The sequence below is a fragment of the Pseudomonas sp. HP_08 genome (assembly GCF_055284095.1).
The window spans coordinates 1-115343 of record NZ_JBTOQC010000053.1 but is presented as its reverse complement, the minus strand read 5'-3'; the positions used below and the strand labels follow the sequence as shown (position 1 = coordinate 115343).

The 115343-nt window shown below is 62.5% G+C and carries 93 protein-coding genes, 1 pseudogene and 1 riboswitch (1 of these 95 running past the window's edge); of the genes and pseudogenes, 45 read left to right on the top strand and 49 right to left on the bottom strand.

The window, feature by feature from the left end:
- Positions 1-92: the beginning of an acyltransferase family protein gene (locus ACYAS9_RS29535; protein ID WP_463572045.1), read on the bottom strand. 1063 nt of this gene lie to the left of the window's left edge; the window shows 92 of its 1155 coding nt (coding positions 1-92); the start codon lies at positions 90-92; the stop codon falls past the left edge of the window.
- 211 nt (positions 93-303) lie between these two features.
- Positions 304-1356 (bottom strand): NAD(P)-dependent alcohol dehydrogenase, encoded by a 1053-nt coding sequence (locus ACYAS9_RS29530; RefSeq protein ID WP_463572044.1) that lies wholly within the window; start codon positions 1354-1356, stop codon positions 304-306.
- 181 nt (positions 1357-1537) lie between these two features.
- Between ACYAS9_RS29530 and ACYAS9_RS29525 the strand changes: the two genes are divergently transcribed.
- Entirely contained in the window at positions 1538-2437 is a 900-nt protein-coding gene (locus tag ACYAS9_RS29525) for an AraC family transcriptional regulator (RefSeq protein ID WP_463572043.1), read from the top strand.
- Between the two features lie 62 nt (positions 2438-2499).
- Here ACYAS9_RS29525 and ACYAS9_RS29520 read toward each other — a convergent pair whose 3' ends face one another.
- On the bottom strand, positions 2500-4155 hold the full coding sequence (locus tag ACYAS9_RS29520) for an electron transfer flavoprotein-ubiquinone oxidoreductase (protein ID WP_463572042.1): 1656 nt from the start codon (positions 4153-4155) through the stop codon (positions 2500-2502).
- Positions 4156-4660: 505 nt separating this feature from the next.
- Between ACYAS9_RS29520 and ACYAS9_RS29515 the strand changes: the two genes are divergently transcribed.
- The 9 genes from ACYAS9_RS29515 (at position 4661) to ACYAS9_RS29475 (ending at position 11896) form a co-directional block, all read left to right on the top strand.
- Positions 4661-5410 (top strand): electron transfer flavoprotein subunit beta/FixA family protein, encoded by a 750-nt coding sequence (locus ACYAS9_RS29515; RefSeq protein ID WP_463572041.1) that lies wholly within the window; start codon positions 4661-4663, stop codon positions 5408-5410.
- The gene (locus ACYAS9_RS29510) at positions 5410-6339 is read left to right on the top strand and encodes an electron transfer flavoprotein subunit alpha/FixB family protein (protein WP_463572040.1); all 930 of its coding nucleotides are present in this window, start codon (positions 5410-5412) and stop codon (positions 6337-6339) included. Before ACYAS9_RS29515 ends, ACYAS9_RS29510 begins: the two co-directional genes overlap by 1 nt.
- A gap of 99 nt (positions 6340-6438) precedes the next feature.
- Positions 6439-7257 (top strand): substrate-binding periplasmic protein, encoded by an 819-nt coding sequence (locus ACYAS9_RS29505; protein ID WP_463572039.1) that lies wholly within the window; start codon positions 6439-6441, stop codon positions 7255-7257.
- Positions 7258-7267: 10 nt separating this feature from the next.
- Positions 7268-7624 carry a DUF4398 domain-containing protein gene (locus tag ACYAS9_RS29500; RefSeq protein WP_463572038.1) on the top strand — a complete coding sequence of 119 codons (357 nt, stop codon included), beginning with the start codon at positions 7268-7270 and terminating at the stop codon, positions 7622-7624.
- Positions 7621-8427, top strand: a complete 807-nt coding sequence (locus tag ACYAS9_RS29495; RefSeq protein WP_463572037.1) for an OmpA family protein — start codon at positions 7621-7623, stop codon at positions 8425-8427. The genes ACYAS9_RS29500 and ACYAS9_RS29495 overlap by 4 nt, the downstream gene beginning before the upstream one ends.
- Before the next feature lie 209 nt (positions 8428-8636).
- Complete coding sequence (locus ACYAS9_RS29490; protein ID WP_463572036.1) at positions 8637-10079, top strand: aminotransferase-like domain-containing protein; 1443 nt, start codon at positions 8637-8639, stop codon at positions 10077-10079.
- Positions 10080-10175: 96 nt separating this feature from the next.
- Positions 10176-10886 (top strand): translation initiation factor 2, encoded by a 711-nt coding sequence (locus ACYAS9_RS29485; protein WP_463572035.1) that lies wholly within the window; start codon positions 10176-10178, stop codon positions 10884-10886.
- A gap of 94 nt (positions 10887-10980) precedes the next feature.
- Complete coding sequence (locus ACYAS9_RS29480; RefSeq protein ID WP_463572034.1) at positions 10981-11238, top strand: YkgJ family cysteine cluster protein; 258 nt, start codon at positions 10981-10983, stop codon at positions 11236-11238.
- A 49-nt stretch (positions 11239-11287) separates the two neighbouring features.
- The gene (locus ACYAS9_RS29475; RefSeq protein WP_463572033.1) at positions 11288-11896 is read left to right on the top strand and encodes an START domain-containing protein; all 609 of its coding nucleotides are present in this window, start codon (positions 11288-11290) and stop codon (positions 11894-11896) included.
- Between the two features lie 67 nt (positions 11897-11963).
- On the opposite strand, the gene gltA is transcribed toward ACYAS9_RS29475, so the two are convergent.
- On the bottom strand, positions 11964-13253 hold the full coding sequence (gene gltA, locus ACYAS9_RS29470) for a citrate synthase (RefSeq protein ID WP_463572032.1): 1290 nt from the start codon (positions 13251-13253) through the stop codon (positions 11964-11966).
- A 365-nt stretch (positions 13254-13618) separates the two neighbouring features.
- Here gltA and sdhC point away from each other — a divergent pair, with 365 nt between their 5' ends.
- From sdhC to brnQ, 10 genes are all read left to right on the top strand, one after another.
- Entirely contained in the window at positions 13619-13993 is a 375-nt protein-coding gene (gene sdhC / locus ACYAS9_RS29465; protein WP_463572031.1) for a succinate dehydrogenase, cytochrome b556 subunit, read from the top strand.
- Complete coding sequence (sdhD, locus tag ACYAS9_RS29460) at positions 13987-14355, top strand: succinate dehydrogenase, hydrophobic membrane anchor protein (RefSeq protein WP_463572030.1); 369 nt, start codon at positions 13987-13989, stop codon at positions 14353-14355. The genes sdhC and sdhD overlap by 7 nt, the downstream gene beginning before the upstream one ends.
- A 3-nt stretch (positions 14356-14358) precedes the next feature.
- Positions 14359-16131 carry a succinate dehydrogenase flavoprotein subunit gene (gene sdhA, locus ACYAS9_RS29455; RefSeq protein ID WP_463572029.1) on the top strand — a complete coding sequence of 591 codons (1773 nt, stop codon included), beginning with the start codon at positions 14359-14361 and terminating at the stop codon, positions 16129-16131.
- A gap of 11 nt (positions 16132-16142) precedes the next feature.
- Positions 16143-16847 carry a succinate dehydrogenase iron-sulfur subunit gene (locus tag ACYAS9_RS29450; RefSeq protein ID WP_463572028.1) on the top strand — a complete coding sequence of 235 codons (705 nt, stop codon included), beginning with the start codon at positions 16143-16145 and terminating at the stop codon, positions 16845-16847.
- A gap of 256 nt (positions 16848-17103) precedes the next feature.
- On the top strand, positions 17104-19935 hold the full coding sequence (locus ACYAS9_RS29445) for a 2-oxoglutarate dehydrogenase E1 component (protein ID WP_463572027.1): 2832 nt from the start codon (positions 17104-17106) through the stop codon (positions 19933-19935).
- Positions 19936-19976: 41 nt separating this feature from the next.
- Positions 19977-21221, top strand: a complete 1245-nt coding sequence (gene odhB, locus ACYAS9_RS29440) for a 2-oxoglutarate dehydrogenase complex dihydrolipoyllysine-residue succinyltransferase (RefSeq protein WP_463572026.1) — start codon at positions 19977-19979, stop codon at positions 21219-21221.
- A 173-nt stretch (positions 21222-21394) separates the two neighbouring features.
- Complete coding sequence (gene lpdA / locus ACYAS9_RS29435) at positions 21395-22831, top strand: dihydrolipoyl dehydrogenase (protein ID WP_463572025.1); 1437 nt, start codon at positions 21395-21397, stop codon at positions 22829-22831.
- 200 nt (positions 22832-23031) lie between these two features.
- A complete protein-coding gene (gene sucC / locus ACYAS9_RS29430) occupies positions 23032-24198 on the top strand; it encodes an ADP-forming succinate--CoA ligase subunit beta (protein WP_056840031.1) in 1167 nt (388 codons plus the stop codon).
- The gene (gene sucD, locus ACYAS9_RS29425) at positions 24198-25082 is read left to right on the top strand and encodes a succinate--CoA ligase subunit alpha (protein ID WP_056840030.1); all 885 of its coding nucleotides are present in this window, start codon (positions 24198-24200) and stop codon (positions 25080-25082) included. Before sucC ends, sucD begins: the two co-directional genes overlap by 1 nt.
- Positions 25083-25403: 321 nt before the next feature.
- Positions 25404-26717, top strand: a complete 1314-nt coding sequence (gene brnQ / locus ACYAS9_RS29420) for a branched-chain amino acid transport system II carrier protein (RefSeq protein WP_463572024.1) — start codon at positions 25404-25406, stop codon at positions 26715-26717.
- A 95-nt stretch (positions 26718-26812) separates the two neighbouring features.
- Here brnQ and ACYAS9_RS29415 read toward each other — a convergent pair whose 3' ends face one another.
- On the bottom strand, positions 26813-27079 hold the full coding sequence (locus ACYAS9_RS29415) for a hypothetical protein (RefSeq protein WP_463572023.1): 267 nt from the start codon (positions 27077-27079) through the stop codon (positions 26813-26815).
- A gap of 316 nt (positions 27080-27395) precedes the next feature.
- Here ACYAS9_RS29415 and htpG point away from each other — a divergent pair, with 316 nt between their 5' ends.
- The 9 genes from htpG (at position 27396) to yghX (ending at position 38144) form a co-directional block, all read left to right on the top strand.
- Positions 27396-29303, top strand: coding sequence for a molecular chaperone HtpG (htpG, locus tag ACYAS9_RS29410; protein WP_463572022.1), 1908 nt, complete (start codon positions 27396-27398; stop codon positions 29301-29303).
- Positions 29304-29384: 81 nt separating this feature from the next.
- Positions 29385-30113, top strand: coding sequence for a dienelactone hydrolase family protein (locus ACYAS9_RS29405; RefSeq protein ID WP_463572021.1), 729 nt, complete (start codon positions 29385-29387; stop codon positions 30111-30113).
- A gap of 75 nt (positions 30114-30188) precedes the next feature.
- The gene (locus tag ACYAS9_RS29400; protein ID WP_463572020.1) at positions 30189-30707 is read left to right on the top strand and encodes a sigma-70 family RNA polymerase sigma factor; all 519 of its coding nucleotides are present in this window, start codon (positions 30189-30191) and stop codon (positions 30705-30707) included.
- The gene (locus tag ACYAS9_RS29395; RefSeq protein ID WP_463572019.1) at positions 30697-31662 is read left to right on the top strand and encodes a FecR family protein; all 966 of its coding nucleotides are present in this window, start codon (positions 30697-30699) and stop codon (positions 31660-31662) included. Before ACYAS9_RS29400 ends, ACYAS9_RS29395 begins: the two co-directional genes overlap by 11 nt.
- Before the next feature lie 125 nt (positions 31663-31787).
- Positions 31788-34196, top strand: a complete 2409-nt coding sequence (locus ACYAS9_RS29390; protein ID WP_463572018.1) for a TonB-dependent siderophore receptor — start codon at positions 31788-31790, stop codon at positions 34194-34196.
- A 6-nt stretch (positions 34197-34202) separates the two neighbouring features.
- Positions 34203-35255, top strand: a complete 1053-nt coding sequence (locus tag ACYAS9_RS29385; protein WP_463572017.1) for a FecCD family ABC transporter permease — start codon at positions 34203-34205, stop codon at positions 35253-35255.
- Positions 35252-36058, top strand: a complete 807-nt coding sequence (locus ACYAS9_RS29380) for an ABC transporter ATP-binding protein (RefSeq protein ID WP_463572016.1) — start codon at positions 35252-35254, stop codon at positions 36056-36058. Before ACYAS9_RS29385 ends, ACYAS9_RS29380 begins: the two co-directional genes overlap by 4 nt.
- Positions 36055-37176: an ABC transporter substrate-binding protein gene (locus tag ACYAS9_RS29375; protein ID WP_463572015.1), complete on the top strand. Its 1122-nt coding sequence runs from the start codon at positions 36055-36057 to the stop codon at positions 37174-37176. Before ACYAS9_RS29380 ends, ACYAS9_RS29375 begins: the two co-directional genes overlap by 4 nt.
- Before the next feature lie 80 nt (positions 37177-37256).
- Positions 37257-38144 (top strand): YghX family hydrolase, encoded by an 888-nt coding sequence (gene yghX / locus ACYAS9_RS29370; RefSeq protein ID WP_463572014.1) that lies wholly within the window; start codon positions 37257-37259, stop codon positions 38142-38144.
- Here the strand turns inward: yghX and ACYAS9_RS29365 are convergent.
- The 4 genes and pseudogenes from ACYAS9_RS29365 to ACYAS9_RS29350 form a co-directional block, all read right to left on the bottom strand.
- Entirely contained in the window at positions 38132-38455 is a 324-nt protein-coding gene (locus ACYAS9_RS29365) for a hypothetical protein (protein WP_463572013.1), read from the bottom strand. The two genes, yghX and ACYAS9_RS29365, sit on opposite strands and share 13 nt — an antisense overlap.
- 69 nt (positions 38456-38524) lie before the next feature.
- A pseudogene (locus ACYAS9_RS29360) lies at positions 38525-39473 on the bottom strand (substrate-binding domain-containing protein).
- A 70-nt stretch (positions 39474-39543) separates the two neighbouring features.
- Complete coding sequence (locus ACYAS9_RS29355; protein WP_463572012.1) at positions 39544-40332, bottom strand: TIM barrel protein; 789 nt, start codon at positions 40330-40332, stop codon at positions 39544-39546.
- On the bottom strand, positions 40329-41351 hold the full coding sequence (locus tag ACYAS9_RS29350) for a Gfo/Idh/MocA family oxidoreductase (RefSeq protein ID WP_463572011.1): 1023 nt from the start codon (positions 41349-41351) through the stop codon (positions 40329-40331). Before ACYAS9_RS29350 ends, ACYAS9_RS29355 begins: the two co-directional genes overlap by 4 nt.
- Positions 41352-41546: 195 nt before the next feature.
- On the opposite strand from ACYAS9_RS29350, the gene ACYAS9_RS29345 reads away from it, so the two are divergent.
- Positions 41547-43541, top strand: a complete 1995-nt coding sequence (locus ACYAS9_RS29345) for a sigma-54 interaction domain-containing protein (RefSeq protein ID WP_463572010.1) — start codon at positions 41547-41549, stop codon at positions 43539-43541.
- Positions 43542-43556: 15 nt separating this feature from the next.
- On the opposite strand, the gene ACYAS9_RS29340 is transcribed toward ACYAS9_RS29345, so the two are convergent.
- Together ACYAS9_RS29340 and ACYAS9_RS29335 are read right to left on the bottom strand one after the other, a co-directional pair.
- Entirely contained in the window at positions 43557-45551 is a 1995-nt protein-coding gene (locus ACYAS9_RS29340) for a DNA topoisomerase III (protein ID WP_463572009.1), read from the bottom strand.
- Positions 45552-45775: 224 nt separating this feature from the next.
- On the bottom strand, positions 45776-47101 hold the full coding sequence (locus ACYAS9_RS29335) for an OprD family porin (protein WP_463572008.1): 1326 nt from the start codon (positions 47099-47101) through the stop codon (positions 45776-45778).
- Between the two features lie 321 nt (positions 47102-47422).
- Between ACYAS9_RS29335 and ACYAS9_RS29330 the strand changes: the two genes are divergently transcribed.
- Both ACYAS9_RS29330 and ACYAS9_RS29325 read left to right on the top strand, forming a co-directional pair.
- Positions 47423-48112 (top strand): response regulator transcription factor, encoded by a 690-nt coding sequence (locus ACYAS9_RS29330; RefSeq protein ID WP_463572007.1) that lies wholly within the window; start codon positions 47423-47425, stop codon positions 48110-48112.
- Positions 48113-49456 carry a sensor histidine kinase gene (locus tag ACYAS9_RS29325; protein ID WP_463572006.1) on the top strand — a complete coding sequence of 448 codons (1344 nt, stop codon included), beginning with the start codon at positions 48113-48115 and terminating at the stop codon, positions 49454-49456. It abuts the gene before it with no gap.
- Here ACYAS9_RS29325 and ACYAS9_RS29320 read toward each other — a convergent pair.
- The 5 genes from ACYAS9_RS29320 to nirB form a co-directional block, all read right to left on the bottom strand.
- Positions 49451-51484 (bottom strand): LTA synthase family protein, encoded by a 2034-nt coding sequence (locus tag ACYAS9_RS29320; RefSeq protein WP_463572005.1) that lies wholly within the window; start codon positions 51482-51484, stop codon positions 49451-49453. The genes ACYAS9_RS29325 and ACYAS9_RS29320 overlap by 6 nt on opposite strands.
- On the bottom strand, positions 51484-52083 hold the full coding sequence (locus tag ACYAS9_RS29315; RefSeq protein ID WP_463572004.1) for a hypothetical protein: 600 nt from the start codon (positions 52081-52083) through the stop codon (positions 51484-51486). The genes ACYAS9_RS29320 and ACYAS9_RS29315 overlap by 1 nt, the downstream gene beginning before the upstream one ends.
- Positions 52083-53351 carry a sialidase family protein gene (locus ACYAS9_RS29310; protein WP_463572003.1) on the bottom strand — a complete coding sequence of 423 codons (1269 nt, stop codon included), beginning with the start codon at positions 53349-53351 and terminating at the stop codon, positions 52083-52085. The genes ACYAS9_RS29315 and ACYAS9_RS29310 overlap by 1 nt, the downstream gene beginning before the upstream one ends.
- A 118-nt stretch (positions 53352-53469) precedes the next feature.
- Positions 53470-53850, bottom strand: coding sequence for a nitrite reductase small subunit NirD (nirD, locus tag ACYAS9_RS29305; RefSeq protein ID WP_463572002.1), 381 nt, complete (start codon positions 53848-53850; stop codon positions 53470-53472).
- Positions 53850-56411, bottom strand: coding sequence for a nitrite reductase large subunit NirB (nirB, locus tag ACYAS9_RS29300; protein ID WP_463572001.1), 2562 nt, complete (start codon positions 56409-56411; stop codon positions 53850-53852). Before nirB ends, nirD begins: the two co-directional genes overlap by 1 nt.
- A gap of 321 nt (positions 56412-56732) precedes the next feature.
- Between nirB and ACYAS9_RS29295 the strand changes: the two genes are divergently transcribed.
- Both ACYAS9_RS29295 and ACYAS9_RS29290 read left to right on the top strand, forming a co-directional pair.
- On the top strand, positions 56733-57248 hold the full coding sequence (locus ACYAS9_RS29295) for a GNAT family N-acetyltransferase (RefSeq protein WP_463572000.1): 516 nt from the start codon (positions 56733-56735) through the stop codon (positions 57246-57248).
- On the top strand, positions 57235-57858 hold the full coding sequence (locus ACYAS9_RS29290) for an HD domain-containing protein (protein WP_463571999.1): 624 nt from the start codon (positions 57235-57237) through the stop codon (positions 57856-57858). The genes ACYAS9_RS29295 and ACYAS9_RS29290 overlap by 14 nt, the downstream gene beginning before the upstream one ends.
- Positions 57859-57866: 8 nt before the next feature.
- On the opposite strand, the gene ACYAS9_RS29285 is transcribed toward ACYAS9_RS29290, so the two are convergent.
- Entirely contained in the window at positions 57867-59870 is a 2004-nt protein-coding gene (locus ACYAS9_RS29285; protein ID WP_463571998.1) for a peptidase U32 family protein, read from the bottom strand.
- 227 nt (positions 59871-60097) lie between these two features.
- On the opposite strand from ACYAS9_RS29285, the gene ACYAS9_RS29280 reads away from it, so the two are divergent.
- Together ACYAS9_RS29280 and ACYAS9_RS29275 are read left to right on the top strand one after the other, a co-directional pair.
- On the top strand, positions 60098-60961 hold the full coding sequence (locus tag ACYAS9_RS29280) for an alpha/beta hydrolase (RefSeq protein WP_463571997.1): 864 nt from the start codon (positions 60098-60100) through the stop codon (positions 60959-60961).
- A gap of 297 nt (positions 60962-61258) precedes the next feature.
- On the top strand, positions 61259-62269 hold the full coding sequence (locus tag ACYAS9_RS29275) for an AraC family transcriptional regulator (RefSeq protein WP_463571996.1): 1011 nt from the start codon (positions 61259-61261) through the stop codon (positions 62267-62269).
- An 11-nt stretch (positions 62270-62280) separates the two neighbouring features.
- On the opposite strand, the gene ACYAS9_RS29270 is transcribed toward ACYAS9_RS29275, so the two are convergent.
- The 9 genes from ACYAS9_RS29270 to ACYAS9_RS29230 form a co-directional block, all read right to left on the bottom strand.
- On the bottom strand, positions 62281-63621 hold the full coding sequence (locus ACYAS9_RS29270) for an OprD family porin (protein ID WP_463572193.1): 1341 nt from the start codon (positions 63619-63621) through the stop codon (positions 62281-62283).
- Positions 63622-63662: 41 nt separating this feature from the next.
- Positions 63663-64097: a pseudoazurin gene (locus ACYAS9_RS29265; protein ID WP_463571995.1), complete on the bottom strand. Its 435-nt coding sequence runs from the start codon at positions 64095-64097 to the stop codon at positions 63663-63665.
- A 24-nt stretch (positions 64098-64121) separates the two neighbouring features.
- The gene (locus ACYAS9_RS29260) at positions 64122-64928 is read right to left on the bottom strand and encodes an ABC transporter ATP-binding protein (RefSeq protein WP_463571994.1); all 807 of its coding nucleotides are present in this window, start codon (positions 64926-64928) and stop codon (positions 64122-64124) included.
- A complete protein-coding gene (locus ACYAS9_RS29255) occupies positions 64925-65947 on the bottom strand; it encodes a FecCD family ABC transporter permease (RefSeq protein ID WP_463571993.1) in 1023 nt (340 codons plus the stop codon). The genes ACYAS9_RS29260 and ACYAS9_RS29255 overlap by 4 nt, the downstream gene beginning before the upstream one ends.
- Positions 65944-66957 carry an ABC transporter substrate-binding protein gene (locus tag ACYAS9_RS29250; RefSeq protein WP_463571992.1) on the bottom strand — a complete coding sequence of 338 codons (1014 nt, stop codon included), beginning with the start codon at positions 66955-66957 and terminating at the stop codon, positions 65944-65946. Before ACYAS9_RS29250 ends, ACYAS9_RS29255 begins: the two co-directional genes overlap by 4 nt.
- 142 nt (positions 66958-67099) lie before the next feature.
- Positions 67100-67296, bottom strand: a riboswitch (cobalamin riboswitch).
- Between the two features lie 18 nt (positions 67297-67314).
- Entirely contained in the window at positions 67315-68031 is a 717-nt protein-coding gene (locus ACYAS9_RS29245) for a FadR/GntR family transcriptional regulator (protein ID WP_463571991.1), read from the bottom strand.
- 421 nt (positions 68032-68452) lie between these two features.
- Positions 68453-70135, bottom strand: a complete 1683-nt coding sequence (locus tag ACYAS9_RS29240) for an ABC transporter ATP-binding protein/permease (protein ID WP_463571990.1) — start codon at positions 70133-70135, stop codon at positions 68453-68455.
- Complete coding sequence (locus ACYAS9_RS29235) at positions 70132-72981, bottom strand: M16 family metallopeptidase (RefSeq protein WP_463571989.1); 2850 nt, start codon at positions 72979-72981, stop codon at positions 70132-70134. The genes ACYAS9_RS29240 and ACYAS9_RS29235 overlap by 4 nt, the downstream gene beginning before the upstream one ends.
- 41 nt (positions 72982-73022) lie before the next feature.
- The gene (locus ACYAS9_RS29230) at positions 73023-75869 is read right to left on the bottom strand and encodes a TonB-dependent receptor plug domain-containing protein (RefSeq protein WP_463571988.1); all 2847 of its coding nucleotides are present in this window, start codon (positions 75867-75869) and stop codon (positions 73023-73025) included.
- A gap of 178 nt (positions 75870-76047) precedes the next feature.
- Between ACYAS9_RS29230 and ACYAS9_RS29225 the strand changes: the two genes are divergently transcribed.
- On the top strand, positions 76048-77493 hold the full coding sequence (locus ACYAS9_RS29225; RefSeq protein WP_463571987.1) for an MFS transporter: 1446 nt from the start codon (positions 76048-76050) through the stop codon (positions 77491-77493).
- Here ACYAS9_RS29225 and ACYAS9_RS29220 read toward each other — a convergent pair.
- Positions 77490-80252 carry a UvrD-helicase domain-containing protein gene (locus ACYAS9_RS29220; RefSeq protein WP_463571986.1) on the bottom strand — a complete coding sequence of 921 codons (2763 nt, stop codon included), beginning with the start codon at positions 80250-80252 and terminating at the stop codon, positions 77490-77492. The two genes, ACYAS9_RS29225 and ACYAS9_RS29220, sit on opposite strands and share 4 nt — an antisense overlap.
- Positions 80253-80508: 256 nt before the next feature.
- Here ACYAS9_RS29220 and mrdA point away from each other — a divergent pair, with 256 nt between their 5' ends.
- A complete protein-coding gene (mrdA, locus tag ACYAS9_RS29215; protein WP_463571985.1) occupies positions 80509-82401 on the top strand; it encodes a penicillin-binding protein 2 in 1893 nt (630 codons plus the stop codon).
- Between the two features lie 45 nt (positions 82402-82446).
- Here the strand turns inward: mrdA and ACYAS9_RS29210 are convergent, their stop codons facing one another.
- The 7 genes from ACYAS9_RS29210 to ACYAS9_RS29180 form a co-directional block, all read right to left on the bottom strand.
- Entirely contained in the window at positions 82447-82893 is a 447-nt protein-coding gene (locus tag ACYAS9_RS29210) for a DUF411 domain-containing protein (RefSeq protein ID WP_463571984.1), read from the bottom strand.
- Complete coding sequence (locus ACYAS9_RS29205) at positions 82871-84319, bottom strand: heavy metal sensor histidine kinase (RefSeq protein WP_463571983.1); 1449 nt, start codon at positions 84317-84319, stop codon at positions 82871-82873. Before ACYAS9_RS29205 ends, ACYAS9_RS29210 begins: the two co-directional genes overlap by 23 nt.
- Positions 84316-84990 (bottom strand): heavy metal response regulator transcription factor, encoded by a 675-nt coding sequence (locus tag ACYAS9_RS29200; protein ID WP_463571982.1) that lies wholly within the window; start codon positions 84988-84990, stop codon positions 84316-84318. Before ACYAS9_RS29200 ends, ACYAS9_RS29205 begins: the two co-directional genes overlap by 4 nt.
- A 183-nt stretch (positions 84991-85173) precedes the next feature.
- Complete coding sequence (locus ACYAS9_RS29195) at positions 85174-86451, bottom strand: OprD family porin (RefSeq protein ID WP_463571981.1); 1278 nt, start codon at positions 86449-86451, stop codon at positions 85174-85176.
- A 36-nt stretch (positions 86452-86487) separates the two neighbouring features.
- A complete protein-coding gene (locus tag ACYAS9_RS29190) occupies positions 86488-87822 on the bottom strand; it encodes an MFS transporter (RefSeq protein ID WP_463571980.1) in 1335 nt (444 codons plus the stop codon).
- A 57-nt stretch (positions 87823-87879) separates the two neighbouring features.
- The gene (locus ACYAS9_RS29185; protein ID WP_463571979.1) at positions 87880-88953 is read right to left on the bottom strand and encodes a Rieske 2Fe-2S domain-containing protein; all 1074 of its coding nucleotides are present in this window, start codon (positions 88951-88953) and stop codon (positions 87880-87882) included.
- A 48-nt stretch (positions 88954-89001) separates the two neighbouring features.
- Complete coding sequence (locus ACYAS9_RS29180; RefSeq protein WP_463571978.1) at positions 89002-89955, bottom strand: PDR/VanB family oxidoreductase; 954 nt, start codon at positions 89953-89955, stop codon at positions 89002-89004.
- 281 nt (positions 89956-90236) lie between these two features.
- Between ACYAS9_RS29180 and ACYAS9_RS29175 the strand changes: the two genes are divergently transcribed.
- The 5 genes from ACYAS9_RS29175 to ACYAS9_RS29155 all read left to right on the top strand — a co-directional run bounded on the left by ACYAS9_RS29175 (position 90237) and on the right by ACYAS9_RS29155 (position 97162).
- Positions 90237-90722: a MarR family winged helix-turn-helix transcriptional regulator gene (locus ACYAS9_RS29175; RefSeq protein WP_463571977.1), complete on the top strand. Its 486-nt coding sequence runs from the start codon at positions 90237-90239 to the stop codon at positions 90720-90722.
- Positions 90723-90888: 166 nt separating this feature from the next.
- Entirely contained in the window at positions 90889-92106 is a 1218-nt protein-coding gene (locus ACYAS9_RS29170; protein ID WP_463572191.1) for a TolC family protein, read from the top strand.
- Between the two features lie 67 nt (positions 92107-92173).
- Complete coding sequence (locus ACYAS9_RS29165; protein WP_463571976.1) at positions 92174-93511, top strand: efflux RND transporter periplasmic adaptor subunit; 1338 nt, start codon at positions 92174-92176, stop codon at positions 93509-93511.
- Between the two features lie 24 nt (positions 93512-93535).
- On the top strand, positions 93536-96664 hold the full coding sequence (locus ACYAS9_RS29160; RefSeq protein WP_463571975.1) for a CusA/CzcA family heavy metal efflux RND transporter: 3129 nt from the start codon (positions 93536-93538) through the stop codon (positions 96662-96664).
- A gap of 168 nt (positions 96665-96832) precedes the next feature.
- Entirely contained in the window at positions 96833-97162 is a 330-nt protein-coding gene (locus ACYAS9_RS29155; protein WP_463571974.1) for a DUF2790 domain-containing protein, read from the top strand.
- Between the two features lie 2 nt (positions 97163-97164).
- On the opposite strand, the gene ACYAS9_RS29150 is transcribed toward ACYAS9_RS29155, so the two are convergent.
- The 6 genes from ACYAS9_RS29150 to ACYAS9_RS29125 form a co-directional block, all read right to left on the bottom strand.
- Entirely contained in the window at positions 97165-97995 is an 831-nt protein-coding gene (locus tag ACYAS9_RS29150) for a class I SAM-dependent methyltransferase (protein WP_463571973.1), read from the bottom strand.
- A 126-nt stretch (positions 97996-98121) separates the two neighbouring features.
- Positions 98122-98952, bottom strand: a complete 831-nt coding sequence (locus ACYAS9_RS29145) for an ABC transporter ATP-binding protein (RefSeq protein WP_463571972.1) — start codon at positions 98950-98952, stop codon at positions 98122-98124.
- On the bottom strand, positions 98949-100019 hold the full coding sequence (locus tag ACYAS9_RS29140; protein WP_463571971.1) for a FecCD family ABC transporter permease: 1071 nt from the start codon (positions 100017-100019) through the stop codon (positions 98949-98951). Before ACYAS9_RS29140 ends, ACYAS9_RS29145 begins: the two co-directional genes overlap by 4 nt.
- Positions 100016-100981, bottom strand: coding sequence for a FecCD family ABC transporter permease (locus ACYAS9_RS29135; protein ID WP_463571970.1), 966 nt, complete (start codon positions 100979-100981; stop codon positions 100016-100018). The genes ACYAS9_RS29140 and ACYAS9_RS29135 overlap by 4 nt, the downstream gene beginning before the upstream one ends.
- A 35-nt stretch (positions 100982-101016) precedes the next feature.
- Positions 101017-101910, bottom strand: coding sequence for an ABC transporter substrate-binding protein (locus tag ACYAS9_RS29130; RefSeq protein WP_463571969.1), 894 nt, complete (start codon positions 101908-101910; stop codon positions 101017-101019).
- A 269-nt stretch (positions 101911-102179) separates the two neighbouring features.
- The gene (locus ACYAS9_RS29125) at positions 102180-102914 is read right to left on the bottom strand and encodes a GntR family transcriptional regulator (RefSeq protein WP_463571968.1); all 735 of its coding nucleotides are present in this window, start codon (positions 102912-102914) and stop codon (positions 102180-102182) included.
- 116 nt (positions 102915-103030) lie between these two features.
- On the opposite strand from ACYAS9_RS29125, the gene ACYAS9_RS29120 reads away from it, so the two are divergent.
- A complete protein-coding gene (locus ACYAS9_RS29120) occupies positions 103031-104386 on the top strand; it encodes a class-II fumarase/aspartase family protein (protein WP_463571967.1) in 1356 nt (451 codons plus the stop codon).
- Between the two features lie 70 nt (positions 104387-104456).
- On the top strand, positions 104457-105773 hold the full coding sequence (gene dctA / locus ACYAS9_RS29115; RefSeq protein ID WP_463571966.1) for a C4-dicarboxylate transporter DctA: 1317 nt from the start codon (positions 104457-104459) through the stop codon (positions 105771-105773).
- 75 nt (positions 105774-105848) lie between these two features.
- Here the strand turns inward: dctA and ACYAS9_RS29110 are convergent, their stop codons facing one another.
- From ACYAS9_RS29110 to ACYAS9_RS29070, 9 genes are all read right to left on the bottom strand, one after another.
- On the bottom strand, positions 105849-106844 hold the full coding sequence (locus tag ACYAS9_RS29110) for a FecR family protein (RefSeq protein WP_463571965.1): 996 nt from the start codon (positions 106842-106844) through the stop codon (positions 105849-105851).
- 109 nt (positions 106845-106953) lie between these two features.
- On the bottom strand, positions 106954-107466 hold the full coding sequence (locus ACYAS9_RS29105) for a sigma-70 family RNA polymerase sigma factor (protein WP_463571964.1): 513 nt from the start codon (positions 107464-107466) through the stop codon (positions 106954-106956).
- Positions 107467-107720: 254 nt separating this feature from the next.
- Positions 107721-108194 carry a MarR family winged helix-turn-helix transcriptional regulator gene (locus tag ACYAS9_RS29100; protein ID WP_463571963.1) on the bottom strand — a complete coding sequence of 158 codons (474 nt, stop codon included), beginning with the start codon at positions 108192-108194 and terminating at the stop codon, positions 107721-107723.
- A 60-nt stretch (positions 108195-108254) separates the two neighbouring features.
- Positions 108255-109790, bottom strand: coding sequence for a methyl-accepting chemotaxis protein (locus ACYAS9_RS29095; RefSeq protein WP_463571962.1), 1536 nt, complete (start codon positions 109788-109790; stop codon positions 108255-108257).
- Positions 109791-109800: 10 nt separating this feature from the next.
- A complete protein-coding gene (locus ACYAS9_RS29090) occupies positions 109801-110577 on the bottom strand; it encodes a class II aldolase/adducin family protein (RefSeq protein WP_459747562.1) in 777 nt (258 codons plus the stop codon).
- 15 nt (positions 110578-110592) lie between these two features.
- On the bottom strand, positions 110593-111588 hold the full coding sequence (locus ACYAS9_RS29085) for a ketopantoate reductase family protein (protein ID WP_463571961.1): 996 nt from the start codon (positions 111586-111588) through the stop codon (positions 110593-110595).
- A gap of 9 nt (positions 111589-111597) precedes the next feature.
- Entirely contained in the window at positions 111598-112356 is a 759-nt protein-coding gene (locus ACYAS9_RS29080) for an ABC transporter ATP-binding protein (RefSeq protein ID WP_463571960.1), read from the bottom strand.
- A 3-nt stretch (positions 112357-112359) separates the two neighbouring features.
- Positions 112360-114153: a branched-chain amino acid ABC transporter ATP-binding protein/permease gene (locus ACYAS9_RS29075; protein WP_463571959.1), complete on the bottom strand. Its 1794-nt coding sequence runs from the start codon at positions 114151-114153 to the stop codon at positions 112360-112362.
- On the bottom strand, positions 114150-115187 hold the full coding sequence (locus tag ACYAS9_RS29070) for a branched-chain amino acid ABC transporter permease (RefSeq protein ID WP_463571958.1): 1038 nt from the start codon (positions 115185-115187) through the stop codon (positions 114150-114152). The genes ACYAS9_RS29075 and ACYAS9_RS29070 overlap by 4 nt, the downstream gene beginning before the upstream one ends.
- Between the last annotated feature and the right edge of the window lie 156 nt (positions 115188-115343).

The following is a 115343-nucleotide window of genomic DNA, read 5'->3' as shown; positions in this document are numbered from 1 at the left end:
TCGCTGAAGCCTTGCAGAATGTGTGAGTGATAGACCACCACGGCCAACGCACACAGCCCGCGAAAGCTGTCGAGCACCAGAAAACGTTTCATGGCACATGTCCTTGAACTTGAGGGAAATGAGCGGCCGAAAACGTACTGCCAGCCAAGGCGAGAAAGGAGAGGGGGGATTTCAGTCGCGTTACCACCCTCGGATGATCCGACGGGCAGGCAGGGCTGAATGATCAGGAGTATGGCGTGATCGGGATCTGCCCGCAATTGTCGGGCGGGCAGATCCGGTATCAAGGTCGCTGTGGCGAGTTGATCAGGCCTTGAGCATGGCCATGTCGATGACGAAGCGGTATTTCACATCGCCGGCCAGCATGCGCTCGTAGGCCTGGTTGATATTGCGGATATCGAGCATTTCGATGTCGCAACTGATGTTGTGCTCGGCGCAGAAATCCAGCACTTCCTGGGTTTCTGCGACGCCGCCGATCAACGAGCCGGCCAGTACCCGGCGCTGGAGTACCAGGTTGCCTGCGTGCACCGGTGGGTCGATTGGTTCGATCAGGCCGACCAGAATATGCACGCCATCGAACGTCAGGGTTTCCAGGTAGGGATTGAGGTCGTGCTGCACCGGAATGGTGTCGAGCAGGAAGTCAAAGCGCCCGGCAGCGGCTTTCATCTGCTCGGCATCGGTGGAGACGATCACGTGATCGGCACCCTGGCGACGCGCTTCGGCGGCCTTGGCGGCGGAGCGGGTGAACAGCGTGACCTCGGCGCCCATGGCCTTGGCCAGCTTGATGCCCATATGGCCCAGGCCGCCCATGCCCAGTACGCCGACCTTGTCGCCCGCCTTGACGCCGTGGTGCTTGAGCGGCGAATAGGTGGTGATGCCTGCACACAGAATCGGTGCGGCGGCGGCCGGGTCGAGGGTTTCCGGGATGCGCACGACAAAGTGCTCGCTGACCACGATGCTGCTGGAATAGCCGCCCATGGTGTTGCTGCCGTCGACCCGGTCAGGCGTCGCGTAGGTCATGGTCGGACCTTCCTGGCAATACTGCTCCAGATCGGCCTGGCACGCCTTGCAGGTACGGCACGAGTCGACCATGCAACCGACACCGACCAGATCGCCGACCTTGTAGCGGGTGGCATCGGCACCGGTGGCGGTGACCTTGCCGACGATTTCGTGGCCGGGCATCAGCGGGTAGACAGCAATGCCCCACTCGTTGCGTGCCTGGTGGATATCGGAGTGGCAAACGCCGCAGTAGAGGATCTCGATGGCGACATCGTCGGCGCGCAGGCTGCGGCGCTCGAAGGTCATGGGGGCCAGTGGCGCGGTAGGGGATTGGGCGGCATAACCGATGGCGGTATACATGAGAAGCCTCGCAAAAATGACAACGTGTTGAGGCGAACCATTGTCGTCATCAAGGCGGCTCGCGGCCATGGCCATTTCTCCGTGATTCATGCCTGATTCTCCGGCGACTGACCTGAGGTGACATTCAAGAGGCGCAGATCTGCGATGATGGGCCTGTCTGATTCTCTACCCGTGTGCCCTTATGCAACTGACCCGTCACCTGCAAGCCAATGCCATCCTCGTGTCCCTGATCCAGTCGCTGGCGGTGACGCCGGGCTGGGTGTCGACCCGTCTGCCGGAGGTGAAGCTGATCAGCGCCTTCAGCCACATGGGCAGCAGCCCGCAGATCTACGAGCCGAGCCTGATGATCGTCGCCCAAGGCAGCAAGGTGGCGTTTCTGGGGCCCAGAACCTTTGAGTACGGTGCCGGGCATTATCTGATTCAGGCCTTGTCGGTGCCATTCAAGTGCGAGACGTTCGCCACCCCGGAGATGCCGCTGTACGGGGTTTCTGTGGCGATGGATCGCACCCTGCTCGGTGAGCTGGTGCAGGCCATGGGGCCGGTGGACGGCCATGAGAGCCGCCAGCAGACCCCGGAATCGATGACTTCGGTGCAGTTCGATACCGGCATGCGCGAAAGCGTCGAGCGGCTATTGCGCTGTCTGCATGATCCACTGGAGTGTCAAGTGATGGGCCAGGCGCGGCTGCGCGATGTGCTGTACAGCGCGCTGCGCGGACCACAGGCGGGAGTGTTGCGGGCGCTGGTCGAGCAGCAGGGGCAATTTGCGCGGGTGGCGGCGTCGGTCACTTACTTGCACGAGCATTACGCCGAGCCGCTGAACGTCGAAACCCTGGCCCGCTGCGCGAACATGAGCGTGTCGACCTTCCATGAGCACTTCAAGCGCAGCACCTTGTTGTCGCCGGTGCAGTACCTCAAGCGCTTGAGGTTGCTCAAGGCCCAGCAGATGCTGGTCACCGACGGCCTGGGCGTGGCCCAGGTCGCGTTGAAAGTCGGGTATCAGAGTGCGTCGCAGTTCGGGCGCGAGTACAAACGCTATTTCGAGCGCAGCCCGGGGCAGGAGGGGATTTCTTTGAAGCTCTAAGCTGCAAGCCACAAGATCAAAACGCGCAGGACGCCGAATCGCTTGTGGCTTGCCGCGGGCTTTTACATATTGGGGTAGTTCGGGCCGCCTGCGCCTTCCGGGGTGACCCAGGTGATGTTCTGCGACGGGTCCTTGATGTCGCAGGTCTTGCAGTGCACGCAGTTTTGCGCGTTGATCTGGAAGCGTTTCTCGCCGTCTTCTTGCGTCACCACTTCGTACACACCGGCCGGGCAATAACGCTGGGCAGGCTCATCGTACAGCGGCAGGTTCTTGGCAATCGGAATGCTCGGGTCGATGAGCTTCAAGTGGCACGGTTGTTCCTCTTCATGGTTGGTGCTGGAGAGGAATACCGAACTGAGCTTGTCGAAGCTCAGCTTGCCATCGGGCTTGGGGTAGACGATCTTTTTCGATTCGCTGGCCAGCTTCAGGCAGGCATAGTCCGGCTTGGTGTCGTGCAGGGTAAATGGCAGCTTGTTGCCGAAGATATTCTGCTCGAGGAACGCAAAGCCTGCGCCGGCGATAGGGCCGAACTTGTGCATGGCCGGGCCGAAGTTGCGCGACGCGAACAGCTCGTCGTGCAGCCAGCTGGCCTTGAAGCCTTCGACATAGGTGTTCAGCGTATCGCCGCCTTCGGTGCCGGCGATCAACGCATCGGCCACGGCTTCTGCGGCCAGCATGCCGGACTTCATGGCGGTGTGGCTGCCCTTGATCTTGGCGAAGTTCAGGGTGCCCAGATCGCAGCCGATCAGCGCGCCGCCGGGGAATACCATTTTCGGCAGCGAGTTGTAGCCGCCCTTGACGATGGCGCGGGCGCCATAGCTGATGCGCTTGCCACCTTCCAGGTACTGCTTGGCCACCGGGTGATGTTTATAGCGCTGGAATTCATCGAACGGCGACAGGTACGGGTTGCTGTACGACAGGTCGATGATCAGGCCGACCACCACCTGGTTGTTTTCCAGGTGATAAAGGAACGAGCCGCCCATGTTGGCGCTGTCTAGCGGCCAGCCAGCGGTGTGTACCACCAGGCCCGGTTCATGTTTGGCCGGGTCGATTTCCCACAGTTCCTTGATGCCGATGCCGTAATGCTGCACGTCGGCTTCTTTATCGAGCTCGAAGCGCTTGATCAGTTGCTTGCCGATATGGCCACGGCAGCCTTCGGCGAACAGCGTGTATTTGCCACGCAGTTCCATGCCGGGGGTATACAGGCCATCCTTGGGATTGCCTTCGCGGTCCACGCCAAGATCGCCGGTGACGATGCCGCGCACCACACCGCTTTCGTCGATCAGCGCCTCTTGGGCAGCGAAGCCCGGATAGATCTCGACACCGAGGTTTTCGGCCTGCTGGGCCAGCCAGCGGCACAGATTGCCCAGCGAGATAATGTAGTTGCCTTCGTTGTGCATGGCCTTGGGCACAAAGAAGTCGGGAACCTTGATCGAGCTTTGCTCGCTGCGCAGCACATAGATGTCGTCGCGCTTGACCGGAGTATTCAGCGGGGCGCCGAGCGCTTTCCAGTCGGGGAACAGTTCATCCAGTGCACGCGGTTCGAATACGGCGCCGGACAGAATGTGTGCGCCCACTTCGGAGCCTTTTTCCACGACGCAGACGCTGATTTCCTGACCCGCATCGGCAGCCTTCTGTTTCAGGCGGCACGCGGCAGAAAGCCCGGAGGGGCCGGCTCCGACGATCACAACGTCGAATTCCATGTATTCGCGTTCCAAAGGCTATCTCCTACAAGGGCTCACGGTATTTTCTATAAGCGCTGTCGATAAACAATGCACCTGGCATTGAATTCGCCGCTTCTTTTAAAGGAAGGCATTATATCTACACCACTGTGCAGGTCCAATACAAACGTTTGTTTGAATTGGCCGCAGGCCTTATAAATCCTAGAGGCGGGACCCGTGACTGGCGGATATGTCGTATTGACCGTCCGGGAGGTTGCGGTCAAGATACGGGCGGTTTCGTACTTGCCCAAGGCCCGGTTGCGATTGGGCCAGACCTGTAAAAGGCTTGAGGCGAGTACAGTGCAGGCCATTGAATCGATGCATATCGTGGGGCGCATTTTACACACCCCGAAGGCCATTGGCCGGCTTTAAATCGGTTTCAGGCTGGGGTTACACGGTATGCGCCGCGCCTGCGCTCCCCAGGATTGCTTGTTGAGGACGCATTTCAATCGCCTGGTCATGTCCGGGCGACTTCTATTCACCGGAGAGTAACGAGGAATCCATGAAGGTTCTTGTAGCTGTCAAAAGAGTGGTCGACTACAACGTCAAGGTTCGCGTCAAGGCGGACAACTCCGGCGTCGACCTGGCCAACGTCAAGATGTCCATGAACCCTTTCTGCGAAATCGCCGTGGAAGAGGCCGTGCGTCTGAAAGAGAAGGGCGTGGCCAGCGAAATCGTCGTGGTCAGCGTGGGTCCATCCACTGCTCAGGAACAACTGCGCACCGCGCTGGCGCTGGGCGCCGACCGTGGCGTGCTGGTCGAGTCTGCCGAAGAGCTCACCTCCCTGGCCATCGCCAAGCTGCTCAAGGCTGTGGTCGACAAGGAGCAGCCACAACTGGTGATTCTCGGCAAACAGGCCATCGACAGCGATAACAACCAGACCGGCCAGATGCTGGCCGCGCTGAGCGGTTACGCACAGGGCACCTTCGCCTCCAGCGTCGAGATCAGTGGCGACAAGGTTGCCGTGACCCGCGAGATCGACGGCGGCCTGCAGACCGTTTCGTTGAACCTGCCGGCCATCGTCACCACCGACCTGCGCCTGAACGAGCCACGCTACGCTTCCTTGCCCAATATCATGAAGGCCAAGAAGAAGCCGATCGAGACCCTGACTCCCGAGGCGCTGGGCGTTTCTACCGCATCGACCAACAAGACCCTCAAGGTTGAAGCCCCGGCTGCACGCAGCGCGGGCATCAAGGTCAAATCGGTGGCCGAACTGGTCGAGAAACTGAAGAACGAAGCGAAGGTAATCTAATGACTATCCTGGTTATCGCTGAACACGACAAAGGCCTGTTGGTGCCTGCCACTCTCAATACCGTAGCCGCTGCCCAGAAAATCGGTGGCGACATCCACGTGCTGGTTGCCGGTGCGGATGTTGCGGGCGTCGCTGAAGCCGCTGCCAAAATCGCTGGCGTTGCCAAGGTGCTGGTTGCCGACAACGCTGCCTATGCACACCTGCTGCCGGAAAACGTTGCGCCGCTGATCGTCGAACTGGCGGCCGGCTACAGCCACGTACTGGCGGCTGCCACCTCCAACGGCAAGAACATTCTGCCGCGTGTGGCGGCACAACTGGATGTCGACCAGATATCCGAGATCGTTGCCGTTCAATCGCCTGACACCTTCCAGCGTCCGATCTACGCCGGTAACGCCATCGCCACCGTGCAGTCGACCGCTGCGGTCAAGGTCATCACTGTGCGTTCCACCGGTTTCGATCCGGTTGCCGCCGAAGGTGGTTCGGCTGCCGTTGAAGCCGTGGCTGCCGTACACGACGCCGGCAAATCGAGCTTTGTCAGCGAAGAGCTGGCGACCTCGGACCGTCCGGAACTGACTGCCGCCAAGATCGTAGTGTCCGGTGGTCGTGGCATGCAGAACGGTGAGAACTTCAAGCACCTGTACGCCCTGGCCGACAAGCTCGGTGCGGCGGTGGGTGCTTCGCGCGCCGCCGTCGATGCAGGCTTTGTACCCAACGACATGCAGGTCGGTCAGACCGGCAAGATCGTTGCGCCACAGCTGTATATCGCGGTAGGTATTTCAGGTGCCATCCAGCATCTGGCCGGCATGAAAGACTCCAAAGTGATCGTGGCGATCAACAAGGACGAAGAAGCGCCGATCTTCCAGGTGGCTGACTACGGCCTGGTCGCGGACCTGTTCGAAGCAGTACCAGAGCTGGAAAAACTGGTTTAACCCAGGTTTTTCTTGCTGTAAAACCCGCCTGGTCCGGCTCATGCGCAAGCATGGTCGGGCCGGCGGGTTTTTTGTTTTTGCCACTGAAAGGTTTTTGCCATGCGAGTTTCACCACCGTTCTGGTTCGCGCTGCTGCTGGGCTCATTGATGTTGCCGGGCGCTGGATGGGCAGCCGGCAAGTGCGAGCGGTTGATCGTGACGGGCAGTCCCGATGCGCCGCCGTATCTGTGGCGAGATCCGCAGGATCCCAGGCATTTGATGGGCGCCAACGCCGATTTGCTTGGTCAGGCGCTGAAAGAATTGGGCGTCAGCGTAGAGTTTCTGTACGCCGGCAAGCGCAGCCAGGCGCAGGAAGAGGTGCGCAGCGGGCGCATGGACCTGCTCGCCGATGCGCCGTTGAATGCCGCCTGGCTCGATGCGTTTGACTATATTCATCCGGCCGCGACGCATAACGACATCGTGATCTGGGTGCGTTCGACGCCAGAGCCTGCCATTCAGGCGCTGGAAGATTTGCACGGGCGTACGGGGGCGGTTTCGCAGCGAACCCGATTGACGCCGGCGTTCGAGAGCGAGGCGGCGCAACATCTGCAACTGCAGCAGGTGCCGGGCCTGACGCAGGCGCTGCAAAAGCTGGTGCTGGGTGAGGTGGATTATGTGCTGGCCGGGCGTTATGCCGGGATGGTCATGGCGCAGACGCTGGGGCTGGCTGACACGTTGCAGGCGCTGCCGGTGGTGGTCGACAGGCCGGGCTTGCACTGGGCTCTGTCGTTCAATTCGGCCTGCAATGATCCATGGTTGCGCGGACAGTTGGCGAAAAAGATGACAGAATCGGCCGCTTCCGGCCTTGCCGATGAAGCCATCAGGCGCAATCTGGATGTGTGGAAAAGCCAGTTGCAGCAGCCTGTCTCAAAACAGTAGGAATGTTTTTGTGAGTATTCGTTTTCTGGTTGCCTGCATGGCGACCGTCACGCTGGCCGGATGTGCCAATGACCCGGCTCCGTCCGAACAAATGAAGCTGACCGAACAGGCGCTGCATCAAGCCAAAGCGGTGGGTGCCGATGCCGAGGCGCAGCCGTCCATGCAGCAAGCCACTGACAAGTTCGCCCAGGCGCGTACCGACATGCTGGCGCAATCCTATAAACAGGCGCGCATGCAAGCCGAACAGGCCGAGCTCGATGCGCGGCTGGCTGAAGCCCAGGTCTTGACCCTGAAAAGCGAAGAGCAGCGTGCGCAGCTTGAAACCCGCCTCGAGCGTCTGCGCAAGCAGTTGAAGGAGGCCCAATGAATCGTCTTGCTCCGGTTTTCGGTGCCTGCCTGTTGCTGGGCTTGAGCGGTTGCGCCAGCCAGCACGCCAGCGATCAGGACCTGCAAAAAGCCAGTGCCGATTTCCAGGCCGTCAAGGAAGACACCGATGTGCTGCGCAGTGCGCCCAAAGATGTCATTCGTGCCGGTGAGTCGCTGGCGCGGGCCGAGCGTTTATCCAGTTATGTGGGCAGCGCTGAAGATGTACGCCATTACGCCTACCTGAGCAGTCGCTACAGCGAAATTGCTCGTGAGCACAGCAACCTCGTGCTGTCTCAGGAGCGTCTGGCGAAAATGGAGATGGATCGACAGCGCCTGCAACTGGCGCTGCGCGAGGCCAAACTGGCAGGTGCCCAGCGCCAGGGTAAGTGGCTTGAAGACCAGATTCTGAGCCTGGCCACGACCCAGAGCGATCGCGGCCTGGTCATGACATTGGGCGACATGCTCTTCGATGAGGGCGATACGGAGCTGAAAAATTCGGCCAATCGCACCGTGCTCAAGGTTGTGCAGTTCTTGCAGCTCAATCCTCGCAGGGTCATCCGTATCGAAGGCTATACCGACAATACCGGTGACCGGCAGGGCAACCTGAGACTGTCCAGAGAGCGTGCTCAATCGGTGGCCGATATGCTGATCGACCTCGGCGTGAACGAAAAGCGCGTTCAGGTCGAAGGGTATGGCGAGCAATTTCCGGTGGATGTAAACGCGACAGAGCGTGGTCGGGCACAAAACCGACGTGTGGAAATCGTTTTTTCCGACGATAAAGGGCTGCTCAGCGACCCTCGGTAAACGATTTGTTTAAAAAAGCCCGGCGTCCATTAGGGCGCCGGGCTTTTTTTGGCTTAAAAGCTGGCTCTTTTGGCGTATACGCCTGCCAATAATTTCTGTCAGCGTGCACAATGTCCCGCATCTGGAAGAACTGTCCTAGTACACTTTTGGACTGTTATGGTTGTTTTTCCCAAAAAATAAAAAATTGTCGGTCGTTGTGAGGCTGATTCATGACCAATTTGTTGCTTTACCAACGTATCGCCAAGCAGCTGGCCGAAGATATTCGTCGCGGCGTGTATCAGCCCGGCGAGCGTGTACCTTCGGTGCGCAAGATGAGCTCGCAGCTCAATGTCAGCCACGCGACGGTGTTGCAGGCCTACGCCAACCTTGAGGATCAGGGCCTGATCCGCGCCCGTCCGCAGTCGGGTTACTACGTGCATCAGACGCCTGCGTTGACAGCATCGACCCCCGATATCGCCCGGGTCGAGAGGCCCAGCCTGGTCACGCGCAGCAGCATTATTCAACAAGTGCTGGTGGAGTCGCGCCGCGAAGGGGTCTTTGCACTCGGTGCGGCCGTGCCGCATGTGGACTATTTGCCAGTGCGCGCCTTGCACCAGCAACTGGCCAAGGTGACGCGCTTTCATAGCCCGCGAGCCTTCAGTTACATGTTCAGCCCGGGCTTCGAGCCATTGCGCCGTCAGGTGGCGATTCGCATGCGCGATGCCGGTGTGGTGGTCGACCCGTCCGAGGTCATCATCACCCACGGCTGCGTCGATGCGTTGCAGATGGCCCTGAGGGTGGTAACCCGCCCCGGCGATCTGATCGCTGCCGAGTCGCCGGCCTATTACGGCTTGCTGCAACTGGCTGATCTGCTGGGTCTGAAAGTTATCGAGATTCCCAGCGATCCAGTGACCGGTATCAGCCTGGAAGCGCTGCAACTGGCGGCCAACCAATGGTCGATCAAGGCCCTGGTGCTGACCGCGCGAACCAGTAATCCGCTGGGCGCGACCATGCCAGAAGAGCGGCAGAAGAACCTGCTGCGTCTGGTGTCGGATTTCGATATCCAGGTCATTGAAGACGATATTTACGGCGAGCTGATGTTCGAAATCGGTCGAACCAAGGCGCTCAAGGCCTACGATCGCCAGGATCGGGTGATTTACTGCTCCAGTTTTTCCAAGACGCTTTCGCCGGGTGTGCGCATCGGCTGGATGATTCCTGGCAGCAAATACCATGGCGAGATCCAGCGTTTGCAGACCTTCAGTACCCATTCGGCATGCAGTGTGACGCAAATGGGGGTGGCGGCTTACCTCGAAAACGGCGGCTACGACCGCCATCTGCGCTATATCCGCGTGGAGTACCGCAAAAATCTCAGTGCTTACCAGCTGGCGGTTCAGCAATACTTTCCGGAAGGCACGCAAATGAGCCGGCCAGTGGGCGGTTTTATTCTGTGGGTCAGCCTGCCGGGGCGGGTCAATACCCAGGAATTGCACGTCAGGGCACTGGAGCAGGGCATCAGTATCGCGCCGGGACTGATCTTCAGTAATACAGAACAGTTCAATCACTGCATTCGCATCAACTGTGGCATGCCCTGGAACCGCGAGGCAGAGCGTGCGCTGATGACACTGGGGATGCTGGCCAGACAATTGTGCCAAGAGACGTCAATCGGTTACTAAGTGGCACAGATTTTTGCCCCGGTGATCCGCCTGACGCTTGTCATCAACGCTGCAAAAGGACAGCATGTGGCTTTCTGCCTATGCAATTGCCTGCCTATGAATGCTTTTCGTTGTCTTGGATTGCTGATTTTTGTGCTGTTGGGTGCCTGTGACAAGCAACAAGAACCGGTGGTACCCAAGCCCAAGACTCAGGCTGTCCAGAGTGCCGCATCTGTCCCGGCGCCGCCTGTCGTGCCGTCGACCGTGCCTTCCACGCTCGACAAGCCGGTGGCTGATGTCGTCACAGGTTCCGTGGCCAGTAAGCCGGCGGCGCCTGTGCATGAACTCACGCCCAATGTGCCCGTGGTGCCGGTCGTCATCGGCAAGGGCGATTCCGGTGTGGCCCCAAAGCCTGCCGAGGTTCGCTCGGACAAGGGCAGCAAGGTTGCCAAGGCGTCGGCGGCCGATGAGAAAAAGCCATCGGTGAACAAGCCGGCCACCAAGGCGGTGACCAAGCGGGAAGAGCAGGCGCAAAAGCGCCAGGCCGCCAAGGCCGCTGCAGTGGTCAAGGAAACAGGCCTGGGCAAGACCCGTCTCGACCTGAGCCTGCCGCCCGAGCTGGTTCAGGAGCTGGAGCCGCCGCCCAAGGTCATTTCCGCGCGCCGCAAGCCCTTGCTGCCGCCGATGTTTGGCGACAAGGCGTCTGATGACCCGAATGGCTTCGAGCTCAATGGCCGCTTGCTGAGCAACGAGATGCAGCTGCAGATGCGCAACGACAGTCGACGTGATGTCGAAGGCGCGGCGCTGGACTTCAAGTTCAAGCAGTAACGCCCGGTTTGCCGCCTGCTATGGCGTTTTCAAACGCTTGTTAGAGCGGGTAATACCGCTATCCTTTCTTCTGACTTTCAAGGTAAATCGCGTCATGGACTGCCGTTCCGGTTGTGGTGCCTGCTGCATCGCGCCCTCCATCACTTCTCCCATTCCCGGCATGCCCGAAGGCAAGCCGGCGGGTGTTCACTGTTTGCATCTGACAGTCGAGTTTTTCTGCGGCCTGTTTGGCAAGCCTGAACGGCCAGAGGTGTGCGGTCAGTTCAAGGCGGCCGAGGATGTCTGCGGTGTCGATCGGGTGGATGCGATTCGTCTGATCGGCTGGTGGGAACAGGTCACGGCAGTGGCGTGACCGCATGCGGTCGGCGGCGTGACGGTAAGCTCTCTATGAGGAATGACCCATGACGTTGCTGTATCGGTTGGCTGTTGCATGTGGTGTAACTGTACTGCTCAGTAGTGGGGCGCATGCCGAAGATTGGCAACTGGCCAAGGACGAGGGTGGTATCAAGGTCTGGCTAAGCGAAGTGCCGGGCTCGAAGTACAAGGCTTATCGTGGCGTGACCACGCTGAATGTCGGCATTGACCGTGTGCGGGCCTTGCAGGAGGACGTGGCCGGCGCCTGTGCCTGGATCTATGAGTGCGAGTCGCAAAAACTGCTCAAGCATGAAGGTGACCAGGCCTGGACCTACAGCCGGTTCAAGACGCCGTGGCCGGTGACGCCCAGAGACTCGGTGTTGCTGGTCACGACCCGTCAGCAGGCTGACGGGACGCTCAAGCGCACCTTGCAGGGGCTGCCGGACTATGTGCCGAGAGAGAAGGGCTATGAGCGGGTGGCGAAAGTCGACGGCTTCTGGCAATTGACTCCCAAGGGTGCAGCAAGCACCGAGGTGACTTACCAGGTGCACACCGATCCTGGGGGTAGCGTGCCTTCCTGGTTGTCCAACAAGTTTGTTGTCGATGCGCCGTTCAATACCCTCAAGGCATTGAAGGAGAGGGCGGCGAAACCCTGATATTTTGTCGTGCTAAAAACAAAGGGCTGCCCATTGGCAGCCCTTTGTCTTATGCGGTATCGCCTGCTTACTTGCGATCTGGCAGCGGCTTGATGTCGCGCTGCGTTTCGCCGGTGTACAGCTGGCGTGGGCGGCCGATCTTGTAAGGGCTGGAGAGCATTTCTTTCCAGTGCGAGATCCAGCCGACAGTCCGCGCCAGGGCGAAGATCACGGTGAACATGCTGGTCGGAATGCCGATGGCCTTGAGGATGATCCCCGAGTAGAAGTCGACGTTCGGGTACAGCGAGCGCTCGATGAAGTAAGGATCGGTCAGGGCGATCTCTTCCAGGCGCATGGCCAGTTCGAGTTGAGGATCGTTGTGGATGCCCAGCTCGCCCAGCACTTCGTCGCAGGTCTGCTTCATTACGGTGGCGCGCGGGTCACGGTTCTTGTAGACGCGGTGACCGAAGCCCATGAGCTTGAACGGATCGTTCTTGTCCTTGGCCTTGGCGATGTAGGTGTCGATGTTCGACACGTCGCCAATTTCGTCGAGCATGGTCAGCACGGCTTCGTTGGCGCCGCCGTGAGCCGGGCCCCAGAGGGCTGCGATGCCGGCCGCGATGCAGGCAAACGGGTTGGCGCCCGAAGAGCCGGCCATGCGCACGGTGGAGGTCGAAGCGTTCTGCTCGTGATCGGCATGGAGAATGAAGATCTTGTCCATGGCCTTGGCCAGCACCGGGCTGATCGGTTTGATCTCGCACGGGGTGTTGAACATCATGTGCAGGAAGTTTTCGGCGTAGCTCAGGTCATTGCGCGGGTACATCATGGGCTGGCCCATGGAGTACTTGTAGACCATCGCGGCCAGGGTTGGCATCTTGGCGACCAGGCGAATCGCGGAAATTTCGCGATGCTGCGGGTTATTGATGTCCAGCGAGTCGTGATAGAACGCCGAGAGGGCGCCGACCACACCGCACATGACGGCCATCGGGTGGGCATCGCGGCGGAAGCCGTTGAAAAAGGTCTTGAGCTGCTCGTGGACCATGGTGTGATTTTTCACCACGGCAACGAACTGGGCTTTCTGCTCGGCAGTCGGCAGTTCGCCGTTGAGCAGCAGGTAGCAGGTTTCCAGATAGTCCGACTGGCTGGCCAGTTGTTCGATCGGGTAGCCGCGGTGCAGCAGGATGCCCTGGTCACCATCAATATAGGTGATCTGCGACTCGCAAGAGGCGGTCGACATGAAGCCGGGGTCGAAGGTGAAGCGGCCGGTGGCAGTGAGTCCGCGCACATCGATCACATCGGGACCGACAGTGCCGGTCAGAATGGGCAGCTCGACGGGGGCGGTGCCCTCGATGATCAACTGCGCTTTTTTGTCAGCCATATGGCCTCCTATTTATGCTTCAAATCATCAGACAGGCCCCCCACGCAGGGCCCGCATCACTATAGTGAGATAAATTCTAAAGTCAATTTGCCTAAAGTCGTGTTCCAAAGCGCTTCCGGCAACAGGAATTTTCGTATTATTCCTACTCCTCTACGCCTTTTGTTGCGGTCACGCAATCCGCCGTTTGCCGGCCGTCTGCGCGTTGTCATTAATAGCCTAACTGTCTATACTCGGCGTCCGACTGCCATGGGCTTTAGAGCCCGCTCCAGGTGGTCGTCACTTCGTGGGTAGTGGGTACCTGACCAGTGCACTTCCCAACAACTTGCCCTTGCCTGTTAGGGGCTCTTCAGTGTGAAAAAAAAGCCGTGAAAAGCCAACGACCTGTAAATCTAGACCTAAGGACAATCAAGCTCCCAGTCACTGCTTACACGTCCATTCTTCACCGTGTTTCCGGTGTCATTCTCTTTGTCGGCATTGCCATCATGCTTTATGCATTGGACAAGTCGCTGACATCCGAGGAAGGCTTCGGTGAAGTCAAGGCGTGTCTGACCAGCCCGCTGGCGAAGCTTGTTATCTGGGGCTTGCTGTCTGCCCTGCTGTATCACCTGGTGGCCGGCGTGCGCCACCTGATCATGGACGCGGGTGTCGGCGAGACGCTGGAAGGCGGCAAGCTGGGGTCCAAAATCGTAATCGTCGTTTCTGTGGTACTGATCGTGCTGGCGGGAGTCTGGATATGGTAACCAACGTCACTAACCTTTCCCGCTCGGGTCTTTACGACTGGATGGCGCAGCGGGTTTCTGCGGTCGTGCTCGCGGCTTACTTCATTTTCCTGATCGGCTACCTCGTTGCTCACCCAGGTCTGGAATATGCCCAGTGGCATGCGCTGTTCTCGACCACCTGGATGCGTATCTTCAGTCTGCTGGCCCTCGTCGGTCTGGGCGCTCACGCCTGGGTTGGCATGTGGACCATCGCTACCGACTACCTGACGCCGATGGCGCTGGGCAAATCGGCAACTGCAGTACGTTTCCTCTTCCAGACCGTATGCGGCGTTGCGATGTTCGCTTACTTCGTCTGGGGCGTGCAGATTCTTTGGGGTATCTGATCAATGGCTAGCACTAACACACTTTCTTTCGACGCCATCATCGTCGGTGGCGGCGGCGCGGGTATGCGCGCTGCCTTGCAACTGGCTCAGGGCGGTCACAAGACTGCCGTGGTCACCAAGGTATTCCCGACCCGTTCGCACACCGTTTCCGCCCAGGGCGGCATCACTTGCGCGATCGCTTCGGCAGACCCGAACGACGATTGGCGCTGGCACATGTACGACACCGTCAAGGGTTCGGACTACATCGGTGACCAGGACGCGATCGAATACATGTGTCAGGAAGGTCCTGCTGCCGTATTCGAACTCGACCACATGGGTCTGCCGTTCTCGCGTACCGAAACCGGCCGTATCTACCAGCGTCCGTTCGGTGGCCAGTCCAAGGACTTCGGCAAGGGCGGTCAGGCCGCGCGTACATGCGCCGCTTCCGACCGTACCGGTCACGCACTGCTGCACACGCTGTATCAGGGCAACCTGAAGGCCGGCACCGTATTCCTCAATGAATACTACGCCGTCGACCTGGTGAAGAATGCCAACGGCGACTTCGTCGGCATCATCGCCATCTGCATCGAAACCGGTGAAACCTCGTACATTCGCGCCAAGGCGACCGTACTGGCCACCGGCGGCGCAGGCCGTATCTATTCCTCCACCACCAACGCCCTGATCAACACCGGCGACGGCGTGGGCATGGCCCTGCGTGCAGGCGTGCCGGTGCAGGACATCGAGATGTGGCAGTTCCACCCGACCGGTATTGCCGGTGCAGGTGTACTGGTTACCGAAGGTTGCCGTGGTGAAGGTGGTTACCTCATCAACAAGCACGGCGAGCGTTTCATGGAGCGTTACGCGCCCAACGCCAAAGACCTTGCCGGTCGTGACGTCGTGGCCCGTTCCATGGTCAAGGAAATCATCGCCGGCAACGGCTGTGGCCCTAACGGCGACCACGTGATGCTCAAGCTCGACCACCTTGGCGAAGAAGTACTGCACAGCCGCCTGCCTGGTATCTGTGAGCTGTCCAAGACCTTCGCTCACGTCGACCCGGTTCTGGCGCCAGTGCCTGTCGTACCGACCTGTCACTACATGATGGGCGGCGTTGCCACCAACATTCATGGTCAGGCAATGACCCAGGATGCTGACGGCAAGGACGTGATCCTGCCGGGCCTGTTCGCGGTCGGTGAAGTGGCGTGCGTATCGGTTCACGGTGCCAACCGTCTGGGCGGCAACTCGCTGCTCGACCTGGTCGTGTTCGGTCGTGCTGCCGGCCTGCACCTGGAAAAAGCGCTGTCCGATGGCGTTCAGTACGATGAGGCCACCGAGGCCGATATCGAACGTGCCCTGGGCCGCCTGAACGCGCTGAACTCGCGTACCGACGGTGAAGACGTGGCAACCCTGCGTCGCGAACTGCAAAGCTGCATGCAGAACTACTTCGGTGTGTTCCGTACCGGCGAATACATGCAGAAGGGTATCGAGCAACTGGCCGGCCTGCGTGCGCGCATCGCCAACGTCAAGATCAACGACAAGTCCCAGGCCTTCAACACCGCGCGTATCGAAGCGCTGGAGCTGCAGAACCTGCTTGAAGTTGCTGAGGCCACTGCCATCGCCGCCGAAGCGCGTAAAGAGTCCCGCGGCGCCCACGCCCGTGAAGACTTCGAAGACCGCGACGACGAAAACTGGCTGTGCCACACCCTGTACTTCCCGGGTGACAAGCGCGTTACCAAGCGTTCAGTCAACTTCGCGCCGAAAACCGTACCGGCGTTCGAACCGAAAATCCGGACTTACTAAGGGTGGCCGCTATGTTGAAAGTCGAAGTTTATCGCTACAACCCAGACACCGACTCGGCGCCCAAGACCCAGGTCTTCGACGTCGACACCGGTGGCAAAGACCTGATGGTGCTGGATGTACTGGCACTGATCAAGGAACAGGACGAGGGTTTCTCGTATCGTCGCTCGTGCCGTGAAGGCGTGTGCGGTTCCGACGGCATGAACATCAACGGCAAAAACGGCCTGGCATGCATTACGCCGCTGTCGGCCGTGGTCAAGAACAACAAGCTGGTGCTGCGTCCGCTGCCTGGTTTGCCGGTTATTCGTGACCTGGTCGTCGATATGAGCATCTTCTACAAGCAGTACGAGAAGGTGAAGCCTTTCCTGCAGAACGACACGCCGGCTCCGGCCATCGAACGTCTGCAAAGTCCGGAAGAGCGCGAGAAGCTCGATGGTCTGTACGAGTGCATTCTGTGCGCTTGCTGCTCGACTTCGTGCCCGTCCTTCTGGTGGAACCCTGACAAGTTCCTGGGCCCGGCTGCTCTGCTGCAGGCTTATCGTTTCCTGGCTGACAGCCGCGATACGTATACTGCCCAGCGTCTTGCTTCGCTGGACGATCCGTTCAGCGTATTCCGCTGCCGGGGCATCATGAACTGCGTCAACGTCTGTCCGAAAGGCCTTAACCCTACCAAGGCGATCGGGCACGTACGCAACATGTTGCTCAGCAGTGGCGTTTGATACACCGTTTTAACCGTTACATCGCTGTACCGTAAGCTGCCGTGGCGCGGGCAAACCCGCGCCACGGTTTAACCAGAGTCGCGGCTCGCAAGGCTGCTGCTCTAACTTTGAAGAAATGAGACCAGCAGGGGCATCCGGGCTGGTACCCGGACTATCTGCGTGATCCTTGGTGACTTGTTTTGGTCGCTGCACACGACCGTCTCAGGCTTGCTATTGGGCTTCGCCGGTGGTGTCCCCTTACCGAGGGTGACCAAGCATGCAAGAAAGCGTGATGCAGCGCATGTGGAACAGTGCCCACCTATCCGGTGGTAACGCTGCCTATGTGGAAGAGCTCTACGAGCTCTACCTGCACGACCCTAACGCTGTGCCAGATGAATGGCGCACCTACTTTCAGACGTTGCCGACCGCTGGCAGCTCTGCCACCGATGTATCGCATTCGACGATTCGCGATCATTTCGTGTTGCTGGCCAAAAACCAGCGCCGTGCTCAACCGGTATCCGCCGGCAGTGTGAGCAGCGAACACGAGAAGAAGCAGGTTGAAGTGTTACGGCTCATCCAGGCGTACCGCGTACGCGGCCATCAGGCGGCCCAGCTCGACCCGCTGGGGCTGTGGCAGCGTCCCGTACCGGCTGATCTGTCGATCAACCATTACGGCCTGACCAACGCAGACCTGGATACCGTTTTCCGCGCCGGCGACCTGTTCATCGGCAAGGAGGAAGCGAGCCTACGTGAAATCCACGAGACGTTGGAGCAGACATATTGTCGCACCATCGGCGCTGAATTCGCCCACATCGTGGATTCCGAGCAGCGCAACTGGTTCATGCAGCGCCTCGAAAGCGTGCGCGGCCGCCCGGCGTTTTCCGCCGAGAACAAGGCCCACCTGCTTGAGCGCGTCACCGCAGCCGAAGGCCTGGAAAAGTACCTGGGTACCAAATACCCGGGCACCAAGCGTTTCGGTCTGGAAGGCGGCGAAAGCCTGATTCCGATGCTCGACGAGCTGATCCAGCGCTCCGGTTCCTATGGCGTCAAGGAAGTCGTGATCGGCATGGCCCACCGTGGCCGTCTGAACGTACTGGTCAACACCTTCGGCAAGAACCCGCGCGAGCTGTTCGACGAGTTCGAAGGCAAGAAAGTGGTCGAGCTGGGTTCCGGTGACGTCAAGTACCACCAGGGCTTCTCGTCCAACGTCATGACCGCAGGCGGCGAAGTCCACCTGGCCATGGCTTTCAACCCTTCGCACCTGGAGATCGTCTCTCCGGTGGTCGAAGGTTCGGTTCGCGCACGCCAGGATCGCCGCAACGATTCGAGCGGCGAAAAGGTCCTGCCAATTTCCCTGCACGGCGATGCTGCCTTTGCCGGTCAGGGCGTGGTCCTGGAAACCTTCCAGATGTCGCAGACCCGCGGTTTCAAAACCGGCGGTACCGTGCACATTGTGATCAACAACCAGGTTGGTTTCACCATCAGCAACCCGCTGGACGCGCGCTCCACCGAGTACGCAACCGACGTTGCCAAGATGATCCAGGCGCCGATCCTGCACGTGAATGGCGACGATCCTGAAGCCGTGGTGTTCGTCACCCAGCTGGCGATCGACTACCGCATGCAGTTCAAGCGTGACATCGTCATCGACCTGGTCTGCTACCGCCGTCGCGGCCACAACGAGGCCGACGAGCCAAGCGGCACCCAGCCGCTGATGTACCAGCAGATCAACAAGCAGCGCACCACCCGCGAGCTGTACGCCGAGCAACTGGTCAAGTCCGGTGTGTTCGACGAAGCCGGTGTCCAGGCCAAGATCGACGACTACCGCAATGCGCTGGACAACGGCCAGCACGTGGTCAAGAGCCTGGTCAAGGAGCCGAACCGCGAGCTGTTCGTCGACTGGCGTCCTTATCTGGGCCATGCCTGGACCGCGCGTCACGACACCAGCTTCGATCTCAAGACCCTGCAGGAACTCTCCGCCAAGCTGCTGGAGCTGCCTGAAGGTCTGGTGGTTCAGCGTCAGGTGCAGAAGATCTACGAAGATCGCCAGAAGATGCAGGCCGGTGGCTTGCCGATCAACTGGGGCTACGCCGAGACCATGGCTTACGCCACGCTGCTGTTCGAAGGCCATCCAATCCGGATCACCGGTCAGGATGTCGGTCGCGGCACGTTCTCGCACCGCCACGCTGTACTGCACAACCAGAAAGACGCCAGCGCCTATGTGCCGCTGAAGAACCTGCTGCCGGGTCAACCGAATTTCGACCTGTATGACTCCTTCCTCTCGGAAGAAGCCGTACTGGCCTTCGAATACGGCTACTCGACCACCCAGCCTAACGCGCTGGTCATCTGGGAAGCCCAGTTCGGCGACTTCGCCAACGGTGCCCAGGTGGTGATCGACCAGTTCATCACCAGCGGCGAGCACAAGTGGGGTCGTCTGTGCGGCCTGACCATGTTGCTGCCTCATGGTTATGAAGGGCAGGGCCCGGAGCACTCCTCCGCGCGTCTGGAGCGTTACCTGCAACTGTGCGCCGAGCACAACATTCAAGTGTGCGTACCGACCACGCCGGCGCAGATCTACCACCTGCTGCGTCGTCAGGTCATTCGCCCGCTGCGCAAGCCGCTGGTGGTGCTGTCGCCTAAATCGCTGCTGCGTCACAAGCTTGCCATCTCGACGCTGGAAGATCTGGCCGAAGGTTCGTTCCAGACCGTGATCCCGGAAATCGACACCCAGGATCCGGCCAAGGTCGAGCGTCTGGTCCTGTGCAGCGGCAAGGTCTATTACGATCTGCTGGAGAAGCGCCGTGCCGAAGGTCGTGAAGACATCGCCATCGTGCGTATCGAACAGCTGTATCCGTTCCCTGAGGACGACCTGATGGAGGCCATCGCGCCTTACGCCAACCTCAAGCATGTGGCCTGGTGTCAGGAAGAGCCGATGAACCAGGGCGCGTGGTACAGCAGCCAGCACCACCTGCGTCGCAGCATTGGTAATCACAACCGCAACCTCGTGCTCGAGTATGCCGGTCGTGACGCCTCTGCAGCCCCGGCCTGTGGTTACGCTTCGATACACGCCGAACAGCAGGAAAAACTGCTGCAAGATGCCTTCACTGTTTAACGCCTTCGTGCATTAGAAACCGAATTAAGGAATTACAGATAATGGCTATCGAGATCAAAGCCCCCTCTTTCCCGGAATCCGTTGCCGACGGCACCATTTCCAAATGGCACAAGCAACCGGGCGAAGCGGTGAAGCGCGACGAACTGCTGGTCGACATCGAGACTGACAAGGTTGTCCTTGAAGTCCTGGCCGAAGCAGACGGCGTTCTGGCATCGATCGTGAAAGGCGAGGGCGAAATCGTCCTCTCCAACGAGCTGATTGCAACCCTGGAAGCGGGCGCTACCGCTGCTGCCGCGCCTGCCGCTGCCGCCGCTGCACCGGCTGCTGCACCAGCCCAGGCTGCTGCACCTGCACCTGCACCTGCACCTGCTGCTGGCGCTGATGACGATGCAATCGCCGCACCTGCCGCCCGCAAGCTGGCCGAAGAAAACGGCATCAACCTGGCCAGCGTCAAAGGCACCGGCAAAGACGGTCGCATCACCAAGGAAGACGTGGTTGCTGCTGTCGAAGCGAAGAAATCCGCTCCGGCTGCTGCACCTGCCAAGCCTGCCGCTGCTGCCGCTCCGGTCGTGGCTGCTGGCGATCGCACCGAGAAGCGCGTGCCGATGACCCGCGTTCGTGCCACCGTTGCCAAGCGTCTGGTCGAAGCCCAGTCGAACATGGCCATGCTGACCACGTTCAACGAAGTCGACATGACCGAAGTCATGGCCCTGCGTTCGAAGTACAAGGACCTGTTCGAGAAGTCGCACAACGGCGTGCGTCTGGGCTTCATGTCGTTCTTCGTCAAGGCCGCCACCGAAGCGCTGAAGCGTTTCCCGGCAGTCAACGCCTCGATCGACGGCAACGACATCGTCTACCACGGTTATGCGGACGTCGGCGTTGCCGTGTCCAGCGACCGCGGCCTGGTCGTACCGGTTCTGCGTAACGCCGAGCACATGAGCCTGGCTGAAATCGAAGGCGGCATCGCCACCTTCGGCAAGAAGGCCCGTGACGGCAAGCTGTCCATCGACGAGATGACTGGCGGCACGTTCACCATCACCAACGGCGGTACTTTCGGTTCGATGATGTCGACCCCGATCGTCAACCCGCCGCAAGCGGCAATCCTGGGCATGCACAACATTCTGCAACGCCCGATGGCAATCAACGGCCAGGTCGTTATTCGCCCGATGATGTATCTCGCGCTGTCTTACGATCACCGCTTGATCGATGGTAAAGAAGCCGTAACCTTCCTCGTTACCATCAAGAACCTGCTGGAAGATCCGGCTCGTCTGCTGCTGGATATCTGATAGCGCCAGCCTCAAGCTGCAAGCCGCAAGCTTCAAGAAAGAAGCGCGGCGGCATGCAGCCTGAGCGAGTATGTGGCACCTAATTAACGGGTTGTCAGCCGGATCTGTTGAATCTCGCAGAACGGCTTGCAACTTGCGGCTTGAAGCTCGCAGCTAAAGAGGAACTCTTTGATATGTCTCAGAAATTCGACGTCGTAGTGATCGGCGCAGGCCCTGGCGGTTATGTAGCCGCCATCAAGGCTGCACAGCTCGGTCTCAAGACTGCCTGCATCGAGAAGTATCAGGACAAGGAAGGCAAACTGGCGCTGGGCGGTACTTGCCTGAACGTTGGTTGCATTCCTTCCAAGGCGCTGCTGGACAGCTCCTGGAAATACTACGAAGCCAAGAAAAGCTTCAATGTGCACGGTATCAGCACCGGCGAAGTCGCCATCGACGTACCGACCATGGTTGGCCGCAAAGCCACTATCGTCAAAGGCCTGACCGGCGGCGTTGCCAGCCTGTTCAAGGCCAACGGCGTCACTTCCCTGCAAGGCCACGGCAAACTGCTGGCCGGCAAGAAAGTCGAGCTGACCAAGGTTGACGGCACCGTTGAAATCATCGAAGCCGAGCACGTGATCCTGGCCTCCGGTTCGCGTCCGATCGACATTCCACCGGCTCCGGTCGACCAGAATGTCATCGTCGATTCCACCGGCGCCCTGGAATTCCAGCAAGTACCAAAACGCCTGGGCGTTATCGGTGCTGGCGTTATCGGTCTGGAGCTGGGTTCGGTCTGGGCTCGCCTGGGCGCTGAAGTCACTGTTCTGGAAGCGCTGGACAAGTTCCTGCCAGCCGCTGACGAAGCCGTTGCCAAAGAAGCACTGAAGACCTTCACCAACCAGGGTCTGGCCGTCAAGCTGGGCGCTCGTGTGACTGGCTCCCAGGTCAATGGCGACGAAGTCGAAGTGACCTACACCGATGCCAACGGCGAGCAGAAGATCACGTTCGATCGCCTGATCGTGGCCGTAGGCCGTCGTCCGGTGACCACCGACCTGCTGGCTTCCGACAGCGGTGTGACCCTGGACGAGCGCGGCTACATCTACGTCGACGACTACTGCGCGACCAGCGTACCGGGCGTTTACGCCATCGGTGACGTGGTGCGCGGCCTGATGCTGGCACACAAGGCTTCCGAAGAAGGCATCATGGTTGTCGAGCGCATCAAGGGCCACAAGGCCCAGATGAACTACAACCTGATCCCGTCCGTGATCTACACCCACCCGGAAATCGCGTGGGTCGGCAAGACCGAGCAAACCCTCAAGGCTGAAGGCGTTGAAGTCAACGTCGGCACCTTCCCGTTCGCTGCCAGCGGCCGTGCCCTGGCTGCCAACGACACCGGCGGCTTCGTCAAGATCATCGCCGATGCCAAGAGCGACCGCGTTCTGGGCGTCCACGTGATCGGCCCGAGCGCTGCCGAACTGGTTCAGCAGGGTGCGATCGCCATGGAATTCGGCAGCAGTGCCGAAGACCTGGGCATGATGGTCTTCTCTCACCCGACACTGTCCGAAGCGCTGCACGAAGCGGCACTGGCTGTGAATGGCGGCGCCATCCACATCCAGAACCGCAAGAAACGCTAAGGCAACACGAAACCACGGCGCCATGCCCGTCGCGAGCCACAAGGTTCGCCGCGGAAAGGGCGTCGGACTCGACCTCTCAGGCGGCGGTGTGATGGTTCTCAAGCCATCACGCAGTCCACCCGGAGTAGCGGTCACAGGTGGTGCGGCACACTTCATGTGCAGCACCGAATGCGCAATGCCCAACAAAGACGGTAATAAGCATGAATCTTCACGAGTATCAGGGTAAGCAGCTGTTCGCTGAATACGGCCTGCCAGTATCCAAAGGCTACGCAGTTGACACCCCGGAAGCAGCTGCAGAAGCTTGCGATAAAATTGGCGGCACCGAGTGGGTCGTCAAGGCTCAGGTTCACGCTGGTGGCCGCGGTAAAGCGGGCGGCGTCAAGCTGGTTCGCAGCAAGGAAGACGCAGCAGCGTTCGCTCAGCAATGGCTGGGCAAGCGTCTGGTAACTTACCAGACCGACGCCAATGGTCAGCCAGTGACCAAGATTCTGGTTGAATCGTGCACTGACATCGCCAAAGAGCTGTACCTGGGCGCTGTAGTCGATCGTTCCAGCCGTCGTATCGTGTTCATGGCTTCCACCGAAGGTGGCGTGGACATCGAGAAGATCGCTCACGACACTCCTGAGAAGATTCTCAAGGCCACTATCGATCCACTGGTTGGCGCTCAGCCATTCCAGGGTCGCGATCTGGCATTCCAGCTGGGTCTGGAAGGCAAGCAGGTGACTCAGTTCGCCAAGATCTTCACCGGTCTGGCCAAGCTGTTCCAGGACCACGATCTGGCCCTGCTGGAAGTCAACCCGCTGGTTATCAAGGCTGACGGCGACCTGCACTGCCTGGACGCCAAGATCAACATCGACGCCAACGCCATGTACCGTCAGCCAAAGCTGAAGGAATTCCACGATCCTTCGCAGGACGATCCTCGCGAAGCTCACGCTGCCAAGTTCGAACTGAACTACGTAGCGCTGGAAGGTAACATCGGCTGCATGGTCAACGGTGCTGGCCTGGCCATGGGTACCATGGACATCGTCAACCTGCACGGCGGCAAGCCTGCCAACTTCCTCGATGTAGGCGGTGGTGCAACCAAAGAACGCGTAACCGAAGCGTTCAAGATCATTCTGTCCGACACCAATGTCGCGGCCGTACTGGTCAACATCTTCGGCGGCATCGTTCGTTGCGACATGATTGCCGAAGGCATCATTGGCGCCGTGAAAGAAGTCGGCGTGAAAATCCCGGTTGTTGTTCGCCTTGAAGGCAACAACGCTGAGCTGGGCGCTAAAGTACTGGCAGAAAGCGGCTTGAACATCATCGCAGCTACCAGCCTGACCGATGCTGCTCAACAAGTTGTCAAAGCTGCGGAGGGCAAGTAATGAGCGTTCTGATCAATAAAGACACCAAGGTTATCTGCCAGGGCTTCACCGGCTCGCAAGGTACCTTCCACTCCGAACAAGCCATCGCCTACGGCACCAAGATGGTTGGCGGCGTGACTCCAGGCAAAGGCGGCACTACCCACCTGAACCTGCCAGTGTTCAACACTGTGAAAGAAGCTGTAGACACCACCGGCGCTGACGCTTCGGTCATCTACGTACCGGCTCCTTTCTGCAAGGACTCGATCCTGGAAGCCGCTTTCGCCGGCATCAAGCTGATCGTCTGCATCACCGAAGGCATTCCTACCATCGACATGCTGGAAGCCAAGGTCAAGTGTGACGAGCTGGGCGTTGTCCTGATCGGCCCTAACTGCCCAGGCGTGATCACTCCGGGCGAGTGCAAGATCGGCATCATGCCAGGTCACATCCACTTGCCAGGCAAGGTCGGTATCGTGTCGCGTTCCGGCACCCTGACCTACGAAGCTGTGAAGCAGACCACTGACGCCGGTTTCGGTCAGTCCACCTGCGTCGGCATCGGCGGTGACCCGATTCCAGGCTCCAACTTCATCGACATCCTGAAGCTGTTCCAGGAAGACCCGAAGACCGAAGCGATCGTCATGATCGGTGAGATCGGCGGTTCGGCTGAAGAAGAAGCGGCTGCCTACATCAAGGCCAACGTGACCAAACCAGTGGTGTCCTACATCGCTGGCGTGACTGCTCCTCCGGGCAAGCGCATGGGCCACGCCGGTGCAATCATCTCTGGCGGCAAAGGCACTGCAGACGAGAAATTCGCTGCTCTGCAAGACGCTGGCGTGAAGACCGTTCGTTCCCTGGCGGACATCGGCAAGGCCCTGGCCGAGCTGACCGGTTGGGAAGTCAAGAAGTAAGCTTCGGCTGACTGATTGATGCTTCAGCAAAGGCCACCTTCGGGTGGCCTTTGTGCTTTTACCCATGCCTGAAACACGCGCATCTTCCCGATAATTCGCTCAAACCATGTATATAAACGCGACATACAGGTGCATATCGTCGATTTGGCGCCCTGTGGTAGTGCGTTTTGTGCGTGATTTGGTTAGCCTTGCAGCCCTTCGGTGCAGGCTGACTCTCACAAAGACTCGCAGCCCTGCACGTCAGCTCTACAAGAGCGGCAAACCTTCCCCAACCCACGGGATCTACCTTCTCATTCCTGATTCGGCAGTGTGGTTCCTTAGATGAAAGTGTTGAAAGGCCAGGACATCCTGGCACTGGGCTTCATGACGTTCGCGCTGTTCGTCGGTGCCGGCAATATCATTTTCCCGCCCTTCGTCGGCCTGCAAGCCGGCCCGCACGTGTGGATGGCGGCGCTGGGCTTTCTGGTCACCGCGGTAGGCCTGCCGGTGCTCACCGTCATCGCCCTGGCCAGGGTCGGTGGCGCGATGGACAGCCTCAGCAGCCCGATTGGCCGGGTAGCCGGTGTGATTCTGGCCACCGTCTGCTACCTGGCGGTCGGCCCGTTCTTCGCCACGCCGCGCACCGCGACCGTGTCGTTCGAGGTCGGCATGGCGCCTTTCACCGGCGACACGCCGATGGCGCTGTTCCTCTATAGCCTGGTGTATTTCCTGATCGTGCTGTTGGTGTCGTTGTACCCGGGCCGGCTGCTCGACACTGTCGGCCGGGTGCTCGGCCCGCTGAAGATCGTTGCCCTGGCCATGCTCGGCATCGCCGCCTTCATGTTGCCGGCCGGTGACATCGGTATCGCTCAGCCTGCTTACGTGGCGGCACCGTTCTCCAAAGGCTTCACCGAGGGCTATCTGACCATGGATACCCTGGGCGCGCTGGTCTTCGGCATCGTGATCGTCAACGCCATTCGCTCGCGCGGCGTCGACTCGCCACGCTTGATCACCCGCTATGCAATCATCGCCGGCCTGATCGCAGGCGTTGGCCTGGCACTGGTGTACATCAGCCTGTTCCGCCTGGGTTCCGGCAGCCATGCCATCGCCGCCGAAGCCGGCAACGGCGCTGCTGTGCTGCATGCCTACGTGCAACACACCTTTGGCGGGCTGGGCAGTGGTTTCCTGGCGGTGCTGATCGCGCTGGCGTGTCTGGTGACCGCCGTGGGCCTGACCTGTGCCTGCGCCGAGTATTTCAGTCGCTTGCTGCCACTGTCGTACCGCACGCTGGTCATTGGCCTGGCGGTGTTCTCGTTCGTGGTGTCGAATCTGGGCCTGACGCGTCTGATCGAAGTCTCGTTACCGGTGCTGACCGGCATCTACCCGCCGTGCATCGTGCTGGTGGCATTGAGCTTCTGCAAGGATCTGTGGCACAACCAGAGCCGCGTGGTAGTACCGGTAATGATCGTGTCGTTGCTGTTCGGCGTCATCGATGCCCTCAAGACGGCAGGTCTTGGGGCTCATTTACCAGAGGCGCTGGCAAACTTGCCATTCAGCCAGGAGGGCATGGCCTGGCTGATCCCGTCAGTGATTACCCTGGCAGGTGCCTTTGTGGTTGATCGTCTAGTGGGTAGACGTCAGCAAGCCGTGGCGTAACAGTGCGTCGTTATTGAAACACTTAAAAGTGATACAACTAATAAGGCCCGCTAAAAAGCGGGCCTTATTAGTTTAAGCAGTTTCAAGCAATACGATTATTGCTTCGGCGCTGTGGCCGGCGCGGTCGCCGGTGCCGGGGTGCCTTCATTGGCGCGCTGTTGAGCGGCTTCGGCGTTTTTCTGCGCCGCTTCCTGGCTTTCTTTAGCCGCGTCGTTCACTTTCTCTTGAGCTTTTTGCATCGACTCTTGAGATTGTTCAGCTTTTTTATTCGCATCTTGCTGAATATTTTCAGATTTTTTATCGCAGGCAGCAAGGCCCAGCGAGGCAGCCAACATCAAGGCATAAGCAAATGATTTACGCATGAGGTGTTTCTCCTTATTGAATACCTAACGTGCCTAAGAACCCTTGGCGATAACGTAAGTTCCAGCAAATGATCAGAATATTAAAATGAATGTTTTGGGAACTTATACAGCGCGTGCCACTTTCGTTGATGGCACCGACGCAGGCGCCGAACAGCGCATTAACATCCAGGGTCCTTTCAGCACGCCTGCAATGATGACCACTGGCCCCCCTTGAAATCCTTTCAGCCGGCCCCACCTTGATGACAACCCGCTGCCACGCATCACCGACCGTGGCGCCTTGTACCCTCTGTATCCTCTGAATTGGAGCTTGACGAACATGAGTGTGGAATCTCAAAAGCAAACCCTGGGCTTCCAGACCGAGGTGAAGCAACTGCTGCACCTCATGATCCATTCGCTGTATTCCAACAAGGAAATCTTCCTTCGCGAACTGATCTCCAACGCCTCCGATGCCGTCGACAAACTGCGCTTCGAATCCCTGGCCAACCCGCAACTGCTCGAAGGCGGTGCGGAGCTGAAGATTCGCGTGAGCTTCGATGCCGACGCCAAGACCGTCACCCTCGAAGACAACGGCATCGGCATGAACCGTGACGATGTGATCACCCACCTGGGTACCATCGCCAAGTCCGGCACCGCCGACTTCATGAAAAACCTCACCGGCGACCAGAAAAAGGATTCGCACCTGATCGGTCAGTTCGGTGTCGGCTTCTACTCGGCCTTTATCGTTGCCGATCAGGTCGATGTGTACAGCCGTCGTGCCGGTACACCGGCCAGCGAAGGCGTGCACTGGTCGTCCAGAGGCGAGGGTGAGTTTGAAGTTGCCACCATCGACAAGGCCGAGCGCGGCACCCGCATCGTCCTGCACCTCAAGGCCGATGAAAGCGAATTCGCCGACGGTTATCGCCTGCGCAACATCATCAAGAAATACTCCGATCACATCGCCCTGCCGATCGAATTGCCCAAGCAGCAGCCAGCCGCTGCCGAAGGCGAAGAAGCGCCGGCCGAAGAGTGGGAAACCGTCAACCGCGCCAGCGCCCTGTGGACCCGTCCGCGTACCGAGATCAAGGACGAGGAATACCAGGAGTTCTACAAGCACATCGGCCACGATTACGAGAACCCGCTGAGCTGGAGCCACAACAAGGTCGAAGGCAAGCTGGAATACAGCTCGCTGCTCTATGTGCCGGCCCGTGCGCCGTTCGACCTGTACCAGCGAGAAGCGCCACGCGGCCTGAAGCTGTACGTGCAGCGCGTGTTCGTCATGGACCAGGCCGAGTCGTTCCTGCCGCTGTACCTGCGTTTCATCAAGGGCGTGGTCGACTCTAACGACCTGTCGCTGAACGTTTCGCGCGAGATCCTGCAGAAAGACCCGATCATCGACTCGATGAAATCGGCGCTGACCAAGCGCGTGCTGGACATGCTCGACAAGCTGGCCAAGAACGAGCCTGAGCAGTACAAGGGCTTCTGGAAGAACTTTGGCCAGGTCCTGAAAGAAGGCCCGGCCGAAGATTTTGCCAACAAGGAAAAAATCGCCGGCCTGCTGCGTTTCTCCGCGACCAGCGACGAAAGCGGCGAGCAGAGCGTTGCACTGGTCGATTACCTGGCCCGCGCCAAGGAAGGCCAGGACAAGATCTACTACCTCAGCGGCGAATCGTACGCGCAGGTCAAGAACAGCCCGCACCTGGAAGTCTTCCGCAAGAAAGGCATCGAAGTGCTGCTGCTCACCGACCGCATCGACGAGTGGCTGATGAGCTACCTCAACGAGTTCGACGGCAAGAGCTTTGTCGACGTGGCGCGTGGCGATCTGGACCTGGGCAAACTGGACTCCGAAGAGGACAAGAAAGCCCAGGAAGAAGTCGCCAAAGAGAAGGAAGGCCTGGTCGAGCGCATCAAGACTGTGCTCGGTGAGTCGGTCAGCGAAGTGCGTGTTTCCCATCGCCTGACCGATTCCCCGGCTATTCTGGCCATAGGCGAACAGGATCTGGGTCTGCAAATGCGCCAGATCCTCGAAGCCAGCGGGCAGAAGGTACCGGACTCCAAGCCGATCTTCGAATTCAACCCGGCGCATCCTCTGATCGGCAAACTCGATGCCGAGCAGAACGAAGAGCGCTTCGGCGAGCTGTCGCACATCCTGTTCGATCAGGCTGCGCTGGCCGCCGGTGACAGCCTGAAAGATCCGGCCGCTTATGTGCGTCGACTGAACAAGCTGTTGGTTGAACTCTCGGTCTGATGAGCGACCTCAAGAAAACCCGCCCCGGCGGGTTTTCTTTTCTGTACCGGGTCATTTTTCCAGCGTTGCAAGGAGTCAATGATGAGCAATAACGTGACGGTTCGTTCTGTGGTCCACGAGATTGACGGCCAGCCTTTCGAAAGCCGCCTGGTGTATGACGCCAGTGCCAGCCAGCTGCGACCGGGTCTGGTCATGGCGCCGAACTGGATGGGCATCAGCCAGGGTGCCGAAGATATCGCCAAAGCGGTGGCCGGGCAGGGCTATGTCGTGCTGCTGGCTGACCTTTATGGCCAGGGCGTGCGGCCTGCCAACGCCGATGAAGCGGCTCAGGCCATGACCGTCCTCAAGGACGATCGCCTCAAGCTGCGCAAGCGCATGCAGGCAGCACTCAAGCTGTTGCTGGCACAGAAAGATGTGTTTCTCGACAGCAAGCGTGTGGCGGCATTCGGCTTCTGTTTCGGCGGCTGCGCTGCGCTGGAACTGGCGCGCAGCGGGATCGATATCGAAGCGGCCGTGTCGTTCCACGGCACGCTGGACACCCCAAATCCGGCTGACGCGCACAATATTCAGGCGGCGGTGCTGGTGCTGCACGGCAGTTCCGACCCGATGGTGCCGGCCGATCAGGTGATTGCCTTCAGGCACGAGATGGACGGTGCCGGTGTCGACTGGCAATTGAACGTCTACGGCGGTGCGGTGCACTCGTTCACCGATCCTGCGGCCGATGTGCCGGGCAAGATGCTCTACGACGAAAAGGTCTCGAACCGCGCGTTCAAGGCCATGTACAACTTTCTCGATGAAGTGTTCGTCTGATCCCGGTCAATCAATTAGCAATGCGTATCGTTAGCGCTTAAGATGGCGGCCTTTTCGGGGCGGCGGAGCTAATTGATGGCGGGGTCGGCAAACGATCTGGACGTTTTTCTCGGCTTGCGCCGCGAGTTGATCAACTATGCCAATGGCATCACGGGCGATCGCACGCAGGCCGAAGACATCGTTCAGGAGGCTTACATCCGTCTGATTGCCGGGCGTGGCGAGCCTATCGAGCAGCCGGTGGCCTATGCCTATCGGGTGGTGCGCAACCTGGCGCTCGACCTGATTCGCAGCCGCGCCCGCGAGCAGGCCCGTCAGGTGTCGCCGCCGGACTGGTTGCTGCCCATGGAACTGGATGACCCTGCCGACACCTTCCAGCACGGCATGGCGCTGGAGCGTCTGGCCCAGGCACTGGACGCCATGCCTCAGGCAAGCCGTCGGGCGCTGGAAATGCATCGCTTCGGTGGTTACACGCTGGCGCAGATCGCCGAGCAACTCGGTGTTTCAGTGACCAGTGCCCACCGGTTATTGCGCGATGCACTGGTGCGACTGGCCCGCGTATTCGCCGAGCCGCCTGGAGCTCAACATGGACGCTAGCCTGACGCCGGACCCGCTGGAGCAGGCGGCCGACTGGCAGATCCGCCTGATCGAACACCCTGATGACCGTGCCGAATTCGAACGCTGGCTGGCCGCTGACGCGCTTCATCGTGCCGCCTGGCAGCAGATGCAGAGCATGATGGGCGCACTCGACCAGTTGCCGCCGCCAGCGATCAGCAGTGCAGCGCCGGTTGTCCCGCGCTCCACTACACCTCGCCCCGCAACCCCGCGTCGCAAACGCCGCTGGCCCCGCGCGGCCATGGCCGGTGCGCTACTGGCGCTGGCGGTGTGGTTCACGCCGCAAGCGAGCCTCTATTGGCGTGCCGATTACCGCACCGGCATCGCCGAAACCCGTGAAGTCCAGTTACCCGACGGCAGCCGTGTGGTGCTGGCGCCGGGCAGCGCCATCGGCTTGTCTGGCGACTCGGCGCGTCGTGTGCAATTGCTTCAGGGCCAGGCCTTCTTTCAGGTAGCCGCCGACCCGGCCCGGCCCTTCGTGGCAACCGCCGGCGAGATGGCGGTGCGGGTTCTGGGCACCGCGTTCGAACTGAGCCTGCAAGAGAGCAGAACCGAAGTGGTGCTGGAGCACGGTCAGGTGCAGGCCGAAAACGCCAGCGACAAGCAGCCCTTGCGTTTGAGCGAGCGTCTGCTGCCGGGTGAGCGCGTGCAGGTCGACTGGGCCACCGGCAAGGTTCAGCGCAGCAAGCTCGATACGGCGCGGGTGGCCGCCTGGCGTCAGCAGATGCTGTATGTCGAGGACCAGAGCGTGGCCGACATTGTCGAGCGCCTGCAACGCTACAGCACTGGCTGGATCGTTGTTTCTGACCCCAGGCTGGCGCAAAGACGCATCAGCGGTGTGTTCGACCTGCGCGACCCGGACCGCGCCTTGCAGGCGCTGGCCCGTTCGCTGAATGTTCCGCTGCAAAAAATCACCCCTTGGGTGAGGGTGCTGTAGGCCGTTTGCAGCACCTCGGTAAAAAAACTGAAAAAACCTGGAAAAAAATCTTGGGCACGGCGTCTTTCTGGAGAAGTTGAGAATTTATCTCAAATGTTATTCAGACGTATGAAGGAATGCCTGCCATGCCCGTGCCGCGTTTTCGTTTGCTTCGCCACGTTTGCAGCCATTGGCCGCTCGGCTGTGTACTGATCGCCAGTGCTGCAACCGTGCAGGCGCAAACCCAGGCAATCGACGCCGTGGCGTCGCAGTCGACAGCCGAACCGCAGCGACGCTATGACATCGCCGCCCAGTCGCTGGCCGGTGCCTTGGGCGCTTTCGGGGCCCAGAGTGGCATTCAGGTGAGTTTCGATGCGGGGCTGGCTCGCGACCTGCGCGCGCCGGCGGTCAAGGGCCTGATGAGCGAACGCCAGGCCCTGAGTCAACTGTTGCAGGGCAGTGGCCTGGGCTGGAGCCTGACCCCGGAGCGCACCCTGTTGTTGTTTCCCCAGCCTCAGGGCGCGGTGAATCTGGCGCCGTCGACCATCCATGGCAACGGTTATCTGGAAACCGCCGGCGGTGCGGTGCAGGGTTATCGCGCCACCCGCAGCGCCACGGCCAGCAAGACCGACACGGCATTGCGCGATATCCCGCAATCGGTGCAAGTGGTGCCGCGCCAGGTCATCGAAGACCAGCAACTGGACCGCCTGGGCGATGTACTGGCCAACGTCAGCAGCGTGCAGCGCAGCAACACCCATGGCGGCTCTTCGGAAAGCTTCGTGATCCGCGGCTTTCAAGCCACCAGCTACGCCATCGATGGCATGGCCCTCAACCCGCTGGTGTCGCGCCCCGAAGCCCTCAGCGACCTGGCCAACGTCGAGCGCGTCGAAGTGCTCAAGGGACCGGCCTCGGTGCTCTATGGCCGGGGCAATCCGGGTGGCCTGATCAATCTGGTGACCCGCAAGCCATCCTTCACCCCCGAAGCCAGCGCCAAGGTGCAGGCCGGCACGGGTGATTTCTATCGCCTTGAAGCCAATGCCAGCGGCGCCCTGGACCCGGCCGAAACCCTGGCCGGTCGCCTGACCGTGGCCAGCCAGACCGATCGCGGCTTTCGCGATACCTTCCGCGACAGCAAGCACACCTACATTGCGCCGACCTTGCGCTGGCAGCCCAGCGAGCTGACCCGTGTCGACGCCGGCATCGAATACATCGACCAGACTTCGCCATTCGACCGGGGCGCGATCCCCATCAACGGCAAGATCAACCTGCCGGCCGACCGCTATCTGCACGAACCCTGGGCACGCGACAAGGCCGACAAGTTCTCGGTCTGGTACCGCGCCGAGCATGACCTCAACGAGACCTGGACCCTGCGCCAGATGACCCGCTGGGACGATTCGCACAAGGACCGCTATGTGGTCGACCTGCGCGGCCTGGGCAGCGATGGCCGCACCCTCGGCCGCCGTGCCACCGACGGCGAAGAAAACATCCGCACCCTGGACATGCAGTTCGAAGCCATCGCGCGCTTTGCCACCGGCGGCTTGCAGCATACCGCCCTGATGGGCTTCGAATACATCGACGGCCAGCGCGACACCTCCAGCTACCGGGCTTCGCTGGCCTCGCTGGACATCTTCAATCCGGTGTACGGCGCCACGCCCGGCAGTTTTGCCTTTCAGGAAAAGGTCCGCTACGACCTGCAGTCCTATAGCGTGTATCTGCAAGACCAGATCGACCTCAACGAACAATGGAAGCTGCTGGTCGGCGCGCGCTACGACGACACCCGCCAGGTCAGCAAGGCGCTGGACGCCAGCCTGCGCACCACCCGCACCGATGTCGACCCGGAGCAACTGTCGCCGCGCCTGGGCGTGGTCTATCAGCCCAATGACTGGCTGGCGCTGTACGCCAGCTACAGCACATCGTTCGCCCCACAGACCGGCAAGACCCGCAGCGGTCGCGTGCTCGACCCGGAGGAGGGCGTGCAATACGAAGTGGGGGCCAAGTTCGACATCATTCCCGAGCAGCTCAGCGCCACGCTGGCGGCGTTCGAGATCGTGCGCGAGAACGTGGCCGCCACCGACCCGGGCGACACCGACTATTCGGTGCAGACCGGCGAGCAGCGGGTGCGCGGCGTCGAGCTGGATGTCAGCGGCAATCCGCTGCCGGGCTGGCAGGTGATCGGCAACGTCAGCGTGCTCAATGCTGAAGTCACCCAGGACACGGTGATTGCCGAGGGTAACAAGCTCACCGGCGTGCCGACCCTGAGCGGTTCGCTGTGGTCCAGCTACCAGTTGCAGGAAGGCACGCTGCGCGGCCTGGGGTTTGGCGCCGGGGTGATCTTTGTCGGCCCGCGTGAAGGCGATCTGGACAACAGCTACGACGTAGCCGGTTATGCGCGTGTCGATGCCAGCCTGTTCTACGACATCAACGAGCATGTGCGCATTTCACTCAATGGCCGCAACCTCACCGACCGCAAGTACGTCGAGACCGTGGCCACCACCGACGGCAATTACTATGGCGACCCGGCGCATGTGCTGGGCACCCTCAGCGTGAGGTACTGACCGGCCATGGCCTTGCCGCTCAATGACGCCGAGGGTTTGTACCTGGCGTACCGGCGCATCCTGCGCAAACGCCTGGCCGTGTGCCTGGTCCTGACACTGCTGGTGATCGCCAGCCTGATCGCCGACATCGCACTGGGTGTTTCGAGCTTTTCAGCCACTGAAGTCTTGCAGGCACTGTTCAACCCCGAGGCGCTGGATGCCGACACCTTGGTCATCATTCAGGAACTGCGCCTGCCGTTCGCGCTGATGGCGGTGTTGGTCGGGGTGGCGTTGTCGCTGGCCGGGGCCGAGATGCAGACCATCCTCAACAACCCGCTGGCCAGCCCCTTTACCCTCGGCGTATCGTCGGCCGCCTCGCTGGGCGCGGCACTGGCGATCGTGTTGCAGATCGGTATCCCCGGCGTGCCGGACAACTGGCTGGTGACCGGCAATGCCTTTGTGTTTGCCTTCGCCTCGGTGTTGCTGCTGCAAGCGGTGGCCAGTTTCACTGGCGGCGTGCAGACCCTGGTGCTGTTCGGCATTGCGCTGGTGTTCAGCTTCAATGCGCTGGTGGCCATGCTGCAATACGTGGCCTCGGCCGATGCCTTGCAGCAACTGGTGTTCTGGAGCATGGGCAGCCTTAACCGTGCCAGCTGGGAGGCGGTGCAAACGCTGGGCCTGGTGGTGTTGCTGGTGCTGCCGTTCAGCCTGCGCGCGGCCTGGCCGATGACCACGCTGCGTCTGGGCGACGAACGCGCCGCCACTTTGGGCATCGACGTCAACCGCCTGCGCTTTTTCGCCTTGCTGCGCATCAGCCTGCTGGCCGCTACGGCCGTGGCGTTCGTCGGCACCATCGGTTTTATCGGCCTGGTCGGGCCACACATCGCACGCCTGCTGATCGGCGAAGACCACCGCTTTTTCCTGCCGGTCAGTGCGCTGATGGGTGCGCTGGTGATGTCGCTGTCGGCGATTGCCAGCAAGCAACTGATTCCCGGCGTGATCCTGCCGGTGGGCATCGTTACCGCGCTGGTCGGCGTGCCGTTGTTCATGAGCCTGATCTTCAAGCGGGGGCGCACATGAACCTCACCGTCAAAGGCCTCAATGTGCATTACCGCCGCCACCAGGTGCTGCACGCCATCGACCTGCCCGACATCGCGCCCGGCAGCCTGGTGGCGCTGGTCGGGCCGAACGGGGCCGGCAAGTCCACGCTGCTGCGCGCCCTGGCCGGGTTGCTCAAGGCCGATGGGCACATGCAGCTTGGCGATCTGGATTTGCTGCGTTGCGGGCGCCTGGCGCGCTCGCAACGGGTGGGCTTCATGCCGCAAGCGCTGCCCGAAGGCGTGGCCTTGAGTGTGCTGGAAACCCTGCTCGGCGCCTTGCGCGGCGGCGATCCGGCCATCGCCCGGCTGGGCGCCAGAGAGCAGCAGGCCAAGGCCTGGCAGGTGCTGGCGCAACTGGGCATCAGCGACCTGGCGCTGCACCCGCTGGAGCGTTTATCCGGCGGCCAGCGGCAAATGGTCAGCCTGGCCCAGGCGGTGATTCGCGACCCGCACCTGTTGTTGCTCGATGAGCCCACCAGCGCGCTGGACCTGCGTCACCAGGACGATGTGATGCGCATGGTCCGGCGTCTGACCGAGCAGGGGCGCACCGTGCTGGTGGTCCTGCATGACCTGAGCCTGGCCGCGCGCTGGGCCGACCAGATGGTGGTGATCGAGGCCGGGCGGCTGTATGGCGCGGGCCTGGTGTCGCAGGTGCTGAGCGAGGACATGCTGGCCCGGGTTTACAAGGTCAGGGCGCGGGTCGAGCGTTGCAGCCAGGGCCGGTTGCAGATCGCTGTCGACGGTCCGCTGGAGGCTCCGTTGCACGAGGGGCAGGGCGCATGAAGTATGGCGTGCTGCTGATCGTCTGGCTGCTGAGCCTGCCGGTTCTGGCGGCCGCGTACCCACGCACGGTGGTGGACGTGGCCGGGCGCAGCGTGCTGATCAAGGCGGCGCCGCAACGCATCGTGCTGCAAGACAGCAACGATCTGTTGCTGCTGGCGCTACTGGAGCGTGAGCAACCGCTGGTGCGGATCAGCGCCTGGAACAACGCCCTGGAAAACTCCGACCCCAGCCTTTGGCGGCAAGTGGCCAGGCGCTGGCCGCATGCCCTGCAGATTCCAGAGGTGCAATTCACCAGCAGCCAGGTGGACATCGAAGCCATTCTGCGCCGTCATCCCGATCTGATCGTGGCGCGCATCGAGTTGCGTGCGGCCATCGAAAACACCGTGCTTTCCAGCGTGCTCAAGCGCCTCGACATCCCGCTGGTGTATGTCGACACCGAGGCCGATCCGCTGGTCAATGTGCCGCGCAGTGTCGAACTGCTCGGTCAGGTGCTGGATCAAGAGGCGCGTGCCGGCGAGTTTGTGCACGACTACCGCCAGCAACTGGCCAGCCTGCAACAGCGTACCCGCCGCCTGCCAGCGCGCCGGGTGTTCATCGAGGTGCGCGCAGGCCAGGCCGGCAATCAGGAGTGCTGTCATACCCAAGGCAACACCGCCTGGGGTTTGATGATCCAGGCACTGGGCGCCGACAATGTAGGCAGCCGCTATTTGCGCAGCCGCTCGGGCAGCGTGGCACTGGAAACCCTGATCCGCGCGCGGCCCGATGTCTACCTGATGACCGGCACCCAGCGCCTGCGCAACGGCGTGGCGGCCATCGGCTTCGGCTATGACGCCGCGCCGCAGCCGATTATCCAGCACATGCAACAGTTGATGGCGCGGCGCGGCTTTTCATCGGTGGCGGCAGGCCCCGATGCCTGTATCGCGGGCCTGCATCATCAGTTCTATAACAGCGTGTTCAATGTCGTCGGCCTGCACTACCTGGCCAAGGCGATCTGGCCCGAAGCCCTGGCGGACCTGGACCCGGATGCGCAGTACCGGCAGATGATCCGGCGCTACACCACGCTGCCGGTCGAGGCGCCATTTGTCTTTGCGGCACAGGCGTGTTTTGCCGGGCGGTAGGCTATGTTTCAATGCGGTAACACTCCGCAAGACCCCACACGACCCCATACGACCCCACCGACCCGACAGGATGCGCATTGATGGAACGTCTCACCGCCAAAGACTTCGCCCCCGAGCTGCTGGAACTCTACGACTTCTACGCCCATGGCCAGATCAATCGCCGTGAATTCATCGACCGCGCGGCGAAATTCACCCTTGGCGGGCTGACCGCCACCGCCGTGCTGGCGGCGCTGAGCCCCGACTATGCCCTGGCCGAGCAGGTGGCGTTCACCGACCCGGACATCGTTGCCGAATACGTGACCTACCCATCGCCCAAAGGCCATGGCCAGGTGCGCGGTTACCTGGTGCGCCCGGCCAAGGCCAGCGGCAAATTGCCGGGTGTGGTGGTGGTTCATGAAAACCGTGGCCTGAACCCGTACATCGAGGATGTCGCCCGGCGCGTGGCCAAGGCCGGTTTTATCGCCCTGGCCCCGGACGGGCTGAGTTCGGTCGGTGGTTATCCGGGTAACGACGACAAGGGCCGCGAGCTGCAACAGCAGGTCAATCCGGAGAAACTCCTCAACGATTTCTTTGCAGCGCTGGAATGGCTGATGGCGCATGACGCCACGACCGGCAAGGTCGGCATCACCGGATTCTGCTACGGCGGCGGTGTGGCCAATGCCGCCGCCGTGGCCTACCCGGAACTGGGCGCGGCGGTGTCGTTCTATGGTCGCCAGGCCAAGGCTGAAGATGTGCCGCGCATCAAGGCGCCGGTGCAGATTCACTACGGCGAACTCGATACGCGCATCAACGAAGGCTGGCCCGCGTATGAGCAAGCGCTCAAGGCGGCGGGCACCACCTACGAGGCGTATATCTACAAAGGCGCCAACCACGGCTTCCACAACGACTCCACCCCGCGTTACGACGAAGCGGCGGCGACATTGGCGTGGGAGCGGACGCTGGCGTGGTTCAAGCGTTATCTGGTGTAACGCGCGGCTTCTTCGCTGTCGAAGACCACGTGCTGGTCCACGGCGGCAAGCCGCAGGCCGGCCTCGGCCAGGGCCATGGCGGTAAAGTCGACCATTCGCTGCCCCTGGCCGGCTGCCAGCGCCGCCAGCCGGCTGGCTTCGCTATCGAACACCCAGATGACCCGCAGGCTGGCGGCTAATCTGGCGTAGTCGACGCGGTGGGTCAGCCACTCGAAACCTTGTATTTCGGCCTTGGCGCTTTCGCAGGCTTCGGTCAGGGTCTGGATCAGGCGGCGGTCAAGGTGCGCCTGTTCGCGCTTGGTCATGGACATGGCGGGGCTGTCAGGTATCAAAAAGGGCGGCCAGTGTGCCATGAATAATTGGCCGCCACTGTCGGGCACTTACTTGAAATGCTGTTCGAACGTCGGCACCTGTTCAGGGGTGATGAGCTGGTAAGGCACCCATACATCGCTGTCCACCGGCTCGCCCTTGATCATCTTCAGCGCCGCCTGCATGGCGCCGCTGGCTTGCGCGGTCGGGTCCTGAAACACCGAGGCGGCCAGTTGACCGCGCTTGATCGCGGCCAGGCCATCGGGCAGGCCGTCGATACCGACCACCGGCACGCTGCCTTTGGCCTTGCCGGACTGCTGCAAGGCCATGGCCGCGCCGATGGCCATTTCGTCGTTGTTGGCGACGATGGCGTCGATCTGTGAACCAGCCAGAATCCAGTTGCTGGTCAAATCCATGCTTCGGCTGCGTTGCCATTCGGCGCTTTGCTGCTCGACGATTTTGATGCCCGGATAATCCTTGAGCACCTGCTTCACACCCTCGGTACGGCCCTGCGTGGCGTTTTGCGCCAGGTCGCCCATGATGATCGCCAGGTTGCCCTTGCCGCCCATCTTCTCGGCCAGATAACGCATCTGCAATTGACCGGCCTCTTCATCGCGAGAGGCCACGGCAACGATGCCCTTGGGCAGCACGGCCTGGTCCGGGCGACGGTTGACATAGACCAGCGGGGTGGCGGGGGGGCCCCCCCCCCCCGGGGGGGAGGGGGGGGGGGGGGGGGGGGGCGCCCCCCGGCAGGACGATGATCGCGTCGACCTTCTGGCTCAGAAAGCCCTGAACCTGATTGAGCTGGCGTACCACATCGCCCTGGGCATCTTCGACCTGCAACGTCACGCCGGCCTTTTTCGCCGCGTCGTTGAGGCCGTTGCGCACATAGGTCATGAAGTTATCGTCGACCCGCGCGATGCTGACGCCGATACGGTAGTCGGCCAGGGCAGCGGTGGTGAGGGTCAGGCAGCCAGCCAGGGTGGCGGCGGTGAAACCAAGCAGTCGGCTGAGGCGCATGATGTTTTCCTGTTGTTGTTATGGTTGTTATGGGCATCAAAACGGCGGCGCGAACGCCGCGTGGTCCTTGTCACTCAAGGGTAAACGCGTTGCGAAAGCGCTCGATGGCCAGCAGCGAGTCGCCCGAGGCCCAGCCTTCGAGGCCGATCACGCCGCGATAACCCTGCTCATGCAACGCACGGGCAATGGCCGGATAGTGAATCTCGCCCGTGCCAGGCTCCTTGCGGCCCGGCACATCGGCCACCTGGATTTCGCCGATGGCGCTGCCGGCACGCTGGATCAGCTCGATCAGGTTACCTTCGCCGATCTGTGCGTGATACAGGTCCAGGTTGAGTTTCAGGTGCGGGCTGCCGACCGCCTCGATCAGCGCCAGGGTGTCCTCGGCGCGGGCGAAAGGCGTGCCGGGATGGTCGACGGCGGTGTTGAGGTTTTCCAGCAAAAACACCTTGCCGGCCTCTTCGCCAAGGCGGGCAATCTTTTCCAGGGTTTTGCAGGCGCTGAGCCACATGCGTCCGGTCACGATCTCTACGGGGCGCACCGGCAGGCCTTTGCCGTCCAGCCCGGTGCCGTGCAGGTTCAGGCTCGGGCAGTTGAGCTGCCCGGCGATGTGCAGCGACTCGCGGGCGCTGTCCAGCAGGCTGGCAATGCCCTCGGGCTCGGTGAGGTTGCCGGCGATATAGCCGGTCATCGAGGTAAAGTCCGCGCCGGTGGCGGCGAGGGCTGCGATGTCCTTGGTGGTCCAGTTCCAGATCTCGACGCTCAGGCCCAGCGCATGGATACGCCGGACCCGCTCTACGAGCGGCAGGTCGAGAAACAGCATTTCTGCGCTGACCGCCAGTTTGAACGGGCAATGGCTCATGCGCGCTCTCCTTGCAGGCGTACCGGCTGGCCTTGCTGGAACGACTCGATACAGGCCCGGGCGATCACCAGCGCGGCGCGGGCATCAACGCCGGTGGCCTTTGGCGTGTTGCCGCTGCGCAGGCAATCGGCAAAGTGATTGAGTTCGGCAATGTAGGCATCGCGCAGCAGGTCGGTGTCCAGGCGCAGGGTGTCGGCGCTGCTGCCCTCGGCGGTGTAGCGGCGCAGGTCTGAGTGATGGATGTCGCCCATGCTCAGCATGCCGGCGCTGCCGAACACCTCGCCGCGCACATCGTAGCCATACACCGCCTGAAAGCTGGCCTCGGCACTGGCCAGTGCGCCGTTGTCGTAACGAATGCTCACCAGCGCGGTGTCGAGCAAGCCCTTGTCCTTGAATTGCGGTGCGATCAGCGCATCGGCCATGACACTGACCTCCACCGCCCGCGCGCCGGGGTTGAGGTAGTTGAGGGTGTCGAAATCGTGAATCAGGGTTTCCAGAAAGATCACCCACTGCGGCGAGGCGGCCGGGTTATTCAAGGCCGGGTCGCGGGTCAGCGAGCGCAACAGCTGTGGCGTGCCGATCCGCCCGGCCACCACGTCCTGGTGCGCCTGATGAAAGCTGGCAGCGAAGCGACGGTTGAAGCCGACCTGCAACACCACCCCCGCCTGCTGCGCGGCGTCGATGGCGCGATCGGCTTCTTCGAGGTTGATGGCCATCGGTTTCTCGCAAAAGATGCCCTTGCCGGCACCGGCCGCGCTGATCACCAGTTCGGCGTGGGTACGGGCCGGCGAGGCGATCAATACGCCATCGATCTCGGGATCGAGGATCAGTTGCTGCGGGTCGGTATAGACCTTGTCCACGCCCAGCTGGGCGGCCAGTTTTGCCGCCTGGCCAGGTGTCGGGTCGGCAATCGCCGCCAGAACGGCACCGGGAATATGGCGGGCAGCGGTCAGGGCATGAAAGCTGCCCATGCGGCCGGCACCGATCAGGCCTAGGCGCAGAGTCTTTTGCGTGTTCATGGTGTAGCTCCTTTTTTATTGTGAGTGGCGGGCCTCGAAATTCAGGCCGCGTATAAGCAGGAGCAAGGCGTGTGCCATTTTTCAAGTTGTTGATATTTAACGATATTTAATTAATTAAACAGACTGAGAGTGTTTGTCTGGATGACATGTCTACAATGACATGTATAAAAAATAGACATTGAAAGGCTGGTTGGCATGACCGAATTTCCGCTGATGACGCTCGATGCCCAGGACCTCGATTACATGACCTCACTGGGCGCCGGCGCCTTGAGCGAGGGTCCGATTCCTGCGTTGCAACACGCCTGGCAAGCCTGCCAGGCAGGCCTGCGCGAGCGTCCAGCCTCGGTGCGTCCGCTGATCTGGGCTTCCTGGCTGCGCTGCGTCGAGGCCGGCATTGATCCGCAGGGTGGCGGCTATCGCTTCGTCAGCACTGAACACCTGGCCGCGACCCTGCAGGCGCACCATGAGCTGATCAGCACGGCAGCGCAGGTCATGCAGGGTTTGCTGGCCTACAACCCGCGCGGGCATATCAACCTCACTGACGCGCACGGCACGACCCTGCACTTTTGCGGACTGGACATCACCCCGGTCGGCAGCCGCCTGCTGGAGTCGTTGCAAGGCACCAACTGCACCGGGCTGGCGCTGAATGAAGACCGGCTGGTCTATGTGCTGGCCGAAGAAAATTTCGCCAGTGGCCTGCGTGACCGGCGCATGCATTGCGCCGCCGCGCCGATCCGCGACAGCCAGGGCCTGACCCGGGCGATCCTGACCCTGACGGCAGAGCCCGGCTGGTTTCATTTTCATACCCTGGGCACCGTGCAGGCCGCCGCCGAAGCGGTGTCGCGGCAGCTGTCGCTGCAAGCGCTGCTGAGCGAGCAGCGCACGGTACTGGAAGTGCTCAACGAAGGCCTGGTGGTGCTCGACGGCCAAGGCCGGATCAAGGCGCTCAACCGCTACGCCCGGCAATTATTCAAGGTCGACGAGGCATTGCTGGGCTCACCGTTCCGGCAACTGGGCCGCAGCGAGCCCGGTTACGAGCGGCTGCTGCGCGACCCGGACGGGCTGCGCGACCTGGATTGCACCTTTCAACTGGCGGATGGCAGCTCGCTGGCCTGTCTGGTCTCGGTGTGCCAACTGGCGCAAGGCGGGCAGATTGTTTCGCTGCGTGAAAACCGGCGCATCCGCGAGATCACCCAACGCTTGATCGGCAGCCGCGCCCGCTACACCTTCGACAGCATCCAAGGGCGCTCGCAAGTGATGCAGGACGCCATGCGTCTGGCGCGCATCGCCAGCCGCAGCGACTCGACCACTCTGATTCTGGGCGAGAGCGGCACCGGCAAGGAGCTGTTCGCGCAGGCGATTCACAGTGCCAGCCCGCGCAGCCATGGGCCATTCGTGGCGGTCAATTGCGGGGCCATTCCGCGCGAGCTGGTGCAAAGCGAATTGTTCGGGCATGTCGAAGGTGCGTTCACCGGTGCCGCACGCGGCGGCTCGGCGGGCAAGTTTGAACTGGCCGACGGCGGCACCATCTTTCTCGATGAAATCGGCGACATGGCCTTCGACGCGCAGGTCAGCCTGTTGCGCGTGCTTCAGGAAGGCGAGGTGACCCGGGTCGGGGCGAAGAAATCCCAGCGTGTCGATGTGCGCATCATTGCCGCGACCCACCGCAACCTGAGCCAGGCGGTGGCCGATGGCGCCTTTCGCGAGGACCTGTATTACCGGCTTAATGTGCTTAACCTCACGGTGCCGCCGCTGCGCATGCGCCGCGACGACATTGCGCTGCTGGCCCGGCACTTTCTGGCCCGCGTCGCCCAGTCGCTGCGCAAGGATGTGCGCGACATCGCCCCGGCAGCGCTGGAAATGCTTGAGGCGCATGCCTGGCCTGGCAATGTTCGTGAGCTGGAAAACATTCTGGAACGCGCGACCAACCTGGCCCTGCACGAGCAGATTCAGCCGGGTGACCTGCCGCTGGAACTGCTGCCAGGGCCGCGCCGTGTAATCACCGCCCATGGGCCGTTGCCCGGTGCGACGCTGGATCTGGAAGGCCAGCAGATGAACGCAATCATCCAGGCGCTGCGTGACACCGGCGGCAACATGCGCCTGACCGCCCAGCGCCTGGGCGTCTCGCGGGGCGGGCTGTACAACAAGCTGCAGCGCTTTGGCCTGAGCGCGGACAGCTTTCGCGAGTGATCGAGGCTGGGCGTGTCAGGCCGGCGGTTTGCGTGGGGCGCGCCGCGTCTTGGTGGTTTTTCCGGCCGTTGCGGTTGGGGCCTTGGCAGTGCGGGCCGATGTCGAGGCCGGCTTGCGCTTGGCCGTGCCCTTGCGCGACTTTTTCCACGGTGTGCCGCCAGCGGGCGCCGGCATGCCTTGCAGGTTCAGGCGCAGGCCCTGGCAGCGCTCGACCTGTTTGCTCATCCATGCCGCCTGCTTGGCGACGAACTCTTCCAGGCTCATTTCACCGCTTTGCACCATGTCCAGCGCCTGTTCCCAGATGGCCGTGGTGCCGGGATCGGCAATGGCGCGCGGCACCGCGTCGATCAGGCTGAAGGCCGCCGCGGTGGCCGCCAGCGCCTTGCCGTGCTTGGCCAGATAACCGCGATCGAGCAGGCCCTGAACGATGCCGGCGCGAGTGGCTTCGGTGCCGATGCCGGTGGTGTCCTTGAGCTTCTGCTTGAGCAACGGGTCCTGCACCAGCCGGGCAACGTTTTTCATCGCCTTGATCAGGTCGCCTTCGGTGTAGGGCTTGGGCGGCTGGGTCCACAGGTCCTTGAGTTGCAGGCCCGTGATCGGGCACACGCAACCTTTGTGCAGCGCCGGCAGGTCTTGCGGCGGCGCGGCCTCTTTGCCTTTGGCCGGCGCCAGCGCTTCTGGCAGGGCGCGTTTCCAGCCGGTTTCGACAATGCGTTTACCGACCGCGCGCAGGGCGTGGCCGGCGCAATCGAAATCGGCCTGGGTGCGGTCGTATTCGTGGTTGGGCAGAAACTGCGCCAGGTAGCGGGCGCGAATCAGGGTGTACACCGCACGCAGCTTGCCGCTCAGGCGCGACAGGTTATGCGCGGCGGCGGTGGGAATGATGCCGTGGTGAGCGGTGATCTTGCCGTCGTTCCAGGCCCGCGAGCGGCGTTGCGGGTCCAGATGCCCGTGCAGGGCTTGCAGGCTCGGGTCAGCCTGGAGCAGGGCGGCGATAATGCCGCGGGCTTCGCCATGCTGGCTGTTGGGCAGATAGCCGCAATCGCTGCGCGGGTAGGTGATCAGCTTGTGGGTTTCGTACAGCGCCTGGGCGGTGTCCAGGGTTTCCTGAGCGCCGAGGCCCAGCTTCTTCGAGCAGATTTCCTGCAGCGTGCCGAGGTCGAAGGGCAGGGGCGCGGCTTCACGCATCCGCTCGGTGCGCACCGCGACCGCCGTGGCCGTGCCGACCTGCTGCATGTCGTTGGCCGCCTGTTGCGCCAGTGGCTGGTTCAGGCAGCGATCCTGCTCGTCGCAGGCATCGGCTGGTGCGCGCCAGTGGGCGGTGAAGTTCTGCCCGTCATGGCGCAGGCCGACCTCGATGGTCCAGTACGGCACCGGCACAAAGTCGGCGATGCTGCGGTCGCGGTCCACCACCAGGCGCAACGTCGGGGTTTGCACCCGGCCCACCGGCAACACACCCTGATAGCCGGACTGGCGACCGAGCAGGGTGAACAGCCGGCTCATGTTCATGCCGATCAGCCAGTCGGCGCGTGAGCGGCCCAGCGCTGAATGATAGAGGCTGAAGGTTTCGGCGCCGGGCTTGAGCGCCGCCAGTGCCTTGCGAATCGAAGCGTCGTCGAGTGCCGACAGCCACAGGCGCTGGATCGGCCCGCGATAGCGGCAATGTTCGACCAGCTCACGGGCAATCATCTCGCCTTCGCGGTCGGCGTCGGTGGCAATCACCAGCTCACCGGCTTCACCCAGCAGGCGCTTGACGGCCTTGTACTGGCTGGCGGTCTTGGGCTTGACCTGCATCTTCCAGGTACCCGGCACGATGGGCAGGTCTTGCAGCACCCAGCGTTTATAACGGGCGTCGTAGGCATCCGGCGGCGCGGTTTCGAGCAGGTGGCCAATGCACCAGGTCACCGTGGCCGAAGGCCCGACCCAGCAGCCATCGCCACGCCGGGTTGCACCCAGCACGGCGGCGATGTCTTTGGCTTGGGAAGGTTTTTCGCAGAGATACAGGCGCATGGCCGGGATCATTCTTCAAGGCGGTCGAGGCCGACAGGATGCTTTACGCCGGCCTTGTAGATCAAGTTTTATCTGTATGGGTATACAGTAATGCCTGCTACCGGCTCTGTAGGAGCGCGCTCGCCCGCGACCGGCTGCGTTAGCAGTCGTAAATTTTCAGCGTTTCCGACATTTTGCGAGCGCTGGCGCACTCGGTCGCGGGCGAGCGCGCTCCTACGGGGGGGTTAAAGTACGGTGATCGGGTAGTCGACGATCAGGCGGAATTCGGACAGGTCGCCCTCGCCCTGGTCGGTGTTGGCGCGGTGGAAGGCCTGGCGGATACGGAACGACAGGTCCTTGGCCGGGCCGGTCTGGACCACGTACTTGGCTTCGATGTCGGTTTCGTTGTGCTTGCCGTCTTCGCCATACAGGCCTGCGTAGGCGCTGTCGGCCGAGACCTTGCTGCCGTCGACGTCGTAGCCGCGCAGGTGGCGGGCCATGAAGCTCAGGCCGGGTACGCCATAGGTGGTCATGTCGATGTTGTAACGGATGCCGAAGGATTTCTCGTTCGGGCCGTTGAAGTCCGACCACTGCACCGAGTTGGCCAGGAACACCGAGTCGCCGCCTTCGCCGTTGCCGTTGTTGCCCACGCCCAGATAGTCGAACGGCGTATCGCCATGGACTTTCTGCACCGACAGGGTGATCGAGTGGGCGGCCAGGAACGCATAGGTGGCCGACAGCGAGGCGGTGGTGTTGTTGATCGAGCCGGCCTTGGACTGGCCTTCGTCCAGCGTGCGGTACAGGTTGGCATCGAAGGTCAGCGACTGATCGTCGCTCAGGGCCAGCACATAGTTGGTGTTGGCGTAGTACTGGTTCCAGACATCCTCGAACTGCGAGCCGTACAGGCTGGCGGTCCAGTTCGGGGTGATCTGGTAAACGCCGCCGGCATAGGTTGCGCGCCGTGCAGTGACGTTGGCGTACAGCGCGTAGATCTCGTGATCCTGGTTGGTGGTCACGTTGCTGTTGGTGCTGGTGAAGCGGCCGGCTTCCAGGTCCAGGCCTTCGATCTCGCTGCTCTTGAGGTCGAAGCCGGTGGCGGTCTGCGGTAGCAGGCGGGTGCCGCCCACGGCAAACACCGGCGCGAGTGGCTGCATGTTGCCGTAGCGCAATTGGGTCTTGGACAGGCGCAGCTTGAGTGCGGCACCGGCGCTGCCGAAGCTGTCTTGTGCCTTGCCATCGCTGTCACGCTGCAGGTTACCGGTGCCACTGTCGCCTTCCTGGGCGTCGAGCTTGATGCCGAAGTGGCCGAAGGCGTCTACGCCGACACCGACAGTGCCTTCGGTGAAGCCCGAGCTGAATGTACCGATGAAGCCCTGGGTCCAGTCGCGGTTATCGCTGGCGCCGTCCTGACGGTCACGATTGAAGTACTGGTTGCGCGCCAGCACAGACAGGCTGCTGCCTTCGACAAAGCCTTTGGCCTCGGCCTGGTCTTCGATGGTTTCGGCCTGCGCCAGCTGGCTCAGTCCTGCCGAAACGGCCAGCGCGATGGCGCTCCATTGTGTTGCATTCATCGATGATTCCCCTGATTGGTATGGCCCGGTCGTCCATCGATCCTTGTGGCTTATCGATGGCGGGCATTTACGGCAGGCGGGCATAAACCCATCTAATGGTATGAAAGCCGCGATTTATTGGTGAGTGCACTCCGACCGCGCAGGCGGAGGCTTGGTTTCGCGTCGGGCTAGTTATATCACGCGACTTTGCAGGTTCCGGCCCAGGGACCACCGTCGCACGGTTACAAATATTTAACTTTGCGACGCGCGCCTGGCACTGTTTTGCGTCTACGGCGGCCGCGCTTGTTACCATGACCGGCTTGAACCCAACAGGAAATCGCCATGCGAAGAGTCTTGTGCATCGAAGACGACCACGACACGGCCCAGGAAATCGCCTCGGAACTGAGCCGGGTGGGGTTTGCCGTGGAGTGCGCCAGCGATGGCATCAAGGGCCTGCACCGGGCGCTCAACGGCGGCTTCGACGCCATTACCCTGGACCGCATGCTGCCGGGCCTTGACGGTCTGGAACTGATTACCCGCCTGCGCCGTTCCGGCATTCGCACGCCGGTGTTGATGATCAGCGCGCTGACCGATGTCGACGACCGCATTCGCGGCCTGCGCGCCGGCGGCGACGATTACCTGGTCAAGCCGTTCGTGTCCGAAGAAATGGCCACCCGCATCGAGGTGCTGCTGCGCCGGCATGCCGAGACTCCCGAGCGTGAAACCCTGTTGCAGGTCGGCGACCTGAGCCTGGACCTGCTCAGCCGCGAGTTGCTATGCAAGGACCAGCGCGTCGGCCTGTCGGCCACCGAGTTCCGCCTGCTGGAGTTTCTGATGCGCAACGCCGAGGCCGTGGTCACCCGCGCGCTGATCTTCGAGTCGGTGTGGGGCTATCACTTCGACCCCGGCACCAAACTGATCGACGTGCACCTGACCCGCCTGCGCCGCAAGCTCGATGCGGTGGGTTGCCAGGTGGCGGTCAGCGCATTGCGCGGTTCGGGCTATGTGCTGGCCTGCGGCGAGGCCAGTTGAGTGCGCGCCCGGCTGTCGCGTACCACCGCCTTTCGCCTGACCCTGACCTACGCCGTGGTGTTGTCGCTGGGCGCGATGACGCTGGTGGGCCTGATTTACTGGCAGGTTGCCGGCTATATGTCGCGCCAGAGCGACAAGATCGTACTCGGCGAAATGCGCCAGTTATTGTACCCGGCCCCCGAAGCGCTGCCGGCCGAGATCGAGCGCCTGCAACAGAGCGACTTGCGTGGCGTGGTCAGTTACGGCCTGTTCGATGCTCAGGGCCAGCCGCTTTACGGGCAGGTGCAGGAGTTGCCTGAAGGCATGGCGCTGGATGGCCAGCCGCACCCGTGGACGGACTCGCGCTTTGCCGAAGGCGCCAAGATCATCGCCCGGCGTCTGGGCAATGGCCAGATTCTGGTGGTCGGTTACGAGGCGCGGACCCTGGCCAGCCTGCGCGATATTCTGCTGCGTTCGCTGGGCTGGAGCGCCTGCCTGATTCTGCTGGCCGGGCTGTTGCTGGCGCTGCTGCTTGGCGCAGGCCCGTTGCGCCGCGTGCGTAATGTGCAACTCGCCAGCCAGCGCATTGCCGAGGGCGACTTCAGCCAGCGCTTGCCGGTCAGCCGGCGTGGCGATGAACTGGATGTGTTGTCTTCGCTGGTCAACCGCATGGTCGGTGAAGTAGGGCGCTTGCTTGATGAGGTGAAAAGCGTCGAGGACAACGTGGCCCATGACCTGCGCACGCCGCTGAACAAACTGCGCGCCCAGCTGCATCGCACCTTGATGGACTGGGAGCGGGCGCCCGACGACACGCTCCGGCAGCGACTGGAAAAATCCCTTGAGGCCGCCGATGTCCTGCTGAGCCGTTTTCGCGCCCTGCAACGGGTCGCCGAAATCGACAGCCGGGCGCGCCGCGCGTGCATGACCACGCTGGCGCCGGGCGCATTGCTTGCGCAGTTGTTCGAGGATTATCAGCCGGTGGCCGAGGAGGCCGGCATCGCGCTTGAACTGCACATCGAACAGGCGCCGCCGCTGCTGGCCGACCGTGAACTGCTGGCCGAAGCGATGATGAACCTGCTCGATAACGCGGTGAAATTCACCCCGTCAGGCGGCTGCATCCAGATACGCCTGCGCCATGCCGGGCAAAGCACCCGTATCGAGGTGCAGGACAACGGCCCCGGCATCGCGCACGACCAATGCCAGGCGGTGCTGGAGCGTTTTGCCCGAGGCCGGCAAGAACCCAGGGCCAGTGGCTCGGGACTGGGGCTGGCCATCGTCGCGGCGGTGGCCAGAACCCACGGCTACCGCCTGCTGCTCGAAGACGCGCAACCCGGGTTGCGCGTGGTGCTGGCTCAAGAGTTATAGGCCCACGTCCTGGCGGACATTGCGATACAGCATCAGGCGCGCGCTTTCATGCAGCCCACGGGTCAGCGCCTGCAAGCGGCTGAATTCCTCGGGATGCTGCCGGGCAACGTCGTCCCGCGGGGTGGGCGAGGCGAGATCGTGCAGGGTCGGCGAACTGCCGTCGTGCTGCATTTGCAGTAGAAAGTGCCGGGTAACGCCGCCGATGAGCGGAAAAGTACCTTCCTGCAAGACCAGCGGCACGACACGCTCGCCTTCCGGCGCCGGTTGCTGGATATCGCGGCCCATGCCGCCGTTGCTGAACGCAATGCCGGCCATGCCGGCGACGGTGGGCAACAGGTCGGCCAGGCCGACGGCCTCTTCGATCACCCGCGGTTGCAGACCGGGTGCATGGATCAGTAACGGCACATTATTGCTTTCCAGGCCCAGCTGTTCGAAGGCCGGCGCCATATGCAGGATCTGGCTGATGCGGGTGTTGTGGTCGCCGAAAAACACAAAAATGCTGTTGTCGTAGTAGCCGCCTGCCTTGGCAATTTCCATCAAGCGACCGATGTTGTAGTCCAGCAGGCGCACGGCGTTGTACTGCTCGACGCTGCGTGAGCCGGCGGCCTGGACCTCTTCGAGCGACAGGTCACTGACTTTGAAACCGTCGTTGTGCCTGGGGATGGTGAACGGTCGATGGTTACCTGAGGTTTGCAGGTAGGCGAAGAACGGTTGGTCCCTGGGCAAGGCGCGCAGCAGTTGGTCACTTTCCTTGAACAGGTCCAGGTCGCTGATGCCCCAAACGTCGACCCGTGGCGAGCGCCAGTGGCTTTCATCGTAGAGCTGCACGCCATCGATGCTCTGACGGATCAGGGCGTTGATGTTGGCCCAGCCGGCGTTGCCGCCGATCATGTAGAGCTTCTTGTAGCCCTCGAAGGCATTGATCAGGCTGTGCTGGCGGGTGATCAACGGGTTGCGCGTGGCGGTTTCCTGACGAGTCACGTCGGGCACGCCGGTAATGCTGGCCCACACGGTTTTTGCCGTACCGGTGACCGGCACATAGAAGTGTTTGAAGAACCAGCTCTGCTTGGCCAGTGCGTCCAGGTTCGGCGTGGGGTTGAGCGGGTTGCCATAGGCGCCGACGGCGCTGGTGCCGAGGGATTCGAGCATCACGAAAATCACATTCAGCGGGCGATCCGTAGCCAGCCGGTAAGGTTGTATCGCTTGCTCGCGCACGAAGCCGAGTGCGTCTGCGTCTGGCGGTTTCACCCCCAGGTAATGCGCTACTTGCGGGTAATACTTGCGCACCTGTGCTTCATCGAATTGCGACTGGCCCACCTTGAGCGTGTCGTATAAGAACAGCACGGGGTTGAGGCCTGTGGCAGCCACCTGGCTATTGCCGGAAAAGAACGCATCGCTCCAGCGCAGCGGCACCGGGTTTTCCAGGTTGAGATTGGCGACGCGCCCTAGCAACGCAAGCAGCACCGCGACAACAGCGATCGCTGCGGTGCAGGTCAGTGCCAGCGTGCCGATTGCCTGAGGCGGGCGATCCAGGGTCGTGCGCTCAAGGCGAGCCAGTGCGCAGGTCCAGAGCATCGACGCTGCCAGCCAGCTCAACGTGATCCATAGCACCGGGTAAGTTTCCCAGACCATGTCGCGGGAAATCTGCGCGTCTTGCAGATAACGCAGCACCGTGGCGTTGATGCGTACGCCCAGGTAGGCGTAGTGGCCGAAGTCGATGATGTACACCAGCCCGATCCCGGCCAGAGCCAGAAACAAATAGCCGCGTGCCAGCCAGCGCAGCGCCGGCACTGTCACCAGGTTCCAGCGTGGCAGCCAGGCGATTACGGCCAGTGGCAGCAGAATCAGCAGCGTCAGGCGCAAGTCGAAACGCAGGCCAATGCCCACGGTTTGCCACAGGTCAGGCGTGCGCAGATCAACGCCGGAAAACCCCAGCACAAACACCAGCCGCAAGCTGGCGAGCAACAGCCAGACCATCCCGATCGCGCCCACGCCGTAGCGCAGGCGGCGTGATTGCAACGCACCCATCATTGACCTCTGTGCCATTTCAAAAGAGGACGCCAGGCGGCGCCGAGCATCAACCGCAATCCGCTCACCAGGCAGTACCCTGCCAACAGTGGGTCCAGCAGGTAATCCCAATAGTTTTCCGAAGCTTTAAGCCGCAGGGCGAAGGCCAGAGTGCCGGCCGCCAGCATCCACGCCGCCAGTGTGTTGCGCAGTAGCAGCATCAGCAGCGCCACCGCGCCGATCAGCACAATCATGGGGCGAGGGTTGAATCCCCAGCGGTACGGGTCCAGGTACGTCAGGCCCAGGGTTGCGGGATACAGAATCAGGCTCAACGCACCGAACAGCAGCGCCAGGCTTGCATACTGGCGAGCCTCGACCGGTTGCAGCACGCCCAGCCGGCATAGCCCCACCCAGGCCAGCAGCACCAGCGTGCTGATCGCCAGATCATCGGTCACGCTGCGCACATAGGCGGCCAGCGGCAGTTCGTTGATCGGGATAAAACTCACCACCACCAGCAATGGCAGCAACCATGGACGCCAGGGTGCCGTGCAGCGCAGGGCGCAAAGCGCTGTAAACCCCAGCAGTACAAAACTCAAATGGGCTTGCCACAGGGCGAACATCAGAGGCGCTCCGACAGCCAGGCTTCGTTGAAGCTGACATGTTTGATAAAGGTGTTATTCCACGAGTACACCAGGTGGTACATGCCGTCCGGGCTACGGCTGAAATACGGGTACTCGTATTCGAAGTCGCAGCCGCGCGGTTTGCACACCCGATAATCGAGGCTGCTGAGAAAGCGCTGTTCCAGTGGCAGGCGCCGGGCGCCGCTGGAGGCGCGAAAGCCTTCGCCGATGAGGGTCTTGTAGGCCTCGGGGGAAAACGGCTGGCCCAGCGGATCGGGCGATGCATCCAGTTGCGTCACGGCGCGCCACTGGCTCAGGCCGGTGTCAGTGCCGTACAGGCTGAGCTTGAAGCGCCCGTCTTGCAGGTCATTAAGGGCAACCAGCAAGCCATCGCCTTCGGTGGCCACCGCCGCCAGGGATGAATTGGGGTTGGACGGCTCCAGCGGCCACGGCTCGCTCCAGGTCTGTCCCGCGTCCTCGGTACGGCTGGCGAGTACCCGGTGGTGGGTGTCGCCGGCATAGCGCAGCATGGCAATGGCGTGCTTGCCATCAAGCGGCACGATGGTCGGTTGCAGCGAGTGCTTGCCTCGGCTGATGCGGAATTTGTCGATCACCGCCCCGTCGGCGCTCAAGTACAGGTACTCGGCAAACTTGCCCATGAACTCGTGATACACCGGCAAGCCTATCGAGCCGTCGGCATGAAACACCGGCGCGGCGCGTACCAGGGTGCTGATGTTGAAGAACGGCGAAGTCACCAGTTGCCACGGCGCCGACCAGTTCGCCCCGAGGTCATCGGAGACCATCACGTTGATAGCGCTGGTGGCCCAGCCGCCGACCGACACCGAGACATAAAACATCCACAAGCGTTGGTCCGGCGCCAGGGCGATCACCGGGTTGCCCAGTTTGCGGATATGACGCCGGGTGCCGTCGCGTGTGCTTTCGCGTGTGGCCAGCACCTGTTCGGCACCCCACTCGCCACTGCGCGCGTCATACCGTGCGCTGCGCACCTGCACATCGGCGGCGCCTTCGCGGGAGCCGGCGAACCACACCGCCATCAGATCACCGCCCGGCAAGGCCGTCACCGAGGATGAGTGCACGAAGTCGTTGAGCTGCGAGGACACAAACCGGCTGCTGTATTGCGCGGTCGCCGCAGTTTTATCGGTGGGCTGGCTGGCCTGGACAAACGGCGCCAGGGTATGGGGCGGATGGCTTTGCCACGCGGCGAAAAACACCGCGAGCAAGCCGCAGATCAGCAAAGCAGAGCGCATAAAACACTCTCGGCATAAGAGGGGGCGCCACTGTGCGAAACCAACCTTAATGCAACCTTAGTGGGTAACGAGCAGTTACATCTTCCCGGAATCGCCCCCCGCCGAGATCGGCGTAGGCCTACGCCGCGATTTCGACCCAGTCACCATTCAAGCGCACCGGCCACACGTCCAGCTTCTGCTCGGGGTATTCCAGGCAACTGCCGTCGTGCAAGCGAAAATGCTGCTTGTACAGCGGCGAGGCAATCACCAGGTCGCCACCGAGCTTGCCCAGCAGTCCGCGGCCGATGACGTTGGCGCCCGATTTCGGGTCGCGGTTGGCCACGGCATACAGTGACTGCTCGTTGCCCGGCAGATAGAACAGCGCCACTTGCCGGTCGTTGAACCAGGCCACCACACCCGAGTTGGCGACCAGGTCATGCCGCTCGCACAGGGTTTGCCATTGTTGCGGGGCAGCAGCGGCTTGGGGTTGTTCGGCGAACGCTACGTGGGTCTGGCTCATCACACCACCTCCTTGAACAGCGGAATAAGGTTGAGTTCATCGGCGCGGGCCGGGCGACGCTGTTCGCGTTCGCGAACGAAATGCACGTCCGGGTCCTGGCGCTTGTCGTTGACGAAGGTCCGGAAACGCTTGAGCTTTTCCGGGTCCTTGAGGGCGTTGGCCCATTCGCATTCGTAACGGTCGACCACCAGTTGCATCTGCGATTCAAGCTCTGCGGCCAGGCCGAGGCTGTCGTCGATGATCACCGCCTTCAGGTAGTCCAGCCCGCCTTCGAGCGACTCGCGCCACACCGAGGTACGTTGCAGCTTGTCGGCGGTGCGGATGTAGAGCATCAGGAAGCGGTCGATGTAGCGGATCAGCGTTTCGTCATCCAGGTCGGTGGCGAACAGTTCGGCGTGGCGTGGGCGCATGCCGCCGTTGCCCGACACGTACAGGTTCCAGCCGTTCTCGGTGGCGATAATGCCGACGTCCTTGCTCTGCGCCTCGGCGCATTCGCGGGTGCAGCCGCTGACCGCGAACTTGAGTTTGTGCGGCGAACGCAGGCCCTTGTAACGGTCCTCGATGCGCAAGGCCATGGCCACGCTGTCCTGCACGCCATACCGGCACCAGGTGCTGCCCACGCAGGATTTAACGGTGCGCGTGGATTTGCCGTAGGCGTGCCCGGTCTCGAAGCCGGCGGCGATCAGTTCGCTCCAGATGTCTGGCAGTTCGTGCAGTTGCGCGCCGAACAGGTCGATGCGCTGGCCGCCGGTGATCTTGGTGTACAGGTCATATTTCTTGGCCACCGCGCCAATCGCGATCAAGCCGTCAGGCGTCACTTCACCGCCCGGAATACGCGGCACCACCGAGTAGGTGCCGTTCTTCTGCATGTTGGCCATGAAGGTGTCGTTGGTGTCTTGCAGCGGAATCAGCAACGGGTCGGTGATCGGCCGGTTCCAGCACGACGCCAGGATCGAGCCGACCACCGGCTTGCAGATATCGCAGCCGTGATCACCCTTGCCGTGGTGGTGCAAAAGCTCTTCGAAGCTTTCGATATTCTCGACCCGCACGATGGAGTACAGCTCTTGGCGGGTGTAGGCAAAGTGTTCGCACAGGCTCTTGTCGACGCTGACGCCGCGGGCGATCAGCTCGTGCTCGAACACCTGCTTGAGCAACGCCGCGCAACCGCCGCAACCGGTGGCCGCCTTGGTGCAGGATTTGATGCCGGCCAGGTCCGTGCAACCGCCGTCGATGGCCGCGCAGATCGAGCCCTTGCTGACGTTATGGCACGAGCAAATGGTCGCCGTGGCGGGCAGGGCATCGGCACCCAGCGCTGGCGCGCCGTCGCTGTGCGGCAGGATCAGGCTGGCCGGGTCGGCGGGCAGGGCGATGCCGTTCTGGGCGTATTGCAGCAGGGTGTCGTAGTAGCTGTTGTCGCCGACCAGCACGGCGCCGAGCACCTGCTTGCCATCGGCGGAGACCACAAGGCGGCGGTAGCTGGCGCTGGCTTCGTCGATGTAGCGGTAGCTGACCGCGCCGGCCAGTGCGCCGTGGGCGTCGCCGATGGAGCCGACGTCGACGCCGAGCAGCTTGAGCTTGGTCGACATGTCGGCACCGAAGAACGACTCGGCGTCCTGCTCGCACAACTGCGCGGCGACGCTGCGGGCCATCTGGTAACCCGGCGCAACCAGGCCGAACACGCTGCCGTTCCAGGCCGCGCACTCACCGATGGCGAAAATATCGGCATCGCTGGTCTGGCAATGCTCGTTGATATTTACCCCGCCGCGCGGGCCCAGTTCCAGGTCGCACTGGCGAGCCAGGGCATCCTGCGGCCGGATGCCGGCGGAGAACACGATCAGGTCGGTCTCAAGGAATTCTTCGCCGGCAAAGTTCATGCGGTAGCGGTACTCGCTGCCGGCACTGATCGACTGCGTGGCGCGCGACAAATGCACGCCCACGCCCAGCGCCTCGATACGCGCCTTGAGCGCGGCGCCGCCCAGTTCGTCGAGCTGCACCGGCATCAGCCGTGGCGCGAATTCCACCACATGGGCTTCAAGGCCCAGCGATTTCAGGGCGTTGGCCGCCTCAAGGCCCAACAGGCCACCGCCGACCACCACGCCGCGTTTGGCCTTGCTGGCGGCAGCGCGGATGGTGTCCAGGTCGCTCAGGGTGCGGTACACCAGTTTTGAATCGCCCTCGGCGCCCTCGATCGGCGGCACGAACGGGTAGGAACCGGTGGCCAGCACCAGCTTGTCGTAGGCAAAGCTGCCGTGGGCGGTGATCACTTCGCGGCGGCTGCGGTCGATCTCCAGCACCGGCACGCCCAGATGCAGGGTAAGGCCGGCTTGCTCGTACAGCGCCGCTTCGCTCATGGCCAGGGATTCGGCATCGCGGCCGCTGAAGTATTCCGACAGGTGCACGCGGTCATAGGCCCGTTGCGCTTCCTCGCCGAACACGTGGATGCGGTAGCGCTCAAGTGCACCGCCCGCAATCAACTGCTCGACGCAATGATGGCCGACCATGCCGTTACCGACGACGATCAGCGTTTTTACATCGTTATGAGGGAAGACTGTGGAGTTCATAGCAAGTCCCGGCCTAGGCCAATCAGGTTTTTTTGAAGCAAAAAAAAGGCGCCCGGAACCTTTCGGTTCCAGGCGCCTTTGCCTGTTCTGGTTATAGGGTGTCATCGGGGCGACGTTGCCGGATGCACCTGTTTCGCTACAAACAATGCAGAGCCCGTGCCATGTCGCTTCAAGCCCCATAAACCGGGCGTTTGATCCTGAAAGTGCCAAGCCGGCGGGCGAGAGAAACTGCCTTCAATTGGTGCGATAAAGCCCGCAAGGCTGTAAATCTGTGCATGAGCCGATGGTTTACCATGCGTTTTTTGCCGACGAAAACAGCCCATGCCTGCCTCGACGCCGCCGATTCATCCCGCCCGCGCCAGCGACACCGCCGCCATCCTCGACTTTGTGCTGCGTGCCCGCGCGCAGATATTCCCGATGCTCGATCCAGACGCTCTGCCCGCCGATCTGGCGGCTTTTGAACAGGTGTACCTCAACAGTGCCGACGGCCATTTTCTGATCGCCCGCGACAACCAGCAGATCGTCGCCGCCGTCGGCTACCTGCCTTACGATCACCGTTTCGCGCAGCTCGATTATCAAGGCCGCAAGACCGTGGAAATCGTCCGCCTGTTCGTCGATCCGGCCTGGCGCAACGCAGGCCTGGCCAGCCGGCTTTTTCAGGCCTTGCGTGAGCATGCACAGCTCAACGCTGTCGAAGTGCTGTACCTGCACACCCACCCGTTTCTGCCGGGCGCCATTGGTTTCTGGGAAAAGCACGGTTTCGTGACCGTGGATATCGAGAGCGACCCGGTGTGGCAGACCACCCATATGGAGCACGTGCTGCATGAGCAACACTGAGCTGGACAGACAACGCTGGAAGCAACTATGGGCTGACCTGGGCGCGCAACCTGAGCCTGCGCGCTTCGAACAACTGCGCAGCCTGTATGCCGAACCCGGCCGTGCTTACCACAACGCCACGCATATCCTCGCCTGTCTGCACACGTTCGACGGGCTGCGCGATCTGGCGGCCTCGCCGCTGACGGTGGAACTGGCCATCTGGTACCACGATGCGATCTACGACCCGACCCGCCAGGACAACGAGGCACGCAGTGCCGATCTGGCGGTCGAGGTGCTGGCGTCAGTCGGGCTTGATCAGTATTGCCAGCCGGTACACGCGTTGATCATGGCCACCGATCACCGCCAGCCGAGCGCTACCAGCGATCAACGTCTGCTGGTGGATATCGACCTGTCGATTCTGGCGGCAGCGGCGCCTGCGTATCAGGCCTACACCGAGGCGGTGCGCCGCGAATACGGGCACTTTCCCGATGCGCTGTACCGACCCGGACGCGCCGCAGTACTGAAGAAATTCCTCGAACGCCCGGAGATTTTCACCACAGAACCGGGCAAGGCGCGCTGGGAACAGCGCGCGCGGGAGAACCTGGAAGCGGAGATTCGCGGGTTGGCCTGAACCGCAAATCAGTGCGGTGCCTGGCGCTTCACGGTCTTGAGCAGATCTTCCGGGCTGATATGCCCGACGATGCCGGCCTTGTGGCTGCCCGGCAGCGGCAGGTCGAGGATATGGCCCTTCATCTTGCCGACCACGTGCATCTCGCACGGTTTGCAGTCAAAGGTCAGGGTCAGCACTTCGTCACCGTGTACCAGTTGCATCGGTGCGACCTTGGTGCGCACGCCGGTCACGCCCTTGGCCTGTTTCGGGCACAGGTTGAACGAGAAACGCAGGCAGTGCTTGGTGATCATCACCGGCACGTCACCGGCTTCTTCATGCGCCTCGTAGGCGGCGTCGATCAACTGCACGCCGTGGCGATGGTAGAAATCGCGGGCCTTCTGGTTATACACGTTGGCCAGGAACGACAGGTGCGACTCGGGGTACACCGGCGGCGGGGTGGTTTCGGCTTTGCGCCCGCCACGCGGGTGCGCTGCGATGCGTGCGCTTTCCAGCGCCTCAATGGCTTCGCGGCGCAGGGCCTTGAGCTGCGAGTTGGGAATGAAGAACGCCTGCGGTGCGTCGAGCTTCACATCCTGGGCGTGGTAGATCGTGGTGCCCAGTTGCGTCAGCAGGTCGCGCAGTTGCTCCAGCGCCTGCTCGGGCTTGTTGGCCGCGCCGAACGGGCCGTCGAGCGCAACCGTGACGCTGATGCCTTCTTCGCTGGTGGCGCTGAGGTTCAGGCGCTCTTCGCGCAGCACGGCTTTCCACTGGATGCCGATGCGGCGCTCGGCCGACGTGCGGGTCAGTGCCTGTTGCCAGTTATGGTCCAGGTTGCGGCTCAACGGTTGGTTGGGGCGCAGGCTGGCCAGTGCAGCCGGCATCTCGTTAGGCTCGACACGGTAGCGCCAGCGCTTCTCGCCGTCTTCTTCGAACTCGCCCTTGAGCTCGGCAATGTTGGCGCGAAAGCCGACCACTTCACGCTTGATCAGCACGTTGAGGCCATCGCCGTTGGACAGCGGCTCATGGGTCACGGCGATCAGGTCGCGTTTGTTGAGCTTCTCGATGCTGCCGACCGGCAAGCCGGTGAAGGTCGGGGTGTCGAAGGCGCCGATGTCGATCTTGCGATCGGAAACGAAATAATCGGTGCTGCCGCGGTGGAAGGTTTTCTCCGGGTCCGGCACGAAGAAGTGCGCGGTGTGGCCGCTGGAGGCGCGGGCCAGGTCCGGGCGGTCGTTGAGGATTTCGTCCAGGCGCTGGCGGTAGTAAGCGGTGATGTTCTTCACATAGCTCACATCCTTGTAGCGGCCCTCGATCTTGAATGAGCGCACGCCGGCTTCGACCAGCGCGCGCAGGTTGGCGCTCTGGTTGTTGTCCTTCATCGACAGCAAGTGCTTCTCGAAGGCAACGACGCGGCCCTGATCATCCTTGAGCGTGTACGGCAGGCGGCAGGCCTGCGAGCAGTCGCCACGGTTGGCGCTGCGGCCGGTGTGGGCGTGGGAGATATTGCACTGCCCGGAAAACGCCACGCACAACGCGCCGTGAATGAAGAATTCGACAGCGGCATCGGTACCGTCGGCGATTTCGCGGATCTGTTGCAGGTTCAGCTCGCGCGCCAGGACCAGTTGCGAGAAACCGGCCTGATCGAGAAATTGTGCCCGCGCCAGGGTACGAATGTCGGTCTGGGTGCTGGCATGCAGTTCGATGGGCGGAATGTCCAGCTCCATGACCCCGAGGTCCTGGACGATCAAGGCATCGACACCGGCATCATAAAGCTGGTGGATCAGCTTGCGCGCCGGCTCCAGCTCGTCGTCGTGGAGGATGGTGTTGATGGTGGTGAAGATCCGCGCATGGTAGCGACGGGCGAACTTCACCAGCTCTGCGATCTCGCTGACCTCGTTACTGGCGTTGTGTCGCGCGCCAAAGCTCGGTCCGCCGATGTACACGGCGTCGGCGCCATGCAGAATGGCCTCGCGGGCAATGCTGACGTCGCGGGCAGGGCTGAGCAATTCGAGGTGATGCTTGGGTAGGGACATGACGAGCGAGATCCGGCGCAGGGCAAAGCGCGCATTGTAGTGGTACTGGCCGCGCGCCGCACGCTTTGCCCGTCAGATGGGCGTGGATCGCTGCAAATGGCCGAAAGATGCGAGTGATTATCAACATCTTGTGGCGCCCTGATTATCCGGATAATCATCCACTACCCAGCGGATTTCCCGTGCAGGGCAACTGCGGCCTAATCGACAGACATCCTGCGGAGACCGTCATGACCCTTCCTCTCAATGCCATTGCCCTTGATGAATACTACGACCTGCAATACAACGCCCGTGCCAGCGTGACCAGCTACGAGCAGTACCCGCGCCAGTACCGCGACCTGAGCGATGCCGCGCACGCCAGCCTCAAGGTGTTCAAGAACGTGGCCTACGGCCCGGGCGTCGGCGAGCGGCTGGATATCTTTCCCGCCCCAGGCGCCGACGCGCCGGTGCTGCTGTTCATCCACGGTGGTTACTGGCGGGCGTTGTCCAAGGCCGATTCGGCCTTCATGGCGCCGGCGCTGACCGCAGCAGGCGCCTGTGTGGTGGTCATCGATTACGACCTGGCGCCAGCGGTAACCCTTGACCATATCGTCGACCAGACCCGTCGTGCCCTGGCCTGGGTACACGCGCATATCGCCGGGTTCGGTGGCGATCCTGCGCGCATCGTCGCCAGCGGCAGCTCGGCGGGCGGGCACCTGGTGGGCATGTTGCTGGCCGGTGGCTGGCAGGCGCAGTACGGCGTGCCCGATTCGGTGCTGCATGGCGCCTTGCCGATCAGCGGGCTGTTTGATTTACAGCCCTTGCTGGCCACGCACATCAATGCCTGGATGCACCTCGATGAGACCTCGGCGCGGCGCAACAGCCCGCTGTTTCGTCTGCCGGCGCACAGCACGCCGCTGGTGGTCAGCTACGGGGCGCTGGAAACCGAGGAGTTTGCCCGCCAGTCGCAGGCGTATCTGGACGCCTGGTGCGTCGAGGGATTGCCCGGACGCTTTGTCGAGGCGCCGGGCAGAAATCATTTTGATGTGGTGCTGCAATTGGGTGAGCCCGGCACACCGCTGTATCAGGCGGCACGGCAACTGCTCGGTCTTTGACAGGCCGGGCATTGCCCCTTCAGGTAACACGCCTGGGTCGGTACTACTCAATACGGGCCTCAATACGGGCCACAGGCGGGCGCATGCCTGCTCTATCAAAGGGCATTGCGTGCGCCTGAAACAGCCGGTTTTCAGGGCGTTTTGACGGCGCTATCCACAATGTGCGCGATTGCTATCCGATAAGTGCGGGTTTGTTTCAGCAGGCCCTGCGTGGCCTGCCGCTTGCATTGTGCTCAGGCAGATGCGCCGCAGAGCGCGTACCCAAACAGCCGTGAAACCGCCTTGAAGAGTGCCGTGATGAGCCTGAATCCTGAGTCTCACCTGCGTGATATCCACGCCGATCATTTCGATCTGGCCGGCGCCTGCTCGTGGATGTCGCATATCTGTGGCCCGCACCTGCTCAAGGCCAGCAGCCCGGGCCGTATCCAGTTTCGCCACAGCGCCAATGTGCTCAAGTCGATGTCGACCACGTTGGGCATCATCGAATACGGCACCGACGTCACCGTGGGCATCGACGATCTCGACAGCTTCAACAGCTACAGCGTCAGCCTGCCGCTGTGCGGCGAACAGGAACTGCACAAGGCTGGCAAACGCTTGCTCTCCAACCCCGAGCAAGGCGTGATCGTCGCCCCCAATGAAAGCCAGGAACTGAGCATCGCCGGCAACTGCCGCAAATTACAGGTAGTAATCAGCCGCGCCGCCATGAACAAATCCCTCGAAGACATGCTGCAGCGCCCGATCAGCGAGCCCTTGCGTTTCGACGCCGGCATGGACGCGGTGCAGGGCGCGACCGCATCCTGGTGGCGGATGGCCAAGCACTTCATCGAAGAAATGGAATCCGGCGAGCTGTACGGCCAGTTGCTGTTCAACCGCGACCTGGAAAGCGCGCTGGTCAAGGGCCTGATCCTGGCCCAGCCCAACAACTATTCCGACGCGCTGCGCGACACGCTGGGCACCCGCATGCCGCACTATCTGGTGCGCGCCAGGGACTACATCCACCGCCACGCCCGCGAAGAACTGTGCATCGAAGACATCGAAGTCGCCAGCGGCGTCTCGCGCTTCAAGCTGTTCGAAGGCTTTCGCAAGTACATCGAAATGTCGCCCATGGCCTACCTGAAGAAATACCGCCTGAGCGCCGTACGCCAGGAAATCCTCGAAGGTAGCGGCATGCGCAATATCTCGATGATCGCCATGGAGTGGGGTTTCAGCCACTTGGGCCGGTTTTCCAGCGAGTACCGCAAACTGTTCGACGAAACGCCGAGCATGACCCTGCAGCGTGCAGGCGCCAGGCGTTCGCGGTCGCATTGAGGAGTGGCATTTTACAACCGCCCACCCAGCGGATACTCCACCGCCAACCGCACCTGATCGCTGTCCAGTTCGGCCTGTGCGCCATTGCCGCGATGCACGTTATGTCGCACTGACAGTGCCAGGCCTTTGGCCGGTCCACCTTGCAGCACATAACGCGCCTCCAGATCGCGTTCCCAATGTTTACCGCCCTGGCCATAGCCCAGATACGCATAGCCGCCGCTGGGGTCGACGCCGCTGCCGTCGATATGGCTGCCGCGCAAATAAGCGGCGCTGAAGTTCAGGCCGGGAATGCCGAATGGAGCCATGGCCAGATCGTAGCGCAGTTGCCACGAGCGTTCTTCGGGGGCGTTGAAGTCCGACAGTTGCACGGCGTTGCCGATAAAGATCGCACCGCGAGTGACATAGTCGAACGGCGTGTCGCCGTGCACGCGCTGATAACCCAGGCTCAGGGTGTGGGCGCCGACGGCGTAGCGGCTCATCAGGCTCCAGGTGGTGTTGTCGATTTGCCCGGACAGCGCCTTGCCTTGATCCGTGGTGCGATACAGATTGAGTTCCAGTGCCAGCGACTGGTTATCGCCCAGTGCATGGCTGAAGGTGCCGCCCAGATAGTGCTGGTTCCAGGTGTCTTCGTAGCGCGAGGTATAGAGGCTGGCGCTCAGGTTGGGCAGGCCGCTGTAGACCGCGCCGGCGAGGTCGACGCTGTCGCCTTTTGTGCCATTGGAGTAGTTGACCACCAGCCCGCGATTGTGGCTTGAGGCATTGCGGTCGGTGCTTTCGGTGAAGTGCCCGGCGACCAGCTTCAGATCCTTGATTTCCTGGCTGCCGAGAAAGATGCCGGTGGCGGTTTCCGGTAGCAGGCGGCTGTCCGATGAGCTGAATACCGGGGTCTTGACCCGCTGCTCGCCAAGGCTCAAGACCGTGTTCGAAGCGCGCAGTTTGACCGCCGCACCGCCACGGCTGTAGGCGTCCTGCGGATGGCCGTCGTTGTCCAGCGCGAGCAGCCGTGCCTTGCCGGCCCGGCCGCCGCCGCTGTCCAGTTGCTGGCCATGGTAGGCGTGGGCATCGATACCGACGCCGATCAGGCCTTGGGTGAAGCCGGACTGAAAACTGCCCATCAGCCCGTACGCCCATTCTTCGGCCAGGTCGCTGCGTTGCGCACGCGGTTTATATGCATTGCGAGCCGCGCCATTGAGGCTGCCATGGCGGTAGTCGCGACGGTCATAGACGCTACGGTTAAGCACATTCCAGGTGCTGTCTTCGATAAAGCCATTGGCTTGTGCCTGGGCCGAATCGGCATTGGCATAAGGCGTGTGGGCGGCCAGCAGCACCCACGGCGTCATGCGTTTGAACATCGACATGTCGTAGTTCCTTCTACACGCTACAAGACATCAGGTTATTGCGCAGGCCATTGCCGGGCGACGATAGCGTTCAGGCGCTCGCTGGCGCGTTGCGGCAGGGCCGCTGGAATCACCGGTGCCGCCGTCGGCTCCCCGACCTGGATCAGCATGACCATGCCCATCGCCAGGTGCGGAATGCACTGGATGCCGTACACGCCCGGGGTGTCGAGCTGCACCTCGATCTGCTCGTTGATCTTGCCTTTGAAGGCCACCGCGCCGTCGGGCAGCAGGCCCGGAATCGTCGCGGCGTTGTGGGTGCTGTGGGTGGCGATGAACTTCACCGTATCGCCGGGCGCGACACGCAGAAAGTCCGGCTCGTAGACCATGCTGCCGGCCTCGCCACGGTTGAGCATTTTGACTTCGTGAACCTCGGCCATGGCCTGGCTGCAAAGCAGCAGGGCGAGCGAAGCCAGCGTGGAAGAAATACGCATATCCAGAGTTTTCCGTTGGTTAGGTTAGAGGGAGCGCAAACGCAGTATCCGTGTGCCGTCGAACGGGTCGGTCAGCCAGTGGCCCTGCACCGCAAAGGCGCTGTGCAGGCGTTCGGGGGTGAGCACCTCATGGGGCAGGCCGAGGGCGATCAGGCGTCCGCCGTGCAGCATCGCCAGGCGGTCGCATTCCAGCGCCTGATTGAGGTCGTGCAGGGCAATCACCGTGGTCACCGGCAAGGCCTTGACCAGCCCGAGAATGCTCAGTTGATGCTGGATATCCAGGTGGTTGGTCGGTTCATCCAGCAGCAGAATCTGCGGCCGTTGCGCCAGGGCGCGGGCGATGTGCGCGCGCTGGCGCTCGCCGCCTGACAGGGTTTGCCAGTGGCGTTCGCGCAGGTGCAGCAGGCCGACGTCTTCGAGTGCCTGACGGACGATGTCGTCGTCCGCGCCGCTCCATGGCGTCAGGGCCGACAGCCACGGTGTACGGCCCAGTTCCACTGCGTCGCGCACGGTGATGCTGTCGCTGGTCTCGGCCTGTTGTTCGACCACTGCCAGCAGGCGGGCCACGTCGCGGCGCTTCATCTGCGCCAGCGGCTGGCCGGCCAGATGTACGCTGCCAGCGCTGGGCGTCTGAATGCCCGACAGCAGCTTGAGCAGCGTGGATTTGCCCGAGCCGTTGGGGCCGACGATGCCCAGCGTTTCACCGGGAACCACGCTCAGGCTGACATCCTGCAACAGCGCCTGGCCCTTGATGATGTGGGTCAGGCCGGTGCAGCTCAATGCGGTGCAGCTCGGCGCTGCGGTGTCGACCAGGTGGGAGAAGGCATTCATCGCGGGCTTTTCCCCCGGATCAGGATCAGCGCAAACACCGGCGCGCCGATCAGCGCGGTGATGACCCCGACCGGCAGGGTCTGGCCCTTGATCAGCGTGCGCGACAGCACATCGGCGGCAATCAGAAACAGCGCGCCGCACAATGCGCTGACCGGCACCAGTCGCGCGTGGCGCACGCCGACCAGCATGCGCACCGCATGCGGAATCACCAGGCCGACAAAACCGATGGAGCCGACAATCGACACCATCACCGCCGTAATCAACGCCGCGCAGGTAATCAGCAGCACCTGCACACGGCGCACCGGAATGCCCAGCGAGGCGGCCGAATCGCTGCCGAACATGAACGCATCCAGCGCCCGCCGATGCCACATGCACACCAGCAGGCCGGCCAGCACCACCGGCACCGCCAGCCATACCGAATGCCAGCGCACCCCGCTGAGGTTGCCGAGCAGCCAGAACATGATGCCGCGCGCCTGTTCGGAACTGGCCGACTTGGTGATCAAAAACGAGGTCAGGGCATTGAACAACTGCGAGCCGGCAATGCCCGCCAGAATGATGTGCCCGGCGGCGCTGGAACCCTGGGAAGAACGGGCGAGCAGGGTGACCATCGCGAATGCCGCCATGGCGCCGACAAACGCGCCGGCCGATAACGAAATCGCCCCGGCTCCCAGGCCCAGCAACGCCACCAGCACCGCGCCGGTCGAGGCGCCGGCCGAAATTCCCAGCAGGTAAGGCTCGGCCAGCGGGTTGCGCAGCAGCGACTGCAACACCACGCCCGACAGCGCCAGGCCGGCGCCACAGGCGGCAGCGACGATGGCGCGGGTCAGGCGGTAATTCCAGATGATGCCTTCATCGATAGGGTCGACCGGGTAACCGGCGCTCCACAGTTTATTGGCCAGGATCTGCCAGACCACTTCCATGCTGATGCGGGTTTCGCCGATGGCGGCGCCGGCGATCACCGCCAGCACCAGCACGACGCTCACCCACAGCACATGGCCCAGCACGACCTGGATTTTCATTTGGATTTGTTGAACCGGTCAGCGGCGTCGGCCAGTTCTTCGATGCCGGTGAACATGCGCAGGCTGGCCTGCATGGCGTCGGCATCGATGATGACGATGCGGTCGTTTTTCACCGCGTCCATGTTGCGCGTCACCGGGTCCGACTTGAGAAATTCCAGTTTTCGGGTGTAGTCGTCAGCCGGGAAGCGGCGACGGTCCATGCGTGCGATCACCAGAATGCTCGGGTTGGCCTTGGCGATGGTTTCCCAGCCAACGGTCGGCCACTCTTCATCGGACTCGACGATATTGCGCATGCCCAGGCTGTTGAGCATGAAGTCCGGGATGCCCTTGCGGCCGGCCACGTACGGGTCGATATCAAGGTCGGCGCTGGAGAACCAGAACACCGCCGACACATCCTTGGCCTTGTTGCGGTCAACGTTGGCCAGAGCCTTGGCCAGCCGTGCCTTCAGCTCGCTGACCACCTGCTCGCCGCGATCCTGAACATCGAAGATCTGCGCCAGTTGCTCGACACTCTTGTAGATGGTGTCGATGCGAAACGGCTCCAGGCGCGTGCCGTCGGCGCCGACCAGGTTGTCCTTGCCTTCACAGTCGGACGGCATGATGTAGGTCGGAATCTTCAGGTCATGAAACTGCTCGCGGGTGCCGACCACGCCCTGTTTGCCGACCATCCATTCCAGTTGCACGGCCACCAGCCCCGGACGCTTGCCGATCACCGCCTCAAAGCTTGGGTCGTTGTCGGCCAGGCGCTCGACCTTGTCGTTCTGTTCCTTGAAGCGCGGCTGCACATTGTTGAACCACAACGACGTGCCAGCCAGGCGCTCGCCCAGGCCCAGCTCATAGAACATCTCGGTGCCGGCCTGGCCGATGGTCACTGCCTTGTCCGGTGCCTTGGCGAAGGTCAGCGGCATGCCGCAGTTTTCCAGGGTCAACGGGTACTGAGTGGGCGCGGCGAGGCTCAGGCCGGAAAAGCCCAGAGCAGCAAACAGGGTGGCCAGGCGGGGCAGTGACATGAAAGGCGATCTCCATTCGTACAAAAGCGGGGCGCAGTGTACAGGCAGGAAATACATCGCGGCCGCTTCCCGACCGGCAGGAGGCAGCAAGACACACGGCCGACAGGCGTGCGCGGATGTCCTTCCCGGACACCCCGCCGGTCAGTAAAAGTGTGTGTCGGCAGGTCTCCTGACTGGCACGTCTACGCCTTGCTCCGGCCTTCCCGGGTTGACCCAGTGACCTCAATGGAGCGGCTCGATGCCTACAGTTGCGGGGGCAGTTTCGTTGTTGGCGCGTGCGGGCACGGCCTGCGAATTCCCTGTTAGTTCCTCTCGGAAACCGACGGGCGGCATGGTAAACGATCAACCAGCAAGTCGCTAATTGTTTGTCGCCAGCCGTTGCAGGCAATTGATCAAATGCAGACGCATCGCCGCGCGGGCCGTGTCGCTGTCCTGATGGCGGATGGCGGTGAAGATCTGCTCCTGCTCGCGGCTCTGGGCATCCGGGTCCTGGGCATCGGCCAGCACCGGTTGAGTGCCGAAGCCGGTGCCGATGCGCGGCAGGATGCTGCTGCCCAACTGATTCATCACGTCGGTGAAAAAACTGTTGGTGGTGCACAGGGCGATCTGGCGGTGAAACTCATAGTCGGCCTGCAGCGTGTCGCCGCCCTGGCGGGCACACACCTGCAACCGGTGCAGGGCCTGGGCAATGGCTTCAAGTTGTTCCGGAGTGCGGCGCCGGGCGGCGAGGGCGGCGGCCTCCGGCTCCACACTCAGGCGCAGTTCCAGTATGGCGACAGCGTCCTGGCGGCTGCCGAGGTGTGGCTGCTCGGCGGTGACACTGCGCGGTTGCGAGGCATCGACGACAAAGGTGCCGATGCCGTGGCGGGTCTCGACCAGACCTTCGGCCTGCAAACGCGACATGGCCTCGCGCACCACGGTGCGGCTGACGCCGTTATCACGACTGATGGCCAGCTCGGTCGGCAGTTTTTCACCGCTCCTGATCTCGCCCTCGCGAATTTTGCGCGAGAGCTCGGCGACCAGTTGCCGGGTCAGGTTGGAGCGACGGCCCGAGGCGGGAGAAGGGTGTTCCATGTCGATGGGGAAATCCTCACGCGCCGGTGCCGATTGATGAAGAAAATGAGCAACAGCAAGCCGAACAGAGTCGCCACTACTGAACGCTGCGACGGGTGCCCTTGGCCACCCGACTGCTCCAAAAAAGAAAGTGCTGCGCTCGGGGTTCAGCCGATGCGCTGCGTATACGCGGGGAGTCTTTCTTCGCCCGGAAGGGCGTGGACAGGATCGGGTAGTCGCGTGACACGGGTGCGGATAATGGTCATGACGGCCTGCTGATTTTGTAATTATTAGGGCTTTATTTATATGTTGTCATACAACTTGGTGGCGATTATTCGTCTGTGCAGCGGCCCGTGTCAATAGGTTGTGTGATGAATTTTATAGGTTTTCTGCGTTTTTCAGCATGCCGGAGTCGATAAAGAGGCAAAAGGCCGAGATATTTTCACGAAGATGTCATACCTCGAAGTCGCTGCCCGCCCTCCAGATCCAGCGTCCGTGAAAACAGCCGCGCCACACCGGGCTGGTGGGTAATGCCGACCACCAGCGTGTTGGGCAGTGCCTGGCGCACCGTCGTCAACAACTGGCAGGCGCTTGGCTCATCCAGCTGGTTGGTGGCTTCGTCCAGGTACAACGTTTGCGGCGCATACAACAAGACGCGGGCAATGCCCAGGCGCTGTTGCTCACCGCCCGACAATTCGCGGGCCCACTCGCATTGCGCCTCCAGGCGACCCGCCAGGTGGCCGAGACCCACCTGTTGCAATGCTTCGCTCAGGCGCTCGTCCGGCGGGCAGACGCTGGCCGGGTAGGCCAGTAACTGGCGCAGCGGCAGGTTGGGCAGATAAGGCTGTTGCGGAATCAACAGGCTGCTGCCGCCCGGCAATTGCCAGCAGCCGTGATACCACGGCCACAAGCCTTGCAGGGTGCGCAGCAAGGTCGATTTGCCCAGCCCGCTGCGGCCTTCGATGCGCAGCCACTGGCCGGGCGTGGCGATCAGGTTGAGGTTTTTCAGCAGCGGCTTGCCGTTGGGCAACTGCACTTGCAGGTTGTCCAGGCGCAACACCGAGCCGCGCGGGCACTCGCACACCTGGCAGCGGGTGGTGGCGATGGCCTGTTGAAACTGCCCGAGCCGCTCGATTGCGGCGCTGAGCATCATCAAGCGCGGGTACACGTCGATCAGCCAGCTCAGCGAACCCTGCACCGCACTGAACGCACTGCGAATCTGCATCAGGCCGCCCAGCGTGACGGTCTTGGCCAGATACGCCGGCAGGGCTGCGAACACCGGAATGATGCGGCTGACGCGGTCAAAGCCCTGGGTGAAGAACTGCAACGTGCGCACCCGGTTCATCAGTTGCCACCAGTTGTGGGCGATGCCTTCGAAGCTTTGGTGCAACTGGCGTTTTTCTACCGCCTCGCCTTGATACAGGGCGATCTGCTCGGCATGGTCGCGCTTGCGCAGCAGGCTGGCGCGAAAGTCGCCTTCGACTTTCTGTTGCTCATAATTGAGCGTGTGCAACGGATGTCCCAGGTAATGGGTAAAGGCGGTGCCCAGCACGCTATAGGCAACGGCGATCCACACCAGATACCCGTGAATCACCCAGTCCTGACCGAACAGCTCGAACGTCAAGACCCCGGACAGGTTCCAGAGCACCATGACAAAGGCGCCGACCTGAGCCAGGTTGATGATCAATGACGCCAGCAACTCGATGCTGCGGTTGACCACCATTTCGATGTCTTCGGCGATGCGCTGGTCGGGGTTATCCGGCTCGCCGGTCAGCCCCAGACGGTAGTAAGCCTGACCGGCCAGCCAGGCATCGAGCATGCTGTGGGTCATCGCCCGGCGCCAGCGCAACACAAGCGCCTTGCGCAGCCAGTCCAGATAGACCACGACCACCACGTAAAAGCCGACGTACAGGCTGTATTGCAGCATCAGGCCGTACAGCGCCTGGGTGTTGAACTCGCCCAGGGTGTCGTAGAAGGTCTTGCTCCAGGCGTTGATCCACACGTTGATCTGCACCACCAGCAAACCCATGCCGATCACGCTGAGCAACAGCACCCACGACAGCCACTGGCGGCGGTCCAGCCAATACGGGCGGGCCAGGGCATAGAAGGTCCTGAGGGTCTTCATGGTCTGGCCGCCGTTTCGCTGTGTGGCGCAGGCTGCAGGCGTTGCAGGGTCAGGTTGCGGTCATTGAACAACAGCCCGGCCAGGCGCTTGAGTTCGGCCTGGGTAATGGCCTCGGGCAGTTGCACTTGCTGGCTGAGGTAGCGCGGGTCGCCCCAGCGCTGGTCGCTGAGCATCAGGCGGCGCAGTTGGGTTTGCGGGTTGTCGCGGTTCAGCCGTTCCTGTTGCAGCAGTTGCTTGCGGGCCTTGATCACTGCCGCTTGATCCACTGTTTGCGGCAAGCGGGCGAGGGTGGTGCGCGCCAGTTTCCACAGTTCATCGGCGCGTGCAGGGTCGGTGTAGAACTGCAACTTGCTGTCGATGCGCTGGCTGCGCGGGTCAAGCGTGGTTTCGAACGTCAGCGAGTAAACCCCGGAAGCCTGGCCGCGCAGTTGCTGCTTGAGCGCCGCCTGGGCTATGCCTTGCAGGGCCGAAATGCGCGCGGCATCTTCTGGCGTCCATGGCTGGTCGCGGTAACTGTTGGCCTGCAACTGGGTGCGCGGTTCGATGCCTATTTCCAGCGTCTGCACATGCTGGCCGCTGCGCTGCCTGAGGGCCTCGCTGTGCAAGGCGCTGGCGCGCGGAATGCCGGCCAGCTCCTGCTCGACCAGCGGCTGTAATTGTTCAGCCGGCACATCGGCCATCAGGTAATGGGTGACCGGCGTCTGGCTCAAGCGCTGCCAGTCACTGACCAGTTGCTCGCTGCGCAGCGCCTGCACCTGTTCGGGTGTCGGCGTTTGCCACGGCGTTGCGCCAAAGCGCAGGGTGCTCAGCGCTTTTTGTTGCTGGCTGCGCACATTGTCGTTGCGCTGCGACAGGGTGGTTTGCAGGTCCTGCCGGATGCTGTCGAAGGCTTGCGTGTCGATCTGCAGCGGCGCCTGGCTCAGGCGATAGGCTTGCAGCATGGCCTGCAGGCGTTGTGGCACCGGCAGATGATTGCCTTTATCGAACGTTGTGACCGCCACTTCCAGCTGGTCGGGCTGCTGCTCCTGAGACAGGCCAATGCCTTGCGTCTGGCGCCAGCGTTTCAGTTGTTCGATTGTCCAGCCTTGCGGGGCTTGCTGGCCGGCCAGTTGCGCGGCCAGCTGGCTGCGCCAGGCCGGCAATTGCGGGCTGTTGAAGCCGGCACTGGACAGGCTTTTGAGGACCAGTTCACTGCTGCCGGGCTGCACGGCAAAGGCTTTTTTAAGCCAGACCAGACGGTCGCCGTTGCTCAGTTGCCAATACTCGACCTGCTCTTTGTCGAAGCTGCGTTTATCCAGCACTTTGCCGGCCTGCGTGGCCGCCGGCAGATCAGGCAGGGCGTCCGGGGTTTCAAGGGCCTTTGCATCGGCCTTGGCAACCACAGGCTGCGGCGCTTGCAGCGGCAGGCTGCGTACCTGTGCCCATTGGGTTTGCACCTGCTCGCGGGTGGGCAGGCTCAAGGTCTGCCCGCCTGGCGCGGTCAGTTGCAGCACCTGGTCGGGGCTGGCGGTCCACTGCTTCAGGCGCTGGTTGATGTCGTTTAGCGTGATGCTGTCGAGCACGGCCAGGTGCTGGCGGGCGATGCTGTGCTTGTCCATCATCAAGCGGTTCTGGATCACGGCATCGTTGAGGTCGTTGACCCACTGCTCGAAGGTGCGAGTGCCATCCTTGCCAAGCATTTTCTGCGCAATCTCGCGAATGCCCTGTTTCTCGTGTTCCAGGTCATCCGCGTTCAGGCCGAAGCGGCGCAGGCGTTCGATCTCGGTCAGCAACTGGCGCCGGGCCACGTCGTGCGCCTGATCCTGCACGCCGGCGGCGACGCCCAGCACGCTTGAGTATTCGCCGATCTGGTTCTTCTGCACGCTAAGGCTGCGCACGCCGGTTTCAAGCGGCTGGCGGCGCAACTGATCAACCATCAGCGCCAGGGTGAAGCGGTCGATCAAGCGCTCGCGCACCCCATCCTGAGTCATGGCACGGCTGGCCGGCTCGTGCAGACGAAACAGCACCGCGACCTGGCTGCTGCCGCTCTGGCTGTCTTGCAGGCCGACAATTTTCAACCGGTTATCCAGCGGCAACTCGCGCCATGTCTTGTCCGGCAGTACAGCGGCTTGGGTGCTGCCAAACCATTGCTCGATGCGGGCCGGCAAGGTCGCCGGATCGATATCGCCGACGATGGTCAGCACCATGTTGTTGGGCACGTACCAACGTTGCTGGTAGGCCTTGAGTTCATTCAGGGTCGCTGCGCGAATCGCCGGTTCGTTGCCGATGGTGCGGTGCTGCGGGTAGCGCGAGCCGATGCGCTGCGCGGCGGTGCGCTGCTCGTTCATGCGCTGCGCCACGCCCAGCCCGCCGCGCCATTCTTCGATGACCACCGCGCGTTCCTTGTCCAGGTCGGCGCCGCTGTAGTCGGCCGCCAGCGTCAACACCGACAGCGCCTGCAAGGCCTGCTCGGTCTGCTTCGCGCCGCCGGTGGGGCTGAGCAGGTATTGGGTACGGTCAAAGGTGGTGACCGCGTTGTAATGCCGGCCCTGCACCCAGCCCCACTGGTTCATGCGCTGGCGGATATCGTCCGGTGCGCCGCCATGACTGTAGAAATTCAGGTGTTCGACCATGTGCGCCACGCCAATCTGTGTGTCGCTTTCATCCACGGAGCCGGCCTTGACGGTCAGGCGCAGGTCGATGCGTCCCGGTTGCGAGGTTTCGCGCACCAGACGGTATTCCAGGCCATTGGTCAGTTGGCCGCGTTGCACGTGAGCGTCCCAGGTCTGTGCCTGGTGATTCTCGGGAAGCCGGGCGCAGGCGCCCAGCAACAGTGAGCCGAGCAGGCCCACGATCGTTTTGTTCATCAGGTTTTCTCTACGGTTGCAGGGCTTGCGCCGAGTGGCAATCAGAAGCGGTAGCCGACCTCTAGCCAATACTGGCGGCCGACTTCATAGGTGGTCTTGGCGGTGGAACCGCTGCTGACAATCGGGTTGACTTTGTCGGTCACGTTGGTGATGTCGACGGCCATGAACACGGCCTGGTCCTTGCCGGTGGGCAGTTCCCAGTCGACGCGCATGTCCCAGGTGGGCGCCGCTTTTACCCGCGCGGTTTCGTAGAGGCTGTAGGCCTGGCCATCGACGGTGACTTCGTCGCCGGTGTCGATGATCTGGTCGTACGCGCCGCGATAACGCAGGAAGTTGCTGACGGTCAGGTGCAAATCCGGAATTTCGGTGATGGCGGTCAGGCGCGCGGTCCACGGCCGGTTGAAGTTATTGGCCGGCAGGTCGATGTAGTCGATCAGGCTGCCGTCGTACATGACCTTTTCATTGGTCAGCAACTCGGAGTTGATGGCGTCATCGTAGTTGCCATAGGCGTCGCGGGTGCGCGACCAGTTCAGGGCCAGTTGCAGGCTGGTCTTGCTGCCCTGGAACTCGAACTCCTGGAGCGGGGTGATGTTCAGGGTCACGTTGTCGCTCTTGCTCGACCCCTCGTTGGTATAAGTGAAGTACTCGGTGGCGTAGTTACTGTCGCTGGCCAGGCTTTGTACCCTGGCCGAGGCCCGGTTGATCTTGTCCTGGCCGTTGCGGTAGACGTACTTGAGGCTGAAGTTAGTGTCCAGCCAGCGCTGTTCCAGGCCCAGGGTCAGTTCGTCGTCGTAAGGAATGTCCAGGGTCGAGAACTTGCTCAGGCTGCGCTGGTTGGTGCCGGTCCAGGCGCCGGTCTGGCTGTTGCGGGTGTAGCTGGTCAGCAGCGCATTGCGCCCGTCGGCCAGGCGATATTTGTACAGGTTGCGGCCGTAATAGCGGTTGGCGCCAAACACCACCACGCTGCTGCGGTCACCGAAAATATCGTAGTCACCGGAGAAGCGCGGCGCGACGGTCTTCTTCTCCATGTAGTCGTCGCCTTCAAAGCGCACACCGGGGCGCAGGGTGACCGGGCCGACGGAGAATTTGTCCTGCAGGAACAGCGCGTACTTGTTCTCGGTCAGCTCGACCTTGCCGGCGGCGTAGGTGGTGACGCGGTTGGCGTATTGGCGGGTATTGCCATTGAGCAGCCGGCCAATCGAACAGTAAGGATCGTTGTTGGCGCACAGGGTGCCGTTGTCCCGGGTAATGCCGGTGGCGGCGGTTACATCATTGAGCCGCTCCCAGGTCGCAGTCTGGTGCGACAGCTCAAGGCCTGCGGTAAAGGTGTGTTCAAGTCCTGCAAACCGGATCGGCTGCCAGTCGACCTTGGAGGTCCAGGCGGCGCCGCGCTGGCTTTGTTCCAGATCGCCAAAGCTGCCCTCGGTGCTGCGTGCAGTCGTGCTGCTGGGGTTGCCCCAGTTTTTCACGTCCGAGTAATACCAGAAGATGATGTCGTCAGACTCGGCATCGCGGGAACTGGTCAGGTCGGTCAGCGCCAGTTTGTTGGTCCAGGTAAAGCTGTCGTCACTCCATACTGCTTTCAGGCTGCCTTGAGTACCGCCGCCCTCGGTGGTGAAACCGGAGTTGATCCGGTTGCCCACGAAGTAATAGTTCTCTTGCGGTGCATAGGTCAGCGAGGCATCGAGGGTCAGCCGGTCGTTGACGTTCCAGTACGTCTTGACCAGGTAGTTGTCGATACGCCGGGTCTGGTCCTTGCTGCCTTCGCTGGTGGCGCTGCTGTAGCCGTTGTCGTTGGCGTTCAGGCCGATGGTCGAGCGCTTTTGCGAGAAGTTGAGGATGGCGCCGAAGTCCTCGGTAACATGACCCTCAAGAGTGCCGCGCACCGTGGTCTTGTCGAATTCTGGCTGGTACTGCTCGTCGGTGGAGTAGGCAAAATTACTCTCGTCGGCTTCGGTGATGTGGTAACGGGTCCACTCCGAACGGGTCATCGAGGCCGACAGCTTGCCGTGCAGTTCACGGCTCGGCTTGCGCGTGATCGCGTCGATCACGCCACCGTTGAAACCGCCGTATTCGGCCGGCACGTTGCTGTCGTAGACCCGCACTTCTTCAAGCAGATCGGCATCCAGCGCAATGCCGTGGGCACGGCTGGGCGATGAATCGAACTGGCGGATCGCGTTGTAATTGTGTTCGCCGGGGTCCAGGTCGTTATTGATCGAGATGCCATCGATCATGAAGTTGTTCTGGTAGAACTTGGCACCGTTGATGCTCACGTCCGCAGGATCGATCTCGCCAGGGGAGTTAGAGCTTTGCTGGGTGTTGTTGAACTGCACGCTAGGGTGCATGCGCAGCAGGGTGGTGATATCGCCGTTGGCGCCGGGAAACGCCTTGATCGCCTTACGGCCGATCACCGTCTCGCCCTGAAAACCGTTGGTTTCCGGCTCGCCGAGCACCACCGTGCCTTGCAGCTCCAGCGGTGCATCCATCAAGCGCACCTCGCTCAGGTGAAACACCAGCGCGCCTTGCTCAAAACGCCAGCCGATACCGCTGCCGCGCAGCAGTTTCTGCAAGGCCTGCTCGGTGCTCATCTCGCCGACAATCGCTTGCGAATAACGCTTGCCCAGCAACGCCGGGTCGACGGTGACCTGCACGCCGCTCTGTTGGCCGAAGCTGATCAAGGCGCTGGCCAGTTCCTGCACGGAAATATCGAAACTGTGCCGCGCTTGCAGGATCGGCTCACGTGCGCCAACCACCTCGTCGGCCCACGCCGCCTGAGTGCTCATCGCCAGGCACAGGCCCAGAGCGCCCAGATGGCGTGCGCTGCGTATCGCAATTGCCAGGCGCTGTGCTGGCTGAGCTACACCTTTGAAAACTTCCTGCGCTGTCATCCCATGTCCCCACACGCGGCAAGTACCCGCAAATTTTGAATGAGAATTGATCTCAGTGTTGGTCTGGGCAAAGGACGGGACAGCGGAAAAAATTTTCAGAAAAAAGATTAAAAAGTTTTTCAAGGGTCATACAAGAGGCCGATTTTGCACGGTTCGCCACCCACAAAGGAATGTTGCAATGAGCCCTCATCCGAATCAGACGCGCATCATCGAAAGTGACTTGCCGGCACGCCTGGACCGTTTACCCTGGAGCCGTTTTCACACGCTGCTGGTATTTGCCCTCGGCATCACCTGGCTGCTCGACGGCCTTGAAGTGACCCTGGCGGGCTCTGTGTCCGGGGCGCTCAAGGACAGCCCGGTGCTGCAAATGACCAACGCCGACATCGGCCTGGCCGGGGCTGCTTACATCGCCGGTGCGGTGCTGGGTGCGCTGTTGTTCGGCTGGCTGACGGACCGTCTGGGCCGGCGCAAACTGTTTTTCATCACCTTGTTCGTGTACATCGCCGCGACCGCTGCCACGGCGTTTTCATGGAATCTGTGGAGCTTTCTGCTGTTTCGCTTTTTGACCGGCGCCGGCATCGGCGGCGAATACACGGCGATCAACTCGACCATCCAGGAATTCACCCCGGCGCGCTTTCGCGGCTGGGTCGACCTGACCATCAACGGCACATTCTGGGTCGGCGCCGCATTAGGGGCGGTGGGCTCGATCGTGCTGCTGGACCCGGACTTCGTCGGCAGCGAAACCGGCTGGCGCCTGTGTTTCGGCATTGGCGCGGTGCTGGGCCTGGTGATCATGCTGATGCGCCTGTGGATCCCGGAAAGCCCACGCTGGCTGATGATCCATAACCAGCCCGATGAAGCGCGGCGCATCGTCGAAGGCATCGAGCGCCATTACCATGAACGCGGCATTGCCCTGCCACCGGTCGACGGCCCGCCGCTGCGCCTGCACGCCCGCGACCATACGCCGCTGCGCGAGGTGTTCAACAGCCTGTTTGTCGTCCACCGCATTCGCGCGGTGGTCGGCATGAGCCTGCTCACCGCGCAGGCGTTTTTCTACAACGCGATCTTCTTCACCTATGCGCTGGTGCTGACCGATTTCTACGGCGTGCCGTCGGCGCATATCGGCTGGTATGTGTTGCCGTTTGCTTTGGGCAATTTCTGCGGCCCGTTGCTGCTGGGGCGCTTGTTCGATGTGGTCGGGCGCAAGGTGATGATCAGCGCAACGTACTTCATCTCCGGCGTTCTGCTGGCGATCAGCGGCTATCTGTTCGCCCAGGGCCTGCTTGACGTGATCGAGCAAACCATCGCGTGGATGGTGATTTTCTTCTTTGCCTCGGCGGCGGCCAGTTCCGCTTACCTGACCGTGGCCGAGACGTTTCCTCTGGAAATCCGCGCCCTGGCGATTGCCGTGTTCTACGCCTTCGGCACCGGTCTGGGCGGCATTGTCGGCCCGACGCTGTTTGGCCAGTTGATCGAAAGCGGCGAGCGTTTCAACGTGTTCATCGGCTACCTGATCGGCGCGGCCCTGATGATCATGGCTGCCCTGGTGCAGGCCGTGTGGGGCGTGGCGGCCGAGCGCAAATCGCTGGAGGAAGTGGCCCGGCCGTTGTCGCAAGCCGATTAATGCGCTGCAACGGCTTGCGATCTGGCCGCGCTTTTCGCCGGCTTGTATTCACACGCCGGGTAATTGGAGCAGGCCTTGAAGTCGCCGTAACGGCCGCTGCGCGTCACGATAGCGCCCTGATTGCACCTTGGGCAGCGCAGTTCAGTGATCGCTTGCCCCTGCAGATCGGTCAGCACCACGGCCTTGTCCTCGATCAACTCGTTGACGAACGAAGAGCGCATGCCTTGTACCGTAAACAGCGCCACGCCGCGCCGGGCGCGGGTCAGGGCGACATAGAACAGCCGCCGCTCTTCGCCCAGCGCAATGTCGTCGCTGCCCGGCATGGCCAGGCTCAATACCGGGTCTTCGGTGCGCGTGTTGGGAAAACTCAGGCGCCGTGCCGAGCTGATCATTGCCGGCAGAATCACGTAATCGGCCTCGCTGCCCTTGGCGCGGTGAATGGTCAGGAACGACAGTTCGATGCAGGCGCCGTAGCGGGCGTGCCAGTCGTCCGGCAGATACACGCGGTCAGCGTTGTAGCGGCCCAGGATAAATACCGAAACCTTGCCGTTGGCGCCCGCAGGCACCCAGCCGCCGGCCACTTGCTGGTGAAGCTGCTGCAAGAGTTCGTCGATGGCACTGGCCAGTTCTTCACGGCGTTTGACCTGCAAGGCCTGAAGCACCGGGCCTTGCGCGGGTGTGTCGGAATAAACCTGCTTGTCGATCTGCGCAGGGTTTTTGCTGACAAAACCGCTGGAAATATCACACAGCGCCTGCGGGCAACGAAAGGTGCGCTCCAGCTTCAGCACCTGGCCGTGCCCGAACCACTCGGCAAAACCGGTCATCACCGAGACATCGGCACCGGCAAAGCGGTTGATCGACTGCCAGTCGTCACCCACAGCAAACAGATGCCGGCCAGGCTGTTGAACCAACGCGCGGCACAGGCGCGCGCGGGCCCTTGAGGCATCCTGAAACTCGTCCGCCAGTACCAGCTCGAAGCCGCAATCGTGGCGGCCCTGTTCCAGGTGTTGTGCGGCCAGGTTGAGCATGTCTTCGAAATCGATGCTGTCCTCGGCAGCCAGCGCCTGATCCCAGGCCTGCATGATCGGCGCGACCAATTGCAGGAACATCCTGTAGCGCAGCTTGAAGGCACCGCCCGGCAAGTCCTCCAGCCGTTGCGTCAACGCATCCGGGGTCAGGCTGTTGCTTTTCGTGTGACTGATGAACGTGCGCACCAGGCCGATCAACTCGACGCTTTGCATCGGCTTTTGCCCGTGTTCAGGGGTAGGGCGCTCCGCATCCGGGCGCAACACAATGCCGCGTTCGGTCAGCGCCCCGGCCAGAGACGTCATCCAGTCCTGATTACGCAATTGCCAGGATGTCGTCTCGATCAGGTCGGTTTCGCGCTCCTGATGCAACTGCCGTTTCCAGATCACCCCGTCCAGATACCCCTCGAAATGCGCCGGCGGCTGGCCGTTGGCGTCCAGCGCCAGGTGTTCGTGATACAGCCCGATGGCCGGGTAGTAAAAGTCAGGCTTGTATTGGCGGTGATCCGGGGTCGCGGTATCGAATTGATAAGGTTGCTCGTAGGCATAATCGACGCCGTTATAGAACAGCCAGTTGGCAATCATGCACTCTTCCTGGCTGCGCACCCGTTCGCCGTTTTGTGTGGTGATCAGGCCGTTGCCCTGTGCATCCCAGGTGTCGACGTCGGCCAGGTGCCGGCCGAATACCAGGCGAAACATGTCCCACTTGATGCGGAACAGTATCGAACGCGCCTTGAGTTGCTCGATCAGTTCGGTCAACTTGCGCAAGCCGCTCTGGGTGTCCACCGCCCAGGTCGGAATATCGGGTTTGCGTCCGGTCGCCTGGCCAATGATATGCAAGCCCAATGCATGAAACGTCGAGGCTTCGACCTGGACATTGCTCATTCCCAGCCGCTGGAATGACAACGCCGCTCGCGCTTTCAATTCATCGGCGGCCTGTTTGTTAAAGGCCAGCAAGACAATCTGTTGGGGTTTCATAAGGCGGCGATGAAGGGCGTACGCGGCCTTGGCGACCATGGTCGAGGTCTTGCCGGAACCTGCAGATGCAACCACCTGAACGCGGTTATCGAAACAGATCACCGCGCGCGCTTGTTCTTCGGTCAGCGGCTTTTTCTCGACGCGATCGAACAGCGCCTTGCAGGCAATCAGTTCCTGGCGCGTATGTGCTTCGTTGACCGCCTGCCAGGTGGCTGGCCAGTCGGCTTTCCAGGCCTTCAGGTCTTGCGCGACTGCCTCGACACCGCCGTGCGCAGCCCAATGCGCCTGTACGTGCTGATCCTTGAATAACGCCCACAAGGCCTTGTCCTGCAAGGACAGTTCGGGACGCGCTGCAAGCAACGCTTGCTGCTGTTCATGGGTAATCCAGCGATGTTCTCGTGCGGCATGCGCAAGCCCTTCGGCAATGGCGGTCAACCATTGACGGACAAGCGCGTACAGCGCATTGAAGGCCGCTACTTTCTTGCGTTGTCTCTGCTTGAGGACGATATCGCCAATGGCTTTTTGCAAAGACGCGGCCATGGCATTGGGCAGCCCGCCGAGGGTCATGCCGGCCAGCGTTACATCACTCCATAACAGGCCTTTATTGATAAACGGCGGCGCGCTTTCATCAATGGCAATCGTGTGGGTTTTATCGTGCGAGGTTAATTCGAGCGTTTCGTCGATCAGGCGCAATTGCCATTGCGCAGAGCGAGTCAGGCGCCGGCCCCAAAGAGTTGGGGACCATTGATGCGTCATCCGTGATTCTGCCTTGGGAATGGGTATGAAGAAGTGTTTATTGCGAGGAGGGCAGAGCGGAAACGGCCTGAATCAAAGAATGGCCTTTTGGCTTGCATCAAAGCGCGCGGATACTAACCAATAATGGCACTTTGATAAAGAGTGGGAAGTTGCACAGCGCCGCAGAAGAACCCGTCTTGCGTTAAGATAGCGCCTCGCTGGTTTCTAATGACAACCCGGGCCCCGTTTTGCTGACGCGGGCAACGCTGGAATTTCGATGCGCAACCCGATCAAACTCAAGGATTATCTGCAGGAGTCGATCCTGGTTAATCGACGCATTATCGCCTGCGGGCTATTGGTCGCTTTACTGAGTATGGCCCTGGTCGCGAGGATGTACTTTCTTCAGGTGACCGACTATGCGAACAATGCCACCGTTTCCGAGAACAATCGCATCCATGTCCTGCCCATTCCTCCGGAGCGAGGGCTGATTCTCGACCGTAACGGCAAGGTGCTCGCCGAGAACCTGCCCAGCTTCAACCTGACCCTGACCCGCGAGCTTGCTGTCGATTCTCAGGCCGTGCTGGATCAGGTCTCCGGGATTCTGAACCTGACCACCGAGCAGCGCCTGCAATTGAGCAAGGCCCTGAAGAAAAGCCGCCATCCCTTCGAGCCGGTCACTGTTCTGCACAACCTGACCGAGGAGCAGATCGCCTTTATCGAAGTCAATCGCTTCAAGCTGCCCGGTATCGATGTCGATGCCGAATTCGTCCGGCATTACCCCTACGGCGAGCACTTCGCCCACTCGGTCGGGTTTGTCGGCCGTATCAACGAGCGCGAGGCCGGCCGTCTCGACAGCACCGAATACCGGGGCACCGATTACATCGGCAAGACCGGTATCGAGCATTTCTACGAGCAACAGCTACACGGGCACGTGGGTTATGAGGAAGTGGAAACCAATGCCCAGGGCCGTGTCATACGGGTGCTGAAAAGCGTTGCGCCGAAGGCCGGCGAAAATGTGGTACTGGGTCTGGATGTCGACCTGCAAATGGCTGCCGAGAAGGCCCTGGGTGATCGTCGCGGCTCGGTGGTCGCACTGGAACCGAACACCGGGCAGGTGCTGGCGATGGTCAGCAACCCAAGCTTCGACCCGAACCTGTTCGTGAAAGGCATCGGTATCGCGCAATACACGCAATTGCGTGACTCCATCGACCGGCCGTTATTCAACCGGGCGTTGCGCGGGCTTTATTCGCCCGGTTCCACCATCAAGCCGGCGGTGGCCATTGCGGGGCTGGATACCGGCACCATCACCCCCGCGACACGTGTCTTCGATCCCGGGTATTTCCAGTTACCCAACTACGATCACAAGTACCGCAACTGGAACCACTCAGGCGATGGTTGGGTCGACCTCGATGCGGCCATCAAGCGTTCCAACGACACCTATTTCTACGATGTCGCCAACAAGCTCGGTATCGATCGTCTGCACGAGTACCTGACCCGCTTCGGGCTCGGCAGCAAGGTGTCCATCGACATGGACGAAGAGTCCGCCGGCCTCATGCCTTCGCGCGAGTGGAAGCGTGTGACGCGCCGCCAGACCTGGTTCCCCGGCGAAACGGTGATCCTCGGCATCGGACAGGGCTATATGCAGGTGACGCCATTGCAACTGGCCGAAACGACCTCTCTGATCGCCAGCAAGGGCGTGTGGCACCGGCCACACCTGGCACGCTCGGTGGGCGGCGCAGAGGTGATCGACAGTCATCCGATGCCTGACATTCATTTGAAAAATCCCCGTGACTGGGACTCTGTGAACCATGGCATGCAGCTGGTGATGCATGATCCGGGCGGTGGCGCGCGAGCCGCCGGGCAGGGCGCGCAGTACCGCATCGCGGGCAAGAGCGGTACCGCCCAGATCATCGCCATCCGCCAGGGCGAGCGCTACGACCGCCTCAAGACCCAGGAACGGCACCGCGATAACGCCTTCTTCGTAGGCTTCGCCCCAGCGGGTGCTCCGTCCATTGCCGTCTCGGTCACCATTGAGAACGGTGAAGCCGGTGGCCGGGTGGCAGGCCCCGCTGTGCGAGAAATCCTGGATGCCTGGTTGCTGGACAGCAACGGCAAGCTGAAACCTCAGTACGCCACGCCTGCTGGACCGCCCGGTGACAAGCATGCCTGACCATCGGGACAGCGCATTCCGGCATCGGCATGCGCGTGCAAGGGGTCAACGCCCGGGATATTCGCCCACCACCACGCGCGCGCCGGTATTGCTGACCCCGATCACCTGATAGGCATCCTGACGATCGCCATGCTCCATTCCCGGCGAACCGACCGGCATGCCCGGCACGGCAATGCCGATCAGTTCCGGGCGTTTGTTCAGGTCGATGATCTGCTGCACCGGAACATGGCCTTCGACAAACTTGCCGTTGATCACGCCGGTGTGGCACGAACCCATGCCGGCCGGTACGCCGAGGCGCTGTTTGACGGCGGCCATGTCGGTTTCTACATGATCGTTGACGGTAAAGCCGTTGTGCTCCAGGTAGCTGATCCATTGAGTGCAACAGCCGCAACTAGCGTCGCGGTGCACGTCGATGACCGGGGCGGCCAGGGCCTGGGTGAACCAGCCGGCAGTGACGACCAGACAGATTTTACTGAGGTTCGAGAATCGCATAGGTTTTGCTCGTTCTGTTCAAGGAAGACAGGCGGGCGCCGTCGTGGGGGAAAATCAGGCTGAAGGTGGTCAGGCCATCCGCTTCGCTGTCGACCGTCACCTGACCCTCATGCACGACCATGATCGAGTGCACGATGGCCAGCCCCAGCCCGGTGCCGCCTTCATGCCGGGCGCGGCTGGCGTGTACGCGGTAAAAACGGTCGAACAGACGCGGCAGGTGCTCGGCAGCGATGCCCTCGCCGGTATTGCTCAGCGCCACGATTGCCTGGTCAGCGTGCTGCGTCAGGTTCAGGTCCACGCCGGTGCCCGGCGGCGCATGGCGGATGGCATTGGACAACAGGTTCGAGATCGCCCGCTGGATCATCAACCGGTCGCCGCGGGTGCAGGCCTGGCCGGTCACCTGCAGGGTAATGCCTTTGTCTTCGGCCGACAGCTCGAACAACTCGATGACCTTGTCGGCTTCTTCGCGCAGGTTGACCGGCTCGTTTGCCGGCAGGGTCGACGGCTGGCTGACGCTGGCCAGAAACAGCATCTGCGCGATCATGCGCGACAGGCGTTCAAGCTCTTCGGTGCACGACTCGAGTGTCTGTTTGTACTCCTCGGCCGGACGTTCTCTGGAGAGGGTTACTTGCGCCTTGCCCATCAGGTTGTTCATGGGCGAGCGCAGTTCATGCGCCAGGTCATCGGAGAACTGCGCCAGTTGGCGAATATCGTCGTCCAGGCGTTGCAGCATGATGTTGATGGCGTGGGCCAGCGCCTGCAGCTCATCGGGCAGACCGCTGACCACCATGCGCTGCGACAGGTCGCGCGCCGAGACCTTGCCGGCCACTTTGCGAAACGCCTTGAGCGGACGCAACGCGCGCTGCACCGCCCACCAGGCACCGCCGCCGACCAGCAGCAAGATCAGCGGCACGGCCAGCAACGAAGATTGCACATAGGCCAGTAGCAGCGTCGTATCGTCCTGCCGGTCCAGGCTCAGCATCGCCAGTACCTGTTGGCCATTGCGCAGCGGGATCAGGGTCGAGGTCACCAGCAGCTCATGGCCCTGGGCAGTGTTGATGCGCTCGAATTCCTGTGCCCGGCCATTGAGCTTGAGGGGCGGCAGCGAGGTGCTTTCGTTCTTGCCAATGACCAGCAGGCGCTTGCGCGGCGTGCTTGAGTCGAGCAGGGTCAGGGTGAAATTGTCATGGCCGACGATCTGGTCGCGCAGGTTATGTGAGTTGAGCTCGCCGTCGGTCAACGACCAGGTGCTTTCGGTCAGGCTGTGGCGTATCTGCGTCAGCTTGTCGCTCAGTTCGTTCTCGGCGCGTACATCGAGCTGGCGCGAAATGGTCAGGCACGAAAGGGTGGTCATGCCCAGCACCAGCAGCGCACACAGGGCGCTGACGGTCAGGCCCAGGCGGGTCGACAGGCGCATGGCTTTCATGCACGCATTTCCAGCACGTACCCCACGCCACGCAAGGTGTGAATCAGCTTGTTCTCGAACGGATCGTCGATCTTGGCCCGCAGGCGGCGGATCGAGACTTCAACGACGTTGGTGTCGCAATCGAAGTTCATGTCCCATACCTGGGAAATGATCCGCGTGCGCGACAACACCTCGCCGCTGTGGCGCATCAGCAGGTGCAGCAGGGCAAACTCCTTGGTCGTCAGGTCGATGCGCTGGTTACCGCGAAAGGCCCGGTGCCGGCCATGATCAAGCTCCAGGTCGGCAATGCGCAGCACCTCGGGCGTGCCTGGCTGGTCGCTACGGCGCAGCAGGGTGCGGACCCTGGCCAACAATTCCGGAAACTCGAACGGCTTGACCAGATAATCGTCGGCGCCCATGTCCAGGCCCTTGACCCGCTCTTCAAGCCGGCCGCGCGCGGTGACCATCATCACCCGCGTCGGGCGCGCCTTGCGCAGCGCGGCCAACACCTCCCAACCCTCCATCAGCGGCAGGTTCACATCGAGAATCACCAACTCGTAATCCTGCGTACAGGCCATGTGCAGGCCATCGATGCCGGTGCTGGCGATGTCTACCACATAGCCGCTTTCAGACAGGCCCTGATGCATGTATTCAGCCGTTTTGGGCTCGTCGTCGACAACAAGAATGCGCATTTAACTGTCCGGATCGGCCAAGGGGGGTCAGGCGGGGCGCGATTGTGAAGTCTGGAGTGGCTATAAGGTCAAGCGCCATGTGTGGGCTGTAAAAACGCTGGCCGACGTCGCGCGTGACTTGTCCGGGAAGGCGCGGGAGCGCTGAAAGCCGCGACGAGCAAGGCACTTGCTCGTCTTCAGTGGCTACCAAAGCTTGAAGGTGTAATCCACGTTGATGCGGGTTTCATTGTCGTTACGAAATGTTGCCGCACCGCTCAGGTCGCTGCGATAGAACGCATGCCGCAGCCGAAACGCCAGCCCCTTCGCCGTGCCGGCCTGCACCACATAGGACAGCTCCAGGTCCTTTGACGACTCCGACAGGGAACTGCCGCCCAGATTCGGCAGGTCGATATGGCTGCCGTGCAAGTAACGCAGCATGCCCTTCAAACCGGGCACGCCCATGCCGGCAAAGTCATAGTCGTAGCGCGCCACCCAGGTGCGTTCCCTGGGGTTGACGAAGTCGGCGCTCATCGTGCCATCGCTGAGCACGGTGGGTTCGCCGCCGCCCAGATAGGCCATGGCCGTGTCGCCGCTCAGGCGCATATAGCCCAGGCCGAATGTCTGCGCGCCGAGCTGGTAGCTGAGCATCAGGCCGGCATTCAGGTTGTCGACATTGCCGGCAGCGGCCCGGCCGTTCTCGCGGCTGTCGTAGAGGCGCACGTCGCTTTTCAAACGTCCCGGCCCCAGCGGCACACTGTGCAGCGCGCCGACGAAGTTCTGCGTGTAGATGTCCTGCAAGCGGGCATGGTAATAGCGCAAGGTCAGGCTGTCGGTGGCCCGGTAGTCGCCGCCAACGAAGTCGAACCGGTCTGACAGCGCGCCGGCCCTGAAACGGCCATTGGGCGAGGCCACCGACATTGGTTGCTGATTGGTCGAGTCGCGCAGATTCACCCGGTCCATGCGCCCGGCATGCAGGGTCAGGCGTTCAATGTCTTCGCTGGTCAGGTAGGCGCCGCGAAACGATTGCGGCAACAGCCGCGCCGGGCTGGCGGTGATCACCGGCAGGGCCGGGAACTGGGTGCCGTAGCTGAAGCGGGTCTTGTCGACGCGCACCTTGAAGGTCGCGCCCAGCTCCGAGTATTCGTCATGCGCCTTGCGCGTCTGCGCATCGAACGACAGCAACTGGGTGCCGGTGTGCTCCGGCGAGGAGTCGAGCTTGATGCCAAGCAGGCCGGTCAGGTCCAGGCCGAAACCCACACGGCCTTCGGTAAAGCCCGATTGCGCCTTGAAGATAAAGCCTTGGGCCCATTCGCGGGCGGCCGGATAGGGCGTGTCGCCCTTGAAATCACGGTCCAGGTAGAAGTTGCGCGCGGTCACGCTGGCGGTGGACTCATCAAAAAGACCGGCCACGGCGCTGCACGACGCGCAGGCGGCCGCCATGCCCAGCCCGTACAGGCTGAGCGCTTGAAAGCGAATGTTCATTGCAGGTGCCCTTTTATTGTAATTGTCGGGTTCTGATTACTGGGTGGTGGCCGTACGCAGGGGTTGCAGCGGTGTCGGCTTGAGCAAACCGACGATGATCGCTGCCAGCACGAATGCGACGCCGAACAGCAGGTACAGATCGGCCGGCTGCCAGTGCGCATCGATCAATTGCCCGGCCACCAGCGGCGACAGGATCGCGCCGGCACGACCGATGCCAATGCCCCAGCCGAGTCCGGTCACTCGTTGGCCGGCGGAATAAATGGTCGGGGTCAGGGCATACAAACCGGCGACGCACCCGTTGACGAACACCCCGATCATCAACACCAGGGCAAAGGTCAGGGTCAGGTTGTCGGTGAACTTGACGAAGCCGGCCACCAGCACCGCGTTGATCAGCAGATAGGCCATCAACACCCGCGACAGGCGAAAGCGTGCTGCCAGCAGGCCGACCAGCGCCGAGCCGAAGATGCCGCCCACGTTCAGGAGCACGCCGCCGGTAATGCCTTGCTGGTTCGACAAACCGGTGGACACCAGCAGCCGCGGCGTCCAGCTCATGACGAAGTAGAAACCGAACATCACCAGAAAGAACGCGGCCCAGATCAGCAGGGTCGAGCGCAGCAAGGGCGCCGAGAACAACTGCGAGAAGGTCGCGCGCACGCTCGTGCTGGCGTTTTGTGCAACCGGTGGCATGTGCTCGATAGTCGCCATCTTCACTCGTTGCAACAGGCGATTGACCCGCGCCAGCGCACCCTTTGGTTGCCGCGACAGCAGGAACGCCAGCGATTCGGGCAACCACAGCCACAGCACCGGCAGGGTCGCCAGCGTGACGAGGCCGCCATACAGAAAAACCGAGCGCCAGCCCAGGGCCGGAATCATTTGCGCGGCGATCAGCCCGCCGATGGTCGCGCCCAGTGCGTAGGCGGTGCTTTGCAGCGTGACCGCCAAGCCGCGCCAGCGCTTGTTGGCGTACTCGCCGGCAATCACATAACTGCTGGCCAGAATGCCGCCAATGCCCAGCCCGGTCAGCAGCCGCAAGGCGCCGAGCATCAGCGGCGAGCTGGCCTGTGACGAGGCAAGCATGCCCACTCCGGCAATGCTCACGCAGACCAGAATCAGCGGGCGCCGGCCAAAGCGATCCGCCCACGGCGCAATAAACAGCGAGCCGATGGCCATGCCGACCAGCCCCGCGCTGAGCAGATAACCCAGCCGCGTGCCGGACAGGCCCCAGTCCGCCGACACGGAGGCTGCGGTGAAGGCCATGACCAGCACGTCGAAGCCGTCCAGCATGTTGATCAGGAAACACAGGGCGACCACGCCCCACTGAAACCTGACCATGGGTTTTTCATCCAGTTGTTGCCCGATCGATGCGTACATGGCGATACCTTTTTATTGTTGTATGAGTGGCACATGCAAAACCGTACTGGCAGTCCCTTATGACGACAGGCGCAACTGCTCGATGATTCTTCGCGCGCGGTTGGCGCCGGCATCGACGTGGATGTCGATCATTGGCCGGGTGCCGAAGCGGCACATGTTCTGGTACTGGGCCTCGATGACCTGCTTGTCCTCGTCGAAGGTCAGGATGGTCTGTTCGATGACCTTGGCCTTCACCGCCTCCGCATCGCTTTCAGGGTTGGTCGCCATGGTCCAGAAATAGTGGCTGGTGGCGTCGGTCTCGGGTGTGACGCCATGAAAGCCGCGCATGTGAAAGCCACCACGATTCGGGTCGTCCAGCGAGTCGCTGCCGGCGTCGACCGCGCCGGTCCAGATGCGCAGGTGGCTGACGTGAAACTCGATTTCCTGCCAGCGATCGACCTTGTCCTTGAACGGGTAGGCGGCGGTGTAGGTCGGTGGCGGCACCGAATCCGGCATGTGCCGCACTACGCGCACCACATGGTCGTCGCCTTCGACGTTCATCTGCGCATTCATGTGAATGCTGGCGTTGCCGCCGATGGTGCGCAGGTGCACATAGCCCAGGTGGCTGAGGTCCATGAGGTTGTCGTGAATCAGCTGATACGGCGCGTTGTAGTGATAGACGCTGCCGTCGAACAGGTACTTGCCGCTGCTGTGGACATCGTAGGCCGGCGGCTCGCCCATCGGCTCGGGGTGCGCCGCGCTGCCGAACCAGATCCACACGATCTGGTCCTGCTCGCGGACGTGGTAGGCCGGCACCCGCGCCTTGCTCGGGATCTTGTCCTGGCCCGGAATCTCGATGCACTTGCCACCCTGGTTGAACAGCAGGCCGTGATAGCCGCAGCGCAGGCCGCTGGCTTCCAGGGTGCCGTTGGACAAGGGCAGGGCGCGGTGGCAGCAGCGATCTTCCAGCGCCGCGACCTGGCCGTCGGCGGTGCGAAACAGCACCACCGGTTTATTCAGCAAGGTGCGGCCAAGCGGTTTGTCCTGCAGCTCCCAGGCCAGGGCCGCGACGTACCATTGGTCCAGGGCAAACAACGGCGCGGCGGGTGGCGCGGCGTCATAGGCGAGCGATTCGGCGGTGGATGCGTTCATGGTTGTTCTCCAGGTCACGGTGATTGTTTTTGTGCTTGTGCGTGTCACTCAAAGGTCCAGCACCAACCGCGCCGAGCGCGAGCGTGAGCAGCACGGCAGAAAGCGGTCGTTGGCGGCCTGCTCGGCAGCGGTGAGAAATTGATCGCGGTGGTCCGGAATACCCTGAAGCACCCGCGTCACACAGGTGCCGCAAACGCCTTGCTCGCAGGATGAATCGATCTCGATACCGGCTTCATCGAGCACCTCGAACACCGTGCGCTCTGCGGGAATACGCAGCACCCGGCCGCTGCGGGCCAGCTCGACGTCGAAGGCGCTGTTGGCCGCTTGATCGACCGGGGCGGCGGCGAAGAACTCGCGGTGCACCTGCGCCTCGGGCCAGCCGGCCTCATGCGCCGTGTCGAGAATGTGCTTCATGAAACCGCCCGGCCCGCAGACATAGACATGGCTGCCGGGTGCAGGCGTGGCGAGCAGGGCGGCGGCCTCGAGCTTTTGCGCCGGCACACCGCTGTCGTCGTGCAAGTGGATGCGGCTGGCAAAGGCACTGTGGCTGAGTTGCTCGATAAAGGCGGCGCGTTCGCTGGCCCGATAGCAGTAATGCAGCTCGAAGTCGGCGCCGCGATGGTGCAGTTCATGCGCCATCGCCAGCATCGGCGTAATGCCGATGCCACCGCCAAACAGCAGGTGGCGAGTGCCCGAGTGTTCAAGGGCAAACAGGTTGCGCGGTGTACCGATGCGCAGCGCCTGGCCTTCTTGCAGCGTGTCGTGCAGGGCGTTCGAGCCGCCGCGTGAAGCCGGGTCGCGCAGCACGCCGATGACATAGCGATGCCGCTCGCGCGGGTCGTTGCACAGCGAGTATTGCCGGGTCAGGCCGTCGGCAATGTGTACGTCGATGTGCGCGCCGGCCTCGAACGCGGGCAGCGCCTCGCCGTTCACGGCGCACAGTTCGAAACTGCAAATGCCCTCTGCTTCGATGACTTTGCGAGTGACAGTGACTTCAAGCATGACTTCCCCCTCCACATTGAAGTGGCTGCTGAAAAAAAGCGTTTAGAAAAGCGTCAGGGCTGGATCAGCGTCGGCTGGCCAGAGGTCGCAGGGGAGGTCGGAGCACGGGCGCAGGAGTGAAATCGGAAAGGCTCATGGCAGGCACCTGATAATTATTTTTGTGAGGTTTGGCTACGGCATATCATGCGGGCAATGTCCCGCCCGGATGAGGCAAATCCTCTATCCAATTGGTTGCGGTGTCAACTAATTTTCTTGCGCTACTGACTCAAGGTATTTGCACCATGCCGAAAGATCCGCAACTGAACCTTGCCCGCTATGTCCCGGGCTTGCTGACCTTCCTTGCCAACAAGCTCGCCACCGGCGCGTCGCAGTGCTATCGCAAGCATTTCGGCATTGGCGTGGTGGAGTGGCGGATGCTGTCCATGCTGGCGGTGGAAAGCGACATCACCGCCAACCGTATCTGCCAGGTCGTCGGTCTGGACAAGAGCGCGGCCAGCCGGTCGCTGCAAACGCTGGAAGCGGCAGGGCATGTGCAAAGCCAGGTCGACCCCAGGGATGCGCGGCGCTACACCGTGCGCCTGACCGCCAGCGGCAAGGCGTTGCACGATGAGGTGATCAAGGTCGCGCTGGAACGTGAACGCCGCCTGCTCGGCGACCTGTCGCCTGCGGAGGTCGACACCCTCGTCAACCTGTTGGGGCGCTTGCATACCCAGGTGACTCACGTGAATGAATACGACCCGGCGCCCTCGCACAAGGCGGGCAAATAACGAAATTGTAATGTTCAGGCAATCCTGCCGCTAACGGCCGTTCCCTAAAGTCCCCCGCACTCAATACTCAGCCCGTTTCGGGCGTATCCAGTGATGTGACGGGAGTTCTGTGAACGTGCCAGCCGATCAAAACCTTTTCCTGACCGTTGGCCGCAGCAGGCATTGGGTGCGTGCCGGCATGCTCAGTGTCCTGCTGATGTCTGCCAGTGGCCTGCAAGCTGCCGAGTTAAGCCTGGCGCAGGCCATCGACGCCGCCTTTACGCGCAATCCCGACCTGGCAGCGGTTCGCCAGGACCTGGGCATTGCCGAAGGCGAGCGGCAGCAGGCCGGGCTGATGCCCAACCCCGAACTGTCCTGGGAAGTCGAAGACACCCGCCGTTCCACCCAGACCACGACGGTGATGCTCAGCCAGGCGCTCGAACTGGGTGGCAAGCGTGGCGCGCGCATTGATGTCGCCGAGCGTGGCCAGGATACCGCCCGGCTTGAGCTGGAGCGCCAGACCAATGAACTGCGTGCCACGGTGATTCAGGCGTTTTATGCCGCTGCGCGGGCGCAGACGGCGGTGGAACTGGCCGAGCAATCGCAGCAACTGGCCGAGCGTGGTTTGCGGGTGGCCGACGGCCGTGTCCGCGCAGGCCAGGTCTCGCCCATCGAAGCCACGCGGGCCCAGGTGCAACTGGCCGAAACCGAACTGCAAGTGCGCAAGGCCCGCACCCTGCAAGCCGACAGCCAGCGGCAATTGGCGCGGGTCACCGGCGCTGCCGAGAGTGAACTGCAACGCCTGACCTTCGCCGATCTGGCACCGCAGCCAGCCCCGGCGGCCGCCACCTTGCTCGCCTTGCTCAACCAGGCACCGGCCATGCGCCTGGCCGAAGCGCAGATCCAGCAGCGCGAAGCCTCGCTGGGTTCGGAACGTGCCCAACGCATCCCCAACCTGACCGTCAGCGTCGGCAGCCAGTACAGCCGCGAAGAGCGCGAACGCATCAATGTGGTCGGCCTGTCGATGCCGCTGCCGTTGTTCGACCGCAACCAGGGCAACGTGCTGGCCGCCTCGCGCCGCGCCGACCAGGCCCGTGATCTGCGCAACGCCGTCGAGCTGGACCTGCGTACCCAGACCCGTTCGGCGCTGGACCAATGGAGCAATGCGGCCAATGAAGTCAAGTCGTTCACCCAGGTCATCCTGCCCGCCGCGCAGCAGGCCGTGGACACCGCCACGCGCGGATTCGAGGTTGGCAAGTTCGGTTTTATCTATGTACTGGACGCCCAGCGCACCTTGATCGATGCCCGCAGCCGTTACCTCGAAGCCCTGGCGACAGGCACCGAGGCCCAGGTTGCCATCGAACGCATTTATGGCGATTCCGGCCGCCTACCCCGTCACCGCTGATTACCGAATTCGGCCCAGGGTTCAGCTGCCACACGCGGCTGGCCGGCCATGACTTGCAGGAGCCTTTATGAACAACACTCGCAGCCTTGCCTTCGCCGTGGCGCTGGTCGGCCTTATCGGTCTTGGCAGTCTGACCCTGAGCAACGAGCGCGGTGCGCTGTTGTCCGGGCAAAGCGCGCATGCCGCCGAAAAGCCCCATGACGACGATCACGATCACGATCATCCCGAACCGGCTGCCGAAGCCAAGGCAGCACCCAAGCCTCAGCAAGCTCAAAAAGCGGGGGCTGACAAGGAAGACGCTCACAAGGAAGAGGGACACAAGGAAGAAGGGCATGGCCATGAAGAGGGTGGCCACGAGGAAGAGGGCCATGAGGAAGAAGGCCAGTTGGCGTTGTCTGCCGAGCAGATTCGCAGTGCCGGCATCGAACTGGCGGTCGCCACGGCAAAACCGATGAACAGCGCCGTGAGCTTTCCGGGTGAAATCCGCTTTGACGAAGACCGCACTGCGCACCTGGTGCCCAGGGTGGGCGGCGTGGTGGAGCGGGTGTTGGTCGATCTGGGTCAGCAGGTCAGCAAAGGTCAGGTGCTGGCGGTGATTGCCAGCCCGCAGATCGCCGACCAGCGCAGCGAACTGAGCGCTGCCCAGCGCCGGCTGGAAACCGCGCGCAGCACCCTGCAACGGGAAAAGACCCTGTGGCAGGACAAGATCTCCGCCGAGCAGGATTACCAACTGGCCCGCCAGGCCTTTGAAGAGGCGCAGATCAATGTCGCCAATGCACGGCAGAAACTGGGCGTGATTGGGGCCGGGCTCAATCCGGCGGGCGGCAACCGCTATGAACTGGTGGCGCCGTTCGACGCCATGATCGTCGAAAAACACCTGACCCTGGGCGAAGTGGTCGGCGAGAACAGCAATGCCTTCACCCTGTCCGACCTGTCGCGCGTCTGGGCCACCTTCGGCGTGACCGCCAGGGATCTGGACAAAGTTCGGGTCGGTCGTTCGGTCACCGTCACCGCGCCTGACCTCAATGCTCAGGTCGAAGGCCGCGTGGGCTATGTCGGCAGTCTGCTCGGCGAACAAAGTCGCGCCGCGCCGGTGCGGGTGACCCTGGCCAATCCACAGGGCGCCTGGCGTCCGGGGCTTTTGGTCAGCATCGATGTCACGGTGGCGCAGGACCAGGCGGCAGTGACCTTGCCGGAAGCGGCGATCCAGACCGTTGAAAACAGCCCGGCCGTGTTTGTGCGCAACGCTGAAGGTTTCAAGTTGCAGACGGTGAAAACCGGCCGCCGGGCCAACGGTCATGTGGAAATTCTCGAGGGGCTGCAAGCCGGCACAGAAGTCGCTGCTGCCGGCAGTTTCATTCTCAAGTCCGAGCTGGGCAAAGGCTCGGCCGAGCATTCCCATTGATCCGTTGCCCACGAGTACACACGCATGTTTGAACGCCTGATTCAATTCGCTATCGAGCAGCGCATCGTGGTGATGCTCGCTGTCTTGCTCATGGCCGGGCTGGGGATCGCCAGCTATCAAAAGCTGCCGATCGATGCCGTGCCGGACATCACCAATGTCCAGGTGCAGATCAACACCGCCGCGCCCGGTTTTTCGCCGCTGGAGACCGAACAGCGGATCACCTTCGCCATCGAGACCGCCATGGCCGGCTTGCCCGGTCTGCAACAGACCCGCTCTCTGTCGCGTTCGGGGTTGTCGCAGGTCACGGTAATCTTCAAGGAGGGCACCGACCTGTTCGCCGCTCGCCAGTGGGTCAGCGAGCGCTTGCAGAATGCTCGCCAGCAACTGCCGACAGGCGTCGATACGGTCATGGGGCCGGTGTCCACCGGGCTGGGTGAAATCTTTCTGTGGACCGTCGAAGCGCGTGACGATGCGCGCAAGCCCGACGGCACGCCGTACACGCCCACCGACCTGCGGGTGATCCAGGACTGGATCATCAAGCCGCAGTTGCGCAATGTGCCGGGTGTTGCCGAGATCAACACCATCGGCGGTTTTGCCCGGCAATTCCAGATTGCCCCCGACCCGCGCAAGCTGGCGGCCTACAAGCTGACCCTCAACGATTTGATCACCGCCCTGGAGCGTAACAACGCCAACGTCGGCGCCGGCTACATCGAGCGCAGTGGCGAGCAATTGCTGATCCGTGCGCCCGGCCAGCTGGGCAGCCTGCAAGACATCGCCAACGTCGTGCTCACTCATGTGCAAGGCACCTCGGTGCGCGTCAGCGATGTGGCCGAGGTCATGATCGGCAAGGAACTGCGCTCCGGTGCGGCCACCGAAAACGGCCGCGAAGTGGTGCTGGGCACGGTGTTCATGCTCATCGGCGAAAACAGCCGCAGCGTCTCGCAAGCGGTGGCGGCGCGGCTTGAAGACATCAACCGTACATTGCCCGACGGCGTGGTGGCGGTGACCGTCTATGACCGTACCAACCTGGTTGAAAAAGCCATCGCCACGGTGAAGAAAAACCTCATCGAAGGCGCGATTCTGGTCATCGCCATCCTGTTCCTGTTCCTGGGCAATATCCGTGCGGCGCTGATCACGGCGATGGTGATTCCGCTGGCCATGCTGTTCACCTTCACCGGCATGTTCACCAACCGTGTCAGTGCCAACCTGATGAGCCTCGGCGCGCTGGACTTCGGCATCATCGTCGACGGCGCGGTAGTGATCGTCGAAAACGCCATCCGCCGCCTGGCCAATGCGCAGCATAAACATGGCCGGCTGCTGACCCGTTCGGAGCGTTTTCACGAAGTATTTGCGGCGGCCAAGGAAGCGCGCCGGCCGTTGATTTTCGGCCAGTTGATCATCATGGTCGTGTACCTGCCGATCTTCGCCCTGACCGGTGTCGAGGGCAAAATGTTCCACCCCATGGCCTTTACCGTGGTCATCGCCTTGCTTGGCGCCATGATCCTTTCGGTGACCTTTGTGCCGGCCGCCATTGCGCTGTTCGTCACGGGCAAGGTCAAGGAAGAAGAAGGTTTGGTGATGCGCAAGGCGCGCCAGGGTTATGCCCCGGTGCTGAACTGGGTGCTGGCGCATCGCAGCGTCGCCTTTGCCATGGCCGTGGTGTTGGTGGTGCTGTCGGGGTTCACCGCCAGCCGCATGGGCAGCGAGTTCATTCCCAGCCTGAGCGAAGGCGACTTTGCCTTGCAGGCCTTGCGTGTACCGGGCACCAGCCTGAGCCAGTCGGTGGACATGCAGCAGCGTCTCGAGAAGGCGATCATGGCGAAAATGCCCGAGGTCGAGCGCGTCTTTGCCCGCACCGGCACCGCCGAAATCGCCGCCGACCCGATGCCGCCAAACATCTCCGACGCCTATGTAATGCTCAAGCCCAACAGCGAGTGGCCGGAGCCTGGCAAATCGCGCGAGACGCTGATCGCCGAGCTGCAAGCGGCCGCTGCCAGCGTGCCGGGCAGCAACTACGAGCTGTCGCAGCCGATCCAGTTGCGCTTCAACGAACTGATCTCCGGGGTGCGCAGCGACGTGGCGGTCAAGGTGTTCGGCGACGACATGGACGTGCTCAACCAGACGGCTGCCAAAATTGCCGCCACCCTGCAGAACGTGCCCGGTGCTTCTGAAGTGAAGGTCGAACAGACCACCGGCCTGCCGGTGTTGACCATCAATATCGACCGCGAGAAAACCGCACGCTACGGGCTGAATATCGGCGATGTACAGGACGCCATCGCGATTGCCGTGGGCGGTCGCGAGGCCGGCATCCTGTACGAAGGCGACCGGCGCTTCGACATGGTGGTGCGCCTGCCCGAAACGCTGCGCACCGACCCTGAAGCCCTGGCCAGCCTGCTCATCCCGGTGCCGGGCAGTGCCGGCCAGCAGATCGGTTTTATCACCCTGTCGCAGGTGGCTAGCCTCGACCTTGAGCTGGGACCGAATCAGATCAGCCGTGAGAACGGCAAGCGCGTGGTAGTGGTCAGCGCCAACGTGCGCGGTCGCGACCTGGGTTCGTTCGTTGAGGAAGCGGCCCAGACCCTGCTGGACCAGGTACAGATTCCGACCGGTTACTGGACGGCCTGGGGCGGGCAATTCGAGCAATTGCAATCGGCAGCGGAACGCTTGCAGATTGTGGTGCCCATTGCCTTGCTGCTGGTGCTGACGCTGCTGTTCATGATGTTCAACAACCTCAAGGACGGCCTGCTGGTGTTTACCGGCATCCCGTTCGCGCTGACCGGCGGGGTGCTGGCGCTGTGGCTGCGTGACATTCCGTTGTCGATTTCGGCGGGGGTCGGCTTTATCGCCTTGTCGGGTGTCGCGGTGCTCAATGGCCTGGTGATGATTGCCTTCATCCGTACCCTGCGCGAAGAGGGGCGGTTACTGCATGACGCCGTCAACGAAGGTGCCCTGACACGCCTGCGCCCGGTGCTGATGACCGCCCTGGTGGCGTCGCTGGGCTTTATCCCGATGGCGCTGGCCACCGGCACCGGTGCCGAGGTGCAGAGGCCGTTGGCGACGGTGGTGATCGGCGGCATTTTGTCCTCCACCGTGCTGACGTTGCTGGTGCTGCCGGCGCTGTATCAATGGGCGCATCGCCGCGACCCGGAGTGAGTCTGCAAAGGGCGTAGACAGAAAACCCGCGATTGCTGAGATCGCGGGTTTTTTGTTTGTGCAGCAAGTAGATAGAGCGATGCCACATTACTGAATGGTCATGTTCGCGCAATGCTCCGGAAAGTGGCCGGTGGTTAACCTTGCTCCATCTTTTGAAGGAGTACCACCATGAAATTAGCCACCCTGCTGTTCACCGGTATCGTGATGTTGACCCCTTTGGCCGCTCAGGCTTCCAGCGCCGATCATTCAGTGTCGGCCAAAGACCTGAGCACCTACAAGACCCTCGTGCAGGACGTCGCCAGCCGGCAAAACCTTCCGGCCCCCGAGATCGTCGAGTATCGCTATGGCATGACGCTGGATGTCGCCCGTGTGGTGTTCAAGACACCGCTGGAAAAAACCTGCCAGGTCACGCCACAACTGATGGTCTACAAGGACTCCAAAGGTGAGCTCAACGCCCTGCAATACCGGGCGATGAGCGAGTGCCGCGGGAACTCCTGACGCTAGGGCTTCACGAACTTGAGGGTAAACCGGTCGGACTCACCAATGGCTGCGTATTTGGCCTTGTCCTGTTCACCCAGCTTGTAGCTCGGTGGCAGGGTCCACACCCCGGCCGGGTAGTCCTTGGTGTCCTTGGGGTTGGCGTTGACCTCGCTTCTGTCCTGCAATTTGAAGCCCGCGTCCAGCGCCAGTCTGACCACATAATCGGTGGTCAGGTAACCGGTCTTCTTGATGCTTTCAAGGTCAGCGCCGTCCTTGGCGCGGTGATCGACCACACCCAGCACGCCGCCCGGCTTGAGCACCTTGAAGAACGCCTCGAAGGTGGCCGGCGCATCGTCGGCCAGCACCCAGTTATGCACGTTGCGGAAGGTCAGCACCCGGTCGGCCGAACCCGGCGCGCCGAACACCGGTGCCTTGGGATCGAACTCGACCAGCTCGGCCTTGCCGTACCGTTCAGGGTCGGCCTTGAATTTTTCCTTGAGCTTGTCGGCAGCCTTCTTGTAGTAATCACCCGACGACGGCGCCTGCAAGGCAGCGATGTAATGCCCGTTATCCTTGAGCAACGGCGCAATGATCTCGCTGTACCAGCCGGCACCCGGAGTGATTTCGATCACGGTCTGGTTGGCTTGCAAACCAAAGAATTGCAAGGTTTCCTTGGGGTGCCGTGCGCCGTCGCGGGCACTGTTTTCCTTGGCGCGCCATGAACCGCCCAGCACATCGGCGTACTGCGCATCGCTGATGCTGCTCGAAGGATTGGCAGAGTGAGTGGCGGCGTGGGCAAGGGCAGGGGTCAGCAGCGTGGTGAAGGCAAGAGCCAGAAGCGTGCGGTTCATGATCGTCCTGAAAGTGATGGGTATGCACCGAAGCTACCACGCACCGTTGTTACATCCTTGAAACATTTTTTCCGGTCAACCGAACTCGCGGTTCTATGCCCTTGCATGCGCAGCGACGGCTCTGGCTCACGTCTTCGCCACTCGGCGCCGAACACCGGCGATCACCACGGTGCCGCTGTGCGGGTCGCGCAGCAGCTCGCATTGCACGCCATACAATTGCTCGACCAGCGCCGGGGTCACCACCTCGTCGGGTGGACCTTCGGCGACGATCTTGCCGGCCTGCATCGCCACCAGATGGTCGGCATAGCGGCACGCGCTGGACAGGTCGTGTACGACCATGACCACGGTCTTGCCGGCGGCGGCGAGGTCACGAATCAGTTCGAACACCTCGATCTGATGCCCCAGGTCCAGCGCCGAGGTGGGTTCATCGAGCAACAGCAGCGGCGTCGCTTGCGCAATCGCCATGGCGATCCAGGCGCGCTGGCGCTGGCCGCCCGACATCGACTCCAGCGGGCGGTGCTCCAGGTCCTGCAAGTCGGCGGCGGCAATCGCAGCTTGGACAATGCGTTGATCCTGTTCGGACCACTGGCTCAGCACGCCCTGGTGTGGCTGGCGGCCAAAGCGCACCAGCTCGTGTACGGTCAGGCCGTCCGGGGCGCTGGCATCCTGAGGCAACAAGGCCAGGCGCTGGGCCACGCGACGGGTCGGCAGGCGGGCGATGTCGGCACCGTCGAGCAGCACCGCGCCATGGCTGGGAGAATGCAGACGGCTCAGCCCGGCCAGCAGGGTCGACTTGCCACAGCCGTTGGGGCCGACGATGGCCGTGACCTTGTGCGGCGGCAGGCTCAGCGACAGCTGTTCGATGATCCGCGCACGTGCGTAGTCCAGGCTCAGTTCGCGTGCTTCAAGGCGCGCGGGCGCCGCATCGGTCTGCAGCAGCGCGGTGTCGAGGGTCATGGGGTGCTCCGTACGGGTTGGCGGATCAGAATCCACAGCAGGTAAGGACCGCCGACGATGGCGGTGACGATGCCCACCGGGATTTCCAGCGGCGCCAGCCAGGTGCGCCCGGCCCAGTCGGCGGCGATCATCAACAGGGCGCCGCACAGCCCTGCGTTAAGCAGCGGCACGCCGCGATGCCCCGACAGATAGCGCGCCATTTCCGGCGCCGCCAGGGCGATCAGGCCCACCGGGCCGACCACCGCGACCGCAAGGCCGGTGAGCAGCACGGTCAGCGCCAGGGTGACAGCGCGTACCCGGCCCAGAGGCACACCGAGGCCGCGCGCGACCTGATCATTGAAACGCAAGGTGCTCAGTGGCCGGGTCAAGGCCTTGCAGCACGGCAGCGCCAGAAACAGGCCGATGCCGAGCATCTGTACCGCCAGCCAGGGCCGGGCATTGAGGGTGCCGACCGTCCAGGGGTACGCCTGGTTGGCGCTGTCGATGTCGGTGCGGGCCAGCATCAGGTTGGTCAGCGCACCGAACACCGCCCCCACGCCAATGCCGACCACGATGAAACGATAACCGCGTGCGCCGCTGCCGCCGCCCAGCCCGAAGGCCAGCGCCGCGGCGGTGCAGGCACCGATCAATGCCAGCGCCGAAGGGGCCAGGCTGGTGGGAATGGCGACGATGGAGGCCACGGCAAACGCCGTCGCACCGTCGTCCAGGCCGATGATGCCGGGGGTCGCCAGGCGGTTACGGGCCAGGGTCTGCAACAGGCAACCGGCGATGCCCAGGGCTGCACCGCTGAACAGCCCGGCCAGCAGCCGCTCGACGCGCAACTCTCGAACCAGAAACACGTTCATCGGATCGCCTTCGCCAAACAAGGCCAGCAGGGCACTCAGCGGGTTGAGCCCGGCGGCGCCGCTGGCCAGGCTGACGGTACTGATCGCCAGCAACGCCAGCAGCAATGCAACGCCAGCTGCCGTGGCGCGCTTGGGCACCAGCAGCGAATAATTGCCCAGACGGACCAGCCAGTAGCCGGGCAAGTAGCCGGGCAAGTAGCCGGGCAGGTAACGCCGGTTCATAAGCGTGGAATCCGTTGGCCGCGCACCACCGCAATCAGGATCGGCGCGCCGATGAATGCGGTGATCACCCCGATGGGCAACTCATACGGGCGCACGGTCAGGCGCGAGACGATATCGGCGGCCACCAGCACGCACGGGCCGAGCAGCAGCGACGGCAACAAGGTGCGGCGAATGTCCGGGCCGGCCAGGCGGCGGGCAACAAAGGGCACGATCAGGCCGACGAAACCGATCGGGCCGGCCGCCGAGGTCGCGGTGCCGACCAGCAGCGCCACGGCCACCAGTGCCCAGAAGCGGATCAACTGCGGATGATGACCCAGGCCTGCGGCGACCCGTTCGCCCAGCGCCAGGCTGGCCAGCGGACGAATCAGCGGCAGCAACAGCGCCAGGCCGGCGATGACGCCGGGCAGGCTCCACAGCAGGGTTTCGGCCGAGCGCCCGGCCAGCGCACCGATGACCCAGAAGCGGATCTCGTCGGCGCTGCGCTGGTCGTGCAGCAGAATCACTGAGGTGACAGCCGCCAGCAAACTGCTGAACGCCGCACCGGCCAGCACCAGGCGTACCGGGTCGTTGCCCAGCGTGGCGACGCGGCTGACCAGCAGCACCAGCAGGCAGCCCGCCAGCGCACCGGCCACGGCCACGCCCAGATTGACCGTGGCCGAACTGGCCCCCAGCGCAATCGCCAGCACCACCGCCAACGAGGCGCCGGCACTGACCCCGAGCAGGCCGGGCTCGGCCAAGGGATTACGGGTGGTGGCTTGCAGCACGATCCCGGCCGCGCCCAGCGCGGCACCGACCAGCAGGCCGAGCAGGGTGCGCGGCCAGCGCAGTTCAAAGACCACAAAGCGTTCGTCGGCGCTGCCCTGGCCCAACAACGTGTGCACGGCGCGAACGGGTCCGGTATCGCCTGCGCCGAACAGCAGGCTGGCGAGCGTGACCAGCGCCAGCAGGGCGGCGCAGGTCATGAGGCGGGAACGGTAAACGCGGGGTAGGGCCGTCATCAGGGTTTGATCAGCGCCTTCTCCAGATCATCCAGCACCTTGTTCGCCGCCAGCGGCCCCGAGCCGCTGGCCCAGACCTGGCCGTCGACATCCACCACCTGCTTGTTCTGCACTGCACCCAGGCGCGCGAACGCCGGTTGTGCGCGGGCGGTTTCCAGGGTCTTGGCGCCTTCGCTGTTCAGGCTGGCGACGAACAGCCAGTCGGCGTCGATCTTGCTCAGGTTTTCCAGGCTCAGCACATCGCTGTGCGGCTTGCTCAGGCTGTTGGCCAGTTCAGTGGTCTTGAAGCCTGCGGCGGTCAGCAACTGGCCGACAAAAATCTTGCTCGACATGGCAATCGGACCTTGCGGGTTCCAGCGCACCACCGACACTGTTTGCCCGGCCGGCGCCCTGGCTTTCAGCGCGGCAATCCGCTGGTCGATGGCCTGCAACACGCTCTTGCCCTGTGCCTCGCGGTCCAGTGCCCTGGCGACGAAGGTGGCGTTGTCCTGCCAGGCACTGCTGCTCGAACCCTTGGCGACGATGGTCGGCGCAATGCGGCTGTAGGCGGCGTAGACATCCTTGCCCAGGCCTTCAGGCGCCAGAATCAAATCCGGCTTGAGCTTGAAGATCGCCTCCATGTTCGGCGCCCGGCTGGTGCCGACGATGCCTGGTTTGCCGGCCTTGTCCTTGAGATAGTCCGACACCTGATCGCTGCCGCGCGTCGAGACTGTCCCGACCGGCTGAATGCCCAGCGCCAGCGCGGTGTCGAGGCTGCCTTCATCGAGGGTAACGACCCGCTGCGGCGTGGCTTCGAGCTTCACCGGCCCGAAGGCGGTGTCCAGCGTGCGTTCAGCGGCCATCAGCGGCGTGGCCAGTACGGCAAGCATCACAAGGGAAAGGGGTTTGAACATGGCGGCAAGTCCTGGCGGCGGGTGAGGCGACGAGAGCAGGACGCAGTGCGCAGGATCGGCCAAGCCTTGATCCAGAGCCCTCGGCACGGGGACGAGGGCTGGATGATAGGCTTTCTCATTTGTGAGTAAAGTGAATTTACAAAATATACACTTGCCGCACAGCGCGGCCTTGAGGGTGCCTTTAAAAACGTTGCCGAGGCCGTCAGCGCACTACCGATGGCGGCGCCACAAAAACAGGCGAAAAAGCGCAGTGGTTTTTAGAGGTTCCCTTAAACCGCCCTGTCGCGCTTCATCTGCAACACCAGGGTAAAGCGGTCATCCGGGTGAATGGTCTCCGAGGCCACGATCAATTCGCCATGCTCATCGCGGTACTGGCGCAGGATATTCAGGCCCGGCGAGCCCGCTTCGGCATTGAGCTGTTTCGCCAGCCGGGCGTCCAGCAACACCGCACGCACCTGCTGGTCGATCACATCGATGTAGCGGCCGAAATGCGCTTCGATCAGCGTCGCGATCAGCACGCCGGGCTGTTCGCGTGCCTGCTCGATGACCTCGGCATAGCCTTGTTGCGCATAGACATCGGTCCAGCACAGCGGCGCTTCAGGGTGGTCGCGGTCGATGCGCACGCTGGACACGCAGAAATAATGCTCGCCCGGTTGCAGGCCCAGGCGCTTGGCCTGGGCGATGTCGGCCACGAAATGCCGCACCTCCTGAATATCGCGCTGCTGGGTTTCAGCCAGGTGCGCCAGGTCCGACACCGTGGCCAGCGAATGCGAATAGCCGCCGCGTGGCGAACTGGCTTCGACCCGCGTCCCGACGCGCTTGCGCCGCGACACCAGGCCCTGGGTCTGCAACTGGTTGATCGCCGCGCGCACCGTATGGCGGCTGACCTCGTACAGGTCGCACAGCTCGAACTCGGTCGGCAGCAGGCTGCCCACCGGGTATTTCCCTGAGGCGATGCCCTCCATCAGATCCCTTGCCAGCACCGCATAGCGTGCGTCGTTCATGCCTTTCATCAGCCTCGTCAAATCAACCGGTTGACAGTCTACCAGTGTGATGGCAACAATTATGTACGGACATAAACAATATGTACGGTCCAATAACAACATTTCAGGAACACGCCATGTCCACCACCGTTTTCGATTCCACTCTGTTCCGCGACATGTTCGGCACTGCCGAGATGCGCGGGGTGTTCTCCGACAAAGCCCTGATCGAACGCTACATCGAGGTCGAGGTGGCGCTGGCCCGCGCCGAAGCGCGTTGCGGGGTGATTCCGGCCGAGGCGGCCGAGCAGATCGCCCGCACCTCGAAATACGAAGCGCTGGACCTGGCGCACATGCAGCACGAGACCGAGATCGTCGGTTATCCGATCCTGCCGCTGGTCGAGCAACTGTCGAAGATCTGTGGCGAAGCCGGTCGCTACGTGCACTGGGGCGCAACCACCCAGGACATCATGGACACCGCCGTGGTCCTGCAAGTGCGCGCCGCCTTGCTGATTGTCGAGCGTGACATTCAGGCGGTGCGCAACCTGCTGGCTGACCTGGCGCTGCGTTATCGCGACACGCCGATGGCCGGCCGCACTCACCTGCAACATGCCTTGCCGATCACCTTCGGCTACAAGTGCGCGGTGTGGCTGAGCATGTTCGATCGCCACGCCGAGCGCCTGGTCGAGCTGCGTCCGCGGGTCGAGATCGGCCAGTTCGCCGGTGCCGCCGGCACGTTGGCATCGCTGGGTGACAAGGGCCTGGAAGTGCAGGAGGCGTTGATGGCCGAACTGGGTCTGGGCGTGCCGCAGGCGACCTGGCATGTGGCCCGCGATGGCCTGGCCGAAACCCTGAATTTCCTCGGCCTGGTGACCGGTTCCCTGGGCAAGATCGCGCTGGACATCATGATGATGATGACCAGCGAACTGGGCGAAGCCTACGAGCCGTTCGTCAAGGGCCGTGGCGCCAGCAGCACCATGCCGCAGAAGCGCAACCCGATCAGTTGCGAACTGATGTACGCCGCCGCCAAGGGCGTGCGCCAGCAGGCCGGCCTGATGCTGGATGCGATGATTCAGGACTTCGAACGCTCCACCGGCCCATGGCAGGCCGAGTGGATCGCCATTCCCGAAGCCTTCGCCCTGAGCGCGGCTTCCTTGGGACAAGCCAAGTTCATGCTCGCAGGCCTGGATGTTCGTACCGAGCGCATGCGCAAGAACCTCGACATGACCCAGGGCCTGATCGTCGCCGAGGCGGTGATGATGGGCCTGGCCCCGGCACTCGGCCGGCAGGTGGCACATGACGTGGTCTACGCCGCGTGCCGGATGGCCAATGACCAGGGCATCAGCCTGCTCGACGCCTTGCTGGCGCAGGGTGAAGCCACCGCCGAACTGGACGTGGACGAACTCAAGCGCCTCACCGACCCGACCAACTACCTGGGCCTGGCGCCGCAGATGGTCGATCTGGCGCTGGCGCGGCCGGGTTCGGTCAAGCGTTGAATCTTAATGAGCCCGGCCACGAACCGGGCTCTGACAGTTGCCTTTCAATAAAAACAACGAGATCGCAAACATGTCTGCTGCTATTGCTGCGAGTCCTGCAAAAAAACCGCTCTACAAAGACCTGACCTTTCAGGTCGTCGCGGCCATGTTCCTCGGCATTGCCTTCGGCTTCATTGCCCCGGAACTGGCGGCCAAGTTCAAGATCCTGGGCGATATCTTCCTCAAGCTGATCAAGACCGCCGTCGCGCCGCTGGTGTTCTTCACCGTGGTCCACGGCATTGCCTCGGCCGGCGATATCAAGCGGGTCGGCAAGGTCGGCTGGCGTGCGCTGGTGTATTTTGAAGTGGTGTCGACCCTGGCGCTGGCCATCGGCCTGATCTGGGGCAACCTGCTGCAAATCGGTTCCGGCATGCACGACGCCCACCCCAGCAGTGCCACCGCCGCCGCGTCTGCCGCCGCCGTTGCCAAGGGCCACGCGCCGACCTCGACGCTGGACTTCATCTACGGGATTTTCCCGGACAACTTCATCGGCGCCTTCGCCAGTGGGCAGTTGCTCCAGGTGCTGGTGATCTCGATCCTGTTCGGCTTTGCCCTGCTGGCGCTTAAAGAGGACCGCCGGGCGGTGATCGAAGACGGCCTGAACCGGGTGTCGGAAGCCTTCTTCGAGTTCATCAACCTGATCATGAAGTTTGCCCCGCTGGGCGCCTTCGGTTCGGTGGCCTACGCGGTGGGCGCCAATGGCACGGCAGTGTTGATGTCGCTGGCCAACCTGGTGCTGATGTTCTACGTCTGCGTGGCGTTCTTCATCTTCGTGGTGCTGGGCACCGTCTGCCGGTTGTCGGGCTTCAGCCTGTGGCGCTTCCTGAAGTACATCAAGGACGAAGTCTTTATCGTGCTGGGCACCGCCTCGTCGGAAAGCGCCTTGCCGCGCCTGCTGCAAAAGCTGGAGAAGTTCGGCTGCTCCAAGCAGAGCGTCGGCCTGGTGCTGCCCACCGGCTACGCCTTCAACCTCGATGGCACCTCGATCTACATGTCGCTGTGCGTGCTGTTCATCGCCAACGCCTACGGCGTGCCGCTGAGCTGGGAACAGCAACTGGGCATCGTCGCCATCATGCTGGTGACCTCCAAGGGCGCCGCCGCCGTGTCGGGCGGCAGCTTCGTGGTGTTCGCCGCCACCGTCACGGCCATCGGCGTGCTGCCGGCCGAAGGTCTGGCGCTGTTGTTTGGCGTCTACCGCTTCATGTCGATGGCCATCGCCACCTGCAACACCATCGGCAACAGCGTGGCCACCGTCGTGGTTGCCAAATGGTCCGGCGAATTCACTGAAGAAACCGCCAAGGCCGAGTACACCCGCGTGCTGGGGCGCAGTCCGCAAGCAGCGTTGTAAGCTTCTGGATTGACTGAAAACGGGCCTGCCTTCAAACGAAGGCAGGCCCGTTTTTACTTTTAGTGCAAACGCCGCTTAGCGCGTAATCACCAACACCCACGGACTGTAATGGCTCAACTGCGCCCCATGCGGTTGCGCCATCGCCCGCAGCGCCGCTTCCGGGTCGCGGGTGTCGTAGACGCCGGTGATGCGCTTGTCGGCCAGCGCCTGATCCTTGAGCCACACCGTGCCGGGCAAGTAGCGGCGCAGCTGCTCGACCACATCGCCCAACCGGGCGTTTTCGGCGATCAACTGGCCGTTGCGCCAACTGGCGATGCGGCCGGCGGGTAATACGTCGAGCCGTACTTGAGCGTCGTCACGCTCGAACGTCAGGCGCTGGCCCGCGGTCAGGCCGGGGTTGAGCAGGCGTTGCGCGTCGGGTTCGGCGACTTTCACCGAGCCGTGCTGCACGGCGACTTCGATGCGTTTGTCTTGCAGGTCGACGTTGAAGGCGGTGCCGGTCACGGTCACATCCAGCGCCTTGGCATGGACGATGAAAGGCTTGTCGCGGTCCGGCTTGACCTCGAAGAAGGCCTGGCCGCTCAGCAGGCGGATCTGGCGGTCGGTGAGGGTAAATTGCACGGCGATGGCGGTGTCGGCATCCAGTACCACGCTGCTGCCGTCGGGCAATTGCACGGTGCGACGCTCACCTTGGGCGGTGAGGTAATCGGCCTCCAGGTGCGTGCTCAAACGCGGCGCAATGACCACCGCGATACAGGCCGCCAGTGCGGCGCTGGCCGCCCAGGCGAAGGTGCGGCGCCGGCGCGGCCTGGCCGGTGCGGCGCCAGGTGTCAGTTGCGCCTGTGGCTGCGGCGGCACGGTCGGCCACAAGTGCGCGGTGCTGGCCTGCATCTGCCCGGTCAGGCGCCAGACCCGTTCGGCCTTGCTCAAGGCTTCGGCGTTTTGCGGGTCGGCCTGCTGCCAGTCGCGCAGCTGATCTTGCAGGTGCGTATCGCCGGGTGCTTCGCGGACACGCAACAACCAGTCCAGAGCAATATCCAGACGGGCATTACGCGGTTCGGCTTGCGACATATCCGGCAAGGCTCCAGGGTCTTTTGGGGTGGGCGAGGGTGCCACAGATTCGCCCGTGTAAGCAAAGGACGGATGGAGCGGATTTTTTTTCAGATTATTTTCAGTGCGTTCAGCCATGACCGCGTTCCAGACGGCTCGCGCAATGGCTCAGGGCGTCATGCACCAGTTGATGGGTCAAGCCCACCGAGATGCCCATGGCCGCGGCGACCTGTTGCAGGGTATAGCCGCCCAAACGGTGCATCTCGAAGGCGATGCGCGTGCGTTCGGGCAACTGCAACAGCGCGTCGGCGAGCATTTGCAGCTCGTTCTGGCTGGCGGCCTGCTGTTCGGGCGAGGCGGTACTGGACGGCAGTTCGGCGAGCAGCGCGTCGCCGTCGGGCTGGCGCCGTTCGGTGGCCAGGCTGCGGGTCTGGTCCAGCGCCAGATTGCGCACGATGCGGTACAGGTAACCGAGCGGATGGCTGATCTCAAGGCTCGGGTCCTGGCGAGCGTTGAAGCGTAGCCAGGCTTCCTGCACCACATCTTCGGCACGCGCACGGCAGCCGACGATGGGGGCGGCGTAATCCACCAGCGCGGCGCGATGAGCCAGGTAAAGGTCAAGTTTGCTGGCGGACGGGTCCACAGAAGAGAGTGCTCGAATATCTCGGCAAGGTGCGACATGTCCTGCCCGAGGCGGCGTATCGTACATGGTCCCGATAATCATTATCAATTGCGACTTTGTACATCAGCCTGACGCGGACGCGCCCTGTAGGAGCGCGCTTGCCCGCGACCGAGTGCGTAGCGCTCGCAAAATTGATGAAACGCCACAAATTTACGACTGCTAACGCAGCCGGTCGCGGGCAAGCGCGCTCCTACAAGATGTCGGGCCATGGGAGGTCAATCTTCGAGGTTGTGAAACACCGTCTCCAGCAAGCGGTTCAGCCGCTGAATCTGTGCCTCGGTCAGGCCGTTGAAGCTGCGCTTGAACAGTTCTTTCGTGGCGCCCTGCATACGTTCCACCGCTTGCAGGCCCACGTCGGTGATGCACACCTGGGTCACGCGGCCGTCGTCGACGCTGGTCGCGGTGTCGACCAGGCCATCTTCTTTCATGCGGTAGACGATCTTGGTGATGGTCGGCAGCTTGGCGATGGCGTGGATCGATATCTCGGAAATACTCGACTCGCCGTTTTCCTTGAGGATCCACAGCACCCGCCAGGTCGACAGGTCCATGTCGATCTTTTTCAGGGCTTTTTCCATCACCTGCGTGTAGCGCCCATGAGCCCGCGCCAGCCAGTAGAACGGAAACTCTTCCTTGCAGAACTCATCGCTTGAGGGGTCGTAGCGGCTGCGGTTTTTTTTCGGGATGCTCATCGAGTACTCAGGGGCCGGCTGGAGACGAAGCGCAATGATAGACGTTTCCAGTCATGCGAATCATCCTTTGATGAAGCGTTTGGACAGGCCCGCTTGCGAGTCTGCCAACTGGTGCAAGGCCTGGGCAATGTCGCGGCTCTGGTTGGCGCGTTCGCGTTCGGCGTCGGTGCGTTGCGCGATACGGTTGATCTGCTGGGTGATTTCGCCGGCCACCTGGCCTTGTTGCTCCAGGGCGGCGGCCATTTGCTGGCTGTTGGCGCTGATGCTTTGTACCTGCGTGCAGATGCTTTGCAGGGCCGTGCGTGCCTGGCGGGCGTCGTTGCGGGCCTGGCCGACCGCCTGTTCGCCGCTGGCGGCCATCGCCAGACCATGCTGGCTGCCTTTGCGCAGGCCCAGCAGGGTGTGCTGAATCTCTTCGGTGGAGGCGGCGGTGCGCGAGGCCAGCCCGCGCACTTCGTCGGCGACCACGGCAAAGCCGCGCCCCGACTCGCCGGCGCGTGCTGCTTCAATGGCGGCGTTGAGGGCCAGCAGGTTGGTTTGCTGGGCGATGCTCTGAATCACTTCGGCGACGTTGCTGATCGCCTCCACGGCATTGGCCAGTTCGCCCATCGCCGTGCCCATGTCGATCACCGATTCGCCGAGCTGGTCCATCGAGGTCTGGCTGCGCTCGGACACCTGCTGGGCGCCGAGTGCCAGTTGCTCGGCCTCGCTGGCGGCGGTGGCACTGGCCTGCAGGTTGCTGCACAGCTCGCCGATAGTCGCGCTCATCTGTTCGATGGCGGTGGCGGCCTGGTCGGTGTGCTGTTGCTGCTCTTCCAGCGCTTCGCTGCCGGCCTGTACCACGCCGGCGCTGATCTGCGCCTGGCTGCGCAATTGCTCGCTGTTGATGTACAGGCGGGTGATCACCGTGTGCAGCCGCCAGGTATGGCTGGCCAGGGCCATGGCCAGCTCGCCGTGGATGCCGGGCTCGCGCGCATACAGCGGGCTGAGCAGCGGGTCGCTGAAGTGATCGCCACCGGCATCGAGCAAGCGTTGCTGCTGGCGATGCCGATGCGCCTGGCTGTAGCCGATCTGCGCCAGCAGGCCGACCGCCACGACGCTGCCGACCAGCGGGCTGAGCAGGCCCGCGCCGGCACCTGCCAGGGCGGCGCCGATGCCCACCATCACTGGCGCCTGTTCGCGGGCCAGCGCGCCCAGGCGCCTTGACCATGGCCACGGTGCAAGGCCTTCGGTGAGGCGGGCATACAGGCGCTCGGCGCGCTGTTGCTCGGCCTCGGTCAACGGAAAATACGCGGTGCCCAGCGCGCTGAGGCGGCCTTCATCGAACAGCGGCACCAGGTACAGTTGCTTCCAGTAATGGCCGCCGCCGACCGTGCGACCGACCACCGGTCCCGTCCAGGGTTTGCCCTGGCGCACCGTGCGCCAGAGCGTGGCAACGATCGCGGCCGGCATGGCCGGCGCCAGGCCGGCATCGAAGGCGCTGCCTTGCAGCGCCGTTTGCTGCTGCCCGGTCATCTCGGCGTAGGCCCGGTTGCAGGTCAGCAGGCGGCCGTTGGCATCCAGGCGCGAGATCGGCGGTTCAGTCAAAGCGTGCATAGCCACATCCTTACCAGGTCAGGCCGCGTTCGGTGCTCATCTTGCGCACCATGGCGTCGAAGAATTTGCTGGCAAAGCCGCTTTCGCGAATCAGCATCGCAGTCAGGCCGGCGCAGCGTTCGGCGATGCCTTCTTCCAGCGGGTGATCCTCACCGCCCAGCGCACCGGCAGCACATTGGTTCTCGGCCGCGCGCTGCACGGTCCACAGCAGAAACAGCGCCTTGTCGATGCTGTTTTCGCCCACCGCGATGCCGTGGTTGCGCAGCACCAGCACGTGCTTGTCGCCGAGGCTCTCGATCATCCGCACCTTTTCCTCATCGAACAGGGTGATGCCCTCAAAGGTGTGATAGCCGACGCGGCCATACAGCTGCGCGCCGTAGAAGTCGTCGTGGGTAAAGCCGCGCTTCTTTTGCACCACCGCCGAAATCGGCGTGGTGTGGGTGTGGATCAGGCACTGAATGTCATCGCGGGCCGCATGCACGGCGCTGTGCAGGGCAAAGCCTGCCGGGTTGCCGTCGTAGTCCGAAGGCTCGAGTTTATGGCCGTTGAGATCGACCTTGAGCAGGTTCCACGGGGTGATCTCGGTGTAGTTGAGGCCGAACGGATTGACCAGATAATGGTGTGCCGGGCCGGGCAGGCGCGCCGAAATGTGGTTGAAGATGGCCTCGGTCCAGCCGAACCAGTCGACCAGGTGATAGCACTGGGCAAGCTTGACCCGCAGCGCCCATTCGGCGTCGTCGATATGCGCGGGCTGGGTGAATTGATCGGGGTTAACGTTCGCGTTCATGACGGTTCCTGCTGTTCAAATAGACGGCTGGCTGCGAAAGCGCGCCAGGTTGAGGATGTCGCGGGTTACCGGCATGTGCAGGCCCTGACGCTCGGCCAGCTCGACCACGGCATCGCCGATCGCTTGCAGTTCCAGCGGGCGACCGTGCTCGTAGTCCTGCAGCATCGAGGTGCGCACCTCGCCCATGTCGGCGCCCATCTTCATGAAGGTTTGCGGGTCGATGCCGACACGTGCGCCGTAGGCCGCCGCCGTCAGCAGCGCCTCGTTGAGCATCTTGGCCACCACCGCATTGAGCTCCGGCTTGCCATACAGCTGCGCCAGGGTCGCGCCGGTCAGCACCGACAGAGGATTGGACGTCAGGTTGGCGATGATCTTGGTCCACAGCGAATCGCGAATGCGCTCGCTGGCGCGGGCTTCGATGCCGGCGCCGGCGACCAGCGCGCACACCTGCGCCAGGCGCGGGCTCTGGCTGTTGTCCGGCTCGCCGAGAATCATCAGGTGCGGATTGCCCGAGCGCACCACGCCGGGCGCCAGCACTTCGGCGGTGATGAACACCACGCAGCCCAGAATGTGTTGCAGGTCCAGCGCCTGACTGATCGCGCCGCCCGGGTCGACCGCTTCGATGCGCGAGTTGGCAAAGCGTCCCGCCTCGCCATGGAAGTACCACCACGGCACGCCGTTGACCACCGGCACCACCACGGTTTGCGGGCCGATCAGCGGACCGAGGGTCGGCAGCAGCGCCGCGAGGCCCGGCGCCTTGATGCAGATAAACAGCACATCCTGTTCACCCAGCGCAGCCGGGTCGGCAGCCGCCAAGACCTGCGCGTGATGCTCGCCATCCAGGTCGGTCAGGTGTACGCCATTGGCGTTGATCGCCTCAAGGGCGGCGCCACGCGCGAGCACGCTGACCTGTTGGCCGCTGTTGGCCAGCCGCGCCGCCAGTGTGCAGCCGATGGCGCCGGCGCCGGCGATGCACACGCGCAGGGCGGCGGGCGGAGTGAGGTTGTCCATGGGGTTTCCTTAACTGGCAAGCATGGTTTGGTGTTTGCTGGCCGCGCCCAGATAGGCGTCGATGACCCGCGGGTCGTGGGCCAGTCTGGCCGCCGGGCCGTGCATGGCGACTTGTCCGGTCTCCAGCACATAGGCGTAGTCGGCGACTTTCAGTGCCGCGCGGGCGTTCTGCTCGACCAGCAGGATCGACACGCCCTGGCCGCGCAGTTGATCGATGATGCGAAAGATCTCGCGGGTGATCAGCGGCGCCAGGCCCAGGCTCGGTTCGTCGAGCATCAGCAGCTTGGGCTTGGCCATCAGCGCCCGGCCCACCGCGAGCATTTGCCGCTCGCCACCGGACAGCGTGGCGGCGGCCTGTTTGCGCCGTTCTTCAAGGCGCGGAAACAGGCTGTAGATTTCATCCAGGCTGCTGGCGAACGAGCGGTCGCCCTGGCGGTAGCGCATGAAGCCGCCGAGCTTGAGGTTGTCTTCGACGCTCATGCTGGAAAACAGCTCGCGCTTCTCCGGCACCAGGCCAAGACCCCGGCCCACCAGCACTTCAACTTCGGGCACCACTTCCAGACGGCCGTCGAAATGCACCTGCCCGCGCGAGCCGAGCAGGCCCATGATCGCCGAGAGCAGGGTGGTCTTGCCGGCACCGTTGGGGCCGATCACGGTGACGATCTGGCCCTGGCCGACGGTCAGGCTGGCGTCGGTCAGTGCCTCGACCTTGCCGTAGGCCACGCACAGGTTCTTGATCTCGAGCAACGGGTTGTTCACAGGGTTCATGGTTCACTCCACGCCCAGATAGGCTTGCAGAACAGCAGGGTCGGACTGGATGGTTTCGGGCAGGCCTTCGGCGATTTTCTGGCCGAATTCCATCACCGTGATGCGGTCGACCAGGCCCATGACAAAGTCCATGTCGTGCTCGACCAGCAGAATCGCCATGCCTTCGTCGCGCAGTTTGCCGAGCAGCGCGGCCAGCTCCTGTTTCTCTTTATGGCGCAGGCCGGCGGCAGGCTCGTCGAGCAGCAGCAGGCACGGGTCGGCGCACAGGGCGCGGGCGATTTCCAGAATCCGCTGTTGGCCCAGCGCCAGGGCGCCGGCTTCTTCGTACAGGTACTCGCCCAGGCCGACGCGCTCCAGTTGCCGGCGCGCTTCGGCCAGCAAGCGAGCCTCTTCGCTGCGCTCCAGGTGCGCGAAGCTCGCCAGTACGCTGCCCTGTGCACGCAGGTGCGCGCCGATGGCGACGTTTTCCAGCACGGTCATGGTCGGCAGCAGCTTCACATGCTGGAAGGTGCGGCTCATGCCCAGCCGGGCGATCTGCCGCGAAGGGATGCCGTTGATGCGCTGGCCGAGAAACATCACATCGCCCGAGGTCGGCGTGTCGACGCCCGACAACTGGTTGAACAGCGTGCTCTTGCCGGCGCCGTTGGGGCCGATCAGGGCGAGGATTTCGCCGGCGCGCAAGCTCAGGTTCATGTCGTTGTTGGCCACCAGGCCACCAAAGCGGCGGGTCACCTGGCGGGCTTCGAGAATCAGCTCGCCCTTGGCCGGTTGCCCGCGACGCGGCAGCGCTTCAGCGGCCGTTGCCGCCGGCGCCTGACGACGCTGGCGGGCACGGGCTATACGCTTGGCCAGCAACGGCCACAGCCCGCCGGGCATACGCTGCATCATCAGCACCACCAGCAGGCCGAAGACAATGGCTTCGTAATTGCCCTGGCTGCCCATCAGCAGCGGCAGCCAGTCCTGCAACCATTGCTTGAGCAAGGTCAGCACGCCGGCACCGAGCAGCGCGCCCCAGACACTGCCGACCCCGCCGATCAAGGCCATGAACAGATAGTCGATGCCCATGTTCAGGCCGAACGGCGTCGGGTTGACGAAGCGTTGGGTGTGCGCATACAGCCAGCCCGACACCGCCGCGAACAGCGCCGAGATCAGGAAGATCACCAGCTTGGCGCGAAAGGTGTTCACGCCCATCGATTCGGCCATCACCTGGCCGCCCTTGAGGGCCCGAATCGCCCGGCCCTGACGCGAGTCGAGCAGGTTCTGGGTGATCAGCACCGCGACCAGCAGCACCGCCCAGATCAGGTAGAAAATCTTCTCGCCCTTGTCCAGTTCGATACCGAACAGGCTGATTGCCGGCAGGTCACTGATACCGGTCTGGCCGCCCAGTCCTTCAAGGTTGCCGAACAGGTAATACAGCGACAGGCCCCAGGCGATGGTGCCCAGCGGCAAATAATGCCCCGACAGCTTGAGGGTCAGCGCCCCGAGCAGCAGTGCGACCACGGCGGTGAACACCAGCCCCACCAGCAGCGCCAGCCACGGTGAGCCACCGGCCCAGGCCAGCCAGGTCGGCAGTTGCTCGGTGGTGGTCAGGTAAGCGGTGGTGTAGGCGCCCAGGCCGACGAAGGCCGCCTGGCCGAAGCTGGTCATGCCGCCGACGCCGGTCAGCAGCACCAGGCCCAGCACCACCAGCGCATACAGGCCGATGTAGTTGAGCAAGGTGACCTGAAAGGTCGGCAGAAAAAACGGCGCCAGGGCCATGAGGGCGATGAAGCCCAGGGTCAGGTGACGGGGTTTCATGCCTCTTCCTCCACGTGATGGCTGAGCAGCGAGCGCCACAGCAGAAAAGGAATGATCAGGGTGAACACGATCACCTCCTTATAGTTACTGGCCCAGAACATCGAGAAGGCCTCGACCAGCCCGACCGCCACCGCGCCGACGGCGGCCAGCGGATAGCTGATCAGCCCGCCGATGATCGCGCCGACAAAACCCTTGAGGCTGATGACGAAGCCCGAGTCGAAATACAGCGTGGTGATCGGCGCAATCAGAATCCCCGACAGGCAGCCAATAAAGGTCGCCATGCCAAAGGTCGCCTTGCCGGCAAGATCCGGTGAAATCCCCATCAGGCGCGCGCCGGTACGGTTTACCGCCGTGGCCTGCAAAGCCTTGCCGTACAGGCTGCGACCGAAGAACAGAAACAGCGTAGTGATCAGCACCAGCGACAGCGCCAGCACCCACAGCGTCTGGCTGTTGAGGGTGACCGGGCCCAGTTCCAGGCCGGCTTCGGAAAACGGTCGGGTGCGCGCGCCTTCCGGGCCGAACAGCAACAGGCCCAGGCCGACCATGGCCACGTGCACGGCAATCGACACGATGAGCAGCACCAGCGGCGTGGCGCCGGCGATGGGCTGGAAAAACAGCCGGTACATGCGCGGGCCCAACGGCACCACCAGCGCCAGGGTCAGCACCGCTTGTGCGGCCATCGGCAGATCGGCCAGCGGCAATTGATACACCGCCAGAATCACCAGCAAGGCATAGCCGGTCTTGATCAACATGTGCCGGTCAATGCGCGCGCCACGACCTGCGCGGTAGCGGGCCACGGCATCGAGCACGCATTCGATCAGGGTCAGCACCAGCAGCAACCAGGCCAGTGGCGTCGGGTGGCCGGCCTGGATGGCGGCCATGGTCAGCGCCCCGTAGGTGACGAATTCACCCTGGGGAATCAGAAGCACGCGGGTGACGGTGAACACCAGCAATATCGACAGCGCGAGTAGGGCGTAGATGGCACCGTTGGTGATGCCGTCCTGACCCAGCAGCAGGGCTATCTGGACATTCATGGGAAGGTTCTCGCAAGGCTGAAGCACGGTTTTATGAGGCTAAACATCTATTGCGTGTGAACCCCCCGTAGGAGCGCGCTTGCCCGCGACCGAGTGCGAAGCGCTCGCAAAATCTCGGAAACGCTGAAATTTTACGACTGCTAACGCAGCCGGTCG

What these genes read in the sequence shown, in the direction of transcription:
- ACYAS9_RS29530 (WP_463572044.1), bottom strand. Translation starts at nt 1,356, where the DNA reads ATGTATACCGCCATCGGTTATGCCGCCCAATCCCCTACCGCGCCACTG.
- ACYAS9_RS29525 (WP_463572043.1), top strand. Translation starts at nt 1,538, where the DNA reads ATGCAACTGACCCGTCACCTGCAAGCCAATGCCATCCTCGTGTCCCTG.
- ACYAS9_RS29515 (WP_463572041.1), top strand. Translation starts at nt 4,661, where the DNA reads ATGAAGGTTCTTGTAGCTGTCAAAAGAGTGGTCGACTACAACGTCAAG.
- ACYAS9_RS29510 (WP_463572040.1), top strand. Translation starts at nt 5,410, where the DNA reads ATGACTATCCTGGTTATCGCTGAACACGACAAAGGCCTGTTGGTGCCT.
- ACYAS9_RS29505 (WP_463572039.1), top strand. Translation starts at nt 6,439, where the DNA reads ATGCGAGTTTCACCACCGTTCTGGTTCGCGCTGCTGCTGGGCTCATTG.
- ACYAS9_RS29495 (WP_463572037.1), top strand. Translation starts at nt 7,621, where the DNA reads ATGAATCGTCTTGCTCCGGTTTTCGGTGCCTGCCTGTTGCTGGGCTTG.
- ACYAS9_RS29490 (WP_463572036.1), top strand. Translation starts at nt 8,637, where the DNA reads ATGACCAATTTGTTGCTTTACCAACGTATCGCCAAGCAGCTGGCCGAA.
- ACYAS9_RS29485 (WP_463572035.1), top strand. Translation starts at nt 10,176, where the DNA reads ATGAATGCTTTTCGTTGTCTTGGATTGCTGATTTTTGTGCTGTTGGGT.
- ACYAS9_RS29480 (WP_463572034.1), top strand. Translation starts at nt 10,981, where the DNA reads ATGGACTGCCGTTCCGGTTGTGGTGCCTGCTGCATCGCGCCCTCCATC.
- ACYAS9_RS29475 (WP_463572033.1), top strand. Translation starts at nt 11,288, where the DNA reads ATGACGTTGCTGTATCGGTTGGCTGTTGCATGTGGTGTAACTGTACTG.
- gltA (WP_463572032.1), bottom strand. Translation starts at nt 13,253, where the DNA reads ATGGCTGACAAAAAAGCGCAGTTGATCATCGAGGGCACCGCCCCCGTC.
- sdhD (WP_463572030.1), top strand. Translation starts at nt 13,987, where the DNA reads ATGGTAACCAACGTCACTAACCTTTCCCGCTCGGGTCTTTACGACTGG.
- sdhA (WP_463572029.1), top strand. Translation starts at nt 14,359, where the DNA reads ATGGCTAGCACTAACACACTTTCTTTCGACGCCATCATCGTCGGTGGC.
- ACYAS9_RS29450 (WP_463572028.1), top strand. Translation starts at nt 16,143, where the DNA reads ATGTTGAAAGTCGAAGTTTATCGCTACAACCCAGACACCGACTCGGCG.
- ACYAS9_RS29445 (WP_463572027.1), top strand. Translation starts at nt 17,104, where the DNA reads ATGCAAGAAAGCGTGATGCAGCGCATGTGGAACAGTGCCCACCTATCC.
- odhB (WP_463572026.1), top strand. Translation starts at nt 19,977, where the DNA reads ATGGCTATCGAGATCAAAGCCCCCTCTTTCCCGGAATCCGTTGCCGAC.
- lpdA (WP_463572025.1), top strand. Translation starts at nt 21,395, where the DNA reads ATGTCTCAGAAATTCGACGTCGTAGTGATCGGCGCAGGCCCTGGCGGT.
- sucC (WP_056840031.1), top strand. Translation starts at nt 23,032, where the DNA reads ATGAATCTTCACGAGTATCAGGGTAAGCAGCTGTTCGCTGAATACGGC.
- sucD (WP_056840030.1), top strand. Translation starts at nt 24,198, where the DNA reads ATGAGCGTTCTGATCAATAAAGACACCAAGGTTATCTGCCAGGGCTTC.
- brnQ (WP_463572024.1), top strand. Translation starts at nt 25,404, where the DNA reads ATGAAAGTGTTGAAAGGCCAGGACATCCTGGCACTGGGCTTCATGACG.
- ACYAS9_RS29415 (WP_463572023.1), bottom strand. Translation starts at nt 27,079, where the DNA reads ATGCGTAAATCATTTGCTTATGCCTTGATGTTGGCTGCCTCGCTGGGC.
- htpG (WP_463572022.1), top strand. Translation starts at nt 27,396, where the DNA reads ATGAGTGTGGAATCTCAAAAGCAAACCCTGGGCTTCCAGACCGAGGTG.
- ACYAS9_RS29405 (WP_463572021.1), top strand. Translation starts at nt 29,385, where the DNA reads ATGAGCAATAACGTGACGGTTCGTTCTGTGGTCCACGAGATTGACGGC.
- ACYAS9_RS29400 (WP_463572020.1), top strand. Translation starts at nt 30,189, where the DNA reads ATGGCGGGGTCGGCAAACGATCTGGACGTTTTTCTCGGCTTGCGCCGC.
- ACYAS9_RS29395 (WP_463572019.1), top strand. Translation starts at nt 30,697, where the DNA reads ATGGACGCTAGCCTGACGCCGGACCCGCTGGAGCAGGCGGCCGACTGG.
- ACYAS9_RS29390 (WP_463572018.1), top strand. Translation starts at nt 31,788, where the DNA reads ATGCCCGTGCCGCGTTTTCGTTTGCTTCGCCACGTTTGCAGCCATTGG.
- ACYAS9_RS29385 (WP_463572017.1), top strand. Translation starts at nt 34,203, where the DNA reads ATGGCCTTGCCGCTCAATGACGCCGAGGGTTTGTACCTGGCGTACCGG.
- ACYAS9_RS29380 (WP_463572016.1), top strand. Translation starts at nt 35,252, where the DNA reads ATGAACCTCACCGTCAAAGGCCTCAATGTGCATTACCGCCGCCACCAG.
- ACYAS9_RS29375 (WP_463572015.1), top strand. Translation starts at nt 36,055, where the DNA reads ATGAAGTATGGCGTGCTGCTGATCGTCTGGCTGCTGAGCCTGCCGGTT.
- yghX (WP_463572014.1), top strand. Translation starts at nt 37,257, where the DNA reads ATGGAACGTCTCACCGCCAAAGACTTCGCCCCCGAGCTGCTGGAACTC.
- ACYAS9_RS29365 (WP_463572013.1), bottom strand. Translation starts at nt 38,455, where the DNA reads ATGTCCATGACCAAGCGCGAACAGGCGCACCTTGACCGCCGCCTGATC.
- ACYAS9_RS29355 (WP_463572012.1), bottom strand. Translation starts at nt 40,332, where the DNA reads ATGAGCCATTGCCCGTTCAAACTGGCGGTCAGCGCAGAAATGCTGTTT.
- ACYAS9_RS29350 (WP_463572011.1), bottom strand. Translation starts at nt 41,351, where the DNA reads ATGAACACGCAAAAGACTCTGCGCCTAGGCCTGATCGGTGCCGGCCGC.
- ACYAS9_RS29345 (WP_463572010.1), top strand. Translation starts at nt 41,547, where the DNA reads ATGACCGAATTTCCGCTGATGACGCTCGATGCCCAGGACCTCGATTAC.
- ACYAS9_RS29340 (WP_463572009.1), bottom strand. Translation starts at nt 45,551, where the DNA reads ATGCGCCTGTATCTCTGCGAAAAACCTTCCCAAGCCAAAGACATCGCC.
- ACYAS9_RS29335 (WP_463572008.1), bottom strand. Translation starts at nt 47,101, where the DNA reads ATGAATGCAACACAATGGAGCGCCATCGCGCTGGCCGTTTCGGCAGGA.
- ACYAS9_RS29330 (WP_463572007.1), top strand. Translation starts at nt 47,423, where the DNA reads ATGCGAAGAGTCTTGTGCATCGAAGACGACCACGACACGGCCCAGGAA.
- ACYAS9_RS29320 (WP_463572005.1), bottom strand. Translation starts at nt 51,484, where the DNA reads ATGGGTGCGTTGCAATCACGCCGCCTGCGCTACGGCGTGGGCGCGATC.
- ACYAS9_RS29315 (WP_463572004.1), bottom strand. Translation starts at nt 52,083, where the DNA reads ATGTTCGCCCTGTGGCAAGCCCATTTGAGTTTTGTACTGCTGGGGTTT.
- ACYAS9_RS29310 (WP_463572003.1), bottom strand. Translation starts at nt 53,351, where the DNA reads ATGCGCTCTGCTTTGCTGATCTGCGGCTTGCTCGCGGTGTTTTTCGCC.
- nirD (WP_463572002.1), bottom strand. Translation starts at nt 53,850, where the DNA reads ATGAGCCAGACCCACGTAGCGTTCGCCGAACAACCCCAAGCCGCTGCT.
- nirB (WP_463572001.1), bottom strand. Translation starts at nt 56,411, where the DNA reads ATGAACTCCACAGTCTTCCCTCATAACGATGTAAAAACGCTGATCGTC.
- ACYAS9_RS29295 (WP_463572000.1), top strand. Translation starts at nt 56,733, where the DNA reads ATGCCTGCCTCGACGCCGCCGATTCATCCCGCCCGCGCCAGCGACACC.
- ACYAS9_RS29290 (WP_463571999.1), top strand. Translation starts at nt 57,235, where the DNA reads ATGAGCAACACTGAGCTGGACAGACAACGCTGGAAGCAACTATGGGCT.
- ACYAS9_RS29285 (WP_463571998.1), bottom strand. Translation starts at nt 59,870, where the DNA reads ATGTCCCTACCCAAGCATCACCTCGAATTGCTCAGCCCTGCCCGCGAC.
- ACYAS9_RS29280 (WP_463571997.1), top strand. Translation starts at nt 60,098, where the DNA reads ATGACCCTTCCTCTCAATGCCATTGCCCTTGATGAATACTACGACCTG.
- ACYAS9_RS29275 (WP_463571996.1), top strand. Translation starts at nt 61,259, where the DNA reads ATGAGCCTGAATCCTGAGTCTCACCTGCGTGATATCCACGCCGATCAT.
- ACYAS9_RS29270 (WP_463572193.1), bottom strand. Translation starts at nt 63,621, where the DNA reads ATGTTCAAACGCATGACGCCGTGGGTGCTGCTGGCCGCCCACACGCCT.
- ACYAS9_RS29265 (WP_463571995.1), bottom strand. Translation starts at nt 64,097, where the DNA reads ATGCGTATTTCTTCCACGCTGGCTTCGCTCGCCCTGCTGCTTTGCAGC.
- ACYAS9_RS29260 (WP_463571994.1), bottom strand. Translation starts at nt 64,928, where the DNA reads ATGAATGCCTTCTCCCACCTGGTCGACACCGCAGCGCCGAGCTGCACC.
- ACYAS9_RS29255 (WP_463571993.1), bottom strand. Translation starts at nt 65,947, where the DNA reads ATGAAAATCCAGGTCGTGCTGGGCCATGTGCTGTGGGTGAGCGTCGTG.
- ACYAS9_RS29250 (WP_463571992.1), bottom strand. Translation starts at nt 66,957, where the DNA reads ATGTCACTGCCCCGCCTGGCCACCCTGTTTGCTGCTCTGGGCTTTTCC.
- ACYAS9_RS29245 (WP_463571991.1), bottom strand. Translation starts at nt 68,031, where the DNA reads ATGGAACACCCTTCTCCCGCCTCGGGCCGTCGCTCCAACCTGACCCGG.
- ACYAS9_RS29240 (WP_463571990.1), bottom strand. Translation starts at nt 70,135, where the DNA reads ATGAAGACCCTCAGGACCTTCTATGCCCTGGCCCGCCCGTATTGGCTG.
- ACYAS9_RS29235 (WP_463571989.1), bottom strand. Translation starts at nt 72,981, where the DNA reads ATGAACAAAACGATCGTGGGCCTGCTCGGCTCACTGTTGCTGGGCGCC.
- ACYAS9_RS29230 (WP_463571988.1), bottom strand. Translation starts at nt 75,869, where the DNA reads ATGACAGCGCAGGAAGTTTTCAAAGGTGTAGCTCAGCCAGCACAGCGC.
- ACYAS9_RS29225 (WP_463571987.1), top strand. Translation starts at nt 76,048, where the DNA reads ATGAGCCCTCATCCGAATCAGACGCGCATCATCGAAAGTGACTTGCCG.
- ACYAS9_RS29220 (WP_463571986.1), bottom strand. Translation starts at nt 80,252, where the DNA reads ATGACGCATCAATGGTCCCCAACTCTTTGGGGCCGGCGCCTGACTCGC.
- mrdA (WP_463571985.1), top strand. Translation starts at nt 80,509, where the DNA reads ATGCGCAACCCGATCAAACTCAAGGATTATCTGCAGGAGTCGATCCTG.
- ACYAS9_RS29210 (WP_463571984.1), bottom strand. Translation starts at nt 82,893, where the DNA reads ATGCGATTCTCGAACCTCAGTAAAATCTGTCTGGTCGTCACTGCCGGC.
- ACYAS9_RS29205 (WP_463571983.1), bottom strand. Translation starts at nt 84,319, where the DNA reads ATGAAAGCCATGCGCCTGTCGACCCGCCTGGGCCTGACCGTCAGCGCC.
- ACYAS9_RS29200 (WP_463571982.1), bottom strand. Translation starts at nt 84,990, where the DNA reads ATGCGCATTCTTGTTGTCGACGACGAGCCCAAAACGGCTGAATACATG.
- ACYAS9_RS29195 (WP_463571981.1), bottom strand. Translation starts at nt 86,451, where the DNA reads ATGAACATTCGCTTTCAAGCGCTCAGCCTGTACGGGCTGGGCATGGCG.
- ACYAS9_RS29190 (WP_463571980.1), bottom strand. Translation starts at nt 87,822, where the DNA reads ATGTACGCATCGATCGGGCAACAACTGGATGAAAAACCCATGGTCAGG.
- ACYAS9_RS29185 (WP_463571979.1), bottom strand. Translation starts at nt 88,953, where the DNA reads ATGAACGCATCCACCGCCGAATCGCTCGCCTATGACGCCGCGCCACCC.
- ACYAS9_RS29180 (WP_463571978.1), bottom strand. Translation starts at nt 89,955, where the DNA reads ATGCTTGAAGTCACTGTCACTCGCAAAGTCATCGAAGCAGAGGGCATT.
- ACYAS9_RS29175 (WP_463571977.1), top strand. Translation starts at nt 90,237, where the DNA reads ATGCCGAAAGATCCGCAACTGAACCTTGCCCGCTATGTCCCGGGCTTG.
- ACYAS9_RS29165 (WP_463571976.1), top strand. Translation starts at nt 92,174, where the DNA reads ATGAACAACACTCGCAGCCTTGCCTTCGCCGTGGCGCTGGTCGGCCTT.
- ACYAS9_RS29160 (WP_463571975.1), top strand. Translation starts at nt 93,536, where the DNA reads ATGTTTGAACGCCTGATTCAATTCGCTATCGAGCAGCGCATCGTGGTG.
- ACYAS9_RS29155 (WP_463571974.1), top strand. Translation starts at nt 96,833, where the DNA reads ATGAAATTAGCCACCCTGCTGTTCACCGGTATCGTGATGTTGACCCCT.
- ACYAS9_RS29150 (WP_463571973.1), bottom strand. Translation starts at nt 97,995, where the DNA reads ATGAACCGCACGCTTCTGGCTCTTGCCTTCACCACGCTGCTGACCCCT.
- ACYAS9_RS29145 (WP_463571972.1), bottom strand. Translation starts at nt 98,952, where the DNA reads ATGACCCTCGACACCGCGCTGCTGCAGACCGATGCGGCGCCCGCGCGC.
- ACYAS9_RS29140 (WP_463571971.1), bottom strand. Translation starts at nt 100,019, where the DNA reads ATGAACCGGCGTTACCTGCCCGGCTACTTGCCCGGCTACTTGCCCGGC.
- ACYAS9_RS29135 (WP_463571970.1), bottom strand. Translation starts at nt 100,981, where the DNA reads ATGACCTGCGCCGCCCTGCTGGCGCTGGTCACGCTCGCCAGCCTGCTG.
- ACYAS9_RS29130 (WP_463571969.1), bottom strand. Translation starts at nt 101,910, where the DNA reads ATGTTCAAACCCCTTTCCCTTGTGATGCTTGCCGTACTGGCCACGCCG.
- ACYAS9_RS29125 (WP_463571968.1), bottom strand. Translation starts at nt 102,914, where the DNA reads ATGAACGACGCACGCTATGCGGTGCTGGCAAGGGATCTGATGGAGGGC.
- ACYAS9_RS29120 (WP_463571967.1), top strand. Translation starts at nt 103,031, where the DNA reads ATGTCCACCACCGTTTTCGATTCCACTCTGTTCCGCGACATGTTCGGC.
- dctA (WP_463571966.1), top strand. Translation starts at nt 104,457, where the DNA reads ATGTCTGCTGCTATTGCTGCGAGTCCTGCAAAAAAACCGCTCTACAAA.
- ACYAS9_RS29110 (WP_463571965.1), bottom strand. Translation starts at nt 106,844, where the DNA reads ATGTCGCAAGCCGAACCGCGTAATGCCCGTCTGGATATTGCTCTGGAC.
- ACYAS9_RS29100 (WP_463571963.1), bottom strand. Translation starts at nt 108,194, where the DNA reads ATGAGCATCCCGAAAAAAAACCGCAGCCGCTACGACCCCTCAAGCGAT.
- ACYAS9_RS29095 (WP_463571962.1), bottom strand. Translation starts at nt 109,790, where the DNA reads ATGCACGCTTTGACTGAACCGCCGATCTCGCGCCTGGATGCCAACGGC.
- ACYAS9_RS29090 (WP_459747562.1), bottom strand. Translation starts at nt 110,577, where the DNA reads ATGAACGCGAACGTTAACCCCGATCAATTCACCCAGCCCGCGCATATC.
- ACYAS9_RS29085 (WP_463571961.1), bottom strand. Translation starts at nt 111,588, where the DNA reads ATGGACAACCTCACTCCGCCCGCCGCCCTGCGCGTGTGCATCGCCGGC.
- ACYAS9_RS29080 (WP_463571960.1), bottom strand. Translation starts at nt 112,356, where the DNA reads ATGAACCCTGTGAACAACCCGTTGCTCGAGATCAAGAACCTGTGCGTG.
- ACYAS9_RS29075 (WP_463571959.1), bottom strand. Translation starts at nt 114,153, where the DNA reads ATGAAACCCCGTCACCTGACCCTGGGCTTCATCGCCCTCATGGCCCTG.
- ACYAS9_RS29070 (WP_463571958.1), bottom strand. Translation starts at nt 115,187, where the DNA reads ATGAATGTCCAGATAGCCCTGCTGCTGGGTCAGGACGGCATCACCAAC.